This window comes from Pseudomonas sp. ANT_H12B (genome assembly GCF_008369325.1).
Taxonomy (GTDB): Bacteria; Pseudomonadota; Gammaproteobacteria; order Pseudomonadales; family Pseudomonadaceae; genus Aquipseudomonas.
Window position 1 is genome coordinate 57,672 of sequence record NZ_VOBI01000005.1, and the last position, 111,325, is coordinate 168,996.

General features: G+C 58.6%; 109 protein-coding genes, 1 tRNA gene and 9 pseudogenes (1 of these 119 running past the window's edge). 66 read left to right on the forward strand and 53 right to left on the reverse strand.

Annotated elements, in window-relative coordinates; all coding sequences use genetic code 11:
• Positions 1-829, forward strand: partial view of a Nudix family hydrolase gene (locus FQ185_RS09780; protein WP_149417262.1) — the 3' portion only. Its footprint begins 116 nt before the window's first position; 829 of the gene's 945 nt are visible here — the last part of the coding sequence; its start codon lies off the left edge, out of view; it ends in the stop codon at positions 827-829.
• Between the two features lie 114 nt (positions 830-943).
• Here the strand turns inward: FQ185_RS09780 and FQ185_RS09785 are convergent, their stop codons facing one another.
• From FQ185_RS09785 to FQ185_RS09795, 3 genes are read right to left on the reverse strand one after another with little or no spacing between them, the layout of a single operon-like run.
• Positions 944-1,525 carry a cob(I)yrinic acid a,c-diamide adenosyltransferase gene (locus FQ185_RS09785; RefSeq protein WP_149417263.1) on the reverse strand — a complete coding sequence of 194 codons (582 nt, stop codon included), beginning with the start codon at positions 1,523-1,525 and terminating at the stop codon, positions 944-946.
• A 2-nt stretch (positions 1,526-1,527) separates the two neighbouring features.
• Entirely contained in the window at positions 1,528-3,564 is a 2,037-nt protein-coding gene (locus FQ185_RS09790; protein ID WP_149417475.1) for a PAS domain-containing sensor histidine kinase, read from the reverse strand.
• 45 nt (positions 3,565-3,609) lie between these two features.
• Positions 3,610-4,527 carry a putative 2-dehydropantoate 2-reductase gene (locus FQ185_RS09795; protein ID WP_149417264.1) on the reverse strand — a complete coding sequence of 306 codons (918 nt, stop codon included), beginning with the start codon at positions 4,525-4,527 and terminating at the stop codon, positions 3,610-3,612.
• A 141-nt stretch (positions 4,528-4,668) separates the two neighbouring features.
• Between FQ185_RS09795 and FQ185_RS09800 the strand changes: the two genes are divergently transcribed.
• Together FQ185_RS09800 and FQ185_RS09805 are read left to right on the forward strand one after the other, a co-directional pair.
• Positions 4,669-5,154: a YajQ family cyclic di-GMP-binding protein gene (locus tag FQ185_RS09800; RefSeq protein WP_019823277.1), complete on the forward strand. Its 486-nt coding sequence runs from the start codon at positions 4,669-4,671 to the stop codon at positions 5,152-5,154.
• 142 nt (positions 5,155-5,296) lie between these two features.
• Positions 5,297-6,139: a mechanosensitive ion channel family protein gene (locus tag FQ185_RS09805; protein WP_149417265.1), complete on the forward strand. Its 843-nt coding sequence runs from the start codon at positions 5,297-5,299 to the stop codon at positions 6,137-6,139.
• 229 nt (positions 6,140-6,368) lie between these two features.
• On the opposite strand, the gene FQ185_RS09810 is transcribed toward FQ185_RS09805, so the two are convergent.
• Positions 6,369-7,697 (reverse strand): OprD family porin, encoded by a 1,329-nt coding sequence (locus FQ185_RS09810; RefSeq protein ID WP_149417266.1) that lies wholly within the window; start codon positions 7,695-7,697, stop codon positions 6,369-6,371.
• Between the two features lie 915 nt (positions 7,698-8,612).
• On the opposite strand from FQ185_RS09810, the gene FQ185_RS09815 reads away from it, so the two are divergent.
• Both FQ185_RS09815 and FQ185_RS09820 read left to right on the forward strand, forming a co-directional pair.
• Positions 8,613-9,038 (forward strand): HIT domain-containing protein, encoded by a 426-nt coding sequence (locus FQ185_RS09815; protein WP_149417267.1) that lies wholly within the window; start codon positions 8,613-8,615, stop codon positions 9,036-9,038.
• Positions 9,039-9,041: 3 nt separating this feature from the next.
• On the forward strand, positions 9,042-9,248 hold the full coding sequence (locus tag FQ185_RS09820; protein WP_056741397.1) for a SlyX family protein: 207 nt from the start codon (positions 9,042-9,044) through the stop codon (positions 9,246-9,248).
• Positions 9,249-9,308: 60 nt separating this feature from the next.
• Here the strand turns inward: FQ185_RS09820 and FQ185_RS30855 are convergent, their stop codons facing one another.
• Positions 9,309-9,911: a cold-shock protein gene (locus FQ185_RS30855; protein WP_149417268.1), complete on the reverse strand. Its 603-nt coding sequence runs from the start codon at positions 9,909-9,911 to the stop codon at positions 9,309-9,311.
• Positions 9,912-10,219: 308 nt separating this feature from the next.
• Here FQ185_RS30855 and FQ185_RS09830 point away from each other — a divergent pair, with 308 nt between their 5' ends.
• The 19 genes from FQ185_RS09830 to nadA all read left to right on the forward strand — a co-directional run bounded on the left by FQ185_RS09830 (position 10,220) and on the right by nadA (position 25,388).
• A complete protein-coding gene (locus FQ185_RS09830; RefSeq protein WP_123409287.1) occupies positions 10,220-10,690 on the forward strand; it encodes a Dps family protein in 471 nt (156 codons plus the stop codon).
• 270 nt (positions 10,691-10,960) lie between these two features.
• On the forward strand, positions 10,961-11,299 hold the full coding sequence (locus tag FQ185_RS09835; RefSeq protein ID WP_149417269.1) for a ribbon-helix-helix domain-containing protein: 339 nt from the start codon (positions 10,961-10,963) through the stop codon (positions 11,297-11,299).
• Between the two features lie 137 nt (positions 11,300-11,436).
• Complete coding sequence (locus tag FQ185_RS09840) at positions 11,437-11,658, forward strand: FmdB family zinc ribbon protein (RefSeq protein WP_010457489.1); 222 nt, start codon at positions 11,437-11,439, stop codon at positions 11,656-11,658.
• 122 nt (positions 11,659-11,780) lie between these two features.
• Positions 11,781-13,556 carry an aspartate--tRNA ligase gene (gene aspS, locus FQ185_RS09845; protein WP_149417270.1) on the forward strand — a complete coding sequence of 592 codons (1,776 nt, stop codon included), beginning with the start codon at positions 11,781-11,783 and terminating at the stop codon, positions 13,554-13,556.
• Positions 13,557-13,675: 119 nt separating this feature from the next.
• Positions 13,676-14,422 carry a YebC/PmpR family DNA-binding transcriptional regulator gene (locus FQ185_RS09850; protein WP_149417271.1) on the forward strand — a complete coding sequence of 249 codons (747 nt, stop codon included), beginning with the start codon at positions 13,676-13,678 and terminating at the stop codon, positions 14,420-14,422.
• Between the two features lie 151 nt (positions 14,423-14,573).
• Positions 14,574-15,098 (forward strand): crossover junction endodeoxyribonuclease RuvC, encoded by a 525-nt coding sequence (gene ruvC, locus FQ185_RS09855; protein ID WP_059406065.1) that lies wholly within the window; start codon positions 14,574-14,576, stop codon positions 15,096-15,098.
• Between the two features lie 115 nt (positions 15,099-15,213).
• Positions 15,214-15,831 (forward strand): Holliday junction branch migration protein RuvA, encoded by a 618-nt coding sequence (ruvA, locus tag FQ185_RS09860; protein WP_149417272.1) that lies wholly within the window; start codon positions 15,214-15,216, stop codon positions 15,829-15,831.
• The gene (gene ruvB, locus FQ185_RS09865; protein WP_008147374.1) at positions 15,832-16,893 is read left to right on the forward strand and encodes a Holliday junction branch migration DNA helicase RuvB; all 1,062 of its coding nucleotides are present in this window, start codon (positions 15,832-15,834) and stop codon (positions 16,891-16,893) included.
• A 127-nt stretch (positions 16,894-17,020) separates the two neighbouring features.
• Complete coding sequence (gene ybgC, locus FQ185_RS09870; protein ID WP_149417273.1) at positions 17,021-17,488, forward strand: tol-pal system-associated acyl-CoA thioesterase; 468 nt, start codon at positions 17,021-17,023, stop codon at positions 17,486-17,488.
• Positions 17,478-18,173 carry a protein TolQ gene (gene tolQ, locus FQ185_RS09875; RefSeq protein ID WP_046049659.1) on the forward strand — a complete coding sequence of 232 codons (696 nt, stop codon included), beginning with the start codon at positions 17,478-17,480 and terminating at the stop codon, positions 18,171-18,173. Before ybgC ends, tolQ begins: the two co-directional genes overlap by 11 nt.
• 23 nt (positions 18,174-18,196) lie before the next feature.
• Positions 18,197-18,649: a protein TolR gene (gene tolR / locus FQ185_RS09880; protein WP_162556275.1), complete on the forward strand. Its 453-nt coding sequence runs from the start codon at positions 18,197-18,199 to the stop codon at positions 18,647-18,649.
• Entirely contained in the window at positions 18,649-19,728 is a 1,080-nt protein-coding gene (gene tolA, locus FQ185_RS09885) for a cell envelope integrity protein TolA (RefSeq protein WP_149417274.1), read from the forward strand. The genes tolR and tolA overlap by 1 nt, the downstream gene beginning before the upstream one ends.
• Before the next feature lie 29 nt (positions 19,729-19,757).
• On the forward strand, positions 19,758-21,026 hold the full coding sequence (tolB, locus tag FQ185_RS09890) for a Tol-Pal system beta propeller repeat protein TolB (protein ID WP_218575889.1): 1,269 nt from the start codon (positions 19,758-19,760) through the stop codon (positions 21,024-21,026).
• Between the two features lie 52 nt (positions 21,027-21,078).
• Positions 21,079-21,576 carry a peptidoglycan-associated lipoprotein Pal gene (gene pal, locus FQ185_RS09895; protein WP_003178634.1) on the forward strand — a complete coding sequence of 166 codons (498 nt, stop codon included), beginning with the start codon at positions 21,079-21,081 and terminating at the stop codon, positions 21,574-21,576.
• A gap of 6 nt (positions 21,577-21,582) precedes the next feature.
• Positions 21,583-22,422, forward strand: coding sequence for a tol-pal system protein YbgF (gene ybgF / locus FQ185_RS09900; protein WP_149417276.1), 840 nt, complete (start codon positions 21,583-21,585; stop codon positions 22,420-22,422).
• 165 nt (positions 22,423-22,587) lie between these two features.
• Positions 22,588-23,235 carry a 7-carboxy-7-deazaguanine synthase QueE gene (gene queE / locus FQ185_RS09905; protein WP_008072914.1) on the forward strand — a complete coding sequence of 216 codons (648 nt, stop codon included), beginning with the start codon at positions 22,588-22,590 and terminating at the stop codon, positions 23,233-23,235.
• 1 nt (position 23,236) lies between these two features.
• Entirely contained in the window at positions 23,237-23,929 is a 693-nt protein-coding gene (gene queC, locus FQ185_RS09910; RefSeq protein ID WP_149417277.1) for a 7-cyano-7-deazaguanine synthase QueC, read from the forward strand.
• 63 nt (positions 23,930-23,992) lie between these two features.
• A tRNA-Lys gene (locus FQ185_RS09915) sits at positions 23,993-24,068 on the forward strand.
• 261 nt (positions 24,069-24,329) lie between these two features.
• Positions 24,330-25,388, forward strand: coding sequence for a quinolinate synthase NadA (gene nadA, locus FQ185_RS09920; protein ID WP_149417278.1), 1,059 nt, complete (start codon positions 24,330-24,332; stop codon positions 25,386-25,388).
• 62 nt (positions 25,389-25,450) lie between these two features.
• Here the strand turns inward: nadA and FQ185_RS09925 are convergent, their stop codons facing one another.
• The 12 genes from FQ185_RS09925 to arcD (FQ185_RS09985) all read right to left on the reverse strand — a co-directional run bounded on the left by FQ185_RS09925 (position 25,451) and on the right by arcD (FQ185_RS09985) (position 39,969).
• Positions 25,451-25,939, reverse strand: coding sequence for an RDD family protein (locus tag FQ185_RS09925; protein WP_149417279.1), 489 nt, complete (start codon positions 25,937-25,939; stop codon positions 25,451-25,453).
• A gap of 97 nt (positions 25,940-26,036) precedes the next feature.
• Positions 26,037-26,249: a cold-shock protein gene (locus FQ185_RS09930; protein ID WP_003175786.1), complete on the reverse strand. Its 213-nt coding sequence runs from the start codon at positions 26,247-26,249 to the stop codon at positions 26,037-26,039.
• 392 nt (positions 26,250-26,641) lie between these two features.
• The gene (gcvT, locus tag FQ185_RS09935) at positions 26,642-27,766 is read right to left on the reverse strand and encodes a glycine cleavage system aminomethyltransferase GcvT (protein WP_149417280.1); all 1,125 of its coding nucleotides are present in this window, start codon (positions 27,764-27,766) and stop codon (positions 26,642-26,644) included.
• Positions 27,767-27,804: 38 nt separating this feature from the next.
• Positions 27,805-29,181: an L-serine ammonia-lyase gene (locus tag FQ185_RS09940; protein ID WP_149417281.1), complete on the reverse strand. Its 1,377-nt coding sequence runs from the start codon at positions 29,179-29,181 to the stop codon at positions 27,805-27,807.
• Between the two features lie 117 nt (positions 29,182-29,298).
• Positions 29,299-32,151 (reverse strand): aminomethyl-transferring glycine dehydrogenase, encoded by a 2,853-nt coding sequence (gene gcvP / locus FQ185_RS09945; protein WP_149417282.1) that lies wholly within the window; start codon positions 32,149-32,151, stop codon positions 29,299-29,301.
• Between the two features lie 11 nt (positions 32,152-32,162).
• On the reverse strand, positions 32,163-32,546 hold the full coding sequence (gene gcvH / locus FQ185_RS09950; protein ID WP_149417283.1) for a glycine cleavage system protein GcvH: 384 nt from the start codon (positions 32,544-32,546) through the stop codon (positions 32,163-32,165).
• 351 nt (positions 32,547-32,897) lie between these two features.
• The gene (locus tag FQ185_RS09955; RefSeq protein WP_149417284.1) at positions 32,898-34,406 is read right to left on the reverse strand and encodes a sigma-54-dependent transcriptional regulator; all 1,509 of its coding nucleotides are present in this window, start codon (positions 34,404-34,406) and stop codon (positions 32,898-32,900) included.
• Between the two features lie 216 nt (positions 34,407-34,622).
• A complete protein-coding gene (locus tag FQ185_RS09960; RefSeq protein ID WP_149417285.1) occupies positions 34,623-34,982 on the reverse strand; it encodes a DUF5064 family protein in 360 nt (119 codons plus the stop codon).
• Between the two features lie 64 nt (positions 34,983-35,046).
• The gene (gene arcC / locus FQ185_RS09965) at positions 35,047-35,976 is read right to left on the reverse strand and encodes a carbamate kinase (protein WP_149417286.1); all 930 of its coding nucleotides are present in this window, start codon (positions 35,974-35,976) and stop codon (positions 35,047-35,049) included.
• 191 nt (positions 35,977-36,167) lie between these two features.
• Entirely contained in the window at positions 36,168-37,178 is a 1,011-nt protein-coding gene (locus tag FQ185_RS09975; protein ID WP_149417287.1) for an ornithine carbamoyltransferase, read from the reverse strand.
• 70 nt (positions 37,179-37,248) lie between these two features.
• Complete coding sequence (gene arcA, locus FQ185_RS09980) at positions 37,249-38,505, reverse strand: arginine deiminase (RefSeq protein WP_149417288.1); 1,257 nt, start codon at positions 38,503-38,505, stop codon at positions 37,249-37,251.
• Positions 38,506-38,541: 36 nt separating this feature from the next.
• Positions 38,542-39,969 carry an arginine-ornithine antiporter gene (gene arcD / locus FQ185_RS09985; protein WP_149417289.1) on the reverse strand — a complete coding sequence of 476 codons (1,428 nt, stop codon included), beginning with the start codon at positions 39,967-39,969 and terminating at the stop codon, positions 38,542-38,544.
• Positions 39,970-40,429: 460 nt separating this feature from the next.
• On the opposite strand from arcD (FQ185_RS09985), the gene arcD (FQ185_RS09990) reads away from it, so the two are divergent.
• Positions 40,430-41,857: an arginine-ornithine antiporter gene (gene arcD, locus FQ185_RS09990; protein WP_149417290.1), complete on the forward strand. Its 1,428-nt coding sequence runs from the start codon at positions 40,430-40,432 to the stop codon at positions 41,855-41,857.
• Positions 41,854-42,717: a DNA-3-methyladenine glycosylase gene (locus FQ185_RS09995; RefSeq protein WP_149417291.1), complete on the forward strand. Its 864-nt coding sequence runs from the start codon at positions 41,854-41,856 to the stop codon at positions 42,715-42,717. The genes arcD (FQ185_RS09990) and FQ185_RS09995 overlap by 4 nt, the downstream gene beginning before the upstream one ends.
• Before the next feature lie 108 nt (positions 42,718-42,825).
• Here the strand turns inward: FQ185_RS09995 and FQ185_RS10000 are convergent, their stop codons facing one another.
• The 5 genes and pseudogenes from FQ185_RS10000 to gap form a co-directional block, all read right to left on the reverse strand.
• A complete protein-coding gene (locus tag FQ185_RS10000; protein WP_149417292.1) occupies positions 42,826-44,154 on the reverse strand; it encodes a CoA transferase in 1,329 nt (442 codons plus the stop codon).
• Between the two features lie 171 nt (positions 44,155-44,325).
• Complete coding sequence (locus FQ185_RS31035; RefSeq protein ID WP_371926608.1) at positions 44,326-45,081, reverse strand: methyl-accepting chemotaxis protein; 756 nt, start codon at positions 45,079-45,081, stop codon at positions 44,326-44,328.
• A 150-nt stretch (positions 45,082-45,231) separates the two neighbouring features.
• Positions 45,232-46,464 (reverse strand): annotated as a pseudogene (locus tag FQ185_RS31040) (chemotaxis protein); the annotation flags it as partial.
• 328 nt (positions 46,465-46,792) lie between these two features.
• Positions 46,793-47,257: a methylglyoxal synthase gene (locus tag FQ185_RS10010; RefSeq protein ID WP_149417476.1), complete on the reverse strand. Its 465-nt coding sequence runs from the start codon at positions 47,255-47,257 to the stop codon at positions 46,793-46,795.
• An 18-nt stretch (positions 47,258-47,275) separates the two neighbouring features.
• Positions 47,276-48,277, reverse strand: a complete 1,002-nt coding sequence (gene gap / locus FQ185_RS10015) for a type I glyceraldehyde-3-phosphate dehydrogenase (protein ID WP_149417294.1) — start codon at positions 48,275-48,277, stop codon at positions 47,276-47,278.
• A gap of 220 nt (positions 48,278-48,497) precedes the next feature.
• On the opposite strand from gap, the gene edd reads away from it, so the two are divergent.
• The 11 genes from edd (at position 48,498) to FQ185_RS10075 (ending at position 62,095) form a co-directional block, all read left to right on the forward strand.
• A complete protein-coding gene (gene edd / locus FQ185_RS10020) occupies positions 48,498-50,324 on the forward strand; it encodes a phosphogluconate dehydratase (protein ID WP_149417295.1) in 1,827 nt (608 codons plus the stop codon).
• Positions 50,321-51,271 carry a glucokinase gene (locus tag FQ185_RS10025; protein WP_149417296.1) on the forward strand — a complete coding sequence of 317 codons (951 nt, stop codon included), beginning with the start codon at positions 50,321-50,323 and terminating at the stop codon, positions 51,269-51,271. The genes edd and FQ185_RS10025 overlap by 4 nt, the downstream gene beginning before the upstream one ends.
• Positions 51,272-51,448: 177 nt before the next feature.
• Positions 51,449-52,180 (forward strand): response regulator, encoded by a 732-nt coding sequence (locus FQ185_RS10030; protein WP_149417297.1) that lies wholly within the window; start codon positions 51,449-51,451, stop codon positions 52,178-52,180.
• Complete coding sequence (locus FQ185_RS10035; protein ID WP_149417298.1) at positions 52,170-53,639, forward strand: ATP-binding protein; 1,470 nt, start codon at positions 52,170-52,172, stop codon at positions 53,637-53,639. The genes FQ185_RS10030 and FQ185_RS10035 overlap by 11 nt, the downstream gene beginning before the upstream one ends.
• 216 nt (positions 53,640-53,855) lie before the next feature.
• Positions 53,856-55,115, forward strand: coding sequence for an AGE family epimerase/isomerase (locus FQ185_RS10040; protein WP_149417299.1), 1,260 nt, complete (start codon positions 53,856-53,858; stop codon positions 55,113-55,115).
• Positions 55,116-55,232: 117 nt separating this feature from the next.
• Positions 55,233-56,534: an ABC transporter substrate-binding protein gene (locus tag FQ185_RS10045; protein WP_149417300.1), complete on the forward strand. Its 1,302-nt coding sequence runs from the start codon at positions 55,233-55,235 to the stop codon at positions 56,532-56,534.
• 149 nt (positions 56,535-56,683) lie between these two features.
• Entirely contained in the window at positions 56,684-57,592 is a 909-nt protein-coding gene (locus FQ185_RS10055) for a carbohydrate ABC transporter permease (protein ID WP_092278877.1), read from the forward strand.
• Positions 57,585-58,430: a carbohydrate ABC transporter permease gene (locus tag FQ185_RS10060; RefSeq protein ID WP_149417301.1), complete on the forward strand. Its 846-nt coding sequence runs from the start codon at positions 57,585-57,587 to the stop codon at positions 58,428-58,430. The genes FQ185_RS10055 and FQ185_RS10060 overlap by 8 nt, the downstream gene beginning before the upstream one ends.
• Before the next feature lie 2 nt (positions 58,431-58,432).
• Positions 58,433-59,593: an ABC transporter ATP-binding protein gene (locus FQ185_RS10065; RefSeq protein ID WP_149417302.1), complete on the forward strand. Its 1,161-nt coding sequence runs from the start codon at positions 58,433-58,435 to the stop codon at positions 59,591-59,593.
• A gap of 195 nt (positions 59,594-59,788) precedes the next feature.
• Entirely contained in the window at positions 59,789-61,135 is a 1,347-nt protein-coding gene (locus FQ185_RS10070; RefSeq protein ID WP_149417303.1) for a carbohydrate porin, read from the forward strand.
• Positions 61,136-61,240: 105 nt separating this feature from the next.
• Positions 61,241-62,095 (forward strand): D-hexose-6-phosphate mutarotase, encoded by an 855-nt coding sequence (locus FQ185_RS10075; RefSeq protein ID WP_149417304.1) that lies wholly within the window; start codon positions 61,241-61,243, stop codon positions 62,093-62,095.
• A 125-nt stretch (positions 62,096-62,220) separates the two neighbouring features.
• Here FQ185_RS10075 and FQ185_RS10080 read toward each other — a convergent pair whose 3' ends face one another.
• Positions 62,221-63,081, reverse strand: coding sequence for a MurR/RpiR family transcriptional regulator (locus FQ185_RS10080; protein WP_177318169.1), 861 nt, complete (start codon positions 63,079-63,081; stop codon positions 62,221-62,223).
• A gap of 242 nt (positions 63,082-63,323) precedes the next feature.
• Here FQ185_RS10080 and zwf point away from each other — a divergent pair, with 242 nt between their 5' ends.
• The 4 genes from zwf (at position 63,324) to FQ185_RS10100 (ending at position 67,069) form a co-directional block, all read left to right on the forward strand.
• The gene (zwf, locus tag FQ185_RS10085) at positions 63,324-64,793 is read left to right on the forward strand and encodes a glucose-6-phosphate dehydrogenase (protein ID WP_149417305.1); all 1,470 of its coding nucleotides are present in this window, start codon (positions 63,324-63,326) and stop codon (positions 64,791-64,793) included.
• Positions 64,780-65,493: a 6-phosphogluconolactonase gene (pgl, locus tag FQ185_RS10090; RefSeq protein ID WP_149417306.1), complete on the forward strand. Its 714-nt coding sequence runs from the start codon at positions 64,780-64,782 to the stop codon at positions 65,491-65,493. Before zwf ends, pgl begins: the two co-directional genes overlap by 14 nt.
• Positions 65,494-65,510: 17 nt before the next feature.
• The gene (locus tag FQ185_RS10095) at positions 65,511-66,176 is read left to right on the forward strand and encodes a bifunctional 4-hydroxy-2-oxoglutarate aldolase/2-dehydro-3-deoxy-phosphogluconate aldolase (RefSeq protein WP_090187330.1); all 666 of its coding nucleotides are present in this window, start codon (positions 65,511-65,513) and stop codon (positions 66,174-66,176) included.
• Positions 66,177-66,343: 167 nt separating this feature from the next.
• On the forward strand, positions 66,344-67,069 hold the full coding sequence (locus FQ185_RS10100) for an intradiol ring-cleavage dioxygenase (protein ID WP_149417307.1): 726 nt from the start codon (positions 66,344-66,346) through the stop codon (positions 67,067-67,069).
• A gap of 2 nt (positions 67,070-67,071) precedes the next feature.
• Here FQ185_RS10100 and FQ185_RS10105 read toward each other — a convergent pair whose 3' ends face one another.
• Positions 67,072-68,253 carry an aminotransferase class V-fold PLP-dependent enzyme gene (locus tag FQ185_RS10105; protein WP_149417308.1) on the reverse strand — a complete coding sequence of 394 codons (1,182 nt, stop codon included), beginning with the start codon at positions 68,251-68,253 and terminating at the stop codon, positions 67,072-67,074.
• Positions 68,254-68,270: 17 nt separating this feature from the next.
• On the reverse strand, positions 68,271-68,507 hold the full coding sequence (locus FQ185_RS10110; RefSeq protein WP_092278897.1) for a DUF3820 family protein: 237 nt from the start codon (positions 68,505-68,507) through the stop codon (positions 68,271-68,273).
• 203 nt (positions 68,508-68,710) lie between these two features.
• Between FQ185_RS10110 and FQ185_RS10115 the strand changes: the two genes are divergently transcribed.
• The 4 genes from FQ185_RS10115 to FQ185_RS10130 all read left to right on the forward strand — a co-directional run bounded on the left by FQ185_RS10115 (position 68,711) and on the right by FQ185_RS10130 (position 72,391).
• Positions 68,711-69,178 carry a PA2169 family four-helix-bundle protein gene (locus tag FQ185_RS10115; RefSeq protein WP_149417309.1) on the forward strand — a complete coding sequence of 156 codons (468 nt, stop codon included), beginning with the start codon at positions 68,711-68,713 and terminating at the stop codon, positions 69,176-69,178.
• A gap of 157 nt (positions 69,179-69,335) precedes the next feature.
• Positions 69,336-71,324: an FUSC family protein gene (locus FQ185_RS10120; protein WP_149417310.1), complete on the forward strand. Its 1,989-nt coding sequence runs from the start codon at positions 69,336-69,338 to the stop codon at positions 71,322-71,324.
• Positions 71,311-71,517, forward strand: coding sequence for a DUF1656 domain-containing protein (locus FQ185_RS10125; RefSeq protein WP_149417311.1), 207 nt, complete (start codon positions 71,311-71,313; stop codon positions 71,515-71,517). The genes FQ185_RS10120 and FQ185_RS10125 overlap by 14 nt, the downstream gene beginning before the upstream one ends.
• Positions 71,518-71,527: 10 nt before the next feature.
• Positions 71,528-72,391 carry an HlyD family secretion protein gene (locus FQ185_RS10130; RefSeq protein WP_149417312.1) on the forward strand — a complete coding sequence of 288 codons (864 nt, stop codon included), beginning with the start codon at positions 71,528-71,530 and terminating at the stop codon, positions 72,389-72,391.
• 47 nt (positions 72,392-72,438) lie between these two features.
• On the opposite strand, the gene FQ185_RS10135 is transcribed toward FQ185_RS10130, so the two are convergent.
• Positions 72,439-72,909: a MaoC family dehydratase gene (locus tag FQ185_RS10135; RefSeq protein ID WP_008151121.1), complete on the reverse strand. Its 471-nt coding sequence runs from the start codon at positions 72,907-72,909 to the stop codon at positions 72,439-72,441.
• A 42-nt stretch (positions 72,910-72,951) separates the two neighbouring features.
• Positions 72,952-73,896 carry an alpha/beta hydrolase gene (locus FQ185_RS10140; protein ID WP_149417313.1) on the reverse strand — a complete coding sequence of 315 codons (945 nt, stop codon included), beginning with the start codon at positions 73,894-73,896 and terminating at the stop codon, positions 72,952-72,954.
• 214 nt (positions 73,897-74,110) lie between these two features.
• Between FQ185_RS10140 and fadD2 the strand changes: the two genes are divergently transcribed.
• Together fadD2 and fadD1 are read left to right on the forward strand one after the other, a co-directional pair.
• Entirely contained in the window at positions 74,111-75,799 is a 1,689-nt protein-coding gene (fadD2, locus tag FQ185_RS10145) for a long-chain-fatty-acid--CoA ligase FadD2 (RefSeq protein ID WP_149417314.1), read from the forward strand.
• Between the two features lie 383 nt (positions 75,800-76,182).
• Positions 76,183-77,883, forward strand: coding sequence for a long-chain-fatty-acid--CoA ligase FadD1 (gene fadD1 / locus FQ185_RS10150; protein WP_149417315.1), 1,701 nt, complete (start codon positions 76,183-76,185; stop codon positions 77,881-77,883).
• A 193-nt stretch (positions 77,884-78,076) separates the two neighbouring features.
• On the opposite strand, the gene FQ185_RS10155 is transcribed toward fadD1, so the two are convergent.
• Positions 78,077-78,454: a hypothetical protein gene (locus tag FQ185_RS10155; protein WP_033056806.1), complete on the reverse strand. Its 378-nt coding sequence runs from the start codon at positions 78,452-78,454 to the stop codon at positions 78,077-78,079.
• 200 nt (positions 78,455-78,654) lie between these two features.
• On the opposite strand from FQ185_RS10155, the gene FQ185_RS10160 reads away from it, so the two are divergent.
• From FQ185_RS10160 to def, 3 genes are all read left to right on the forward strand, one after another.
• Positions 78,655-78,846 (forward strand): CsbD family protein, encoded by a 192-nt coding sequence (locus FQ185_RS10160; protein WP_046816634.1) that lies wholly within the window; start codon positions 78,655-78,657, stop codon positions 78,844-78,846.
• A gap of 171 nt (positions 78,847-79,017) precedes the next feature.
• Positions 79,018-79,974 (forward strand): YihY/virulence factor BrkB family protein, encoded by a 957-nt coding sequence (locus tag FQ185_RS10165; protein WP_149417316.1) that lies wholly within the window; start codon positions 79,018-79,020, stop codon positions 79,972-79,974.
• The gene (gene def, locus FQ185_RS10170; RefSeq protein WP_149417317.1) at positions 79,971-80,510 is read left to right on the forward strand and encodes a peptide deformylase; all 540 of its coding nucleotides are present in this window, start codon (positions 79,971-79,973) and stop codon (positions 80,508-80,510) included. The genes FQ185_RS10165 and def overlap by 4 nt, the downstream gene beginning before the upstream one ends.
• 138 nt (positions 80,511-80,648) lie before the next feature.
• Here def and FQ185_RS10180 read toward each other — a convergent pair.
• Positions 80,649-81,070: pseudogene (locus tag FQ185_RS10180) on the reverse strand (class I SAM-dependent methyltransferase); the annotation flags it as partial.
• Positions 81,071-81,125: 55 nt separating this feature from the next.
• Positions 81,126-81,563, reverse strand: a complete 438-nt coding sequence (locus FQ185_RS10185) for a GNAT family N-acetyltransferase (protein ID WP_149417319.1) — start codon at positions 81,561-81,563, stop codon at positions 81,126-81,128.
• A gap of 923 nt (positions 81,564-82,486) precedes the next feature.
• Between FQ185_RS10185 and FQ185_RS31045 the strand changes: the two are divergent.
• Positions 82,487-83,158 (forward strand): annotated as a pseudogene (locus tag FQ185_RS31045) (PAS domain-containing protein); the annotation flags it as partial.
• A 111-nt stretch (positions 83,159-83,269) separates the two neighbouring features.
• Positions 83,270-83,701, forward strand: a pseudogene (locus FQ185_RS31050) (methyl-accepting chemotaxis protein); the annotation flags it as partial.
• Between the two features lie 83 nt (positions 83,702-83,784).
• Here the strand turns inward: FQ185_RS31050 and FQ185_RS10195 are convergent.
• The 3 genes and pseudogenes from FQ185_RS10195 to FQ185_RS10205 form a co-directional block, all read right to left on the reverse strand.
• A pseudogene (locus tag FQ185_RS10195) lies at positions 83,785-84,027 on the reverse strand (MFS transporter); the annotation flags it as partial.
• A 125-nt stretch (positions 84,028-84,152) separates the two neighbouring features.
• The gene (locus tag FQ185_RS10200) at positions 84,153-84,785 is read right to left on the reverse strand and encodes a glutathione S-transferase family protein (protein ID WP_149417321.1); all 633 of its coding nucleotides are present in this window, start codon (positions 84,783-84,785) and stop codon (positions 84,153-84,155) included.
• 56 nt (positions 84,786-84,841) lie between these two features.
• A pseudogene (locus tag FQ185_RS10205) lies at positions 84,842-85,050 on the reverse strand (PACE efflux transporter); the annotation flags it as partial.
• 10 nt (positions 85,051-85,060) lie between these two features.
• Here FQ185_RS10205 and FQ185_RS10210 point away from each other — a divergent pair.
• A pseudogene (locus FQ185_RS10210) lies at positions 85,061-85,345 on the forward strand (LysR family transcriptional regulator); the annotation flags it as partial.
• A 132-nt stretch (positions 85,346-85,477) separates the two neighbouring features.
• Here FQ185_RS10210 and FQ185_RS10215 read toward each other — a convergent pair.
• Complete coding sequence (locus FQ185_RS10215; protein ID WP_149417322.1) at positions 85,478-86,509, reverse strand: LacI family DNA-binding transcriptional regulator; 1,032 nt, start codon at positions 86,507-86,509, stop codon at positions 85,478-85,480.
• Between the two features lie 213 nt (positions 86,510-86,722).
• Between FQ185_RS10215 and FQ185_RS10220 the strand changes: the two genes are divergently transcribed.
• Together FQ185_RS10220 and FQ185_RS10225 are read left to right on the forward strand one after the other, a co-directional pair.
• Entirely contained in the window at positions 86,723-87,256 is a 534-nt protein-coding gene (locus FQ185_RS10220; RefSeq protein WP_149417323.1) for a gluconokinase, read from the forward strand.
• Between the two features lie 82 nt (positions 87,257-87,338).
• Positions 87,339-88,691: a GntP family permease gene (locus tag FQ185_RS10225; protein WP_149417324.1), complete on the forward strand. Its 1,353-nt coding sequence runs from the start codon at positions 87,339-87,341 to the stop codon at positions 88,689-88,691.
• A 93-nt stretch (positions 88,692-88,784) separates the two neighbouring features.
• On the opposite strand, the gene alaC is transcribed toward FQ185_RS10225, so the two are convergent.
• Positions 88,785-90,002, reverse strand: a complete 1,218-nt coding sequence (gene alaC, locus FQ185_RS10230) for an alanine transaminase (RefSeq protein ID WP_149417325.1) — start codon at positions 90,000-90,002, stop codon at positions 88,785-88,787.
• A 224-nt stretch (positions 90,003-90,226) separates the two neighbouring features.
• On the opposite strand from alaC, the gene FQ185_RS10235 reads away from it, so the two are divergent.
• On the forward strand, positions 90,227-90,715 hold the full coding sequence (locus tag FQ185_RS10235) for a GNAT family N-acetyltransferase (RefSeq protein ID WP_149417326.1): 489 nt from the start codon (positions 90,227-90,229) through the stop codon (positions 90,713-90,715).
• A 48-nt stretch (positions 90,716-90,763) separates the two neighbouring features.
• Here FQ185_RS10235 and FQ185_RS10240 read toward each other — a convergent pair whose 3' ends face one another.
• Both FQ185_RS10240 and FQ185_RS10245 read right to left on the reverse strand, forming a co-directional pair.
• Complete coding sequence (locus FQ185_RS10240) at positions 90,764-91,369, reverse strand: pyridoxamine 5'-phosphate oxidase family protein (RefSeq protein WP_149417327.1); 606 nt, start codon at positions 91,367-91,369, stop codon at positions 90,764-90,766.
• 7 nt (positions 91,370-91,376) lie between these two features.
• Complete coding sequence (locus tag FQ185_RS10245) at positions 91,377-91,862, reverse strand: N-acetyltransferase (RefSeq protein WP_149417328.1); 486 nt, start codon at positions 91,860-91,862, stop codon at positions 91,377-91,379.
• A 141-nt stretch (positions 91,863-92,003) separates the two neighbouring features.
• Here FQ185_RS10245 and FQ185_RS10250 point away from each other — a divergent pair, with 141 nt between their 5' ends.
• The 4 genes from FQ185_RS10250 to FQ185_RS10265 all read left to right on the forward strand — a co-directional run bounded on the left by FQ185_RS10250 (position 92,004) and on the right by FQ185_RS10265 (position 94,596).
• Positions 92,004-92,429: an SgcJ/EcaC family oxidoreductase gene (locus FQ185_RS10250; RefSeq protein ID WP_149417329.1), complete on the forward strand. Its 426-nt coding sequence runs from the start codon at positions 92,004-92,006 to the stop codon at positions 92,427-92,429.
• Between the two features lie 68 nt (positions 92,430-92,497).
• Positions 92,498-92,842, forward strand: a complete 345-nt coding sequence (locus tag FQ185_RS10255) for a YciI family protein (protein ID WP_149417330.1) — start codon at positions 92,498-92,500, stop codon at positions 92,840-92,842.
• 27 nt (positions 92,843-92,869) lie between these two features.
• Complete coding sequence (locus tag FQ185_RS10260) at positions 92,870-93,361, forward strand: SRPBCC family protein (RefSeq protein ID WP_149417331.1); 492 nt, start codon at positions 92,870-92,872, stop codon at positions 93,359-93,361.
• Positions 93,361-94,596, forward strand: a complete 1,236-nt coding sequence (locus tag FQ185_RS10265; RefSeq protein WP_149417332.1) for an RNA polymerase sigma factor — start codon at positions 93,361-93,363, stop codon at positions 94,594-94,596. Before FQ185_RS10260 ends, FQ185_RS10265 begins: the two co-directional genes overlap by 1 nt.
• Before the next feature lie 132 nt (positions 94,597-94,728).
• Here FQ185_RS10265 and FQ185_RS10270 read toward each other — a convergent pair whose 3' ends face one another.
• Entirely contained in the window at positions 94,729-95,583 is an 855-nt protein-coding gene (locus FQ185_RS10270) for a LysR family transcriptional regulator (RefSeq protein WP_149417333.1), read from the reverse strand.
• Positions 95,584-95,672: 89 nt separating this feature from the next.
• Between FQ185_RS10270 and FQ185_RS10275 the strand changes: the two genes are divergently transcribed.
• Positions 95,673-96,110 (forward strand): multidrug/biocide efflux PACE transporter, encoded by a 438-nt coding sequence (locus FQ185_RS10275; protein WP_149417334.1) that lies wholly within the window; start codon positions 95,673-95,675, stop codon positions 96,108-96,110.
• Positions 96,111-96,162: 52 nt separating this feature from the next.
• Here FQ185_RS10275 and FQ185_RS10280 read toward each other — a convergent pair.
• Positions 96,163-96,534 (reverse strand): annotated as a pseudogene (locus FQ185_RS10280) (SDR family oxidoreductase); the annotation flags it as partial.
• A 2-nt stretch (positions 96,535-96,536) separates the two neighbouring features.
• On the opposite strand from FQ185_RS10280, the pseudogene FQ185_RS31055 reads away from it, so the two are divergent.
• Positions 96,537-96,988 (forward strand): annotated as a pseudogene (locus tag FQ185_RS31055) (LysR substrate-binding domain-containing protein); the annotation flags it as partial.
• Between the two features lie 123 nt (positions 96,989-97,111).
• Here the strand turns inward: FQ185_RS31055 and FQ185_RS10290 are convergent.
• From FQ185_RS10290 to FQ185_RS10310, 6 genes are all read right to left on the reverse strand, one after another.
• Complete coding sequence (locus FQ185_RS10290; RefSeq protein ID WP_149417336.1) at positions 97,112-98,725, reverse strand: inorganic phosphate transporter; 1,614 nt, start codon at positions 98,723-98,725, stop codon at positions 97,112-97,114.
• A gap of 171 nt (positions 98,726-98,896) precedes the next feature.
• Positions 98,897-99,919 (reverse strand): transporter, encoded by a 1,023-nt coding sequence (locus tag FQ185_RS10295; protein ID WP_149417337.1) that lies wholly within the window; start codon positions 99,917-99,919, stop codon positions 98,897-98,899.
• Positions 99,920-99,975: 56 nt separating this feature from the next.
• Positions 99,976-100,137, reverse strand: a complete 162-nt coding sequence (locus FQ185_RS30170) for a hypothetical protein (RefSeq protein ID WP_178113518.1) — start codon at positions 100,135-100,137, stop codon at positions 99,976-99,978.
• Between the two features lie 108 nt (positions 100,138-100,245).
• On the reverse strand, positions 100,246-101,424 hold the full coding sequence (locus FQ185_RS10300; protein WP_149417338.1) for a GAF domain-containing sensor histidine kinase: 1,179 nt from the start codon (positions 101,422-101,424) through the stop codon (positions 100,246-100,248).
• 119 nt (positions 101,425-101,543) lie between these two features.
• Positions 101,544-101,849: a PepSY domain-containing protein gene (locus FQ185_RS10305; protein WP_149417339.1), complete on the reverse strand. Its 306-nt coding sequence runs from the start codon at positions 101,847-101,849 to the stop codon at positions 101,544-101,546.
• Positions 101,850-102,023: 174 nt separating this feature from the next.
• Complete coding sequence (locus FQ185_RS10310) at positions 102,024-103,151, reverse strand: glycerophosphodiester phosphodiesterase (RefSeq protein WP_149417340.1); 1,128 nt, start codon at positions 103,149-103,151, stop codon at positions 102,024-102,026.
• A gap of 234 nt (positions 103,152-103,385) precedes the next feature.
• On the opposite strand from FQ185_RS10310, the gene FQ185_RS10315 reads away from it, so the two are divergent.
• On the forward strand, positions 103,386-103,742 hold the full coding sequence (locus FQ185_RS10315) for a DUF2025 family protein (RefSeq protein WP_149417341.1): 357 nt from the start codon (positions 103,386-103,388) through the stop codon (positions 103,740-103,742).
• A gap of 65 nt (positions 103,743-103,807) precedes the next feature.
• Here FQ185_RS10315 and FQ185_RS10320 read toward each other — a convergent pair whose 3' ends face one another.
• On the reverse strand, positions 103,808-104,131 hold the full coding sequence (locus FQ185_RS10320) for an antibiotic biosynthesis monooxygenase (RefSeq protein WP_149417342.1): 324 nt from the start codon (positions 104,129-104,131) through the stop codon (positions 103,808-103,810).
• Complete coding sequence (locus FQ185_RS10325; protein ID WP_149417343.1) at positions 104,128-104,835, reverse strand: CTP synthase; 708 nt, start codon at positions 104,833-104,835, stop codon at positions 104,128-104,130. Before FQ185_RS10325 ends, FQ185_RS10320 begins: the two co-directional genes overlap by 4 nt.
• 189 nt (positions 104,836-105,024) lie before the next feature.
• Between FQ185_RS10325 and FQ185_RS10330 the strand changes: the two genes are divergently transcribed.
• The gene (locus FQ185_RS10330; protein WP_149417344.1) at positions 105,025-105,336 is read left to right on the forward strand and encodes a hypothetical protein; all 312 of its coding nucleotides are present in this window, start codon (positions 105,025-105,027) and stop codon (positions 105,334-105,336) included.
• Here the strand turns inward: FQ185_RS10330 and FQ185_RS10335 are convergent, their stop codons facing one another.
• Together FQ185_RS10335 and FQ185_RS10340 are read right to left on the reverse strand one after the other, a co-directional pair.
• Positions 105,337-105,876, reverse strand: a complete 540-nt coding sequence (locus FQ185_RS10335; RefSeq protein WP_149417345.1) for a DUF1003 domain-containing protein — start codon at positions 105,874-105,876, stop codon at positions 105,337-105,339. It lies immediately after the preceding gene.
• A 125-nt stretch (positions 105,877-106,001) separates the two neighbouring features.
• Positions 106,002-106,613, reverse strand: a complete 612-nt coding sequence (locus tag FQ185_RS10340) for a TetR/AcrR family transcriptional regulator (RefSeq protein ID WP_149417346.1) — start codon at positions 106,611-106,613, stop codon at positions 106,002-106,004.
• A 215-nt stretch (positions 106,614-106,828) separates the two neighbouring features.
• Here FQ185_RS10340 and FQ185_RS10345 point away from each other — a divergent pair, with 215 nt between their 5' ends.
• Positions 106,829-107,887 (forward strand): MBL fold metallo-hydrolase, encoded by a 1,059-nt coding sequence (locus tag FQ185_RS10345; protein WP_149417347.1) that lies wholly within the window; start codon positions 106,829-106,831, stop codon positions 107,885-107,887.
• Here FQ185_RS10345 and FQ185_RS10350 read toward each other — a convergent pair.
• From FQ185_RS10350 to FQ185_RS10360, 3 genes are all read right to left on the reverse strand, one after another.
• Complete coding sequence (locus FQ185_RS10350) at positions 107,875-108,144, reverse strand: XRE family transcriptional regulator (RefSeq protein WP_149417348.1); 270 nt, start codon at positions 108,142-108,144, stop codon at positions 107,875-107,877. The genes FQ185_RS10345 and FQ185_RS10350 overlap by 13 nt on opposite strands.
• Positions 108,145-108,155: 11 nt before the next feature.
• Positions 108,156-108,473 (reverse strand): XRE family transcriptional regulator, encoded by a 318-nt coding sequence (locus FQ185_RS10355; protein WP_149417349.1) that lies wholly within the window; start codon positions 108,471-108,473, stop codon positions 108,156-108,158.
• A gap of 93 nt (positions 108,474-108,566) precedes the next feature.
• Positions 108,567-109,334 carry a helix-turn-helix domain-containing protein gene (locus FQ185_RS10360; protein ID WP_149417350.1) on the reverse strand — a complete coding sequence of 256 codons (768 nt, stop codon included), beginning with the start codon at positions 109,332-109,334 and terminating at the stop codon, positions 108,567-108,569.
• 111 nt (positions 109,335-109,445) lie between these two features.
• On the opposite strand from FQ185_RS10360, the gene FQ185_RS10365 reads away from it, so the two are divergent.
• A complete protein-coding gene (locus FQ185_RS10365; protein ID WP_149417351.1) occupies positions 109,446-110,267 on the forward strand; it encodes a sulfite exporter TauE/SafE family protein in 822 nt (273 codons plus the stop codon).
• A 6-nt stretch (positions 110,268-110,273) separates the two neighbouring features.
• Here FQ185_RS10365 and FQ185_RS10370 read toward each other — a convergent pair whose 3' ends face one another.
• Positions 110,274-111,272: a hypothetical protein gene (locus tag FQ185_RS10370; RefSeq protein WP_149417352.1), complete on the reverse strand. Its 999-nt coding sequence runs from the start codon at positions 111,270-111,272 to the stop codon at positions 110,274-110,276.
• Positions 111,273-111,325: the final 53 nt, after the last annotated feature.

The following is a 111,325-nucleotide window of genomic DNA, read 5'->3' on the forward strand; positions in this document are numbered from 1 at the left end:
GGTCGAGGACAACGAGTCCGTCGAAACCGCCCTGGCTCGCGAGCTTCACGAAGAATTGGGCATAGTGGTCAACGCGGCGCGCCCGTTGATCAAGGTCCGCCATGATTACCCGGACAAACAGGTGTTACTGGATGTCTGGGAAGTCTCGGCGTTTACCGGTGAGCCTCACGGTGCGGAAGGCCAACCGTTGGAATGGGTGGCACCGCGTGATCTGCTGAACTACGAGTTCCCGGCAGCCAACCAGCCGATCGTCGCGGCGGCACGCTTGTCCGCGCAGTACCTGATTACCCCGGAAGATCTGGAAACCCCGGCCCTGCTGCGCGGTATTCAGAAAGCCATCGCTGGCGGTATCAAGCTGATCCAGCTGCGGGCGCCCAACGGTTACGACCCAAAATACCGCGATCTGGCGGTGGATGCGGCGGGGCTGTGTGCTGGCAAGGCGCAGTTGATGATCAAGGGGCCGTTCGAGTGGCTGGGTGATTTCCCGTCCGCCGGTTGGCACATCACCTCCGCGCAACTGCGCAAGTACGCGGCGGCTGGTCGCCCGCTGCCAGCGTCGCGCTGGTTGGCGGCGTCCTGTCATAACGCTGAAGAACTGGCGTTGGCCGAGCAGATGGGCGTGGATTTTGTGACCTTGTCGCCCGTGCAGCCAACCCTGACTCATCCGGGGGCTGAGCCGTTGGGTTGGGAGCAGGCGTCGGCGTTGATCGAAGGTTTCAGCAAGCCGGTATTCTTGCTCGGTGGCGTTGGCCCGGCGGATCTTCAGAAAGCCTGGGAAGCAGGTGCACAGGGTGTGGCGGGGATTCGGGCGTTTTGGCCTGAGGCGTAGCACCCGATCGTTCTCACGCTCTGCGTGGGAATACCTCAACGGACGCTCCGCGTTCGGCTCTCGATGGGACGCAGAGCGTCCCGGGTTGCATTACCACGTGGAGCGCGGGAACGATCAGTGAGAGGGTTTTGCTGCTGGCTGCCACAATATTTCGGCAACTCCTTGTCGCTTGGCAATCAACCTCGCCACCACAAACAACAAGTCCGACAACCGATTGATATACGCCAGGCCGACCCCGGCCAACGGTTCGATCGCATTCAACTGCTGACACCGCCGCTCGGCACTGCGCGCCAGGCTTCTGCATACGTGGGCCTGGGCAATCAGCGCCGAGCCACCCGGCAGAATGAAATTCTCCAGCGGCCCCAGCTCTTCATTCCACACATCGATGACCGCTTCCAGGCGTTCGATTTCTGCCGCATTCAGCGCCTGATATACCGGCATCGCCAACTCGCCGCCCAGATCAAACAATCGGTGCTGGCAGGGCGCCAATACCTCGATCACTTCGTTCAAGCCCGGATACGCAGCACTTTCCGCCGCCAGCCCGGCCAACAACACGCCCACCTGGCTGTTCAACGTATCGACCTCGCCGATTGCCTCGATCCGTGGATGGTCCTTGGGCACGCGGCGGCCGTCGCCCAACCCGGTTTCGCCTTTGTCGCCGGTGCGGGTGTAAATCTTCGACAAGCGAAAGCCCATGGTTACCTCGATAGCTGATTGAGTTCTTGAGAGACGAGCGGGGTGCTCGCCAAGGGCAGGCGCAAGGTGAAACACGTGCCTTGGCCCAGGGTCGATTGCACTTCCATCTGACCCTTGTGGTTGTTGGTGATGATGAAATACGAGACCGACAAGCCAAGGCCGGTGCCCTGACCGATTTCCTTGGTGGTGAAGAACGGCTCGAACGTGCGTTTTCGCACGTTCTCGCTCATGCCGATACCGTTGTCCTCGACCTGGATTTCCGCCCAGGGCGGATTCAGTTTGGTGCGCAGAATGATCCGCCCAGGCTCCCGGTCGTCCTCGCGCTGGTGAATCGCCTGAGCGGCGTTTTTCAACAAATTGAGTAGCACCTGTTCCAGTTCGTTGGCGGTGCCAGGCACGGGGCCGAGTGCCGGATCGAACTGGCGGATGATCGCCTGGCCCTTGAAGTCGAAGCCGATGGTCAGGTCGAAGTCGTTACCGGCGATTTCCACGGCTTGATCGATCAGTGCCGGTAGGTCGCACGGGGCCATTTGCCGGGTACTGCGGCGACTGAAGCTCAGCATATGGGTGACGATTTTCGCAGCCCGAGCGCCAGCCTGTTGAATGCCATCGAGCAACTGCGGCACTTCGCGCGCTTGCAAGTACTGGTTGACCGTCGAAAGCTCGATCCCGACGTGTTCAGCCTGTTCAAGGTTCTTTGGCAGCTCGGGGGACAGACGCCGTCGAATGTTCTGCACGTTGTGCAGGATGGCACCCAGCGGGTTGTTGATTTCGTGGGCCATGCCGGCGGCGAGGCCACCGACCGAGAGCATTTTTTCCGACTGCACCATCATCTCTTCCAGGGACAGTCGCTGGGTAATGTCATCGATCCGGATCACCACGCCACGCCCCGCGCCGCCCATCAAGGGATAGAAGGTCAGGGCGTAGTGCTTGGGTTCGTCGTCCTTGAGCCAGGTCACGCGCTCAATCTTGGCCACCGTGTGCTGCTCGACGGTTTGCTTGAGCTGCGGCAGAAACGGCTTGAGCGGTTCGAAGGCGAGGAAGATCGGTTGGTTCAGGGCTTCGTCCAGCCGCGTTCCGGACAGGGCGCTGGCCTCCTGATTCCACTGCGTCACGTAGAGTTGCTCGTCGAGGGCGATCAGCGCAGACGGCATGGAATCGATAATGCTGTTGAGGTAGTTCTGGAACCCGGTGAGTTTCTTCTCGATCTTGCTCCGCACCTGGACTTCGAGTTCCAGCTTGCGGTTGGTATGGCGGGTTTCTTCGGCCAAACCCTGGGCCTGGTCATAAGCTGCCTGGGAATCGTCACGGGCCCGTTTGAGTTGCTGCTCCCGGGCCTCGATGCGCGAGAGCATGGTGTTGAATGCTTCTGCCAGACTGCCGATTTCGTCGTGGTTGCCGCGTGAGGCACGCAAGGCGTAGTTCTCTTCCCGGGTCACTTGCCGGGACAACTCTTCCAGCTGATGGATCGGCCGCGTGATCAGCCGTTTGATCTGCCGGGCGATTACCAGCCACAACAGCACACTGAAGATCAGAATCCCGAGGCTGGCGGTCAGGGTCCCGGTGTAGAACGCCATCGGCAGTTCGCTGCTGGCCACCAGTAACAAGTGGCCAGGGTCGGTACCCGGACGTGGCAGGGTGATCACTTGATTGGTGCGAAACTCGGTGGCCTGCCAGGATTCGATGTGACGGAATCGCTCTGGCAGCTTGAGTTTGTCGCCATGCTGCAACTGCGCCAGACGCTCGCCCTTGCCGTCATACAGGGCTGCCGCACGCAGCGGTGAATAGCTGTTGAGCTCATTGAGCAGGCGTTCGGCGTTTTGTGGGGACTTCAGGGCGTCGGACACCAGGCTCGGGTTGGACACCAGGCGGCCAATGGTCTGCAAGGCCTGGGGTGCCATACTTTCCTGGGAAATGTAGTACGCGGCGCTGATAAAGGTCAGGTTGGCGACCAGCAGAACGGTGGTCAACAGCACCAGCAGGGCGGCCAGCAGTTTCTGGCCGACCGGAAGGTTTTCAAGGCGCTGGCGCAATGGCATCAGGTTCATCGCAGAAAAGGAACACGTGGCCAGCGTAGCCGCTGCTCAGTCGCTGGGCAATCCAAGGCTGTGCAGATGGGTGATCAACCTTTGCTCAAGTTGATTGAGGTGGGGTAGGTTCAACTGATGCCTCGCGGCGACTTTGCAGGCATGACCCAATAGATAGCTGATCTCGGTCCGGCGCTGGTTCGCGACGTCCTGGTACATCGAAGAGTAGTTGGCGGAGGTCGCGTGAATCACCCGTTCAACTTCCTGTTGAAGGTTCTCGGCAGCTGCTGGCTGACCGCAACGTTCAAGCAATTCGGACAGCTCGACGCAGAGGGTGGCGACTTCGCAATGATGCTCCTGTAAACCGCCGTTACGGCAATCGTGCAGCACCGTCAGCGGATTGATCGCACAGTTGAGCGCCAGTTTTCGCCACAACCTTGTCAGAATGTCGGTGCTCCACTCGTGGGGAATACCGGCGGCGCTCAAGTCCTCCAGCCAGATCGGCGCCACGGGATGCCCGGCATCCCCCAGCCAGGTGTAACCGTGGCCGGCGAACACTACACGCCAGTCACCTTCGCGAAACGCGCCTTCGGTGCTCGACGCGCTAATGCAGCGCGCTTGCGGAACCTGCGCCGCCACGCCGTCCTGACTGCCAAGACCGTTCTGCAGCAGGATCAACTCGGCGTTGGGGCCCAAGCGCGGCGCCAGTCGGGCCACGGCTTGCTCGGCATCGTAGGCTTTGCAGGCCACCAGCAGACGGTTGATCGGCTCGCTGCTATCGGCGGTCTCGCCGGGGATATCGTAGGTTTTTGCTTCGCCGTGCTCCACCAGCGTCAGGCCGCCCGCCGCCTGATAAGCCTGTAAGCGCGCAGCATCGCGCACGATCAACCGGACTGGCGAACCGGCCCGTGCCAGGCGAGTGGCCCATAAAGTGCCGAGACTGCCGGCGCCCAGAACATGCCAGGTAGTGGACATCAGCTTTTTGCTCTGTTTGACGCGCGCATGGGAGGCTCGCAGTGAATGATGGGAAAGACCCGTTATAATCAGCGCGGATTTTAACCGCAAGCCAGGCGTGCTCCATCGTGATAGAGCGCGCCCTTTTATTGGAGAGATTACATGCCGTCGTTCGACGTGGTATCCGAACTGGACAAACACGAAGTCACCAACGCGGTCGAGAACGCCGTCAAGGAACTCGATCGTCGTTATGACCTGAAAGGCAAGGGCACCTTCGAGTTCAAGGAAAAGGACCTGACCGTCAACCTGACTGCTGAAGCCGATTTCCAGCTCGAAGCGATGATTGAGATCCTCAAGCTGGCCCTGGTCAAGCGCAAAATCGACGTGCAGTGCCTTGAAGTCAAGGATGCCTATGCGTCGGGCAAGCTGATGAAACAGGAAGCGGTCCTCAAGGAAGGGATCGACAAAGAGCTGGCGAAGAAAATCGTCGCGCACGTCAAAGACGCCAAGCTCAAGGTCCAGGCTGCCATTCAGGGTGAGCAGGTGCGCATTACCGGCAAGAAGCGTGACGATTTGCAGGACGCCATTGCTGCCCTGCGCGCTAAAACCTTCGATATGCCATTGCAGTTCAATAACTTCCGCGACTGACCTGTCAGAAACGGGAACCTCTTGGCGTTTTCGGCGTCCGAGGCCCAAGCAACGGCAGAAACGATTGATTCCAGATAGGGTCGGTCTTTTCTGCCGCTTATATTTTTGCGTGCCGGGTAGCCGGAAATCAGGAGAAACGTAGATGGATTTGAATGCTGAAGTAGACAATCTGGTCAAGGCGTCTCAAGCCTGGATTCCGATGATCATGGAATATGGCAGCCGTGTATTGCTGGCAGTGATCACCCTGGGCATCGGCTGGTGGCTGATCAACAAAGTGACGCAAAAACTCGGCGGCCTGCTGGCGTTGCGTAACGCGGACATGGCGCTGCAGGGGTTTATCAGCAGCCTGGCGAACATCATTCTCAAGGTTCTGTTGATCGTCAGCGTGGCATCGATGATCGGTGTGGAGACCACTTCGTTCGTCGCCGCCATCGGTGCGGCCGGCCTGGCCATCGGTCTGGCGTTGCAGGGCAGCCTGGCGAACTTTGCCGGCGGCGTGCTGATTCTGTTGTTCCGCCCGTTCCGCATCGGTGACTGGATCGAAGCCCAAGGTGTTGCCGGTACTGTCGACAGCATCCAGATCTTCCACACGGTGCTGCGAACCGGTGACAACAAAACCATCATCGTCCCCAATGGCAACCTGTCAAACGGCATCATCACCAATACCAACCGTCAGCCGACCCGCAAAGTAGTGTTTGATGTAGGCGTGGATTACGAAGCGGACTTGCAGAAGGCTCGCGAAGTATTGCTGGAGCTGGCCAAGGATGAACGCATTTTGGCTGAGCCCGCCCCGCAAGCTGTCATTTCGACACTGGGCGACAGTTCGATTACTGTTTCCCTGCGTGTTTGGGTGAAGACTGCGGATTACTGGGATGTGATGTTCATGTTTAACGAACAATCCCGAGATCGTTTGAAAACGGCCGGTATCGATATTCCGTTTCCACAACGGGTTATTCGAGTGGTTCGGGAAGCGGTACCGCAGTAAGCGTACTTTCGTTAGTTATGGTCAGCTAACTGCATCTAGCCCAAGAGATTAATAGTCTCTTGGGTTTTTTGTGCCTGTTGCTCGGTTAATCGAAAAAATACTAATGTTATGAATCGAAGTTGTTTACTCGGGCGGGTATGCAGCAGGCATAAAAAAACCGCTCACCTGAACAGGTGAGCGGTTTTTGTTTAGAGCAAAGCTCTACAGTACTACCGGTCTTACATCCTGATTACAAGATGCTCAGCGGGTACTCAATGATCACACGGGTGTCGTAGTTGTCAGCCGAGTAGCCACTGTACGCGCCGTTCGAGCGGTAGTTGGCGAAACGCAGACGCATCGACAGGTCTTTGGCCGGACCTTCCTGGAATACGTACTTGGACTCGAAGTTCCACTCGTTTTCCTTGCCTTCGCCATCAGCACCGGCGACGGAGATGTTGTCACCCATCACGTAACGGGTCATGAAGCTCAGACCAGGCACGCCGTAGGTCGCCATGTTCAGGTCGTAGCGAGCTTGCCACGAACGCTCGTCCTTGCCCACGAAGTCGGAGATCTGGATGGAGTTGGAAACGAAGACAGTGCCGTTACCGTCAACGCCGTAGTAGTAAGCGTTGTCACCGCTGGAGCGCTGGTGAGCGACGGTGAACTTGTGAGCGCCGATGCTGTAAGCAGCTGCCAGGGACCACAGTTTGTTGTCTACGCCGGTGGTGCCGTCGCCGAGTGCGTCAACCAGGTCGCCGCGCTTCTCGCCTTCGGTTTTATAACCGTTGAAGTCGAAGTTCAGGGACTGATCTTCATTGATCGGCAGGGTGTAGTTCAGGTTGACGTACTGCTTCTTGAAGTAGTCATCAGCGTCGGACGCTGCTACTGCACCGGTGAAGTTATCGGTGAAGGCGTAGCTTGCACCGAAGATGTTGATGTTGGTCAGGCCTTTGGCGCCGAAACCGTTTTCGTCTGGCAGGCCGCCAATGCTGTCACGGCCCATGCCAGTTTGTTTGCTCAGGGAAGTGAAGCGACCAGCGCTCAGTTCCAGACCTTTGATTTCTTTGGAGGTAAGCAGAGTACCGGTAGCGACTTCTGGCAGCAGACGGCTGTCATCGGTAGCGAATACTGGGCTGGCAACGAATTGCTGACCGTATTTCAGAACGGTGTCGGAGAGGCGGAACTTAACTGCGCCGCCAACTTTACCCTGGCTTTTTTCCGGATTGCCGTCGCTATCGTTAGCGAACAGACCATTACCACGGTGGCCCGAACCGCCGTCGAGTTTGACCGCGCCCATAGCCATGGCGTCGAGACCGAAGCCGACAGTGCCTTGTGTGAAGCCCGACTCGTAAGTCAGCAGTTGGCTGATACCGGAGTCCTGACGATAGCCAGCAGTTCCGGAAGTCGAGTTACCCGCGCCGTTTTTGAAATCGCGGTTCATGTACTCAAAACGGGTTTTGAGTTTCAGGCTCTGGTCGCCGAAGAAACCCTTGGATTCGTCCTGGGAGGACGCAACTGCGAACTGCGAGGTGCCTGCTGCAACAGCCAGTGCGATCATGCTCCACTTCATCACGCGCATCGTGATTTGCTCCTTTGGTTTTTAGAAGAGTACTGCCGTCCCACCTGTTTTATTATCTGGGCGGCTCTTTCTTTTTGTGTCGGCGCAAACTTATATCACGCCGACCATGTTGGCGATACTTGCGCATCCAGCCTTTCAGCTTCTTTACGACCTTGTCGCAAATGGCTTGGTAGATGTCGCAAATTTACAGCCCCGATGCAATAGGACTGACAACTTTAGCGCTGTTTTCCAGGGCTTGAGCACCGGTAAAAAAGAGTCCCTGGCGAAACGTTTGAATCTCCATCGGGCTACCCTGCCACTGTTTTTATTAGCCTTGAGGCTTCCACTTCCAGCGGAGGCTTCATAGACGATGTGGGTGTGAATGCAACAAGCGTGCACAAATCAGAATTCCGTTGCTGTTTTTTTCTGAAGGCCTGCCAGTCGCTGTAAAAACCTCATAAACCCGGGGGTTCAAGCATCTTTTGTTAGGGCTTGACGCGGTGGTTTGCATCGTGTTGCACCATCCTGGCCGACTGCGCGACAACCAAAAACGTTACCGGTTCACCCCGCCAGTGAGTAAATGGCGGATGCCCGACCGAGTCAGCGTAGACGCACTGAGCAGTTTTGGTGCAAAAAATTTTATCACTGTGCTGAATTCATACAGCGCAGCCTTTTGGCAAATTCGAACACGTCATTGTTTATCAGTCATTTCAGTGGTTTCTGTGCGTTCGCTGGTTCTGTAATGGTGCGCTCTGGCGAAAAATGACTCATGTCGGGGCGCCAGTCCGGTCGTTCGTAGGTCCTTGAGCGGCTTCGGCGGTGGTTCGTCGTGAAGCGGGCGGCGTTCGCAGGTATGCTGCCGTCCTGTCGCTTGGTGCGCTGTCTCTCGGGAGGAGCGCTAAGCTGAAAAATGATGAATAGGCGGGAGTGCGCGCAGTGTTCGCTTTAGATCCACGACTTCAACAAGACTCGTTACCGATCGGGGATTTCCCTCTCTGCCGGTTGCTGTTGTCCAACGATTCGAACTACCCCTGGTTCATCCTGGTGCCACGCCGCGAGGATATCAGTGAGATATTTCAGTTGGATGTCGCAGATCAACAGCTGCTGTGGCAGGAAACGACCGCACTGACGGAAATGCTCAAGGACTCGTTCGATGCGGACAAGTTGAATGTCGCGGCCTTGGGTAACGTCGTCAGTCAGTTGCACATGCATGTGATTGTGCGCAAGCGTGAGGACGCCGCCTGGCCAGCTCCAGTCTGGGGTAAACACCCGGCCAAGCCTTATAGCCCAGAGCAGATCGCGACGATTCGCGAGCGGCTGCGCCTGGTATTGACCGATGATTTTACGTTTCTGGAGGGTTGAATCATGAGCCTGGAAGATCGCGTTACCGATCTGGAAAGCCAATTGGCGTTTCAGGATGACACCATCCAGGCATTGAGTGATGTGCTGGCGACCCAGCAGCGTGCAGTTGAGCGCCTGCAATTGCAAATGGCGGCATTGCTCAAGCGGCAAGAAGAAATGGCCGGCCAGTTCGAGACGTTTGAAGAAGAAGCGCCACCGCCGCACTACTAAATAGCAGGCAATAAAAAACCGCGAACAGCCAGGCTGTTCGCGGTTTTTTTTAGCCTTGAATCAGCGACGCGGCAGTGCGGCGATCACATCTTCGGCTTGCAGGCCTTTGTCACGATTCATGACGGAGAACTCCACGCGCTGGCCTTCAACCAGGACACGGTGACCTTCGCCACGAATGGCCCGGAAATGCACGAAAATATCATCGCCGGAATCACGAGAGATAAAACCGAAGCCTTTGGATGTGTTGAACCACTTGACGGTGCCGGTATCGCGATTGCTCATGTCATAGCTTGGCGAAGCGGCGGCCGGTGAAGATTTGTAGAAGCTGATGGCCAGGTGCAGAAGAACGGCAATCAGGGCAGCGGCCAGGCTGAACAGAACGGCAGGTTGGCCGGCGATGACAGGCATCGGCGCGATCAGCGTCAGGGTTTGCAGGACGACGGTCAGAATCAGCAGGGCGCTGACCAGGTTTTGCAGTTGATGGCGCGGGCCTTTGTTCCAGTAAGGGATAACAGGAGCGAGGGTGAGGTTAAGCAGGCCGAAAAAGGCCAGGTACAACGCATCGGGTTGTTGCAGGTAAGGAACAGCTTCGGATCGCAGGCTAGGGATGAAGGACAGCAGCAAGGCTGCTGCGCCCATTAGCAGGTGGACGATTTTCAACATTTTGATTAACTCACGTTAAGACGGATCACAAGGAAGAGCTGATGGGGCACGGTTCGCTTCAGAACAATAAGAGGCGTTGGGCACGCACCGGGTATCAGCCTATGCGCAGTGCCCGGAAAAATAGGCACTAGCGACACACTGCCTATTTAACAGCAAAGCCTGCGGCTACTCAAATCAGGCAGTCCAGCGGTGCGTCGGGGACGATTTGTCACAGGTCGGCGAGGCATCCGGGGCTGCGGTGGGGCGACAGGCTTGCTAGAGTGGTCCTGCACCTGTCGGATGAATTTCATCACCTTTAGGGGAAACACATGGCAATCGATATCGGTATCAGTGAAGAGGATCGCAAGTCCATCGTCGACGGACTTTCGCGCTTGCTGTCGGACACTTATGTACTTTATTTGAAAACCCATAACTTCCATTGGAATGTCACCGGTCCCATGTTTCGGACCCTGCACCTGATGTTCGAGGAGCAATATAACGAGTTGGCCCTGGCCGTCGATTCGATTGCCGAGCGAATTCGCGCACTCGGATTTCCTGCCCCCGGTGCCTACTCGGTTTATGCGCGCCTTTCTTCCATCAAGGAAGAGGAAGGTGTGCCCAGTGCCGAAGACATGATCAAGCAACTTGTCGAAGGCCAGGAAGCGGTCACGCGCACTGCGCGCGGTATTTTCCCGCTGCTCGACAAAGTCAGCGACGAGCCAACGGCTGACCTGCTGACCCAGCGCATGCAAGTCCACGAGAAAACCGCGTGGATGCTGCGTTCCCTGCTGGATCAATAAGGGCGCCAGCGCGCGGATGACGCCTGTCAGCGTTATTCGCGCCAAGTATTTATCTGCCTCTGAAATACACTTTTGGTAGAAAGATAATTCACCCGGATGTGTAGGAAATTATCCGGAGTAGGACGCTCTCCATGATCGCCCATCAGTTGTTGGCTTATCCTACGACGATGGTCATAAAGTCATCTGGATATAACTTTGCGCCTGCGCTTTTATAAGGAAACAGCATGCTGCTCTTATAAAAATCAAGGATGGCAAAGGAGTGTCAACGGTATGGTTAATGAAGGTAGACGAAGCGAGGGCAGGGTCGGTCCACTTAAGGATATAAAGATTGATCCGTTTGTCAGCGAGTTCGATATGGGGCTGGCCCAACCTTTGTCTCGATCAGTGCGTTTGAATGGCTTTGCCACCTGTTTGCGACTTGAACAGGTGTATTGGGATATTTTGGGTGAAATGGCCAAGATCAATTGCTGCTCGGTCAGCACACTGCTATCCCACGTAGACCGCGAGGTGCATTTGCGCCACGGCGGAGTGAAAAATTTCAGTGGGCTGGTGCGGGTTGTCTGCGTAGTGCACAGCCTCAAGGAAGGGAGTTGCGTCGTCATGGCGTAGCCGATGGCGCAGGAAAGGGCAGAGTGTCGGTCTGTGCAGTCTTACGGCTGCACAGGCTGCATTTAATGGATATAATCCCGCTCTTTGCCGCAAAACCCAGCGTGTGCGGTAGCAATCTGATCGCCGAGACAACCCCCATGCCGATGTACGACTATCAATGTGCTTCCTGTGGTCATCAGTTGGAAGCCATTCAAAAGATCAGCGCAGCACCGCTGGTCGACTGCCCTGCCTGCCAGGCGCCAGAGCTTAAAAAGATGCTGTCCATGCCGGGCTTCCGCCTCAGCGGCACCGGCTGGTACGAAACCGATTTCAAGACCGGTTCCAAGAAGAATCTGGCCGGCGGCGACAAAGCTGACTAGATTCCAGGACCTGAGTTGAACGACACGTGCGAGCTCTTGCATCATCTGGTGCCTTTAATAAGGGCGGGGCTGTTGCAGGACCTCCAACCGAATTTCGAATTACGAGAAGTGAAACCACTACCATGATGCGCAGCCATTATTGCGGCCAACTGAACGAAAGCCTGGAAGGCCAGGAAATTACCCTTTGCGGATGGGTTCACCGTCGCCGTGACCACGGTGGGGTGATTTTCCTCGATATCCGTGATCGTGACGGTCTGGCCCAGGTGGTGTTCGACCCGGACCGCGCTGAAACCTTCGCCGCTGCCGATCGCGTGCGCAGCGAGTACGTGGTCAAGGTCACCGGCAAGGTTCGCCTGCGTCCGGCCGGTGCCGGCAACGTCAACATGGCGTCGGGCATGATCGAAGTGCTGGGCTACGAGCTGGAAGTACTGAACGAAGCGGAAACCCCGCCGTTCCCGCTCAACGAGTTCTCCGACGTCGGCGAAGAAACCCGCCTGCGTTATCGCTTCATCGACCTGCGCCGCCCGGAAATGCTCGAGAAGCTGCGTCTGCGCTCGCGCATGACCACCAGCATCCGTCGCTACCTGGACGAAAACGGCTTCCTCGACGTCGAGACGCCGATCCTGACTCGCGCTACGCCGGAAGGTGCTCGCGATTACCTGGTGCCGAGCCGTACTCACGCCGGTTCGTTCTTCGCCTTGCCGCAATCGCCGCAGCTGTTCAAGCAACTGCTGATGGTGGCCGGCTTCGATCGCTACTACCAGATTGCCAAATGCTTCCGCGACGAAGACCTGCGTGCCGACCGTCAGCCTGAGTTCACTCAGATCGACATCGAAACCAGCTTCCTCGATGAAAAAGACATCATTGGCATCACCGAAGGCATGATCCGCAACCTGTTCAAGGAAGTGCTGGATGTGGAATTCGGCGAATTCCCGCACATGACCTGGGACGAGGCCATGCGCCGTTACGGTTCCGACAAGCCGGACCTGCGTAACCCGCTGGAACTGGTTGACGTTGCCGATCAGCTGAAAGAAGTCGACTTCAAAGTCTTCAGCGGTCCTGCCAACGACCCGAAATGCCGCGTTGCCGCCTTGCGCGTTCCTGGCGCAGCGAGCATGCCGCGCAAGCAGATCGACGACTACACCAAGTTCGTCGGCATCTACGGTGCCAAGGGCCTGGCGTACATCAAGGTCAACGAGCGCGCCAAAGGCGTCGAAGGCCTGCAATCGCCGATCGTCAAGAACATCCCTGAAGCCAACCTCAATGTGATCCTTGATCGCGTTGGCGCGGTTGACGGCGACATCGTGTTCTTCGGCGCCGACAAAGCCAAGATCGTCAGCGAAGCCCTGGGCGCGCTGCGGATCAAGGTCGGTAACGATCTGAACCTGCTGACTTGTCAGTGGGCGCCGATGTGGGTGGTCGACTTCCCGATGTTCGAAGAGAACGAAGACGGCAGCTTCGCGGCCTTGCATCACCCGTTCACCGCGCCGAAGTGCACCCCGGAAGAACTGGAAGCCAACCCGGCGACCGCTCTGTCCCGTGCCTACGACATGGTACTGAACGGCACCGAGTTGGGTGGCGGCTCGATCCGTATCCACCGCAAGGAAATGCAACAGTCGGTATTCCGTCTGCTGGGTATCAGTGAAGCGGAACAGGAAGAAAAATTCGGCTTCCTGCTCGACGCCCTGAAATACGGCGCGCCGCCGCACGGTGGTTTGGCCTTCGGTCTGGACCGTCTGGTGATGCTGATGACCGGCGCCCAGTCGATCCGTGAAGTGATCGCCTTCCCGAAAACCCAGAGCGCGGCTTGCGTCATGACTCAGGCACCGGGTGTGGTAGATGCCAAGGCACTGCGCGAATTGCACATTCGTTTGCGCGAAACGCCAAAGGCTGAGTAAGGCTGACCATAAAGGCGCATCCTTTGGGATGCGCCTTTTCTTTAGGTCGAGATTTTTTGTTGCTGGCCGGCGTGAAGAAGCGCAGCGGGCAATGTTTCAAAGAGAATTCGGAGCGAGATATGGCGGGTCATTCCAAGTGGGCGAACATCAAGCACCGCAAAGAACGTCAGGATGCCAAGAAGGGCAAGATTTTCACCAAGTGGATTCGTGAGCTGACGGTTGCGGCCCGTCAGGGCGGCGCTGATCCGGGTTCAAACCCGCGTCTGCGTCTGGCGCTGGACAAGGCCCTTGGTGCGAACATGAGCCGCGACATCATCGATCGCGCGGTTGCCCGCGGTGCCGGTGCGGCCGACACCGACGACATGGTCGAACTGAGCTACGAAGGTTATGGCCCGGGCGGCGTGGCGGTAATGGTCGAGTGCATGACCGATAACCGCAATCGCACTGCAGCGGCTGTTCGCCATGCGTTCAGCAAGTGCGGCGGCAACCTCGGTACCGACGGTTCGGTGGCTTATCTGTTTGAGCGCAAGGGGCAGATCTCTTTCGCGCCGGGCGTTGATGAAGACGCGCTGATGGAAGCGGCCATGGAAGCCGACGCTGATGATGTGGTGACCCACGAAGACGGTTCCATCGACGTGTTTACCTCGTTCGCCAGCTTCTATTCGGTGCGTAACACGCTGGAAGCGGCTGGTTTCAAAGGTGACGACGCGGAAATCGTCATGCTGCCGACCACCAGTGCCGAACTGGACCTGGAAGGCGCCGAGAAGGTGCTCAAGCTGATCGACATGCTCGAAGACCTGGATGACGTGCAGAACGTCTACTCCAACGCGGACATTCCGGAATCGGTAGCGGCACAGCTGGGTTAAGGGCGACTAAGATCTATGTGGGAGCTGGCTTGCCTGCGATGGCATCACCTCGGTTTATCAGACAGACCGAGTGATGCCATCGCAGGCAAGCCAGCTCCCACAGTTATTTCGCTGTATTGAATATCGTGCTTTTACTGAACCCGCAGGCGTTATGACTTTAATTCTTGGTATCGACCCCGGTTCGCGCATCACCGGTTATGGCGTGGTACGCGATACCGGGCGTGGCTGCGTGTATGTGGCGTCGGGCTGCATTCGCACCGGCTCCGGCGAGCTGCACGAACGCCTGCAAATCGTCTATCGCGGCGTGCGCGAAGTCATCCAGACCTACGGCCCGGTGACCATGGGTATCGAAAAGGTCTTCATGGCGCGCAATGCCGACTCTGCCCTGAAGCTCGGTCAGGCTCGCGGCGCGGCCATCGTCGCCGGCGCGGAAGAAGCCCTGGAGATCGCCGAGTACACCGCGACCCAGGTCAAGCAGGCAGTCACCGGCACCGGCGCGGCGAATAAAGAGCAGGTGCAAATGATGGTCATGCACATGCTGAAACTGACCAGCAAGCCGCAAATCGATGCTTCGGATGCCCTGGCCATTGCCATTTGCCATGCTCACACCCGTTCCAGCCTGTTGCCTCATGGCCTGGGCACGGCACGCAGTCGTGGCGGGCGCCTGCGTCTCTGATAGCATCAGCAATCATTTTTTATGGAATGAGGGTTTTGCGCCTGTGTCGTCGGCGCAAAACCCTTGTTCTGTCAGTCGCCAGCACTGATCTGGCCAACGCTCAAGGATCTGAAACGTGATTGGACGCTTGCGCGGCACACTGGCTGAGAAACAGCCGCCGCACCTGATTCTGGATGTAAACGGTCTGGGGTATGAGCTGGAAGTGCCCATGACCACGCTGTATCGCTTGCCGTCGGTCGGTGAACCGCTGACCTTGCACACCCATTTGGTCGTACGCGAAGACGCGCAGTTACTCTATGGCTTCTTCGGCAAGCGTGAGCGAGACTTTTTTCGCGAGTTGATCCGTCTTAATGGTGTGGGACCGAAATTGGCCCTGGCCTTGATGTCGAGCCTGGAAGTCGACGAACTGGTCCGCTGCGTACAGTCCCAGGACACCTCGGCGCTCACCAAGGTGCCGGGCGTGGGCAAGAAGACTGCCGAACGTTTGCTGGTGGAACTCAAGGATCGCTTCAAGGCCTGGGAAACTGTGCCGGCGATGTTCGCCCTGGTGCCAAACCAGCCGGGTGGCCCGGATGCCCTGGCCCCGGTGGCCACCGCCGAAAATGACGCGGTCAGCGCGCTGATCTCTCTGGGCTACAAGCCTCAGGAAGCCAGCAAGGCGATTTCCGCGATCAAGGAGAAAGGTTTGAGCAGTGAAGACATGATTCGTCGTGCGCTGAAGGGAATGATCTAAGTGATTGAAGCTGATCGTCTGATTGCCGCCACGCCCGGCCCTCGCGACCGCGAGGAAGTCCAGGACCGGGCGATTCGCCCTGTCAGCCTGGCCGAATACATTGGCCAGCCGACCGTTCGCGAGCAAATGGAGCTGTTCATCCAGGCTGCCCGCGGGCGCAATGAATCCCTGGACCACACGCTGATTTTCGGCCCGCCAGGTCTGGGTAAAACCACCCTGGCCAACATCATCGCCCAGGAAATGGGGGTCTCGATCAAGAGCACCTCGGGCCCCGTGCTTGAACGTCCGGGCGACCTGGCGGCGCTGTTGACCAACCTTGAGCCTCACGACGTGCTGTTCATCGACGAAATCCATCGGCTGTCGCCAATCGTCGAAGAAGTGTTGTACCCGGCCATGGAAGATTTCCAGCTCGACATCATGATTGGTGAGGGGCCGGCTGCGCGTTCGATCAAGCTTGATCTGCCACCGTTCACGCTAGTGGGTGCGACGACGCGGGCCGGGATGCTGACCAATCCATTGCGCGACCGTTTCGGGATCGTCCAGCGCCTGGAGTTCTACAACACAGCTGACCTTGCAACCATTGTCAGCCGTTCGGCGAATATCCTCGGCTTGCCGCTGGACCCGGAAGGCGCTTTCGAAATCGCCCGCCGTGCCCGTGGGACCCCGCGAATTGCCAACCGCTTGCTGCGCCGGGTGCGCGATTTCGCCGAAGTTCGCGCCAAGGGGCACATCACTAAACCGATCGCTGACCTGGCGCTGAACCTGCTGGATGTCGATGAACGTGGTTTTGATCACCAGGACAGACGTCTGTTGTTGACCATGATCGAGAAGTTCGACGGTGGCCCGGTCGGTGTCGATAGCCTTGCTGCGGCCATCAGTGAAGAGCGCCACACCATTGAAGACGTGCTGGAGCCATACCTGATCCAGCAGGGCTACATCATGCGCACACCCCGGGGCCGGGTGGTGACGCGGCATGCGTACCTGCACTTCGGTTTAAACATTCCGTCACGATTGGGCGAGATGCCCGTGGTAGACGAGTTCCTCGATGCCGTGGACGATTAATTAACCTTTGCGTGCTGAATTTTCGGGCATTGTGCTGTCCTAGGACCGTACTTTTGCGAGAAAGCCGCAGAACAATGAAAAACAGTTGCCTGGCCGGATTGGCAACCTGAGGAGTAAGCACTAGAGTATGCGCGCGCAAAACGGGCTTGAGCCTTTCGCACATCGTTGTCGCGTTTATTACGAGGACACCGATGCGGGCGGTATCGTGTATTACGTTAATTACCTCAAGTTTATGGAACGGGCTCGAACCGAGCGGCTCCGGGAGCTGGGCTTTGCCCAATCCCAGCTGGCAGGGGAGGACCTGTTGTTCGTCGTGCATTCCAGCGAAGCGCGTTACCACGCGCCGGCGCGACTGGATGACGAGCTGCTGGTAAGCGCTGAAGTAATCGAATTGAACCGTGCCAGCCTGCGCTTCAAACAGCAGGTCAGGCGGGCTACGGATAATGCGCTGCTCTGTGAAGGGCAGTTTTTGGTGGCCTGTGTGCGCACTGACAGTCTAAAACCCCGGGCCATTCCCGAAGCTCTACGTGCGGCCTTTGCCGACGTGAGCGGCGCGGGTACACACTCAAAGCAGGAGATAAAGCGTGGAAGCTAACGTCGTCGACCATTCCTCCATGTGGAGCCTGGTCAGCAATGCCAGTATCGTGGTGCAACTGGTAATGCTGATCCTGGTAGCCGCATCCGTGACCTCATGGATCATGATCTTTCAGCGCAGCAATCTGCTGCGCGCCGGTCGACGTGCCCTGGAGAGCTTCGAGGAGCGCTTCTGGTCGGGTATCGACCTGTCCAAGCTCTACCGTCAGGCCGGCAGTAACCCTGATCCGGATTCGGGCGTCGAGCAGATCTTCCGTGCCGGCTTCAAGGAATTTTCCCGTCTGCGTCAGCAGCCAGGCGTTGACCCGGAAGCGGTCATGGAAGGCGTGGCCCGTGCCATGCGCGTTGCGATCTCCCGCGAAGAAGAAAAGCTCGAGCAGAGCCTGCCGTTCCTCGCGACCGTCGGTTCTGTCAGCCCGTACATCGGTCTGTTCGGTACGGTCTGGGGCATCATGAACTCCTTCCGTGGTCTGGCCACTGCCCAGCAAGCGACCCTCGCCACCGTGGCCCCGGGTATCGCCGAAGCACTGATCGCGACCGCGATCGGTCTGTTTGCTGCCATCCCGGCCGTTATCGCTTACAACCGTTTTGCTGCCCGCAGCGAAACCCTGCTGAGCCGTTACTACACCTTCGCCGATGAATTCCAGGCGATCCTGCACCGCAAAGTGCACACCAGCGAAGAATAAGCAGGTAATTTCCAATGGCTTTAATCGCTCGAGCTCGCAAAAAGCGCAAGCCGGTCGCCGAGATGAACGTAGTGCCTTACATCGACGTGATGCTGGTACTGCTGGTCATCTTCATGGTGACCGCGCCGATGCTCAATCAGGGCGTGAAAGTTGATCTGCCCAAGGTTTCCAGCGAAGCCTTGCCGCAGGACAACAACACCCAGGTCCTGACCATTTCGATCAAGTCTGACAAGACCTACTACTGGAACCTTGGCAGCGAAGTCGACACCGAAAAGCAGCAGGACAAGGCCATGACCTTGCCGCAGATGACCGACGCCGTGACCAAGATCATTCGCGCCGGTACTGAAGGCGGCAAGCGCACCCAGGTGTTCATCCGCGGCGACAAGACCGTCGATTACGGTTCCGTCATGGGCGCCATGGGCGGACTGCAGAAAGCCGGGGTCGGTAATGTTGGCTTGATTACCGAGGCACCCTGATGCAGCAAATGCGAGAGCCGTCCGCCTCGGAAAGCTACTTCTGGCCTAGTGTCTGGGCGCTTGTCTTGCACGTGCTGGTTTTCGGCATGCTGTTCGTCAGTTTCGCCTTCACACCGGAGCTGCCGCCTGCCAAGCCAATTGTCCAGGCAACCCTGTACCAGCTGAAATCGAAAAGTCAGGCGACCACCCAGACCAATCAGAAGATTGCGGGTGAGGCGAAGAAGTCTGCTGCGCGCCAGACTGAAGTCGAACAGATGGAACAGAAAAAGATCGAACAGGAAGCGATCAAAGCCGCGGAACAAAAGAAGGAAGATGCGGCTCAAAAAGCCGAAGAATCCAAGAAGGCTGACGAGACGAAGAAAGCGGATGAGGCAAAAAAGGCTGATGAAGCCAAGAAAGCCGATGAAGCGAAGAAAACTGCCGAAGCCAAAAAGGTCGAAGAGAAACAATTGGCTGATATAGCCAAGAAGAAATCGGAAGAAGAAGCCAAGAAAGCCGCTGAAGAAGAGGCCAAGAAAGCGGCCGCTGAAGAAGCCAAGAAGAAGATTGTCGAAGACGCGAAGAAGAAAGCCGCGGAAGACGCCAAGAAGAAATCTGAAGCTGAAGAGGCGAAGAAGAAAGTCGCCGAAGATGCGAAGAAGAAAGCGGCTGCCGATGCCGCGAAGAAAAAATCGCAGGAAGCGGCACGTAAATCGGTCGAAGATAAAAAGGCTCAGGCCCTGGCAGACTTGCTTTCCGATACGCCGCAGCGTCAGCAGGCCCTGGCGGATGAGCAAGGTGATGAGGTCGCGGGTAACTTCGACGATCTGATTCGCTCGCGCGCTTCTGAAGGTTGGGCGCAGCCACCGTCGGCCCGCAAGGGCATGAAAGTGATCCTGCAGATCAGCATGCTGCCTGACGGAACGATCTCCGGCGTATCGGTTGCCCGTTCCAGTGGTGATGTGCCGTTCGACAGTTCAGCGGTAGCGGCAGTAAAAAATATTGGTCGTTTGACCGAAATGCAGGGTCTGAAGCCAGCTGATTTCGCACCCTATCGTTCATTCAAGATGACATTCACACCTGAGGATCTAGCCTTGTGAGAAACCTTCTTCGAGGACTGTTTGTAGTCATGCTCTGCTTTGCAGGACTGGCCATGGCAGAAGAAAAAAATATCCTGGTCAGCAGTGGTAGCTCCCAGGCAACTCCGATTGCTGTCGTACCGTTCGGCTTCCAGGGTGGCACCGTGCTGCCGGACGACATGTCCGAAATCATCGGCAATGACCTGCGCAACTCGGGTTACTACGCGCCGATTCCAAAGCAGAACATGATCAGCCAGCCGAGCCAGGCCAGCGAAATCATTTTCCGTGACTGGAAGGCGGTAGGCGCCCAGTACATTATGGTTGGCAGTATCGTTCCAGCGGGCGGTCGCCTGCAGGTTCAATACGCTCTGTTCAACGTCGCCACCGAGCAGCAAGTGCTGACCGGCAGCGTGTCGGGCAGCATCGATCAACTGCGCGACATGTCGCACTACATCGCCGACCAGTCGTTCGAAAAACTCACCGGTATCAAAGGTGCGTTCTCGACTCGCCTGCTATACGTGACGGCCGAGCGTTTTTCCGAGAAGAACACTCGCTACACGCTGCAACGTTCGGACTATGACGGTGCCCGCGCCGTGACACTGCTGCAATCGCGCGAGCCAATTCTGTCACCGCGTTTCGCACCGGATGGCAAGCGCATCGCTTATGTGTCGTTTGAGCAGAAGCGTCCGCGCATCTTCATGCAGAACATCGACACCGGTCGCCGTGAACAGATCACTAACTTCGAAGGCCTGAACGGTGCGCCAGCATGGTCGCCGGATGGTCAGCGACTGGCATTCGTACTGTCGAAAGACGGTAACCCGGACATCTATGTGATGAACCTGGGTTCGCGTCAGATCACTCGTGTTACCAAAGGTCCCGGCATCAACACCGAGCCGTTCTGGGGTAAAGATGGTTCGACCATCTACTTCACTTCCGACCGTGGCGGCAAGCCACAGATCTATAAAACCAGCGTCGGTGGTGGCGGTGCGGAGCGAGTGACCTTCATCGGTAACTACAACGCCAACCCTAAGCTTTCGGCTGACGAAAAGACCCTGGTGATGATTCACCGCCAGGAGGGCTTCACCAATTTCAAGGTGGCAGCCCAGGATTTGCAGCGAGGTAGTGTAAAGATCCTCACTGATAGCACTCTGGACGAGTCGCCTACTGTTGCGCCCAACGGCACCATGGTAATCTACGCCACCCGCCAGCAGGGCCGGGGAGTCTTGATGCTCGTGTCCATTAATGGACGCGTAAGGCTCCCGCTTCCTACCGCACAAGGCGAAGTCAGAGAACCTTCCTGGTCCCCTTACCTGAACTGACGCGGCGCTATACGTTTTACTTAACACACTGGGGTTCATTAGGAGTTTTACGATGGAAATGCTGAAGTTTGGTAAATTTGCTGCGCTGGCTCTGGCCATGGCTGTAGCTGTAGGTTGCTCGTCCAAAGGCGGCGACAACGCCGGTGAAGGCGCTGTTGATCCAAACGCTGGTTACGGCGCAAACACTGGTGCCGTTGACGGTTCCCTGAGCGAAGAAGCTGCTCTGCGCGCAATCACCACCTTCTACTTCGAATACGACAGCTCGGACCTGAAGCCAGAAGCCATGCGCGCTCTGGACGTTCACGCCAAAGACCTGAAAGCAAACGGCGCTCGCGTTGTTCTGGAAGGCAACACCGACGAACGTGGTACTCGTGAGTACAACATGGCACTGGGCGAGCGTCGTGCGAAAGCCGTTCAGCGCTACCTGGTACTGCAAGGTGTTTCCCCAGCTCAGCTGGAATTGGTTTCCTACGGCGAAGAGCGTCCAGTTGCTACCGGCAACGACGAGCAGTCCTGGGCTCAAAACCGTCGCGTCGAACTGCGTAAGTAATTCGTCATGCGAACGTGCCGTCGTGCTGTAACTGTTCTGGCTCTCAGCCTCGCACCGCTTGCGGTGTGGGCTGCGGTTCCTGTGGTCGATAACGACTCCGGCTATAACAATAGCGGGAGCAATAATCCGCCTGCAGGTTACGGTACGAACGGCGCCTATGCCGGGGGAGGGGTTTCGGCCCCTGTCTCGGCACAGGGCGAGCTGTTCAACCAGCTCCAATCAATGCAGGATCAGCTCTCACGCCAACAAGGTGTGATCGAAGTTCTGCAAAATGATGTAGCGCGCATGAAGCAAGAAAACCTGGAGCGATATCAGGATCTTGATCGGCGCATAGGAACCGGCGTTGCACCAGCCGCGACTCCTGATAATTCTTCCACCGGCGGCAGTTTGAACGCCCCCGGTGCTGCAGCGGGCGCAGGTGCAGGAGCGGCAGCCGCTCAAGCACCCGCCGCGGGTAGCGAACCGGCTGACCCGGCGAAAGAAAAACTGTACTACGATGCAGCCTTCGATCTGATCAATGCCAAGGATTTCGACAAGGCCAGTCAGGCTTTTGCCGCATTCCTGCGCAAATACCCGAACAGCCAATACGCGGGCAACGCCCAGTACTGGTTGGGCGAAGTGAACCTGGCCAAAGGCGATCTGCAAGGTGCAGGTCAGGCATTTGCCAAGGTTTCGCAGCTGTACCCTAAGCACCCTAAAGTGCCTGATTCGCTGTACAAGCTCGCTGATGTGGAGCGCCGCCTGGGACATCCCGACAAGGTCAAAGGCATTCTGCAACAGGTCGTGTCCCAATATCCGGGCACTTCCGCCGCTCAGCTGGCCCAGCGTGATCTGCAGAAAATGTAAGGCAGTTTGACCCGTTTCGAAGAAACCCGCGCTTGTCGCGGGTTTTTTCGTTAGAATTCACCCCCTTTTTTGAAACACGCTTTTTGGGATCTGCGCATTGGCGGGGTTCCTCAAAGTGCCTGACGGAGGCGGACAGCCTGTTTAGCTGTTACGCCCGTGGCGACTATGCAAGACACATTGAGAATTACCGAAGTTTTCTACTCGTTGCAGGGTGAAACGCGGACTGCCGGGCTGCCCACTGTTTTTGTGCGCCTGACCGGTTGCCCATTGCGTTGCCAGTACTGCGACAGCGCCTACGCGTTCACTGGCGGCACCATTCGTACCCTCGACGACATCCTTGAGCAAGTAGCCGGTTTTCGTCCGCGTTACGTCTGCGTCACGGGCGGTGAGCCCCTGGCGCAACCCAACGCCATCCCATTGCTCAAGCAACTGTGCGACGCCGGATACGAAGTGTCGCTGGAAACCAGCGGCGCTCTGGACATCTCTGCGGTCGATCCACGGGTCAGTCGCGTTGTCGATCTGAAAACCCCGGGTTCGAAAGAAGCCCACCGCAACCGCTACGAGAACATCGAACTGCTCACGCCCAACGATCAGGTGAAGTTTGTCATCTGCTCGCGGGAAGACTATGACTGGGCCGTGTCCAAGCTGATTCAGTACGGTCTGGATCAGCGTGCCGGCGAAGTCCTGTTCTCACCAAGTCACCATGACCTGAACGCTCGGGACCTGGCGGACTGGGTGGTGGCGGACAACCTGCCAGTGCGTCTGCAATTGCAGTTGCATAAATATCTTTGGAATGACGAGCCGGGGCGCTGAAATGACTGAACAACTGAACACTGCTGAAAAACGTGCGGTCATCCTGCTGTCCGGTGGACTGGACTCCGCCACCGTCGTGGCCATGGCCCGAGCCGAAGGCTATCGCTGCTACACCATGAGCTTCGATTACGGTCAGCGCTCACAGGCTGAACTGCACGCCGCTGAGCGTGTTGCCCGGGATCTGGGTGTGGTCGAACACAAGGTGATCGGTCTGAACTTGAATGGCATCGGCGGCTCGGCGTTGACCGACAGCAGCATCGACGTGCCGCAAGAGGCAGGAGAAGGCATTCCGGTGACTTACGTGCCGGCGCGCAACACGGTGTTTCTGTCACTCGCGCTGGGTTGGGCCGAAGTGCTGGGCGCGCGTGACATCTTTATCGGTGTGAACGCCGTGGATTACTCCGGTTACCCGGACTGCCGTCCAGAGTTCATCGAGTCCTTCGAGCGCATGGCCAATCTGGCGACCAAGGCCGGTGTTGAAGGGAATGGCTTCCGTATCCAGGCGCCCCTGCAGAACCTGAGCAAGGCGCAAATCGTCCAGGCCGGGGTGAAGCTTGGCGTGGATTACGGGCTGACCGTTTCCTGCTATCAGGCTGACGATAACGGCCGTGCGTGCGGCAAATGCGACAGCTGCCGACTGCGCGCGGAAGGCTTTGCGGCAGCCGGAATCAGCGATCCAACCCCTTATTTTTGATTTATTACAAATTAGGTGTTGAATAGTCCTTAAAAATCAGTATTATACGCGCCACCACACAGCGGGTCGTTAGCTCAGTTGGTAGAGCAGTTGGCTTTTAACCAATTGGTCGTAGGTTCGAATCCCACACGACCCACCATTTTAAAAAATCTGGAAGGCCCACGTAAGTGAGGATTTCCGGGTTTTTTTTTGCCCGCGATTTGAGGTCATCTCAGTCCGGGGCTGCATCGCGTGACGCAGGTCAGAATCATCTTTTGCATCCACGGGATATTCTGTAGCCTTGCGCAGCTTCAACGCTGTCCGTGCCTGATGATACTCACTCTCCCGGCGGTACCCTGAAGGGTCCGGAGCCGGGTGTATACTCGACTTTCGCGCGAAAGCGCCTGCAGGTCTTGCGAATATGACGCAGATTTCTGAACGCCTTCTGGTTCAAGCCCACCTCGACGCCAAGCAGCCCAAGCCGCTGACAGCCGACGAGGAGGCTTATTACCGTGCCGCCATCGCTGCCGAGCTCAAAGCTCAGGACGCGGTGCTGGTTGCTCACTTCTATTGCGATCCGGTCATTCAGGCCCTGGCCGAAGAAACCGGTGGCTGTGTCTCCGACTCGCTGGAGATGGCCCGCTTCGGTAACGCCCACCCGGCCAAGACCGTGGTGGTCGCCGGCGTGAAGTTCATGGGCGAAACCGCCAAAATCCTCAATCCCGAAAAACGCGTGCTGATGCCGACCCTGGAAGCAACCTGCTCGCTGGATCTGGGTTGCTCTGTCGATGAATTCTCGGCGTTCTGTGATCAGCACCCGGAACGTACGGTGGTGGTGTATGCCAACACCTCGGCGGCGGTCAAGGCGCGGGCGGATTGGGTGGTGACTTCAAGCTGCGCGCTGGAAATCGTCGAAAGCCTAATGGATAACGGCGAAACCATTATCTGGGCCCCCGACAAGCACCTGGGCACTTATATCCAGCGCAAGACCGGTGCCGACATGCTGCTATGGGACGGTGCCTGCATCGTTCACGAAGAGTTCAAGTCCAAACAGCTCGAAGACATGAAGGCGCTGTACCCGGACGCAGCGATTCTGGTGCACCCGGAGTCGCCGACGTCGGTGATCGAGTTGGCGGATGCCGTCGGCTCCACCAGTCAGTTGATTGCGGCAGCGCAGAGCCTGCCAAACAAGACCTTTATCGTCGCCACTGATCGCGGCATTTTCTACAAGATGCAGCAGCTGTGCCCGGACAAGGTCTTCATCGAAGCGCCAACGGCCGGTAACGGCGCAGCATGCCGCAGTTGCGCACATTGCCCGTGGATGGCGATGAATACCCTTGAGCGCACGCTGAAGAGCTTGAAGGAGGGGACTAACGAGATCTTTGTTGATCCTGCGCTGATTCCACAAGCGATTCGGCCGCTCAAGCGCATGCTCGACTTCACCCAGGCAGCGCGGATGAAACTGGCCGGCAACGCCTGATTCGCCGACGGTGAGCCAAAAAAACGCCCCGATTTTGTCGGGGCGTTTTTGCATCTGCTGGATTACTTGGTTTTCTTTGGAATCCGCACGAGCTGGGTATTGGAATACATGTCATGCCAGCTGCGCTTCTGTTGGTCGAACAGTGACCAGATGAATCCCAGGCCGACGCACAGTAGCGAAGCGATCGATACCACAAAACGCAGCAGTGCCTGCCACAGGCTAATGGAAGAGCCGTCGGCGTTCTGCACGCGGATGCACCACACCTGCATCCCCAGAGTCTGGCCGGACCAAGTCCAGAACTTGGCAAAGAAGCCGAACAACACGAACAGCAGCACCGTCGACAGCAACGGATCACCGTCCAGTGCGCCGGCCTCGGTCAGGGTGCGCATTTTGTCTTCGCCGATGATCGCCATCTGGATCACCTTGTAAATGCCGCTGGTGACGATCAGCAGGGCGGTACACAACAAGAAGTCATAGAACATCGCTGCCAGACGACGACCCAGGCCAGCGGCAGGAAATTCGCCCTGGGGATTCAGCAGGTGTTTCGACATGGCAGGACTCTCGGCGGAAAAAGAAGCCATTTTACGGGTTTACGCGCACAAAAAAGCCCCTGATGTCAGCATCAGGGGCTTTTTCGTTACAGAAGATTTAGGCTTCTGCTTGTACTTCGTCAGCCTGCATGCCTTTCTGGCCTTGCACAGCAACGAAAGTCACTTTCTGGCCTTCTTTCAGGCTTTTGAAGCCGTTGCCCTGAATAGCGCGGAAATGCACGAACAGATCCGGACCGCTTTCTGGAGTGATAAAACCAAAACCTTTCTCGTCGTTAAACCACTTGACGGTACCGCTCTGACGTTGGGACATTTCTTATTTCCTTTGACGCTAAAAATTAATGACAGCCTCCTTCTCATGAAAGAGTACTGGGGCTGGTTGCAGGAGAGTAAGAAGACGTCGAACGGGATGTAGCTAACTTGTAGGCTACTGCCCAGGTCACGATTCCAAGCGACCCATGCAAACACAGTGAACAAACTCTACGCCAACTACGGGAGAAAAAACAAGCCCTGTAAAAGGCCCGGATTTGCTCAGGTTGGTGGCGTTTTGGCGCCAACTAGTACTGGCTTATGCGATAGAGGTGTTCAATTGTTTTCGATCGTTATAAGCCAAGTTCGTAATCGAAGGTATGCACTGTTTTATGGCGGTTGCGTTACACATTAGTGCACTGTTAACGCAACCGCGTTACTTATAGAAACAGTCAATCAGCCACGATAGTAGCGTTGTGGAACAAATGGCATTTTGCTTACGAGCAAAGGCACCTTTTTTCCACGAACAATCGCCCACACCGGCGTATCCATTGCGATGTAAGCGCTGTCGACGTAACCCATGGCCAGCGGACCACCCAGGGTCGGGCCGAAACCGCCGCTGCAGACGCTACCGATGATGTCGCCTGCTTCATTGACGATCTCTGCACCTTCGCGCACCGGTGTGCGTTCCTGAGGCAACAGACCAACGCGTTTACGGCTGACACCGGCTTGTTGTTGCCCGAACACGGTTTCAGCGCCAGGGAAGCCGCCGGCACGTGCGCCATCGGCACGGCGCGGCTTGGAGATGGCCCACAGCAGGCTTGCTTCAATGGGGGTGGTCTCGGTGTTCATGTCATGGCCGTAGAGGCACAAGCCGGCTTCCAGGCGCAGCGAGTCGCGAGCGCCAAGGCCGATGGCCGCCACTTCAGGTTCGGCCAGCAGTGCGCGAGCCAGGGCTTCGGCGCTGGCGGCCGGCACCGAGATTTCGAAACCGTCTTCACCGGTGTAACCGGAACGGCTGACAAAGCAGTCCACACCCAGCAGCTTCACGCGAGCGAACTGCATGAAAGTCATCTTCGCAACTTCAGGCGCAAGACGCACGAGCACGGTAACGGCTGCCGGTCCTTGCAATGCCAGCAACGCGCGCTCTTCGAACAGCGGCTCGATGGTGCACTGGTCGCCAATCTGCTTGCGCAGATGCGCCAGGTCCTGATCCTTGCAAGCGGCGTTGACCACCAGAAACAATTCGTCGTTACCGAGGTTGGCGACCATCAGGTCGTCGAGGATGCCACCGGTCTCGTTGGTGAACATCGCATAGCGCTGCATGCCCACCGGCAGATCGATGATGTCTACTGGCACCAGGGTTTCCAGGGCCTTGGCGGCGTTGGCGCCGGTCAAGCGGATCTGGCCCATGTGCGAGACATCGAACAGCCCGGCCTGATCACGGGTGTGCTGGTGTTCCTTCATCACGCCCAACGGGTATTGCACCGGCATGTCGTAGCCGGCGAACGGCACCATGCGGGCGCCGAGTTCGATGTGCAGTGCGTGCAGCGGGGTTTTCAGCAATTGTTCGGTGGACATGTTCAGCTCCTGAAAAAGTGTGCAGATGCGCGTGAGCATCAGCACTCGATAATGTTGACCGCCAAACCGCCACGGGCGGTTTCCTTGTATTTGCTTTTCATATCGGCGCCGGTCTGGCGCATGGTGCGGATGACCTTGTCGAGGGAGACGAAGTGCTGACCGTCGCCGCGCAGGGCCATGCGCACCGCGTTGATCGCCTTGACCGAACCCATCGCGTTGCGCTCGATGCAAGGCACTTGCACCAGCCCGCCAATCGGGTCGCAGGTCAGGCCGAGGTTATGTTCCATGCCAATTTCCGCGGCGTTTTCCACTTGCTGCACGGTGCCTCCAAGGACCTCGCACAAGGCGCCGGCGGCCATGGAACACGCCACGCCGACTTCACCCTGACAGCCAACTTCGGCGCCGGAGATCGAGGCGTTTTCCTTATAGAGAATGCCGATCGCGGCCGCGGTCAGCAGAAAACGCACGACGCCATCTTCATTGGCGCCAGGGATGAAGCGCATGTAGTAATGCAACACAGCGGGGACGATGCCTGCCGCGCCGTTAGTAGGCGCAGTCACCACGCGCCCGCCGTTGGCGTTTTCTTCGTTGACTGCCAACGCGTAGAGGTTGACCCAGTCCAGCACAGACAGCGGGTCGCGCAGTGACGATTCCGGGTTCTTGCACAGTTGCCGATGCAGCGCCGCTGCACGACGTTTAACCTTCAAACCACCCGGCAGGATGCCTTCGTTGCGGCAACCGGCGTCGACGCAATCCTGCATGACTTGCCAGATTTTCAGCAGACCGGCGCGGGTTTCCGCTTCCGGGCGCCAGGCACTTTCGTTGGTCAGCATCACCTGGCTGATCGACAGACCATAGGTGGCGCAGTGACCGAGCAAGTCCTTGGCACTTTTGAACGGGAAGGTCAGCGGTGTGGCGTCTTCGACGATGCGGTCGGCGCCGGCGGCGTCTTCATCGACCACAAAACCGCCGCCGACCGAATAGTACTCGCGGCTGCGGATTTGCAAACCCGCTGCGTCGAACGCGCGAAAAATCATGCCGTTGGGGTGATAGGCCAAGGGTTTGCGGATCATCGCCAAATGTTCTTTCTCGTTGAACGCAATACTGTGTTCGCCGAGCAGGTTCAAGCGACCATTGCCGCGAATCTCTTGCAGACGGGCGGCGACGGTTTCGGTGTTCACGGTGTCCGGGTGTTCGCCTTCCAGACCCAGCAATACAGCCTTGTCGCTGCCGTGGCCTTTGCCGGTGGCACCGAGTGATCCGTAGAGCTCGACTTTGACGCAGGTGGTTACAGCCAGTAGCCCTTCACGGCGCAAGCCTTCGGCGAAACGGGCAGCAGCACGCATCGGACCGACGGTATGGGAGCTGGAGGGGCCGATGCCAATCTTGAACAGGTCGAACACGCTTAACGACATGGTTGTTCTCCGGTTTCTTGTTATAGGAATTGGCGGAAATCTTTTGACTAAATACGATCCCACAGGGTTTTGTGGTGTTCTTGAAAGTGGGGCGAGTAAACCCGCCCCCTTATTCTTTTAAGCGTAGCTTTCGATCGACGGGCAAGCGCAAACCAGGTTGCGATCGCCAAACACGTTGTCGACCCGACCGACCGGCGGCCAGTACTTGCCTTCGATCAGCGACGCGACCGGGTACACCGCTTGCTCACGGCTGTACGGATGCGTCCACTCACCGACCAATTCCGCCGCCGTGTGCGGGGCGTTTTTCAGCGGGTTGTCGTCCTTGTCCAACGTGCCGTTTTCCACCGCGCGGATTTCTTCGCGGATGCGGATCATGGCGTCGCAGAAGCGGTCCAGTTCTTCCTTGGATTCGCTTTCGGTCGGCTCGATCATCAGCGTGCCGGCGACCGGGAACGACATGGTCGGGGCGTGGAAACCGAAGTCGATCAGGCGCTTGGCGACGTCATCGACGCTGATGCCGCTGCTGTCTTTCAACGGACGCAGGTCGAGGATGCATTCGTGCGCGACCAGGCCATTGCTGCCGGTGTACAGCACCGGGTAGTGCTCTTCGAGGCGACGGGAAATGTAGTTGGCATTGAGGATCGCCAGTTGCGAAGCGCGTTTCAGACCCGCGCCACCCATCATCCGAATGTACATCCAGGTGATCGGCAAAATGCTCGCGCTGCCGAACGGTGCTGCGCAGACCGCGCCTTCTTTACGCTCCATGGTGCCGTGACCCGGCAGGAACGGCGTCAGGTGCGACTTCACACCAATCGGGCCGACGCCTGGGCCGCCACCACCGTGCGGGATGCAGAAGGTTTTGTGCAGGTTCAGGTGCGATACGTCGCCGCCGAACTTGCCCGGTGCGCAGAGGCCGACCATCGCGTTCATGTTGGCGCCGTCGATGTACACCTGGCCGCCGTTGTCATGAATGATGCCGCAGATTTCGCGGATGCCTTCTTCGAACACGCCATGGGTCGATGGGTAGGTGATCATCAGCGCGGCGAGGTGTTCGCGGTGCTCGATGGCCTTGGCGCGCAGGTCTTCGATGTCGACGTTGCCGCGGGCGTCGCACGCGGTCACAACGACGCGCATGCCGGCCATGTTGGCGGTGGCCGGGTTGGTGCCGTGGGCGGACGAGGGGATCAGGCAGATGTCGCGACGGTCCTCGCCACGGCTCTGGTGGTAGGCGCGAATCGCCAGCAGGCCGGCGTATTCACCTTGTGAACCGGCATTCGGTTGCAGAGAGATCGCGTCGTAACCGGTGGCGGCGCAGAGCATCGCTTCCAGTTCGTCGGTCAGCTGCTGGTAACCGGCGCTTTGCTCGGCCGGGGCGAACGGGTGCAGGGCGCCGAACTCGGCCCAGGTCACCGGGATCATTTCGCTGGCGGCGTTGAGTTTCATGGTGCACGAGCCCAGCGGGATCATGGTGCGATCCAGCGCCAGATCCTTGTCGGCGAGCTTGCGCAGGTAGCGCATCAGCTCGGTTTCCGAGTGGTAGCGATTGAATACCGGATGGCTGAGGATCGGTGACTGGCGCAGCAACGCAGCCGGGATGGCGCTGACCACGGAGGCGGCGAGGGCGGCGAAGTCCGGCAGAGTTTTGCCATCGGCCAGCAAGACCCACAGGGTTTCCACGTCAGCTTGCGAAGTGGTTTCGTCGAGGGACAGCCCCAGGCGTTCGCCATCGACCACGCGCAGGTTGATCTGCTGGGCACGGGCCTTTTCGTGCAGCTTGGCAGTGTTAGCACCGGTGTTCAGCGTCAGGGTGTCGAAGAAGCTTTCTTGCTCGACATTCAGGCCCAGTGCGCTCAGGCCTTTGGCCAGAATCGCGGTCAGGTGATGAATGCGGTTGGCGATCTGCGTCAGGCCTTTCGGACCGTGATAGACGGCGTACATGCTGGCGATGTTGGCCAGCAGCACTTGGGCGGTGCAGATGTTGCTGGTGGCCTTTTCGCGGCGGATATGTTGCTCGCGGGTCTGCATCGCCAGGCGCAGGGCCGGCTTGCCGAAACGGTCCACGGAGACACCGACCAGACGGCCCGGCATGTCGCGCTTGAACGCATCTTTAGTCGAGAAATACGCTGCGTGCGGGCCACCAAAGCCCAGCGGCACGCCGAAGCGCTGCGCACTGCCGATGGCCACGTCGGCACCGAATTCACCCGGCGGGGTCAGCACGGTCAGGGCCAGCAGGTCGGCGGCGACCGCCACCAATGCATTGGCGCCGTGGAAGCGTTCGGTCAGCTCGCGGTAATCAAAGACATCACCGTTGCTCGCCGGGTATTGCAGCAGGGCGCCGAAGAATGGCGTCACGTCGCTCAGTTCCCGCTCGTCGCCAACGACCACGTCGATGCCCAACGGCTCGGCACGGGTGCGCAGCACGTCGAGGGTTTGCGGGTGGCAATGCACGGAAGCGAAGAAGGCGTGGCTGCCCTTGTTCTTGCTCAGGCGTTTGCAGAAGGTCATCGCTTCGGCGGCGGCGGTGGCTTCATCGAGCAGCGAGGCGTTGGCGATCGGCAGGCCGGTGAGGTCGCTGATCAGGGTCTGGAAGTTCAGCAGCGCTTCGAGACGGCCCTGGGAAATTTCCGGCTGGTACGGGGTGTACGCGGTGTACCAGGCCGGGTTTTCCAGCAGGTTGCGCAGGATTGGCGACGGCGTGTGGGTGCCGTAGTAACCCTGGCCGATGTAGGTCTTGAACAGCTGGTTTTTGCTGGCGATGGATTTGATCAACGCCAAGGCATCGGCTTCGCTCAGGCCATCTTCGAGGCCAAGGACGCTGGTGCCTTTGATGCTGTCCGGGATGACACTGGCGCTCAGGGCTTCCAGGGAGTCGAAGCCGAGGCTGTTGAGCATGGCTTGCTCGTCGCCGACGCGTGGGCCGATATGGCGTGCGATGAATTCGTTGGCAGTGCTCAGATTTACTTGGGTCATTTCAGCGCTCCTCAGGCTTCGGCGTTGGCTTTGATCAGACGGTCGTAAGCGTCCTGATCCAACAGCATGGCGACAGCCGATGCATCGGTTGGCTGGAAGCGGAAGAACCAGCCTTCGCCCAGCGGATCTTCGTTGACCAGCTCGGGGCTGCTGTCGAGAGCCGGGTTCACTTCCAGCACTTCACCGTCCAATGGCATGTAGACGCCGCTGGCGGCTTTTACCGATTCCACGGTGGCGGCTTCAGCGCCTTTGTCGTAGGACTGCAGCTCAGGCAGTTGTACGAAAACCACGTCGCCCAGGGCGTTCTGTGCGAAAGCGGTGATGCCGACTGTGACGGTGCCGTCAGCTTCGGTACGCAGCCATTCGTGATCTTCAGTAAAACGCAACTCGCTCATGGAAACTCCTAAGGGGGCCAGACTCGTCTGGTGGACGCGATTGAATGCTCGGCAATGCCGTACTTTATGGATGGTTACTAAGCAAAAACGCGGCCAAGGTTTTTTATTGTTTATAAATCAATAGGTTATCTGTTTTATCGACACGTAAAAATGTATGCGCTGTAGCGAAATCGCTACAGCGTAGGGCGAAGAAAAAAGCCTAGGAGGATCAAAGCCTTGCACAGCGGTGATCAGGAGAGGGTGTAGCGATATCGTTCCGCTGTAGCGCTTTCAGTACAGAGGGAGGTCGCTTTTGAGTCGAGTAAATGATCGTTCCCACGCGGAGCGTGGGAACGATCAACCGAGTAGAACCTATGGCTTGTTGGGAATGCCGTACTTGCGCAACCGATGGGCGATCGCGGTGTGGGACGTTTGCAGGCGGCTGGCCAGTTGGCGGGTCGAGGGGTAGCTGACGTAGAGTTTTTCCAGCAGGGTTTTCTCGAACTCTTCCATCGCTTGTTCCAGGCTGTCGACGTCGCTGTCACTCTGGCGCGCCACGGAGGTGCCAGCGATGTCGAGGTCGCCGATGTCCACCAGGCTGCTTTCGCAAATCGCCGCGGCGCGGAAAATCACGTTTTGCAATTGCCGCACATTGCCCGGCCAGCGATTGCCCAGCAGCGCCGGATAAGTGCCCGGTGCCAGGCGACAGACCGGACGCTGGATCTGCGCGCAAGCCTGCTGCATGAAGTAGCGGGCCAGCAGCAGGATGTCCTGACCGCGTTCGCGCAAGGGCGGAACTTCGACGTTCAGGACGTTGAGGCGATAGAAGAGGTCTTCGCGGAACGAACCTTCGCTGACCATTTTTTCCAGATCGCGGTGCGTAGCGCTGAGGATTCGCACGTTGACCTTCACCTCACGATCGCCGCCCACCCGCCGGAAGCTGCCATCGTTCAAGAAGCGCAGCAACTTCGCCTGCAAGTACGGCGACATCTCGCCAATCTCGTCGAGAAACACCGTGCCCTGGTTCGCCAGTTCCATCAGCCCCGGTTTACCGCCGCGTTGCGCGCCGGTGAACGCGCCAGGGGCGTAGCCGAACAGTTCGCTTTCGGCGAGGTTCTCCGGCAATGCCGCGCAGTTCAACGCCAGGAACGGCGAACTGTGGCGAGCACTGATGGCATGGCAGGCGCGAGCCACCAGTTCTTTGCCGGTGCCGGTTTCGCCCTGGATCAACAACGGCGCATCAAGGGCCGCGACGCGCTGGGCACGAGCCTTGAGGGTACGAATAGCCGGGGACTCGCCGAGCAGCGCATCGAAACCTTCGGCATGGTCGTGGTGCAGCGCCGAGAGGCGTTCACCGATGCGGTTCGGTTGATACAGCGTCAGCAGGGCGCCGGCGTCGGTGATCGGCGTGGCGTCCAGCAGCAGGGTCTGGCCATTGACGGTGACTTCCCGCAGCGGCAGGCGAAAACCGTTTTCCAGCAGCGCTTCGAGCAGCGCCTGATCGGCGAACAGGTCGGCGATGCTTTCGCCGTCAGGCTCGCGACCGTACAAGGCGATCAGTGCCGGGTTGGCCAGCAGCACCTTGCCGGCACTGTCCAGCGCCAGGACCGGGTCGGTCATGGCCGCGAGCAGCGCATCGAGCTGCAAGTGCCGGCGCTGGCCGGGCAGGATGTCGACCACCGTCACCGCTTGCACGCCGTGCACGCTGAACAACGCGTCGCGCAGCTCTTCGAGCACTTGCGGGCTTAGAGTCGGGGCATCGATGTAGACGTTGGGCGGAATCATTTCCACCGCATCCAGATTGAGATTGCGCCCACCGAGCAAGGCCAGGACTTCTTGGGTGATGCCGACGCGGTCGATGAAACTGACGTGGATACGCATGGGGCGGTTTTTGGTTCTGGAATGCGGAGGGAGGCAAGTATGCCTTGGGGCGGGCCAATGGTGAAATCCTGCGCAGGACTTCGGGGCCACACCGAACCAATGTGGGAGCGGGCTTGCTCGCGAAGGCGGGCTGACAGCCGACATTGATAGTGACTGACACTCCGCTTTCGCGAGCAAGCCCGCTCCCACAGGTTCAGCTTTTACTGAAGAATTGGGTTATTCCAGATGTTCAGGTTTGACCGGATCGCCGGATTTGACGTCGAGTTGCGCCCGCACGTCTTCGAACATCTCATCGTAGTACTTGTGCATCGAGCCGATGCTGGCCGTCTTAGGCAGGCCGTACTTTTGCGCGATGCGCGTGGCGTGACGGGCGAAGTCGAAGGCCTGGTCCTTGGGCAGATAAAACTCTTCATTCAGGTCCTTGCCCTCGACCGAGCCATGCAGCTTGAAGAGCATGCCTTGGCCTTCCTTGGGATCCTGGGCGATTTCGTATTCGATGTGCAGGTTGTAGCTGAAGTCGTCCTTGTTCAGCGCATGGCGCTCCATGTGCAGATGACCGGGCTCAAACGTTGCCATTGGCGTCTCTCCTGCAAAAGGCATTGAATCAGGGCAGACCTCACGCCTGCCCCCGGAGTTTCGTTTATTGATAGCTAATACCAGGCGTCGCCGTACTGATGCGCGTGCCGGCCTTGCCCTGGACGATCGCTTCGATGTCCGAGAGTGAACCGATCACCGCGGTTTTTCCAGTCTGGCGGGCGAACTCGCAGGCCGCCTGAACCTTCGGCCCCATGGATCCCGCGGCGAAGCCGAGTTTTTCCATTTCGTCGGGGTGCGCTTCAGCGATGGCTTTTTGCGTCGGTTTGCCGAAGTCGATGAACGCCGCGTTGACGTCGGTGGCAATCACCAACAGATCGCTTTCCAGCTGTTCGGCCAGCAGCGCCGAGCACAAGTCTTTGTCGATGACCGCTTCCACGCCTTGCAGTTTGCCGTGGGCGCCGTACAGGGTCGGGATGCCGCCACCGCCGGCACAGATCACGATGCTGCCTTTTTCCAGCAGCCACTTGATCGGGCGGATTTCGAAGATGCGTTTCGGTCTCGGGCTGGCCACCACGCGGCGGAATTTGTCGCCGTCCGGGGCAATCGCCCAGCCTTTCTCGGCGGCGAGCTTTTCCGCTTCAACCTTGGTGTAGACCGGGCCGATGGGTTTGGTGGGGTTTTGAAATGCCGGGTCGTTGGCGTCGACTTCGACCTGGGTCAGGAGGGTGGCGAAGGGCACTTCGAAGTCCAGCAGGTTGCCCAGTTCCTGTTCGATGATGTAGCCGATCATGCCTTCGGTTTCGGCACCGAGCACGTCGAGCGGGTACGGCGAAACTGAGGTGTAGGCCGCCGCTTGCAGCGACAGCAGGCCGACCTGTGGACCATTGCCGTGGGCGATGACCAGTTCATTGCCAGCGTAAATCTTGGCGATCTGTTCGGTGGCGATCCGGATGTTGGCGCGTTGATTGTCCGCGGTCATGGGTTCACCACGGCGGAGCAGGGCGTTACCGCCCAGAGCAACGACGATACGCATAATGCAGTCCTTCTAAAGCAGAGAGGTTGCGAGCGACTCGGTCTCCCTGCTGGAACCCGATCAGTGTGGGAGTGAGCCTGCTCGCGATGAGCATTTCACACTCAACAGAGCTGTTGACTGTTACTCCGCTATCGCGAGCAGGCTCGCTCCCACAGGGGCTTGGTGCCAGCCGGGAGAGCCAGGTGAGCCTGTTAGATATCCGCCAACGCCGACACCAGGATCGCCTTGATGGTGTGCATGCGGTTTTCCGCTTGCTCGAAGGCGATGTTGGCCGGAGATTCGAAGACTTCTTCAGTCACCTCAACACCATTGGCCAAGTGCGGATACCGCGCGGCGATGTCTTTGCCGACCTTGGTTTCGCTGTTGTGGAACGCCGGCAAACAGTGCATGAATTTCACGCGCGGGTTGCCGGCGGCTTTCATCATGTCGGCGTTGACCTGGTACGGCAGCAGTTGCTCGATGCGCTCGTCCCACGCTTCCACCGGCTCACCCATCGACACCCAAATATCGGTGTGGATGAAATCCACGCCCTTGACCGCTTCCTTCGGGTCTTCGGTGATGGTGATGCGTGCGCCGCTGTCTTCGGCGAAGGCTTTGCACTGAGCAATGAAATCAGCGTGCGGCCACAAGGCTTTCGGCGCGGCGATGCGCACGTCCATGCCCAGTTTTGCGCCGATCATCAGCAGCGAATTACCCATGTTGTAGCGCGCATCGCCGAGGTAGGCGTAGCTGATGTCGTGCAGCGGCTTGTCGCTGTGTTCGCGCATGGTCAGGGTGTCGGCGATCATTTGCGTCGGGTGGAATTCAGCGGTCAGACCGTTGAACACCGGCACGCCGGCGAACTTGGCCAGCTCCTCGACGATTTCCTGTTCGAAGCCACGGTACTCGATGGCGTCGAACATCCGCCCCAGCACGCGGGCGGTGTCTTTCATGCTTTCCTTGTGGCCGATCTGCGACGACACCGGGTCGATGTAGGTGACGTGGGCGCCCTGGTCGTGGGCCGCGACTTCGAAGGCGCAACGGGTGCGAGTCGAGGTTTTTTCGAAGATCAGCGCGATGTTTTTGCCTTTCAGATGCGGACGCTCGGTGCCGGTGTACTTGGCGCGTTTGAGGTCACGGGACAGGTCCAGCAGATAATGCAGCTCGCGAGTCGTATGGTGCATCAGCGAGAGCAGGCTGCGGTTGCGCATATTGAAAGCCATGATTGGATCTCCTTGGGTTTCGGTTATCCGCCGGCTTCGCGCTTTATAAGCACGAAGCAGGGCACAGGAATTAATAGTCGATAGGGTCGCGGATGATCGGGCAGGTCATGCAGTGGCCGCCCCCACGCCCACGGCCGAGTTCGCCGGCACTGATGGTGATGACTTCCACACCGGCCTTGCGCAGCAGGGTGTTGGTGTAGGTGTTGCGGTCGTAGCCGATCACCACGCCTGGCTCCACGGCCACCACGTTGTTGCCATCGTCCCACTGCTCGCGTTCGGCGGCGAAGCTGTTGCCGCCGGTTTCCACCACGCGCAATGCTTTCAGGTTGAGGGCCTTGGCGACGGTGTCGAGGAAGTTGGTTTCTTCGCGGCGGATGTCGATGCCACCCGGTTTGCTTTCGTCAGGGCGCAGGGTGAAGGCAACGATCTGGTTCACCACTTCCGGGAAGATTGTCACGAGGTCGCGGTCGCAGAAGCTGAACACGGTGTCCAGGTGCATCGCCGCGCGAGACTTCGGCAGCCCCGCGACGATCACGCGTTCTACCGCTTTATTTTTGAACAGGCTCACCGCCAGTTGGCCGATAGCCTGACGGGACGAACGCTCGCCCATGCCGATCAACACCACACCGTTGCCGATCGGCATCACGTCGCCGCCTTCAAGGGTGGAACTGCCGTGTTCCTGGTCCGGATCCCCGTACCAGATCTGGAAGTCGGCGTTGGTGAACTGCGGGTGGAATTTGTAGATGGCCGTGGCCAATAACGTTTCCTGACGGCGCGCCGGCCAGTACATCGGGTTGAGCGTCACGCCACCGTAGATCCAGCAAGTGGTGTCGCGGGTGAACTGGGTATTGGGCAGCGGCGGCAGAATGAAGCTGGAGTGACCGAGAAATTCGCGGAACATCTGAATGGTCTTGCCGCCGAAGCTGTCCGGCAGGTCATCGGCGGAGACGCCGCCAATCAGGAATTCAGCGATCTTGCGCGGCTCCAGGCTGCGCAGCCACGAACTGGTTTCGTTGACCAGGCCGAGGCCGACCGAGTTGGCGCTGATTTTGCGCTCGAGAATCCAGTCCAGTGCTTCAGGAATGGCGACGATGTCGGTCAGCAGGTTGTGCATTTCCAGCACATCGATGTTGCGTTCGCGCATTTTGTTGACGAAATCGAAATGGTCACGCTTGGCTTGGGCGACCCACAGCACGTCATCGAAAAGCAGCTCGTCACAGTTGTTCGGGGTCAGCCGCTGATGGGCCAGGCCTGGGGAGCAAACCATGACTTTGCGCAGTTTGCCGGCTTCGGAATGTACGCCGTACTTAACTTTTTCCGTGGTCATTACAGTGATCCTCCAGATGACAAAACAAGTCAGGTGTTACAGGGTCAGGAAGCCGTCATACAGCCCGTAAGCTGCCGCCAGGGCGCCCACGACTACTGCTGCAAAAATCAGCTTCTCGACGTTGGTGAAAACCGGTTTGTTGACTTCAAGCTTGGCCTTGGCGAACAGAATCGCGCCGGGCGCATACAGCAGGGCGGAGAGCAGCAGGTATTTGACGCCGCCGGCATACAGCAGCCAGAGCGCGTAAATCACCGCGACGGCGCCGATGAACAGGTCTTTCTTGCGCTCGGCCAAGGCGTTTTCATAACTCTCGCCCCGCACCGCCAGCAGCAGTGCGTAAGCCGCCGACCACAGGTAAGGCACCAGAATCATTGAGGTGGCGAGGTAGATCAGCGACAGGTAAGTGCTGGCCGAAAACAGCGTGATAATCAGAAACAGCTGGACCATGGCGTTGGTCAGCCACAAGGCGTTGACCGGCACCTGGTTGGCGTTTTCCTTGCGCAAAAACGCCGGCATGGTGTGGTCCTTGGCGGCGGCGAACATGATCTCCGCGCACAGCAGCACCCAGGACAGCAACGCACCCAGCAAGGAAATAATCAGCCCGACACTGATCAGCGCCGCGCCCCATGGGCCGACCACGTGTTCCAGCACGGCGGCCATCGACGGGTTCTGCAGTTTGGCCAGTTCGGGTTGGGTCATGATTCCCAGAGACAGCACGTTCACCAGCACCAGGAACAGCAGCACAGTGATAAAGCCGATCACAGTGGCTTTACCGACGTCGCTGCGTTTTTCCGCCCGGGCCGAAAAGATGCTCGCGCCTTCGATGCCGATGAACACCCAGACGGTGACCAGCATCATGTTGCGCACCTGGTTCATCACGCTGCCCAGGTCCGGATTTTTCACGCCCCAGATGTCGGCGGTGAAGATCTCCAGTTTGAACGCGAAAATAGCAATCAGGACGAACAGCAACAACGGCACAACCTTGGCGACGGTGGTGACCAGGTTGATGAATGCCGCTTCCTTGATCCCCCGCAGTACCAGGAAATGCACGGCCCAGAGCAATACCGATGCGCCGATCACCGCGGCAACAGTGTTGCCTTCACCGAAGATCGGAAAGAAGTAACCGAGGGTGCTGAACAGCAGGACGAAGTAGCCGACGTTACCCAGCCATGCACTGATCCAGTAACCCCAGGCGGACGAGAAACCCATGTAGTCGCCGAATCCGGCCTTGGCATAGGCGTAGACACCGCCGTCCAGATCAGGCTTGCGGTTCGCGAGGGTTTGAAAGACGAAGGCCAGGGTCAGCATGCCCACGGCGGTGATGGCCCAACCGATCAGAACGGCACCCACGTCGGCACTGGCAGCCATGTTTTGCGGCAAGGAAAATATCCCGCCACCAATCATTGAACCGACCACCAACGCAACCAGCGCGCCCAGTTTTAGTTTTCCGGGGGATTCAGACATTGCATGACTCCAATGCAGGAGAAGAGAGACAACAGATTAATTCTGTTAGCTATTCAGTCAGCTGACTTAGATCAGTGCATGGGCACATTCCATTGTTAATGAAAGACTTATGAATATTCACCGGTCATAAAGGTATTGCCGGAAAAGCCCTTTCCAAAGGCCTCGGCCAGGTCGATCAGGAATAACGGGTATCGCTTGGAGTTTTGAAGTTAGTTCGTTTCGGTGGTTTCGCAAATTTTTCAGGTCTGTTTCCAGTGCAGAATCGACTTATTAGGATTTACTTACCTGAATATTTTTTTCCCTGTCACTCATAGCGTGAATAGTTATAAATAAGCGACGTGACTTGGCGTTATCTAATAAGCGTTATTACGCTGTATCTATTTAGTTAAAACCATTCAGATGACGGTTTCACGGCCGTGGTCGTCCCGGCCGCAACGGGGAAAAACTGGAGACACAGGAAATGTCGCAACCGACGCAAAAACTTCGCCTCAGCGCGCTGATCGCCCTGGTGGTGGGCTCGATGATTGGCGGTGGGATCTTTTCCTTGCCGCAGAACATGGCCGCCCGGGCAGATGCCGGTGCAATCCTGATCGGTTGGGCGATCACTGCCGTGGGCATGCTGACCTTGGCGTTTGTGTTCCAGACCCTGGCCAATCGCAAGCCTGAACTGGACTCAGGGGTGTATGCCTACGCCAAGGCCGGTTTCGGCGATTACATGGGGTTCTCGTCCGCCTGGGGTTACTGGATCAGTGCCTGGCTGGGTAACGTCGGTTATTTCGTGCTGCTGTTCAGTACTCTTGGGTATTTCTTTCCGGTGTTTGGCCAGGGCAACACACCGATAGCCATTGCCTGCGCGTCGGTGCTGTTGTGGGCGGTGCATTTTTTAGTGATGCGCGGGATCAAGGAGGCGGCGTTCATCAATCAGCTGACCACCGTGGCCAAGATCGTGCCGCTGATCATGTTCATCGTGATTGCCGCCGTGGCCTTCAAGGCAGACATCTTTACGCGGGATATCTGGGGCCGCAGCAACCCGAATTTCGGCGGGGTGATGGATCAGGTGCGCAACATGATGTTGGTCACCGTGTTCGTCTTCATCGGCATCGAAGGCGCCAGTGTGTATTCGGCCCGGGCGCAAAAACGTTCGGACGTGGGCCGGGCGACGGTCATCGGTTTTATCGGGGTGTTGGCATTACTGGTGCTGGTGAACGTGCTGTCTCTCGGGATCATGAGCCAGCCCGAATTGGCCAGCCTGCAGAACCCGTCGCTGGCCGCCGTGCTGGAACATATCGTCGGCCCTTGGGGCGCGCTGTTGATCAGTATCGGCCTGGCGATTTCGCTGCTCGGCGCGTTGTTGTCGTGGGCGCTGCTCTGCGCTGAAATCCTCTTTGCCACGGCCAAGGACAAGACCATGCCGGCCTTCCTGACCAAGGAAAACGCCAACCATGTGCCGGTCAATGCGCTGTGGCTGACCAACGTGATGATTCAGATTTTCCTGTTGATTACGTTGTTTTCTGCGGGCACTTACACCAGCCTGATCTACCTCGCTTCTTCGATGATTCTGGTGCCGTACCTGTGGTCGGCGGCGTATGCGGTGCTGTTGAGCGGGCGTGGCGAAACCTATGAGCACGCGTCAGCCGAGCGGACCAAGGACCTGATGATCGGCGGCATCGCCCTGTGTTATGCGGTGTGGTTGCTGTATGCCGGCGGGATCAAATATTTGCTGCTGTCGGCATTGCTGTATGCGCCGGGGGTGATTCTGTTTGCCAAGGCTAAACGTGAGCAGGGCGAGCCGTTGTTCACTCATGTCGAGAAGGGGATTTTTACCTGTGTCATCACTGGGGCGGGGCTGGCGGCGTATGGGTTGTACAGCGGGTTGCTGTCGTTATGAAAGTGCTGCTGGAGTATCCGCCACCCTATGACTGGTCTGCGACGCTGGGGTTTTTGTCGGCGCGGGCGGTGACCGGGATGGAGGTGGTGGTCGACGGCACTTACTCGCGCAGCATCGGCTTGAACGGTGTCTACGGTACGTTTTCGATCAAGCCTGCGACGGTGGATGCGCTTGAAGTGATGCTGGATTTTCCTGATGCGACGGCCGTGCCCGAGATCGTCGCGCGGCTGCGGCGGATGTTTGATCTGGAGGCGAATTTGCCGACGATTCATCGGCAACTGGCGGTTGACCCATTGATGGGGCGTTTGATTGCCGAGCGTCCCGGCTTGCGGGTGCCAGGGGCTTGGGATGGGCTGGAGCTGGCGATTCGTGCAGTGTTGGGCCAGCAGATTAGCGTGGGCGCGGCGATTAAATTGGCGGGGAAACTGGTGGCGCAGTATGGCCAGCCGTTGCGTTCGTCGGTGCCTGGTTTGACGCATGTGTTTCCTGAGGCCGCTGTTTTGGCAGCTGCGGATCTGGCGACGCTGGGGATGCCGAAAAGCCGTGGTCGAACGTTGTCCGGGGTTGCTCAGGCGTTGCTGGATGATCCTTTGTTATTTGAGCCGGGGCGGGAGGGCGGTGTGGCGCGGCTGCTGGCGTTGCATGGGATTGGTGACTGGACGGCGCAGTACATTGCCTTGCGGCAATTGCGGGAGATGGATGCGTTTCCGAACGGGGATGTGGGGTTGATCAATGCGCTGGCGGCGCTTGAAGGTGGGCCGGTGACGGCGCGGGAGTTGTTGCAACGAGCTGAAGCCTGGAGACCTTATCGAGGCTATGCGGCGCAGGTGCTTTGGACATCACTCTCCCGGCCTGACTGATCATTCCCACGCTCCGCGTGGGAATGCCGCCATGGACGCAGAGCTTCCACTGTGACGCAGAGCGTCACGGGATGCATTACCACGCAGAGCGTGGGAACGAGCGGTGGGCTACCACTGCGCGCGATGGGAACCCAATTCAGAAGCTGGAAGTATCCACTGCAACGGTGTCCCTGTGATCTTCAACGGCACATGCAACCGATGCGCCGGTCCCCAAGGCGTTTGCTCAACCAGCATCCCTTGATCGTTGTCATCCTCAGCCCGCAACGGTTCATCCGTCCCGGCACCCTTTTCAATCAACAACTTCGCCGTGCGCGCCAACGACAACCGCGCCGACCCACCACGTCCCAGCAATCTGATCGCGCTGGCCGCCATCAAATACCCGGTGGCGTGATCGAGGGCTTGTAATGGCAGTGGCGTCGGCTTGTCCGTGTGCTTGCGCTGCATGCCGGCTTCAGCAATCCCGCTGCTCATTTGCACCAGGCTGTCAAAGCCACGACGGTTCTGCCAAGGACCGCTCCAGCCATAGGCATTGAGGCAGACATCGACCAGGCGGGGCGCCAGTTTCTGGCGTTCGGCGACACCGTAACCCAGGCGCTCCAATGCATTGGCGCGATAGCCGTGGAGCAAAATGTCGACGTTTTTGAGCAAGCTTTCGAACACGATGCGGTCGGCTTTATCGTGTAGATCCAGGCGCGCGCAGCGCTTGCCCAAAGTGACTTCCGGCACCACGCCTGGTTCGTTCCAGGTCGGCGGGTCGATGCGCAAAACATCGGCACCGAGGCCTGCGAGAAATCGGCTGGCGACCGGGCCGGCGAGCACCCGGGTCAAATCCAGCACCTTGATCCCGGCCAGCGGTTGCGCCACCGAACCTTGCCAGGGTTTCTCGTTCTGGCTGCGGTTAACCGTCATGCGAATCAGCGGTTCGGCGTTCACGGCCTGACCTTGGGGATGCGCCTGCCATTGCGCCCAGCTGCGCATTTCGGCGGCGCAACCACCGGCCTCCACCACGGCTTGTTCCAGATCGCTTTTGGCCCATTGCGCCACCTTGCTCGCCATCGCCGCGCGGTCGGCACAGGTGCCGAGAACGCTTTCGGCCGCAGCGCGATGATGGGGCGCGTTGGTATGCAGACGGATCCAGCCATCCTTGGTTGCGTAGTCACCCGCGACCGGGTCCCACAGCGGTGGAACGCTCCAGCCGACCGGGCGGATCGAAGTCGCAAACCAGAAGGACGCGAGGCGGCGATCAACTTCAAGGCTGGGCAAGCGGCCGGTATGTTGCTGCAGCAATTCGCTGACAGCCTGGCCGGCAACGGCAATGCTGGCGCACGCCAGATCGGTGACGGCAAACGCCGAGGGCAGGGCGCCGCTCGACGTAAAAGGAATCGGCGTGTGAGGCAAGCCGAGTGCGGCTTGAATGGACGTGAGTAAATCAGTCATCGAAGGCCCTCCGGAAGAGAGCCCGATCATAGATCAGAATAGATGACAGGCCGGATGAAACCTGTGGGAGCGAGCCTGCTCGCGAAAGCGGTGTGTCAGGCAACATCTCTGTTGAATGTGACATTGCCTTCGCGAGCAGGCTCGCTCCCACCTGGGATGTGTGGTGCGACTTTAAACGCGGAACTGATCCATCAGTTTCATCTGCTGGGTGGTCAAGGCGTTGAGCTGGCTGCTGATCTGCGCCGATTCGGTGGCCTGTCCGGTCAAGGTTTCGGTGACGGTACGGATCGCCGAGACGTTGCGGTTGACCTCTTCGGCCACGGCGCTTTGCTGTTCGGCGGCGCTGGCGATTTGCAGGTTCATGTCGCTGATCACGGTCACCGCGTCGCTGATTTTGCTCAAGGCCTGGACCGCTTGCTGGATCTGCCCGGCGTTGCTGTGGGCCTGGGTCTGGCTCGAATGCATGGTGGCGACCACGCCGCGAGTGCCGGTCTGGATGCGCTCGATCACGATGCGGATTTCTTCCACCGAATCCTGCGTGCGTTTGGCCAGGTTGCGTACTTCGTCGGCGACCACCGCAAACCCGCGACCACTCTCGCCGGCGCGGGCTGCTTCGATGGCGGCGTTGAGTGCCAGCAGGTTGGTTTGTTCGGCGATGCTGCGGATCACTTCCAGCACTGAACCGATCTGTTCGCTGTTGACCGCCAACGCTTCGACTTCGGTCACTGCTTTGCTGACTTCGTCGGCCAGTTGATTGATGTCGCGGGTGCTGCGCTCGATGATCGACATGCCGTCGCGGGCCGACTGATCGGCACCCTTGGCGGCATTCGCCGCGTTCGAGGCGCTGTTGGCGACGTCGTGGGCGGTGGCGCTCATTTCGTTGGACGCGGTGGCGACCTGGTCGATTTCGCGGAACTGCACCTGCATGCCTTCGCTGGTCTGGCGGGCGATTTCCGAAGACTGGTCGGCCGTGCCACGCGCGTCGGTGATGCTTTGTTTGATCTGCGCGATGGTCGGTTGCAGCTTGTCGAGGAAGCGGTTGAACCAGATGACCAGTTCGCCCAGTTCGTCTTTCTTGCTGTAGTGCAAACGTTGGGTCAGGTCGCCGTCGCCGCTGGCAATCGCCTTGAGCATCTCGGCGACGCTGTTGATCGGCCGGGTTACGCCGGAGGCGGTGAGCCAGATCAGCAGCAAACCGACCAGGCCGGCTGCGATTGCCACCAGCAATGCCTTGAGGGTTCCGCTTTGTTGCGCGTCATCGACCACCGCTTGCAGCTTCACCGAGTCGGCCAGCAGTACGTGTTTTGGCAGGTCGATCACCACGCCCCAGGCTTTGGATTCGGCAATCGGACTGACGGGATAAACGGCACGGATCAACTCGCCTTGTTCGAGAATTTTCGGCGCGCCACTGCTGAGCAATTGCAAAACGTCCTTGCCGTCTGCGCCCAGGGTGTCGCCGATGCTTTTGCCGACCTTGCTCGCATCGACGCTGTAACCGGCGAGTACGCCGCTGCCGGAGACGATCAGCATGTGCCCGGCGCTGTTGAACAGATCGCGTTGGGAGTCGACAGCCGCCGCTTGCAGCGCGTCGAGGGCAATGTCCACACCGACCACGCCGATGGACTTGCCATCCACCACCAGCGGTACGGAAATGGTCGTCATTAGCATTTCCTTGCCGGCGACAGTGTCGGCATACGGGTCGAGCAGGCAGGTGCGCTTGCTGTCGCGAGGGCAGGTGTACCAACTGTTATAGGGCGTGCCGCTGAGGCTCAGGGTGGTTTTGGTCATGTCGTCTTCGACCATGATCGTGTTGATCCCGGCACCGCCGGCACGGCTCCAGTAGCTGGCGAAACGACCGGCTTCGTTGGACTGGCGAGCCGTGTCATTGGCGAACTCGCTGTCCTTGCCATCCAGGCCATTGGGCTCGAACGCTAGCCAGATCCCCAGCACTTTACTGTTGCGCTCAAAGGCGGTTTTCAGGCTCTGGTTCAACTCTTCACGCAGGGCGCCGGCCTCAAGCGAACGCTTGGCGGCCATGTTGCGCATGTCCTTGATCTGATCGGCCAGGGCGGTGACCACCAGCAGGCTTTCACCGAAGGTCTTCTGCACCCGTACCGCTTGTTCGGCAGCCTTGGCCTGAAGCAGGTTTTGCACGCTGGCAGTGAGCATCTTGCTGCTGGATGCGCTGACCAGTTCATCGTTCTGATCGGTCTGGTAGATGTTCATGCCGACGATCAAGGCGGCCACACCGAGCAGGCAAAGACCGGACAGCAAGACGATTTTCAGGCGGATGGAGAGAGCATCGAACATAGGGCGAACTCGCGAATGAATGAGGTGTTGGCTGTGAGTCGGGATCGCCCCGATTTGCCAAGTCCATTCAGCGCCGTTTAATGGTCATCGGCGGGGGTGGAGGTTGCATGAACGCAATGCCGACGAATGGTAACAGGTGAGCGTTTGCGCAGGAAAATGCCCTGAAAAGAACAGAAATTCAGGAGATTGTCGGCAACGATTTTGGCCGCGAGGCAGGGAGGTCAGATCGGCAAGTGCTACTGCAGGAGCAAGCGCCCCGGAAGGGCGCATTTAGCCAGGCCAGTTCTGGGTTGCTGGCGTAAGCCTGTTCCAGCAACACGGTGAAGCTTTAGGCGCGACCCAGCAGATAGGTCGCGTAATCGGGGATCCGATGTTCGTGCGCCTGCTCCATCATTGGGCTGCTGAGCAGGTAGTCGGCGCTGCATTCATTGCACGCCACCGGAATGTTCCACACCGCAGCGACTCGCAATAACGCCTTGATGTCCGGGTCGTGCGGCTGCGGTTCGAACGGGTCCCAGAAGAACACCAGCATGTCGATCCGCTGCTCGGCGATTCGCGCGCCGAGTTGCTGGTCGCCGCCCAAAGGGCCGCTGATCATGCTTTCCACCGGCAGGTCGAGGCGGTGTTGCAACAACAAACCGGTGGTGCCGGTGGCGACCAGTTCATGTTGCGCGAGCTTGTCTTTCTGCCGCTCGGCCCAGTCCAGCAAAAACACCTTGCAGTGGTCATGGGCGACCAGGGCGATACGCTTGCGCGCCGCCATGGTCTTTTGCGTAAAGCTGATACCGATCATCGGTTGCTGCTCCACGGTTTACTCGGCGTTACACAGCGCCAGGCAGTTATCGAGCATGCGGTTGGAGAAGCCCCATTCGTTGTCGTACCAGGCCAGGACCTTGAGCAGCTTGCCGCTGGACTTGGTGTGGTTGGCGTCGAAGATCGACGACAGCGGGTTGTGATTGAAGTCGCTGGAAACCAGCGGCAGGGTGTTGTAGCCGAGAATCTTCGAGTGCTGGCTGGCTTCTTTGAGCAGCGCATTCACTTCATCGGCCGAGGCTTCGCGTTTGAGTTGCACGGTCAGGTCCACCAGCGACACGTTGATCACGGGAACACGCACCGACATGCCGGTCAGTTTGCCCGCCAGTTCCGGCAGCACCAGACCCACCGCTTCAGCCGCGCCGGTTTTGCTCGGGATCATGTTCTGGGTGGCCGAACGCGCACGATACGGGTCGACATGATAGACGTCGGTCAGGTGCTGGTCGTTGGTGTAGGCATGAATGGTGGTCATCAAACCGCTTTCGATGCCCAACTCGCGGTGCAGCACCTGGGCCACCGGGGCCAGGCAGTTGGTGGTGCACGATGCATTGGAAATGATCTGGTGCGATTGGCGCAGGATGTCGTGGTTAACCCCATAAACCACCGTGGCATCAGCGCCTTTGGCCGGGGCCGAGATGATCACTTTGCGTGCGCCGGCCGTAATATGCGCGGCGGCCTTGGCCCGGTCGGTGAACAGACCGGTGCATTCGAACACGACGTCAATCTTTTCCGCGGCCCAAGGCAACTCGGCCGGATTGCGAATGGCGCTGACCGAAATACGGTCGCCGTTGACGGTCAGGCTTTCGTTATCGTGCTGGACATCGGCGTCGAACGTGCCATGAACAGTGTCGTACTTGAGCAGATGAGCGTTCATCGCGCTGTCGCCCAAGTCGTTGATGGCGACGATCTGCAGATCCTGACGATAGCCCTGGGTATACAGTGCCCGCAGGACATTACGGCCAATTCGGCCAAAACCATTGATTGCGATTCGAAGAGTCATTTAACAGGGCCGCCGTCGATTTGTTGTTGGAATTACAAGATTATTCGCATAAAAATAGAAAACAAGCCTTTTTAATGGCAATATTTTGTTCAATCTACAACGAGTGACCTGAATCAACTGGTCCGACCGATCAAGAAAACCGTCTGTCATCCCATCAACAACGGCTCTTGCTCAGCATAGACAATCAGGTCGCCACATCCGTTAGCCTGGAGTTCTAAACATGCATCCCCGCGTCCTTGAGGTCACCGAACGGCTTATCGCCCGTAGCCGCGCCACGCGTGAGGCTTACCTTGCACTGATTCGTGGTGCTGCCAGCGACGGTCCCATGCGCGGCAAGCTGCAATGCGCCAACTTCGCCCATGGCGTGGCCGGTTGCGGCACCGACGACAAGAACAGTCTGCGGATGATGAACTCCGCGAACATTGCGATTGTTTCGTCTTATAACGACATGCTCTCGGCGCACCAGCCGTACGAAGTCTTTCCTGAACAGATCAAAAAAGCCCTGCGTGAGATTGGCTCTGTCGGCCAGTTCGCCGGTGGCACCCCGGCCATGTGCGATGGCGTAACCCAAGGCGAGCCGGGCATGGAGCTGAGCCTGCCCAGCCGCGAAGTGATAGCGCTGTCTACCGCCGTGGCGTTGTCCCATAACATGTTTGATGGTGCGCTGATGCTCGGCATCTGCGACAAGATCGTCCCGGGCTTGATGATGGGCGCACTGCGTTTCGGTCACTTGCCGACGATCTTCGTGCCGGGCGGGCCGATGGTCTCGGGCATTTCCAACAAGCAGAAAGCCGACGTCCGCCAGCGCTACGCAGAAGGCAAGGCCAGCCGCGAAGAGCTGCTGGAATCGGAAATGAAGTCCTACCACAGCCCGGGCACCTGCACCTTTTACGGCACCGCCAACACCAACCAGTTGCTGATGGAAGTCATGGGCCTGCACTTGCCGGGCGCCTCTTTCGTCAACCCGAACACCCCGTTGCGTGATGCCCTGACCCGCGAAGCGGCGCATCAGGTCACCCGCTTGACCAAGCAGAACGGCGACTTCATGCCGATTGGCGAAATCGTCGACGAACGTTCGCTGGTCAACTCCATCGTCGCCTTGCACGCCACCGGCGGCTCGACCAACCACACGCTGCACATGCCGGCGATCGCCATGGCGGCGGGCATTCAATTGACCTGGCAGGACATGGCCGACCTCTCCGAGGTAGTGCCGACCCTGAGCCACGTCTACCCGAACGGCAAAGCCGACATCAACCACTTCCAGGCCGCGGGCGGCATGTCGTTCCTGATCCGCGAATTGCTGGAAGCCGGGCTGCTCCACGAGAACGTCAACACGGTGCTGGGTCATGGCCTGAGCCGTTACACCGTGGAGCCGTTCCTCGATAACGGTGAACTGGTTTGGCGCGAAGGCCCGATCGAAAGCCTCGACGAAACCATCCTGCGTCCGGTCGCTCGCGCCTTTTCGCCAGAGGGCGGCTTGCGGGTGATGGAAGGTAACCTCGGTCGCGGGGTGATGAAAGTTTCCGCCGTCGCTTTGGAAAACCAGATCGTCGAAGCACCGGCCATGGTGTTCCAGGATCAGCAGGACCTGGCCGATGCGTTCAAGGCCGGTTTGCTGGAGAAGGATTTCGTCGCCGTGATGCGCTTCCAGGGCCCGCGCTCCAACGGCATGCCGGAACTGCACAAGATGACGCCGTTCCTCGGCGTGCTGCAGGATCGCGGTTTCAAAGTGGCACTGGTGACGGACGGGCGCATGTCCGGCGCATCGGGGAAAATCCCGGCGGCCATTCACGTCAGCCCCGAAGCGTATGTGGGCGGCGCTTTGGCGCGGGTACAAGAGGGCGATATCATCCGCGTCGATGGCGCCAAAGGCACTTTGCAGCTTAAGGTGGACGCCGAAGAATTCGCAGCGCGCGAACCTGCCAAGGGCCTGTTGGGCAATAACATCGGCAGCGGTCGCGAACTGTTTGGTTTCATGCGCATGGCCTTCAGCTCCGCAGAGCAGGGCGCCAGCGCCTTTACTTCTGCCCTGGAGACGCTTAATTGAAACTGGCTTTGGTCGGTGACATCGGTGGGACCAACGCACGTTTCGCGTTGTGGAAAAACCAGCAGCTGGAATCGATCCAGGTGCTGGCGACGGCGGATCACTCAAGTCCCGAAGAGGCCATTGGCGTCTACCTGAGCAGCTTGGGGCTCGAGCCGGGCTCGATCGGTTCGGTGTGCCTGTCGGTCGCCGGCCCGGTGAGCGGCGACGAATTCAAGTTCACCAACAATCACTGGCGACTCAGCCGCAAGGGGTTCTGCCAGGCCTTGCAGGTGGATCAACTGCTGCTGGTCAATGACTTCTCGGCCATGGCGCTGGGCATGACCCGTTTGCAGCCGGACGAGTTTCGGGTGGTCTGCGAAGGCACACCGGAACCGTTGCGGCCGGCCGTGGTGATCGGCCCGGGCACGGGTTTGGGCGTTGGCACGTTGCTCGACCTGGGTGAAGGCCGTTTTGCGGCATTGCCGGGGGAGGGCGGTCACGTCGATCTGCCCCTGAGCAGTCTGCGGGAAACTCAACTGTGGCAGCACATCTTCAACGAGATCGGCCATGTCAGCGCTGAAACGGCATTGAGTGGCAGCGGTTTGCCGCGGGTCTATCGGGCGATCTGCGCGGTGGACGGTCACGAGCCTGTTCTCGAAACGCCGGAAGCGATTACCGCTGCCGGTCTGGCGGGTGATCCGATTGCCCTGGAAGTGCTTGAGCAGTTCTGCTGCTGGCTCGGTCGCGTGGCCGGCAATAACGTGCTGACCACTGGCGGGCGCGGTGGCGTGTACATCGTCGGCGGGGTGATTCCGCGGTTTGCCGATTTCTTTATCGAAAGCGGTTTTGCACGGTGCTTTGCTGACAAGGGTTGCATGAGCGATTACTTCAAGGGGATTCCGGTGTGGCTGGTGACGGCGCCGTATTCCGGATTGATGGGTGCAGGGGTAGCGCTCGATCAGGCCTGAAATGCAATCAACCTGTAGGAGTGAGCCTGCTCGCGATAGCGGTGTATCAGTCAACCAATGCGTTGAATGTAAAACCGCAATCGCGAGCAGGCTCACTCCTACAGTAGTTTTGTGGTGTTTGTGAAATCGGTGCTTAAGGCATAATCCGCCCAATTCAAATAACAAGGACGCCTTCCTGTGAGCTCAGTCAACAAGTCGATTTTGTTGGTCGATGACGATCAAGAGATACGCGAGTTGCTGGACACCTACCTGACCCGCGCCGGTTTCCAGGTTCGCACCACGCCCGACGGTGCAGGCTTTCGTCAGGCGATGAACGAGGCGCCGAGCGATCTGGTGATCCTCGATGTGATGCTGCCGGACGAGGACGGTTTCAGTCTGTGCCGCTGGATTCGCCAGCACCCGCGTCAGGCGCAGGTGCCGATCATCATGCTCACCGCCAGTTCTGACGAGGCCGACCGGGTCATCGGTCTGGAACTGGGTGCCGACGACTACCTCGGCAAACCTTTCAGCCCTCGTGAATTGCAGGCGCGCATCAAAGCCTTGTTGCGCCGCGCACAGTTCGGTCAGGAGCGTTCCGGCAGTGAAGTGCTGGCCTTCGATGAGTGGCGTCTGGACATGGTCAGCCATCGGTTGTTTCACGTCGACGGTGAAGAAGTGATTCTCTCCGGTGCCGATTTCGCGCTGCTGAAATTGTTCCTCGATCACCCCCAGGAAATTCTCGACCGCGACACCATCGGCAACGCTACCCGTGGTCGTGATTTGATGCCGCTGGATCGCATCGTCGACATGGCCGTCAGCCGTTTGCGCCAGCGCCTGCGCGACACCGAAAAACCGCCGCGGCTGATCCGTACCGTGCGCGGCAGCGGCTACCAACTGGCCGCCAATGTGGTTGCCAGCAATGGCCACTGAGTTTTTCCGCAAGCTCGCTGCAAGGATTCCCATGCCGCGTTCGCTGCTCGGGCGGATGCTGCTGCTGACGTTGTTGGCGGTGCTGTTCGCCCAGACACTGTCGAGCGTGATCTGGGTCTCACAACTGCGCGCCACCCAACTTGAAGGCCTGGTCACCAGCGCCCGTAGCCTCGCTCATTCGATGACCGCCAGTGTCAGTTACTTCCGCTCTCTGCCGGTGGCGTTTCGGCCATTGGTACTTGACCAGTTGCGCAGCATGGGCGGCACCCGTTTTGTGGTGACGCTCAACGACAAACCCTTAGGCATGGAAGTGTTGCCGATCACCCCGCGCAAGGAAGCGGTGCTCAAAGCGGTGGACGAAGTACTGCGTCAGTCACTGGGCCACGACACGGATATCTCGGTGACCTTCGTCAGCCCCGAAGACCTGCGGATCTTCAACAGCGGGCTGAAACTCGATGAATTGCCACGTTCCTGGGCGCACTATGCGTTGACCCTGGAACCGGTGAACCCGCCCGTATTGGTCACGCAAATCCAGATGGCACCGGGCGAGTGGCTGTACATCGCCTCGCTGCTGCCCGAGCCCTACACCAGTCTTGAAGAGCAAGGCCTGCCGGCACAGCAAGTCTGGTTCATCGTCCTCACCAGCGGTTTCTTGCTGTTGTTCATCGGTCTGCTGGTGCACTGGCAGAGTCGGCCGCTCAAGCGTTTGGCACGCGCCGCACGGGACATGTCGCTCGGTGCGGAAGTCGAGCCGGTCGCCGAAGGCGGCGGCAGCGAAGTGGTCGAAGTGGGCCGTGCTTTCAATGCGATGCGCGAGCGCATCAGCCGTTACCTGACCGAGCGCAGCCAGTTGTTCAGCGCCATTTCCCATGACTTGCGCACGCCGATTACCCGTTTGCGGTTGCGGGTGGAATTGCTTGAAGACGAAAAACTGCAGGCCAAGTTCGGCCGTGATCTGGATGAGTTGGAGCTGCTGGTCAAAGGCGCACTGCAGTGCGTGAAAGACACCGACATCCACGAAAACATCGAACCGGTGGACCTCAACCATGTGCTCGATTGTCTGGTGGAACCGTATCTGGCGCCCAACGGCAATGGCCGCGTGACCCAGCAGGGGCGGGCGCTGGCGGCGTATCCGGGCAAACCCTTGGCGCTCAAGCGTTGTATCGGCAACCTGATCGACAATGCCTTGAAATATGGACAGAAGGCGCACCTGCATATCGATGACGATGAGCGTGCATTCATCTTGCATGTCGATGACGAAGGGCCGGGTGTTCCGGAGCAGCGGCTGGAACAGGTTTTCGAACCGCACTTCCGTTTGGCCGGGCAGCAACAGGGTTATGGGTTGGGATTGGGGATTGCGCGCAACATTGCGCATAGTCATGGGGGGGAGGTCAGCCTGCAAAACCTGCGTGAGGGCGGGTTAAGGGTGACATTGCAGTTGCCTCGCAGTATTGATTAGTGAGCGCGAGTCGCCTTCATCGCGGGCAAGCCACGCTCCCACAGCAATTGCGCCTTACCTGTGGGGGCGGGCTTGCCCGCGATGGCGTCAGACCATTACACGAACATCTCAAGCCAAATGTCACAAGTCAGTGACATAACTCGTCCCCTTCGTTACAAGCCCGCCACCGCCCGTTGTTTAGACTGCCCCCAGTCATAACAACAAAAAAGGCACCCCATGGACACCTTCCGCCCGGCCTTCAGCAGTTGGCTGAACGCACCCGCTCACCAGCAATGGCTCGCCGCCGAAGGTCTGCGCCTGCTGGCGTTTGCCAAGGCTTCAAAGCTCCCCGAGGGCTTCGGCAATCTTGACGATCAGGGTCGCCTCCCGGCGAACGCCCAAGCCGAAACCATGAACACTGCGCGCATGACCCACAGCTTCGCCATGGCCCACATTCAAGGCTTGGCGGGGTTTGCCGAATTGGTGGATCACGGCGTCAAAGCCCTTAGCGGACCGCTGCGCGATGACGATCACGGGGGCTGGTTCGCCGCTCCCGAACATCGCGACGGCAACACCGACAAGGCAGCCTACCTGCACGCCTTCGTCGCGTTGGCCGCGAGTTCTGCGGTGGCCGCGCAACGTCCCGGCGCGCAGGCTTTGCTCGATGACGCGATCAACATCATCGACACGCATTTCTGGAGCGAGGAGGAGGGCGCAATGCGCGAATCCTTCAACCGCGACTGGAGCGTCGAAGAAGCCTATCGCGGTGCCAACAGCAACATGCACGCTACCGAAGCCTTTCTCGCACTGGCGGATGTCACCGACGACAACCGTTGGCTGATCCGCGCGCAGCGTATCGTCGAGCGAGTCATCCACGTTCATGCCGCCGCCAACGATTATCTGGTGGTCGAGCACTTCGATCAGAACTGGCAGCCGCTGCGCGACTACAACCACGACAACCCGGCCGATGGTTTTCGCCCTTACGGCACCACGCCGGGCCACGGTTTCGAATGGGCGCGGCTGTTGCTGCACCTCGAAGCGGCGCGGGTGCAGGCCGGGATGCTCACGCCGGGCTGGCTGGCGACTGACGCGCAAAAACTCTTCGATCACAATTGCCGTCATGGCTGGAACGTCGACGGGCTACCTGGGATTGTCTACACCCTCGACTGGGACAATCGCGCCGTGGTTCGCCATCGCTTGCACTGGACTCATTGCGAAGCCAGCGCTGCGGCCAGCGCCTTGCTCAAGCGTACTGGCGACGAGCAGTACGAAGCCTGGTATCGGTTGTTCTGGGAATTTTGTGACAGTCATTTCATCGATCGATGCGATGGCAGTTGGCACCATGAACTCGATCCGCAAAACCGCCCGAGCGCCGATATCTGGGCCGGCAAACCCGATCTGTATCACGCCTGGCAAGCCGTGCTGATCCCGCGCCTGCCGTTGGCGCCGAGCATGGCCACTGCCGTGGGGCAGTTGTCCCGGAGCGCTCCTGTGTAACCATGTCGTGACATTCAAGCGTCCCTTCGTTACCTGCGAAGGGACAACCCCTGTTTAAAATCCTATGCAGCGCAAGCACCAGACTTGCATGCATAACAACAAGAAAGGTAATTCTAGATGAATGCGATTTCTCGCCTCGCTACTGTCATTTCTCTTGCCTCATTGCTTCCTGTCTCTGCATTCCCTGTCAGTGCACTTGCCGCCGATTCCAAAGGTTCGGTAGAAGTCGTTCACTGGTGGACGTCCGGTGGCGAAAAAGCTGCTGTCGATGTTCTCAAGGCCCAAGTTGAAAAAGACGGCTTCACCTGGAAGGACGGCGCCGTCGCCGGTGGTGGCGGCGCTACCGCCATGACCGTACTGAAAAGTCGCGCCGTGGCCGGCAACCCGCCGGGTGTCGCGCAGATCAAAGGTCCGGACATCCAGGAATGGGCCAGCACCGGTTTGCTCGACACCGACGCGTTGAAAGACGTCGCCAAAGCCGAGAAGTGGGACAGCCTGCTCGACAAGAAAGTCTCCGATACCGTGAAGTTCGAAGGTAATTACGTGGCCGTGCCGGTGAACATTCACCGCGTCAACTGGCTGTGGATCAATCCGGAAGTCTTCAAGAAAGCCGGTATCGAAAAAGCTCCGACCACGCTTCAGGAGTTCTACGCAGCCGGCGATAAGCTCAAGGCTGCGGGCTTCATTGCGCTTGCCCACGGCGGCCAACCTTGGCAGGACAGCACCGTGTTCGAAGCGGTGGTGCTTTCGGTGATGGGCGTCGACGGCTACAAGAAAGCCCTGGTCGACCTGGACAATGCCGCCCTGACCGGTCCTGAAATGGTCAAGTCGCTGACCGAGCTGAAGAAAGTCGCGACCTACATGGACGTCGACGGCAAAGGCCAGGACTGGAACCTGGAAGCGGCCAAGGTCATCAACGGCAAGGCCGGCATGCAGATCATGGGTGACTGGGCCAAGAGCGAGTGGACAGCGGCCAAGAAAGTCGCCGGCAAGGACTACGAGTGCGTAGCGTTCCCGGGCACCGACAAGGCCTTCACCTACAACATCGACTCCCTGGCCGTGTTCAAGCAGAAAGACAAGGGCACTGCTGCTGCTCAGCAGGACATTGCCAAGGTCGTGCTGGGTGAGAACTTCCAGAAAGTCTTCAGCATCAACAAGGGTTCGATTCCGGTTCGAATCGACATGCTGAGCGACATGGACAAGTACGGTTTCGACTCCTGCGCCCAGACCGCTGCCAAGGACTTCCTGGCGGACGCCAAGTCTGGTGGCCTGCAGCCGAGCATGGCGCACAACATGGCGACCACGCTGGCGGTACAAGGCGCGTTCTTTGATGTCGTGACCAACTACATCAACGATCCGAAAGCCGATCCTGCTACTGCCGCCAAGCAACTGGGCACAGCGGTCAAGTCCGCCAAGTAATGCTTGGCCCCTGTAGGAGCGAGCCTGCTCGCGATGGCGGTGTATCAGTTGATGCATCCAGTGTCTGACACTCAGCTATCGCGAGCAGGCTCACTCCTACAAGGGGAAGCATTTCCAACGTAAATTTTCTCTTCGTACTGGATCTTCCCATGAGTTCTGTTGCTGTGTTCAGCAAGGCCTCGCCGTTCGATGCATTGCAGCGCTGGCTCCCTAAACTGGTGCTGGCGCCGAGCATGTTCATCGTCCTGGTGGGCTTCTATGGCTATATCCTCTGGACGTTTGTCCTGTCGTTCACCAGTTCGACCTTTCTGCCGACTTACAAGTGGGCAGGCCTGGCGCAATACCAGCGGCTGTTCGAAAACGACCGTTGGTGGGTAGCGAGCAAGAACCTGGCGGTTTTCGGCGGCATGTTTATCGGCATTACCTTGGTGATCGGTGTGCTGCTGGCGGTGTTTCTTGATCAGCGCATTCGTCGCGAAGGTTTCATCCGCACCATCTACCTGTACCCGATGGCGCTCTCGATGATCGTCACCGGTACTGCCTGGAAGTGGCTGCTCAACCCGGGCATGGGCCTGGACAAATTGTTGCGTGACTGGGGCTGGGAAGGCTTTCGCCTGGACTGGCTGATCGACCCGGATCGCGTGGTGTATTGCCTGGTGATCGCGGCGGTATGGCAAGCCTCGGGTTTTATCATGGCGATGTTCCTCGCCGGTCTGCGTGGCGTTGATCAATCGATCATCCGCGCCGCCCAGATCGATGGTGCGAGCATGCCGCGGATCTACCTGAAAGTGGTGTTGCCGAGCCTGCGCCCGGTGTTCTTCAGCGCCGTGATGATCCTGGCCCACATCGCGATCAAGAGTTTCGACCTGGTGGCGGCAATGACCGCCGGTGGCCCGGGTTACTCCTCCGACCTGCCTGCGATGTTCATGTATTCCTTCACCTTCAGCCGCGGCCAGATGGGCATGGGTTCGGCCAGTGCGATTCTGATGCTCGGTGCGATTCTCGCAATCATCGTGCCTTACCTGTACTCCGAGCTGAGGACCAAGCGTCATGACTAGTTTCGCTGCCAAACCTTCCATCAGCCTGAGTCGCATCGCGATCTACGGCGTGCTGATCCTGGCCGTATTGCTTTACCTGATACCGCTGGTGGTCATGCTGTTGACCAGTTTCAAGACGCCGGAAGACATCAACACCGGCAACCTGCTGAGCTGGCCGACCGTGGTCAGCGGCATTGGCTGGGTCAAGGCCTGGGCCACGGTCGACGGGTATTTCTGGAACTCGATCAAGATCACCGTCCCGGCGGTGCTGATCTCCACCGCCATCGGTGCGCTGAACGGCTATGTGCTGTCGATGTGGCGCTTTCGTGGCTCGCAACTGTTTTTCGGCCTGCTGCTGTTCGGTTGCTTCCTGCCGTTCCAGACCGTCCTGCTGCCGGCCTCGTTCACCCTCGGCAAAATGGGCCTGGCCAGCACCACCACGGGCCTGGTGTTCGTGCATGTGGTCTACGGTCTGGCGTTCACCACGCTGTTTTTCCGTAACTACTACGTCAGCGTTCCCGATGCGCTGGTGAAGGCGGCGCGGCTCGATGGCGCAGGGTTCTTCACCATCTTCCGCTTGATCATCCTGCCGATGTCCACTCCGATCATCATGGTCTGCCTGATCTGGCAGTTCACCCAGATCTGGAACGACTTCCTGTTCGGCGTGGTGTTCTCCAGCGGAGATTCGCAACCCATCACGGTGGCGTTGAACAACTTGGTCAACACCAGTACCGGGGCCAAGGAATACAACGTTGATATGGCGGCGGCGATGATCGCCGGGCTGCCGACCCTGCTGGTCTATGTGGTCGCAGGCAAGTATTTCGTGCGCGGGCTGACGGCCGGCGCAGTCAAGGGGTAATCATGGCAACGCTCGAACTTCGCAATGTAAACAAGACCTATGGCCCCGGCCTGCCGGACACCCTCAAGGACATCGATCTGTCGATCAAGGACGGTGAGTTCCTGATTCTTGTCGGACCTTCGGGTTGCGGAAAATCGACCCTGATGAATTGCATCGCCGGCCTTGAGACCATCACCGGCGGCGCGATCATGATCGATGACCAGGACGTCAGCGGCATGAGCCCGAAAGACCGCGACATCGCCATGGTGTTCCAGTCTTACGCGCTGTACCCGACCATGAGCGTGCGCGAGAACATCGCCTTTGGCTTGAAGATCCGCAAAATGCCCGCCGCCGACATCGAGACGGAAGTGGCGCGGGTGTCCAAGCTGCTGCAGATCGAACACTTGCTCAACCGCAAACCCGGCCAGCTCTCCGGTGGTCAGCAACAGCGTGTGGCGATGGGCCGTGCGTTGGCACGTCGGCCAAAGATTTACCTGTTCGACGAACCGCTGTCCAACCTCGACGCCAAGCTGCGCGTTGAGATGCGCACTGAAATGAAACTGATGCACCAACGCCTGAAAACCACCACGGTTTACGTGACTCACGACCAGATCGAAGCGATGACCCTGGGCGACAAAGTGGCGGTGATGAAGGACGGGATCATTCAGCAATTCGGCACGCCAAAAGACATCTACAACAACCCGGCCAACCTGTTCGTGGCGAGCTTCATCGGCTCGCCGCCGATGAACTTCATCCCCCTGCGTTTGCAGCGCAAGGACGGTCGTCTGCTGGCGTTGCTCGACAGCGGCCAGGCCCGTTGCGAATTGCCAATGGGCATGCAGGACGCAGGGCTCGAAGATCGCGAAGTGATCCTGGGCCTGCGCCCGGAACAGATCATGTTGACCAACGGTGAGCCGAACGGTTTGCCGACCATTCGTGCCGAAGTCCAGGTCACCGAACCGACCGGTCCCGACACCCTGGTGTTCGTCAATCTCAACGAAACCAAAGTCTGCTGCCGCCTGGCACCGGACGTTGCACCGGCCGTGGGCGAGACCCTGACCCTGCAATTCGATCCATCGAAAGTGTTGTTGTTCGACGCCAAGACCGGTGAACGCCTGGGGGTGGCCGGCCTGCCAAAAACCGAAGCTCACAGCGCCAACGTAGCCCAGTTCAAAGGCAGATAAAAATCAAAAAATGTGGGAGCGAGCCTGCTCGCGATGACGGACTGACATCCAGCATCGATGTCGGCTGATACACCGCAATCGCGAGCAGGCTCGCTCCCACAGGGGGATCCGTGGCGCCCGGACTGTCGTGCGTCGCAATCGATGTAAACCGCGTTAAATAAAAACAGTTAATAACAATAAAACGAGGATGTAGGGATGAAGAAGAACAACAACGCTCAGCTTATCTGCCAGTTGTCGGCGATTGCGGCAATGATGCTGGCCGGTAGCGTGCACGCGGCTGACGCGTTCAGCGCCGACTCCGAATGGATGACCGGTGATTGGGGTGGCGAGCGGACCAAGCTGATCGAGCAAGGTATCGACATCAAGATGGACTACGTCGGTGAAGTGGGCGGCAATCTTCACGGCGGCTACAACAACGACAAGACTGCACGTTACTCTGACCAGTTTGGTTTGGGCGTGGCGCTGGACCTGCAAAAATTGTGGGGCTGGGATAACACCCAGGCCAAGATCCAGTTCACCAACCGTAACGGTGAAAACATCTCCAATGACCGTGTCGGCGACCCGCGTGCCGGCACCTTGAGTTCCTCCCAGGAAGTCTACGGTCGTGGCCATATGGTCCGTCTGACCCAACTGTGGATCAAGCACCAGTTCCTCGACGGTAAACTGGACGTCAAGGCCGGTTACTTCGGTGAAGGCGAAGACTTCAACACCTTCCCGTGCGAGTTCCAGAACCTGGCATTTTGCGGTTCCCAGGTGGGTAACTGGGCGACCAACATCTGGTACAACTGGCCGGTCAGCCAGGCCGCGATCCGTGTGAAATACAACATCTCGCCTGAGTTCTATGCGCAGATCGGCGCGTACAACCAGAACCCATCGCAACTGGAGCACGGTAACGGCTTCAAGCTCAGCGGCAGTGGTACCAAAGGCACCGTGTTGCCGGTCGAACTGGTTTGGCTGCCTAACCCAGGCAATCTGCCGGGCGAATACCGTGTCGGTTACTACAAAAGCACGGCCAAGGCTGATGACGTTCGTGAAGACGACAACGGCAATGATGCGGCAACCAGTGGCAACGCCTATCGCAGCCACAGCAGCAAGTCCGGCTACTGGTTCGTGGCGCAGCAACAACTCACCAGCCACAACGGTGACAAGAGCCGTGGTCTGAACATCGCCGCCAACGCCACTTTCCACGACAAGGACACCAACATCGTCGACAACTACCAGTCGCTGATGCTTGTGTACAAAGGGCCGTTCGATGCACGTCCGAAGGATGACTTCGGTATTGGTGCCGCCCGTATCCATGTCAACGATGACGTGAAGAAAAACGCCGAGCTGGTCAACGCCTCCAACAATGTCACTGACTATCAGAACCCACTGTTCGCGCCGTTGCGTAGCACCGAGTACAACTACGAGATCAACTACGGCTTCCACGTTACCAACTGGCTGACCGTGCGTCCTAACCTGCAATACATCACTCACCCGGGCGGGGTTGATGAAGTCGACAACGCGCTGGTGGCCGGCCTGAAAATTCAGTCGGTGTTCTAACGTTGTTGCGATAAGCTCCTCTCTATGTGCGCATTTTTGCGGACAGCCTTGGCTGTCCGCTTTTTTTGGGGGGCGCACCCCGGGTGATTTTCAGGACCGTGGCACATGCATGAGCATCCGCTACAACGCTTCTTCAAATCCTTGCGCGAACGGCCGGTGTTTGCGTGGGAGCGCTATCAGAAGCGCGACGTGCTGGTGATCGACCATCTGCTGTGTCAGGCGGTGTTCAGTCGGCAGGGTGCGCAGTTGCTGCACTTTCAGCCAACGGGCCAGAAACCCTGGCTCTGGTGCGCGGCGAAGTGGCCGCAGGTCGGTGCGATTCGTGGCGGCGTGCCGGTGTGCTGGCCGTGGTATGGCCGTCATCCGAGCGAAAACGCATGGCCATCCCACGGCTGGGCGCGGTTGATCGACTGGAAGCTGCTGGATAGCAGCCATGATGACGATGGCGTGCATCTGCACTGGCAACTCCAGCTATGCGACTGGCAAGTGGACCTGCATGCGCACTTGGGCGAGCGTATGGATTTGCGCCTGAGCACCGAGCACCAAGACAGCCTGCCGTGCCAATTGAGTCAGGCGTTGCATGCCTATTGGCGTATTGGCGACGTCGGTGAGGTAGCGCTGTCTGGGCTCGACGGAGCGCAAGGTTACGACCAGTTGAACCGCCAGGTTTGCCAGCAGGAAGGTGAGTTGCGAGTTGATGGTGGCTGTCAGCGCGTGTTCCAGCATGACGGCGAATTGCAACTCAAGGACCACGCCTGGCAGCGCGAGTTGTGCATCGATACCGGTGACCATGCAGACACAGTCGTCTGGCATCCGGGCACGCGGCCGTTGCTGGGAGTGAGCTGGAATGAGATTTCGGAGTTTGTGTGTGTTGAAGCCGCGAGTGGCGGGACCGATAGCCTGAGCCTGGCGCCGGGGGAGAGGGCGCATTTGAGTTTGCAGGCGCGTGTTGGGGCTTAGTCCAAGACTTGCGTTGTAGCGGCTGACGCCATCGCGAGCAGGCTCGCTCCCACATTTGGAATGCATTCCCCTGTGGGAGCGAGCCTGCTCGCGATGAGGTCAGTTCTGACGATGGAGATGTCGGCCTAGTTAAATTCATCCCCAATCGGATACCGACTGGCATTCAAACTCTCTTTGATCTTGCGCAAATGCGGTTGGAAATCCACACCGCGGCGCAAAGTCATGCCTGTCGCCAGCACATCCAGCACCGTCAACTGAATGATCCGCGACGTCATCGGCATATAGATGTCGGTGTCTTCCGGCAGCGGAATGTTCAGGCTCAACGTACTGGCCTTGGCCAATGGTGAACCTTCTGCCGTCAGTCCCAGCACCGAAGCGCCGTTCTCCCGGGCGATGCGCGCCACTTCCACCAGTTCGCGGGTGCGCCCGGTGTAGGAGATGATCACGAACAACTCACCGGTGTGGGCCACCGACGCAATCATGCGTTGCATCAGTACGTCCGCATGGGCGGTGACGGCCAGGTTGAAGCGGAAGAATTTGTGCTGCGCATCCAGCGCCACCGGGGCCGAGGCGCCGAGGCCAAAGAAGTGGATCTGCCGGGCCTGGATCAACAGATCGACAGCGCGGCTGATCAGGTTCGGGTCCAGCGCCTGCAAGGCACTGTCCAACGAGGCGATGGCGCTGCCGAAAATCTTCTTGGTATACGCCTCAGGGTTATCATCGGCCTCGACCGCACGGCTGACATACGCCGCGCCACTGGCCAGGCTTTGCGCCAGCTGAAGCTTGAGTTCCGGATACCCGCTGACGCCGAACGAACGGCAGAAACGGTTGACCGTCGGCTCGCTGACCTTTGAAGCCTGGGCGAGGGCGGCGATGCTGAACCGGGTGGCCTGCTGTGGGTTGAGCAGGATCACTTCGGCGACTTTGCGTTCTGCCTTGTTCAGGTCTTCAAGGCGATTCTGGATCTGTTCCAGTAAATTTCGCACGCGGTCCATATGGTTTCCTTGGTTCGCCTACAAGAGTGCTCTGCGATGCAAGCAAGCGTGTTGCTATGCAAATTGGGCCTTTGATGCAGCCCCAAACGGTGGCCTATCCTACTGATGGCTCCGACCGACCACCACTCGGAATCTGTATTTTGCGAAAATGTTGTGGTTATTACTACATTTTCCCTTGAGTGATGCCTTGAAAAAAGGTATTTGTAGCTTAACTTGATAAAAGAACCAACATCATGCCCTCGATTACGGTTGAACCGTGCACCTTTGCCTTGTTCGGCGCCCTCGGCGATCTGGCCCTGCGCAAGCTGTTTCCTGCCCTTTATCAACTCGATGGCGCAGGTCTCTTGCACGAGGACACGCGAATTATCGCGCTGGCCCGTGAGCCTGGCAGTGAGCAGCAGCATTTGGCATTCATCGCCGCCGAGCTGCGCCGATACGTCAGTGATAAAGAGCTGGACGAAGCCGTGGTCGAACGTTTCCTCGCTCGCCTGAGTTACCTGCACGTCGACTTCCTCAAGGCTGACGACTACGTCGCCCTGGCCGAAATGGCTGGCAGCGCCCAACGAGTGATTGCCTACTTCGCCACTCCGGCGGCCGTTTACGGCGCAATCTGCGAGAACTTGTCGAAGGTCGGCCTGACCGAAAACACCCGTGTGGTACTGGAAAAACCCATCGGTTCGGACCTGGAGTCCTCGCGCAAGGTCAACGACGCCGTGGCGCAGTTCTTCCCGGAGAACCGCACCTATCGCATCGACCACTACCTGGGAAAAGAGACGGTGCAAAACCTGATCGCCCTGCGTTTTGCCAACAGCCTGTTCGAAACCCAGTGGAACCAGAATTATATCTCCCACGTGGAAATCACCGTGGCCGAGAAGGTCGGGATCGAAGGCCGCTGGGGTTACTTTGACAAGGCCGGTCAGCTGCGGGACATGATTCAGAATCACCTGCTGCAACTGCTTTGCCTGATCGCCATGGACCCACCGGCCGACCTGTCCGCCGACAGCATCCGTGACGAGAAAGTCAAAGTGCTCAAGGCACTGGCGCCGATCAGCCCCGAAGGCCTGACCACTCAGGTGGTGCGCGGCCAGTACATCGCTGGTTACAGCGAAGGCAAATCGGTTCCCGGTTACCTGGAAGAACCTAACTCCAATACCCAGAGCGACACTGAAACCTTCGTCGCCCTGCGTGCCGATATCCGCAACTGGCGTTGGGCCGGCGTGCCGTTTTACCTGCGTACCGGCAAGCGCATGCCGCAGAAGCTGTCGCAGATCGTCATCCATTTCAAGGAACCCTCGCACTACATCTTCGCTCCCGAGCAGCGCCTGCAAATCAGCAACAAGCTGATTATCCGCCTGCAACCGGACGAAGGTATTTCCTTGCGCGTGATGACCAAAGAACAAGGCCTGGACAAGGGCATGCAGCTGCGCAGCGGTCCGTTGCAGCTGAATTTTTCCGACACCTATCGCAGCGCACGGATTCCCGATGCCTACGAACGGTTGTTGCTGGAAGTGATGCGCGGCAATCAGAACCTGTTTGTCCGTAAAGATGAAATCGAAGCCGCGTGGAAGTGGTGTGACCAGTTGATCGCCGGGTGGAAAAAATCCGGTGATGCGCCCAAGCCGTACGCGGCCGGGTCCTGGGGACCAATGAGTTCCATTGCACTGATTACGCGGGATGGGAGGTCGTGGTATGGCGATATCTGAATTGAAACTGCCTCAGGGCGTCAGCGCTCATGAGTTCAAGAGCCCGGTGCTGCTGGCCGATGGTTTGGCGCTGAATGTGGCCAAGCAACTGAGCGACGCAATCGACGCTCGTGGCACCGCGACGCTGGTGGTGTCAGGTGGACGCAGCCCGGTGGCGTTTTTCCAGAACCTGGCCAAGCAGAAACTGGACTGGTCCAAGGTTGTCGTCACGCTGGCCGACGAGCGCTGGGTGCCGGTGGAACACGCCGACAGCAATGCCGGTCTGCTCAAGCGTTACCTGTTGCAAGGGCCGGCGGCCAAGGCGCAGTTCCTGAGCTTGTACAGCGCCAGCGCCAACCTTGAACTGGCTGCCGATCAGGCTGATCGCTTGCTCGGTGAATTGCCGCCGATCGACGTGCTGATACTGGGCATGGGCGACGACGGTCATACGGCCTCGTTGTTCCCGAATAGCCCGAACTTGGCCGACGCCTTGAAAGTCGACGGCACGCGCCGTTGCTATCCGATGCTGGCGCCGACCGTGCCGCATCAGCGCCTGACCATGAGTCGTGCGTTGTTGGCCTCGGCCAAGACCACCGTTCTATCGATTTCCGGTCAGTCCAAGCTGACCACCCTGAGTGCCGCATTGGCCGGTGACGATGTCGCCGCAATGCCGATTCGCGCGTTTCTGCAACCTACGTTAGAGATTTACTGGTGCCCATGAACCAAGGATCAGCCGCTATGAAAAACACATCCCCGACCGTTTCCATGGCGGATAAAGTTGCCCTGATCGACAGCCTCTGCGCCAAGGCGCGGATTCTGCCGGTGATCACCATTGCCCGCGAGCAGGACGTTCTGCCGCTGGCCGACGCCCTTGCCGCCGGTGGCCTGACAGCCCTCGAAGTGACCCTGCGCTCGCAGTTCGGTCTCAAGGCTATCCAGATTCTGCGCGAGCAGCGTCCGGAGCTGGTGACCGGTGCCGGCACGGTGCTGGATCGCACCATGCTCGCCGCTGCCGAAGCGGCCGGCTCGCAGTTCATCGTCACACCGGGTATCACCCGTGACCTGCTGGAAGCGAGTGTCGACAGCCCGATTCCGCTGTTGCCAGGTATCAGCAATGCTTCGGGCATCATGGAAGGCTACGGTCTGGGTTATCGCCGCTTCAAGTTGTTCCCGGCGGAAGTCAGCGGCGGCGTCGCGGCGATCAAAGCCCTCGGCGGCCCGTTCGGTGAAGTGAAATTCTGCCCGACTGGCGGCGTCAGCCCGGCCAACATCAAGAGCTACATGGCGTTGAAAAACGTCATGTGCGTGGGCGGTAGCTGGATGCTTGACCCTGAGTGGATCAAGAACGGCGACTGGGCCCGCATTCAAGAATGCACCGCTGAGGCATTGGCGCTGCTGGACTGATTCTTTACCAAACACTTCGTTGTGTGTTCTACGGCTTTACGGTGCGCTTGGTCGGTGCACCGTTTTTTTTGCCAAAAAAAAGACATGAAACCAAGCGATACATAGTTAACGCATACCGACTTTCGGCCAGTGCTAGCCTGCGTTCATCTTATGGAAGAGAGAACGTCATGGACGACAACACCTCGATTGCACCCACACCACTGGTTTACCAGCTTTCCCCGGAACAGATCGCCGGCCCGTATTTCCGAAACCCGAAATTGATCAGACGAAACATCAGCGAAGGCGCCGAAGGTATTCCCTTGGTCCTACGGCTGGCGATTGTCGATGCCATGACCGGTCTGCCGGTCACCGACGCGCTAGTGGATATCTGGCACTGCAACGCGCGCGGGGCGTATTCGGGCTGGAGTAAGGTCAATCCGGATCAGGAAGTCGACGCCGATGCCATCGGTTCGATCCCGCGCACCGACGACGACACCTATCTGCGGGGCGGGCAATTCACCGATAAAAAAGGCATGGTGCGGTTTACCACGATTTATCCGGGGTTCTATGCCGGCCGTACGCTGCACATTCACGTCGCCGTGCGCATTACCGCGGGCAACAACTACCTGCAAGAGCGACACGTCGCCTGGGTCGGTCAGCTTTACTTTCCCGAAGTGGTCTCGCGCTCGGTACTCAACGCTAACGAGTACCGGGGTCGAACGGTTTCGCCGCTGAGCAACGATCAAGACTTCTTCTACGAAAACATGGGCGGCGAAGCCTCGACCTTGAAGGTTCACACCCTTGGTCGAGACTCGAATGAAGACGGATTTTTCGGCTACACGACCATCGGTATCGACACGTTTGCGGTGTCGACGCAGATCAAGCCTGAGGACTTCGACAAATACACCGTGTGATATCAGCGCAGTTCGTTCAGCGCCCTGATGAGTAACCTCATGTCCGCTGCAGTCGTAGTGAACCCCGGGGTGATGCGGATGCACGGACCACACGCCGCACCGCTGCGCATCACGGTAAACAGGTTGTAGTCGCTGAGCAGCCTCTCCACCATCGCCTGTTGATCGGCATGTCGGGTAAAGCGCAACGAAGTGATGCCGCAATACAGTCGCGGGTCATCGGGGGTCAGGACTTCGATTCCCGGCAGCTCGCGCACCGCGCCGACCCACAGGTTACGCAGGTAATTGAGCCGTGCGCCCTTGGCGGCGGCACCACCCATCGCATGATGCTCTTCGAACACCAGCGGCAGGGTCAGCAGTGCCGGAATGTTCGGCGTGCTGTAGGTCGTTCGAGCGCGGATGTCGGTGAGCGGAAAATGCATCTCGCCCATGTCCGGATCGATGTCGGCCAATCGCTCAGGGGCTATGTAGATGAAACCCAGGGTCAGTGGCGCGCCGATCCATTTGTGCAGGTTGTAGCCGGCGAAGGCGATGCCCAAGTCATCGAGATTGAACTCGATCTGCCCGAGCGCATGAGCGCCGTCGAGGATCACGTCGACGCCATGTTCTCTGGCGGCCGAAGCAATTGCCTGCACCGGCATCACCAGTCCGGTGCGATGGGTGACGTGGGTCAGGACCATCAGTTTTAGTCGCGGATAACGTACGAAGGCTTCGCGGTAAGTGGTGAGCAAACTGTCGAAACTGGCGGGATGCGCGTGCTCGATCTCGATCACCTCGGCGCCGCGATTGCGCGCCAGCCAGCGCATTGCGCCTTTGACCGTGTCGTATTCCAGATCACAAATCAGCACCTGATCGCCCGGCGTCAGGCGGTTGTAGTTGCGGATCAGCGATTGCAGACCGTCGGACGCATTGCGGGTGAGGGCGACGGTTTCGGCGGATACGCCTACCAGTTCAGCGAGCTGTGCACGGATCTCCTGGCTTTCGCCGTGTTCGAAGCGCTGGCGCACGTGCACCGAGTTGCCACGGTTGATGAGTTCGATGTTGCGCTGATACTCCTCGACCACCGTTCGGGACATGCGCCCGAAGTAACCGTTTTCCAGATTGACCGGGCCGGGTTCGACCGCATAACGGTCGGCAAAGGTTAGCCAGAACGCTTCATCACGGGCACGACGGGTGTTATCGGGCATTGGCTACTCGGTCAGGATCAATGGCGGGGGGCAGGTTTGCCATGTTTGGCGCGTAGGGGGTCGAGCAGTTCCGACAAACCGTTGTGATCGATTTCCTGCATCAGGGCCAGCAAGCCACCGAGTTCACCATGGGGGAAACCTTCCCGGGCAAACCAGTTCAGGTACTGGCCGGGCAGGTCGGCAATGATTCGGCCCTTGTACTTGCCGAAGGGCATTTCACGGGTAATCAGCAGTTCGAGCTTTTCAGGATTCATCTATCAGTCGTCTTGTTTCAATCAGTCTGGAAAATACAGGCATTCTGCATGCAGGCCAAATGACAGTTCATGCAAAAAAAGCGGATACAGATTTCGTTGTTATATCTAAGCGCTTGAAATATAAGAATTAATTTATCAGTTCAAAGCTGGCATGCAGGGTGCAATATCTAATGCATCTTTCATCAACCGCAAGGAATTGAAAAATGACTGACATGAATAAAGAAGCGATCTCTGTACTCAACGACCTGATCGAAACCAGCAAAGACGGTCAGGAAGGGTTCAAGACTTGCGCTGAAGACATCAAACACCCTGAACTCAAAAGCCTGTTCATGCAACGTTCGGCGGACTGCGCGACGGCTGCTTCTGAATTGCAGGCCGCTGTACGATCCATGGGCGGTGATCCGGAAACGTCCACCAGTGTCAGCGGTGATCTGCACCGCCGCTGGGTCGACGTGAAAGCGATGTTCACCGGCCAGGATGAAGAAGCCGTGCTGAACGAAGCCGAACGCGGTGAAGACCATGCGCTGAAGGCTTACAAAGAGGCCATCGAAAAAATCAACAAACACAACCTGGTGGGCATTCGTGACCTGGTTGAACGTCAGTACCACGGCGTGCAACGCAATCACGATCAGGTAAAAGCCCTGCGTAACCAGGCTCGCGCACGCTCGTAAGCGCTCGTGGCCTGTCAAAAACGCCAGCCAGTCTGGCGTTTTTTTGTGCCTGGGAATTAGCGCTGGACGGCTGTTAGTTAGCTAGCTAATAATTTGTTTTTCAAGTGACTGAACCGAACCCGACTATCGTTAAATCGTCTTTTCAAGAGAGCTTTACGTGCCTATCACTTTGCAGGCTTTGTTTGCGCCTGACCGTCGCGCCTTGCAGTTCGCGATCAAAACCTTGATCGGCGGCGGCCTGGCGCTGTGGCTGGCATTGCGCTGGGGCCTGGAGCAACCGGCCTGGGCCTTGATGACGGCGTTTATCGTCGCCCAGCCCTTGTCCGGAATGGTGGTGCAAAAGGGCCTGGCACGACTGCTGGGCACGCTGATCGGGACGATCATGTCGGTGGTGTTCATGGGATTGTTCGCCCAGACGCCGTGGTTGTTTTTGCTGGCATTGGCGTTGTGGCTGGGGCTGTGTACGGCGAGTTCGACCTTGCTGCGCAGCGCCTGGTCCTATTCGTTTGTGCTGGCCGGTTACACAGTGGCGATCATAGCGTTGCCGGCCATTACCCATCCGTTGACGGTTTTCGATCAAGCCGTGGCGCGCTGCACGGAAATCTGCCTGGGTATTCTTTGCGCCACCGCCGCCAGCGCGTTGCTGTGGCCGATGCGGGTCGAGCGACAACTGGCGGATCAGGCGCGAGCGGCCTGGCAGAGCGGGATGAATGCGGCGCGCGCGACGCTGGCCGGTGATGGTCAGGCACGTAAAGGTCTGTTGGAAATCCTCGGCAGAATCGTCGCGGTGGATGCCCAGCGAGAGCATGCCTGGTTTGAAGGTGGTCTTGGTCGGCAACGAGCGCGGGCCATCAGCGGATTGAGCCAGAAGCTGTTGATGCTGCTGCGTATCGCCCGTTCCGTGGGGCGCCAGTGGCAGCAGTTGGAACCCCAGGAGTCCGAGCAACTTCGACCGTGGATGAACGAGGTGCAGGAAGCGCTATCCAGTGCCGATACCGCGACTCTGCAAGCGTTACGGCCGAGGTTGCTCGACGCCTCCCACGACATGCACATCAGCTCCGCACAGAGTTACTGCCTGGCTCGTTTTTCCTTGTTGCTCGATACCGCCATGGCGGCGACTGCTGCATTGAAAGCGGTGGAGGAGGGTAAGGAAACGATCGATCCACCGCGAACCCTGACACCGCACCGCGACCTGTCATTGGCGCTGATGTTCGGTGCCCGAAGTGCGTTGGCGTTTCTGGTGGTCTCGTGCTTCTGGTTGGCGACCGCGTGGCCCGCCGCCTCCGGCGCACTGCTGTTGACGTGCGTGGTGTGTAGTCTGTTTGCCAGCCGCGAGAATGGCGCTCAGATCGGCATGAGTTTTATGCGGGGGATTTTCTTGGCAATTCCGGTCGCGTTTATCGTCGGGCAGATTCTGTTGCCGCAATGGAGTGGTTTTGCCTTGCTGTGCATGGGCATGGGCGTGCCATTGTTTCTCGGTGCGCTGGGCATGGCCAAACCGCAGATCGGTGCGACGGCTACCTCATTTTGTCTGCACTTCATCGTGCTGGTCTCCCCGCTCAACGTGATGAAATTCGATGTTGCGACGTTCTTCAACAGCGCTCAATCCATCGTGGTCGGTGTTGGCGCCGCCGTACTGGCGTTTCATTTGCTGATCCTGCGCAACCCGACGTGGCATGGCCGACGTTTGCTGGCGGCGACCCTCGGCGATTTGGTGCGCCTGACACGGCGCAACCTGCGAGGTGCCGAAAGCTGGTTCGGCGGGCGCATGGCCGACCGCCTGCTGCAACTGGCGCGGCATTATCCGGAGTTGCCGGAACCGGCGCGCAGTCGCTGGGACGACGGCTTGCTCGGCCTGGATATCGGCGACGAATTGCTGCATCTACGCTTGAGCCTGGCAGTAGCGCAAGCGCCGGTCAGTGCGCAGCAACGACGGTATCTGGAACAACTGGAAAACATCCTGGAGCAAGGCCCTGCGGGCAGTCGCGCCGAAGCGTTGGCAGATCCCAGCGAAGAATTCTTGAAGACCTTGTATGCCTTGCCTCCCAGTGATGCCGTGAAGCTGGCCCAGGGCGCAGTGCTGCAATTGCAGAACAGCTGGCGTGCCTGGTGTCGTCAGCAGGAGGAGAGTCATGGGGTTGCGTGAATGGTCGGTGGGCGGAGTGCTGCTCAGTCCGTTCCTGATTTATGTGCTGCTGGCGCTGCTCGTCACCGGGGCCTTGCGCATGCTCTTGCGCCTGACCCCGGCCGGTCGCTGGATCTGGCACGAAGCATTGTTTGATTGCGCCTTGTACGTCTGTGTATTGACCCTGATCACCGTCGTCCTCGGACCTTTATAAGGAGTGGAATATGCGTACACCCGTACGTGTCGCCGTAACCTTGTGCCTGGTGGCGGTGGCAATTTTTGCCGGCGTTCATTTGTGGCAGTACTACATGTTGACGCCCTGGACCCGCGACGCACGGATTCGCGCCGACGTGGTGGTGATCGCCCCGGACGTGTCGGGTTGGGTGCGTGAACTCAAGGCCTTCGATAACCAGCAGGTCAAGGCCGGGGATCTGTTGCTGAGCATCGACCGCGATCGTTTCGAAGCCGCCCTGGAAAAGGCTCAGGCCGTGGTCCAGACCCGGCAGCAGCAACTTAATTTGCGTGAACGCGAAGCCAGTCGCCGGGCCAGTCTGGGGCCACAGGCGATCAGTGCCGAGCTGCGCGAGAACGCGCAGATCAACGCCGGCATCGCCCGAGGCGAACTGCGTGAAGCCCAGGCCGAAGCCAAGGTCGCGGAACTCAACCTCGCCCGCAGCCAGGTCCACGCGCCCCGCAGCGGGCACATCACCAACCTGCGTCTGGCCCAAGGCAATTACGTGAATGCCGGGCAACCGGTGATGGCGTTGATCGACGATTCGACCTTCTATGTGCAGGCGTATTTCGAAGAAACCAAACTGCCACGGATTCGTGTCGGCGATTCGGTGAAGGTCTGGTTGATGAGCGCGGGGGAAGCGCTGCAAGGGCATGTCGAAAGCATCAGCCGCGGGATTACCGATCGCAACACCACACCCGATGGGCAATTGCTGGCGGAGGTGGAACCGACGTTTAACTGGGTGAGGTTGGCGCAGCGGATTCCGGTACGGATCAAGATTGATAAGTTACCGGAAGGGATGAATTTGAGTTCGGGGATGACGGCGAGTGTGCAGGTGCAGGAAGGAGAGCGATGATCGTTAAATGATCGTTCCCACGCAGAGCGTGGGAACGATCAGTAGGTTCAGCCGATGCTGATCGCCGGCAATGTCGGCAACGTCACAGTCTGTTGCTTACGCGGCGCCAGAATCTCCGCCTCGCCATCCACTACCAATTCATCGCGCTGGTTGAATACACGAGTGGCAATCCGCACGCGAAACTTCGGCAGTTTCTCGAGAATCTCCAGGCGCACGGTCAGGGTGTCGCCAATCTTCACCGGCTTCTGAAAGCTCATCTGCTGGCCAATATAAATAGTCCCCGGCCCAGGCAGTTCGCAGGCAACGGCAGCACTGATCAGCGCACCGCTGAACATGCCGTGAGCGATGCGCTCCTTGAACATGGTCCCGGCGGCGAATTCAGCGTCCAGGTGCACCGGGTTGTGATCGCCGGACATCGCGGCGAACAACTGAATGTCGCGCTCTTCGACCGTCTTGCTGTAGCTGGCGGTCTGGCCGACTTCAAGGGCTTCGTAAGGGGTGTTGGTAACCTGGGTCATCTGTTTCAATTCCTGTGACGAATAAAAAAATCCACAAAAAAACTATTCCGATCTGGGTGGCCGGCGATGGCTCAGCGCCTGGGCGATCCAGTTCAACACGTCATTGATCACTTCATCGCGGTTGCTCTCGTTGAACAGTTCGTGCCGTGCCTGTGGGTAAATAGTCAGTTGCAGGCTCTGGCTGCCGGCCGCGCGTAACGCATGGGCCAGATCTGTCAGACGTTTGCCTTCACTCACCGGATCACATTCACCGCCTATCACCAGCAGCGGCAGGCCCGGATCGATCTGAGCGAGATTGGACGCTTTGCTGATTTGCTGCAAGCCGCCGAGCAAATCGATCCAGAGCTGATTGGTGCAGCGAAAGCCGCAGAGCGGGTCGTTGACGTACAGGTCGACCTCCGTCGGATCGCGGCTGAGCCAGTCAAACGTTGTGCGCACCGGTTTGAATTTTTTGTTGAACGAGCCGAACGACAACCATTCGATCAGCGCGCTACGCCCCTTGGCGCCCTGACGCAGCTTTTCGAGACGGGCGATTTGCCGCGCCGCGCGATAGAGCGCCACGGGCTGGAAGTTGGAACCACTGAGCACCGCGCCATGCAGGCTGGCGCTGTGATGCAGCAGATAAGCCTGGGCGATGTAACTGCCCATGCTGTGGCCGAGCAACACGATTGGCACGCCGGGATGCTGTTGGCCGATGTGCTGATTGAGGCTGGCCAGGTCGCCGACTACCTTGCACCAACCATCATCGTCGGCGAAATGGCCGAGTGTCCCGTTTTCGGCAGTTTTGCCATGTCCGCGCAGATCCGGTGCGTACACGCCATATCCTTGCTCGCAGAACTTTTCCGCCAGACGGGCGTAGCGATCACTGTGTTCCGCCATGCCATGGGCCAGCAGGATCACGGCTTTTAAAGGCGCGGCGGGCAGCCACTGGTTGACGAAGAGGCGGCTGCGGTCACTCGCGGTCAGCCAGAAAGTGTCGTGGATCATGGCGATTCCTTTGCGCTTGGTCGTTGCATTGTATAGCGCATCCATCGCCAGCCGTCTGATCAGGCCACGCCACGCTAGGAAGATTCACACGATCAATGACGGTGTTGGCCGTATTTGCCTGATTCGCCATAGCTGCTAGTGTCCGTGAAGCTCCGCTATTCAAAAGTGACAGAAAAGCGGCCCCGGATAGGTTCAGGTAAAGAGGACAAGAACAATGCAACCTGATTTCTGGAATGACAAACGCCCGGCCGGCGTGCCCCTGGATATCGACCTTGGGGCTTATAAGTCGGTGATCGAGGTGTTCGAGCGTTCCTGCAAGAAATTCGCAGACCGCCCGGCATTCAGCAACATGGGCGTAACCCTGACCTACGCCGAACTGGAGCGCTACAGCGCAGCCTTCGCCGGTTACCTGCAAGCCCACACCGACCTGGTGCCGGGGGATCGCATCGCGGTACAGATGCCCAACGTCCTGCATTACCCGATTGCCGTGTTCGGTGCCTTGCGCGCCGGGCTGATCGTGGTCAACACCAACCCGCTGTACACCGCGCGGGAGATGCGTCATCAGTTCAAGGACTCCGGTGCCCGAGCGCTGGTGTACCTGAACATGTTCGGGCAGAAAGTCCAGGAAGTGCTGCCGGACACCGACATCCAGTACCTGATCGAAGCGAAGATGGGCGACCTGATGCCCGGCGCCAAGGGTTGGCTGGTCAATACCGTGGTGAGCAAGGTCAAGAAAATGGTCCCGGCCTATTCCTTGCCCCAAGCCACTTCCTTCAAGAGCGCGCTGCGCCTGGGCCGGGGCCTGGGCATCAAGCCGCTGAAGGTCGGCCTCGACGACATCGCCGTGTTGCAATACACCGGCGGCACCACCGGGTTGGCCAAGGGCGCGATGCTGACTCACGGCAACCTGGTGGCCAATATGCAGCAGGTGCGGGCGTGCCTGGAGCAGTTGGGCAGTGACGGCCAGCCGCTGTTGCGCGAAGGGCAGGAGGTGATGGTCGCGCCGTTGCCGCTGTACCACATCTATGCGTTCACCGCGAATTGCATGTGCATGATGGTTTCGGGCAACCACAACGTGCTGATCACCAATCCGCGAGACATTGGCGGCTTCATCAAGGAACTGAAGAACTGGCGGTTCTCGGCATTGTTGGGGCTCAACACGCTGTTTGTCGCGCTGATGGACCATCCGGACTTCAAGACCCTGGATTTCTCCAGCCTCAAACTCACCAACTCCGGCGGCACCGCACTGGTCAAGGCCACCGCCGAGCGCTGGGAGCAGCTCACCGGTTGCCGCATCACCGAAGGTTACGGCCTGACCGAAACCTCGCCGGTGGCCTGCACCAACCCGTACGGCGACAAGTCGCGCCTCGGCACGGTCGGCTTGCCGGTGCCGGGCACCACGCTGAAAGTCATCAACGATGAAGGCGTCGAACAGCCCTTGGGCGAGCGCGGCGAACTGTGCATCAAGGGCCCGCAGATCATGAAGGGCTACTGGCAGAAACCCGAAGCCACCGCCGAAGTGCTGGATGCCGAAGGCTGGTTCAAGTCGGGCGACATCGCGGTGATCGACCTGGACGGCTTTGTGCGTATCGTCGATCGCAAGAAAGACATGATCATCGTCTCGGGTTTCAACGTGTACCCGAACGAGATCGAAGATGTGGTGATGGCTCACCCGAAAGTCGCCAACTGCGCGGTCATAGGCGTGCCGGACGAGCGTTCGGGGGAGGCGGTGAAGCTGTTTGTGGTAGCCCGTGAGTCGGGTGTCAGCCTTGAAGAGCTGAAGGCCTACTGCAAGGAAAACTTCACGGCGTACAAGATCCCCAAGCACATCGTCTTGCGTGAGTCGTTGCCGATGACGCCGGTGGGCAAGATCTTGCGGCGGGAGTTGCGCGATATCGCCTGATCGTTGAATGGCCGCGCTTTGCGCGGATCGCGGGCAAGCCACGCTCCCACAGATTTCGCGTCGTTCACCCTTTTGTGAACAACATCGAACCTGTGGAAGCGGGCTTGCCCGCGAAGCTTTTAAGGGGCCTAAAGCCAAGATTTCAGAGGCTTTCAAGGCGCTATAGAATCTTTGCTCTAAAAATGACTATTTGATTATCATGAGTCAAAAACGTGACTGTAGAGGCGGCTTTTGGCTCTAGTCGGCCCTCGGCAAAGCTGCTACTCTCGGCGCGCTTTGTGACTTCTCGGCCTATATAAGAGCCAGACTCACCAACAAACACACACCAATAATAATCGCATCAAATGCGGTGATGAATTCGCGTTGCTGAGGAGTGGGCTTCCATGATCGAAGACTTTTGGAAGGATAAGTACCCTGCCGGGATTGCTGCCGACATCAATCCAGACGAGTATCCGAATATTCAGGCGGTGTTGAAGCAGTCCTGCCAACGCTTCGCCGACAAACCGGCATTCAGTAACCTGGGCAAGACAATCACCTACGGTGAGCTGTACGAATTGTCCGGTGCCTTTGCCGCTTACCTGCAACAGCATACCGACTTGCAGCCGGGCGATCGAATCGCCGTGCAGCTGCCCAACGTGTTGCAGTACCCGGTCGCCGTCTTCGGTGCCATCCGCGCCGGGCTGATCGTGGTCAACACCAATCCGCTGTACACCGCGCGGGAAATGGAACACCAATTCAACGATTCCGGTGCCAAAGCCCTGGTCTGCCTGGCCAACATGGCGCATCTGGCCCAGACCGTCGTGCCGAAAACCGGCGTCAAGCACGTGATCGTCACCGAAGTGGCCGACCTGCTGCCGCCGCTCAAGCGCCTGCTGGTCAACAGCGTCATCAAGTACGTGAAGAAGATGGTCCCGGCGTATCACTTGCCCAAGGCCATCAAGTTCAACGACGTGCTGAGCAAGGGCCATGGCCAGCCAGTGACTGAAGTCAACCCGGCCAGCAGTGATGTTGCCGTGCTGCAATACACCGGCGGCACCACCGGCGTGGCCAAAGGCGCAATGCTGACCCACCGCAACCTGGTGGCGAACATGCTGCAGTGCAAGGCGCTGATGGGTTCGAACCTCAATGAAGGTTGCGAAATCCTGATCACGCCGCTGCCGCTGTACCACATCTATGCCTTCACCTTTCATTGCATGGCGATGATGCTGATCGGCAACCACAACATCCTGATCAGCAACCCGCGCGACTTGACGGCGATGGTCAAGGAACTGTCGAAGTGGAAGTTCAGCGGCTTCGTCGGTCTGAACACGTTGTTTGTGGCGCTGTGCAACAACGAAGGCTTCCGCAAGCTGGATTTCTCCGCGTTGAAGGTCACCTTGTCGGGCGGTATGGCGCTGCAACTGGCAGCGGCTGAACGCTGGAAGGCGGTCACCGGTTGTGCAATCTGTGAAGGTTACGGCATGACCGAAACCAGCCCGGTGGCCACCGTCAATCCGATCCAGAAGATCCAGATCGGCACCATCGGTATTCCGGTGCCGTCGACGCTGTGCAAAATCATCGACGATGCCGGCGTTGAACAGCCGTTGGGCGAGATCGGCGAGTTGTGTGTGAAAGGTCCGCAGGTGATGAAGGGCTACTGGCAGCGCCAGGACGCCACCGATGAAATCCTCGACAGCGAAGGCTGGTTGAAGACCGGTGACATTGCGGTGATCCAGCCTGACGGTTACATGCGCATTGTCGATCGCAAGAAAGACATGATCCTGGTCTCCGGCTTCAACGTTTACCCCAACGAACTGGAAGACGTGCTGGCGACCTTGCCGGGTGTGCTGCAATGCGCGGCCATCGGCGTGCCGGACGAGAAGTCGGGTGAGGCGATCAAGATCTTCATCGTCGCCAAACCGGGCGTGACGTTGACCAAGGAACAGGTGATGGAGCACATGCGCGCCAACGTCACCGGCTACAAGGTTCCGCGTTCCGTGGAGTTTCGCGATGCGCTGCCGACCACCAACGTCGGCAAGATTTTGCGCCGCGAGCTGCGTGATGAAGAGTTGAAGAAACTGAACGCGAAGAAAGTAGGCGCCTAGCGACCACAAAGCCCCGCAGATGCGGGGCTTTTTTGATCTTGCTGCTCGTTCCCACGCTCTGCGTGGTAACGCATCCCGGGACGCTCTGCGTCCAGTATCGGACGCGGAGCGTCCGTGGCGGCATTCCCACGCAGAGCGTGGGAACGATCATGCGATCAAATGTGAGCGAGCCTGCTCGCGAAGCTTTTGCTTTTTACAGGCGGAACTGCGCGAAATTGACGTTGGTGCCCGCCGGGCGCATGTCCTGCAAGTACGAATCTTTATCCGCGCTCAATTCCAGGCTCAAGGCAGCCTTGCGCTTGCCTTCGTTGCGCACCACCAGGCCTTCAAGCTTCTCGCGCAGGAACACCGTCGGTACTTTCAGGTGCAGCAGTTCGTCGGTATCCGGCGTGTGCATCAGCAGGTGAACCCATTCGTACTGACCAATGGCCAGGCGCGCGACCGGGATATCGAACCACCAGATGTTGCGGTTACGGTTCAATTCGGTGAAATGGCAGTTGTTGACGCCAAGCACAGCACCGCCGAGTTCCTGGTTTCTGCGGGCAATGGCCTGCTTTTTATCGAGTTTCATAACATTCCTACGGGATTGGATCTTCAGCGCCATGGCCTGAATACGTTGCGCATTCTCGGGGGTTGGTCGGCAAACATAAAGCCCAACCTGCACTGAACGATGAAATGTCGTGGTGAAAATAAATGAAACTCCGTGCAAACGTCCCCGGTCAATCTTTGTGTAACCACTTTCCTCGTTGAATTGTTTACAGGACAACCATCATGGGTAGCACTGGCGATAAAGTTAAAGGCATGGCCAACGAAGCCGCCGGCAACGTCAAACAAGGCGTTGGCAAGGCAACCGGTAACGATAAAATGCGCGCCGAAGGCGTGGTGCAGGAAAAGAAAGGCGAAGCTCAGCAAGCAGTGGGCAAAGCCAAGGATGCCGTCAAGAAAGGCGTCGACAAGGCTTGATTCGGCCTTGGATAAGTAAAAGAAACGGCCATCCGCGGATGGCCGTTTTTGTGTCAGCCTGAACTTGCGGACGGAAATTGTTTCAAAGTCGCCAAGTAAGCTACTTTGATGTAGAAAACGGTCCCTGAGTCGCCACGACTTCGACCAAATTTGCGGCGAAAGGAGACGCTAATGTTTTTTCCACACATGAAAGGTTTGCGCCTGCACCGTGTCATGGTGCGCACGATCACCGAGTTCGTCGACGACGAGATGTCGACCTATGCCTCGGCGCTGGCCTATCAAATGCTGTTTTCGCTGTTCCCCTTCATTCTGTTCCTGATTGCCCTGATCGGTTTCCTGCACCTGCCGGACTTCTTCTCCTGGTTGCGCCTGCAATCGGAACTGGTGCTGCCGCCCCAGGCGCTGGAACAGGTGAACCCGGTGATCGATCAGCTCCAGCAATCCAAGGGTGGCTTGCTGTCGATTGGTATCGTGATTGCCTTGTGGACCGCGTCCGCCGGTGTGCGGCTTATGATGAGTGCGATGAACGCAGCCTACGACGTAGTCGAAGGCCGCCCGGTGTGGAAGCGTTTCCCGCTGTCGATTTTCTACACCATTGGTATCGCAGGCATGCTGCTGATCGCCGCTGCGCTGATGGTGCTCGGGCCGCAGGTGATGGGCTGGATCGCTGCGCAAGTGGGCCTCGAAGATTTTATCGTGACCGTCTGGACCATCGTTCGCTGGCCGGTGGTGGTGATTTTATTGATGATGGCGGTGGCGCTGATTTACTACGTCATGCCCGACGTCAAACAGGAGTTTCGCTTTATCACCCCCGGTTCGGTGCTGGCCGTGGTGGTGTGGATCCTTGCTTCGGTGGGCTTCGGTCTGTACGTCAAAACATTCGCTGACTACAACGCCATGTATGGCAGTATCGGCGCGATCATCGTGCTGTTGCTGTACTTCTATATTTCCGCAGCAGTGCTGTTGCTCGGCGCGGAGATGAATGCGGTGATCGAGCACATGTCGACCGAAGGCAAAAATGATGGCGAAAAAGTCCCCGGCGAGCTCGATCACGAACCCAAACATCATGTTTCGGGACTGGGTCGGGATCACTCGATCAAGCCGACCACTGACGAAGTCATAAAATGATCCGTGAAATTCTGAAAATGGGTGACGAGCGCCTGCTGCGCATTGCCCCGCCGGTTCCGGCCGAAATGTTCGACAGCCCTGAGCTGTGGCAACTGATCGACGACATGTTCCAGACCATGGAAAGCGTTGGCGGCGTCGGCCTGGCCGCGCCACAAATCGGCGTCGATCTGCAATTAGTGATCTTCGGTTTCGAGCACAGCGAGCGCTATCCGGATGCCGAAGCGGTGCCGCAAACCATTCTGATCAATCCGCTGATCACGCCGTTGAGCCCGACGCTCGAAGAGGGTTTCGAAGGCTGCCTGTCGGTGCCCGGCCTGCGTGGCGCGGTAGATCGTTATCAGCAGATTCGCTACGAAGGTGTTGATCCCAAGGGCAATCCTATCGTGCGCATCGCCGAGGGGTTCCATGCGCGGGTGGTGCAGCATGAATGCGATCACCTGATCGGCCGGTTATACCCGTCGCGGATCAGTGACTTCAGCAAGTTCGGGTTTACTGAAGTGATGTTCCCGGATCTGGACCCCAACGCGGACGACTGATTCAGATACATCTCAAACCAATGTGGGAGCGAGCCTGCTCGCGAAGAGGCCATGTCAGCCGATATTGATATTGACTGACACGCCGCCTTCGCGAGCAGGCTCGCTCCCACAGGGTGATCTCCATTAGGTTTCAGCTCATCACTTCGCGGGTTTAACAAACCGCAACGTCATCCGGTCCGACTCACCGATCGCCACGTACTTCGCCCGATCCTTCTCCCCCAACGTCAACGCCGGCGGCAGCGTCCAGACGCCTTCAGGATAATTCTTGGTGTCCTTCGGATTGGCATTGATCTCGCTCTGCGCCTCAAGCTTGAAGCCCGCATCGGTGGCCAGTTTCACCACGTAATCGGTGGTCAGGTAACCGCTGTGCTTGATGTCTGCGAGCGACGCCCCGTCCTTGGCCCGGTGATCCACCACACCGAGCACGCCACCCGGTTTCAACACCTTGAAGAACGCAGCGGCGCCAGCAATTCGCTGTACCAACCGTTGCCGGGCGTGATTTCGATGACCGTCTGGTTCGGTCCCAAACCAAAGAACTGCAGGCTCTGCTGCGGATGACGGTCCCTGAGAAGTTGAAGTCGAACCCGTGGCTAGCACGCAGCGATCACCGCTCGATCACACTTTATCGATGGGTGAGCTCATCAACGGTTCTAAGCCCATGGCGATCATCGGTTTGCTGCGTGCATAACGGCTCAAGCGTTCAGCCATCGAGTAGGGCAGGGACGGGTCGAAAGTAAAACCGCGACGTTCATAAAAACCGCGCAAGTCCGGATGACAAAACAGCCAGACCGGGCCTTCAATGTTCTTGACGGCCTGGGCGATCAACGACGCGGCGATGCCCTGTTCACGGCAGGCCGGATCGACAAACAGACCCGTCAGCCAATGCCCGTCGGCCACCGGCCGCAAACTCAGTGCGCCAATGATTTCATCGCGCCTGGCCACCCAGAGTTGAGCGTCGCGGACGGCTTTCATCGGCGATTGATGAGCGCGGTAAAACTTGTTCATCAAGGGCCACAAAGGCTCGGCGAGCAAGGTGTATTGGGTGTTGGGCATGGTCTTGGACTGTCGGTGTGCGAAGCGGGCGATTATAAAAGAACGCGGGCGCGGGGATAGGTGTATACCTGATCTCACATCCCGTATGAGTGGAGTACGTATCATGGCCAAAGGCATGGATTCAAAAAAAGCGGCAAAGAAGAAACCGGCGAAAACCGCCGATGAAAAACGCGCGGACAAGAAGGCCAAGAAGGTGGATGTGTTCGGTCATTGATCCCCCGCTGATTAATCGTTCCCGCGCTCCCGCGTGGGAATGCCTCCTGACGCGAAGCGTCACGGCTATTCCCTCGCAGAGCGTGGGAATGATCGTTAAAAAATCTGCAAAAAATCCCTGCTCCATTGCACAGGTCCCCGATCTGAGCAACGCCATGCCTCATTATTTCGATACCGCCCACCGTCGCTTGGCCACTGAACAACCCTCTTGAAACTCCGCTGAATCGATTTTGTCCTCGATAGTGGCCGACTAGTGGCCGACTAGTGGCCTTGCGTCTGCATCAGTGCTGGCTATGCTGAGGCGTAACTAGCTATGTCGGTCGCAATATGAAGACCGTGATACACGCCTCAAGAGTGCGCAACCCAAGGCACCGGCACTGAGCAATACGTCAAAACGTTAGGGCTGGCCCGACCCGGGCTATCAAGAGAAGGATGTCTTGATAAGAGCGTTGCTGTATGGACCCTCCGATTGAACATCATTTATCACCTGACATGTCCTTCCTGTGAGGGATGCGTGTGCCTGTTCCATGGAACGTAGTGGTGGACCGTTGAAAGACCGAAGAACTTTCATCTATCAAAAAAGACGCGCTTAAGGTGATACGACCATGTTTAACCTGCATCACAAGGCTGACCTGCTGGAAATTGAACGATTGCGCAACGCGGTGACCGACGCCAATGCCAAGCTGGCCGCTGTCAGCCGTTCAATGGCGATGATTGAATTCTCCCCCGAGGGCATCGTGCTCGATGCCAACGATAATTTTTGCAGTGCCATGGGCTACGGCGCCGAAGAAGTGCGCGGCAAGCACCACCGGATATTTTGCGAAGAAACGTTCTGCCGCAGCGAGGCCTACGCCAAATTGTGGCGTGACCTGGCCCGCGGCGAACCGGTCAGCGGGACCTTTTTACGCTTGAACAAACATGGCAAAGAGGTTTGGCTCGAAGCCAGTTACATGCCGGTGTTCGGCCCTGATCGGCAGGTCCGGAGTGTGATCAAAGTTGCCAGTGACATCTCCGCCAGGGTCGACAAGGAGCACGAAAACGAGAGCATGCTCGCAGCGATCGGTCGTTCCATGGCCGTGATCGAATTCACCCCCGAAGGCAAGGTGATCACTGCCAATGAAAACTTCCTGAAAACCATGCATTACTCGCTAGCCGAAGTGGCGGGTCAGCACCACAGTCTGTTTTGCCACCGCGTCGAAGCCGACTCACAGACTTACAAAGCGTTCTGGGCTTCACTCAATCGCGGCGAATATCACTCGCACCGTTTCGAGCGCAAAGACAAGCAGGGTCATACGGTTTTCCTGGAAGCTTCCTACAACCCGTTGTTCGACGCGAAGGGCCGGCTGTACAAAGTGGTCAAGTTCGCCACTGACATCACAAATCAAGTGACCACTCTGCAAACTGCAGCGGAATCGGCCCACAGCACCTCGGTACAGAACGACGCCTGTGCGCAGAAAGGTTCTCAGGTAGTGCAGCAAACCGTGCAGATCATCCAGGACATTTCCAAAGACTTGAACGAAGCGGCGCTGAGCATCGACGCCGTCAGTAAACAGTCCGACATCATTGGCACCATCGTCCAGACCATTCGCGGCATTGCCGATCAGACCAACTTGCTGGCGCTCAATGCCGCGATTGAAGCAGCCCGGGCCGGCGAACACGGGCGCGGTTTTGCGGTGGTCGCCGATGAGGTCCGCAGCCTTGCCGCGCGAACCAGCCAGGCGACACTGGAGATCGTCGAGGTGGTGCGCAAGAACCACGATTTGTCGTTGAGTGCGGTATCGAGCATGCAGTCAAGTTTGAGTCGAACCGGCCTCGGGGTAGAACTGGCGAACGAGGCGGGGGAGGTGATCCTGGAAATTCAGCAGGGCTCGCGGTATGTGGTGGATGCGATCAGTCAGTTCAATTCGACCTTGCAGATAAGTTAATCCACAACACACTCTGTAACAGCTGGCGAACGCAGGCTTCGCCAGTTGTTACAAAAGAGTGGTGCCGCTGAACTCTGTCAGAGCGAAGCGAGGAACTCACCCAGGAACAATCCCAGAAACGTCGCCGAGGCAAAGGCTGCCTGATCGGAGAAACCGAACACGCCTTGGCTGCCGGTGGCGAAGATACCGTCGCGAATCAGGCCGGGGCTGATGTAGGCGGTCTGGAACAGGTCATAGAGCTCAAAAAAACCACCGATGGATAGCAGCGCCACCAGCCGCCAGAGGGTCGAGACGGCGGGGGAGTGAGCAGTCATGGGCCGATCCATTTCTTATTGATGGAAAAGCTTAGGCTGCTATCGGAAATGAATGATTGTGAATCTCGGAGACTGTGCCCCGAGATTCGCCAATTTATTGCAATAAATGCTTTTGACTGATTGTAGCGCCCGAGCCCTCAAGGCAGGCCGTTGCAGCCATGTTTGAGGAATCCCGGGCGTTGTGCCAACCGCTGGAAGTACTCGTCGATGGCCGGGTAGTCGGGGCGCTCCATCGGTGTCATCAACCAGCGATTGACGGCCAACCCGATGACGATGTCGGCCAGGGTGAACCGTGGCCCGGCGACAAAAGCTTTGGTGATTGCGAGCTGATGTTCGAGGATGCCCATCTTCTGGTTCCAGCCGTGTACACCGGCGGCAATATGATGCGGGTCCTGGAACTCCGGATCTTTGCGTACCAACGCCGTGAACGCATAGCTCCAGGAGGCATTCAGTTCGGTGGCTTGCCAATCCATCCACTGCTCCACGCGCGCGCGCGCCGCCGGTTCGTGGGGTAGCAGATCAGTGTTGTGGTGTTTGCCGGCCAGATAGCGGCAGATGGTGTTGGACTCCCACAGCACGCCGGCCTCATCAATGATCACGGGCACCAGGGCGTTGGGATTGAGCCTGAGAAACTCCGGTGTGTGAGTCGACGCATAACCGCCGCCCCAGTCCTCACGTTCGTAGGCAACACCCAGTTCCTCACAAGTCCACAGGACTTTTCTGACGTTGATTGACGAGGCTTTACCCAGAATCTTCAGTGCGTGTTCCATTGAGCTACTCCATTAGCGATTCGACGCTTCAGGAATCTAACAGGTATTCAGTGTTTTCAAACCGGATCCGGCAGCGCCGAGGCCGGCAAACCGAACGTACGGTCCAACAGCCAGTTGAACGCGAAGGTATAGCACGGGATGAAAATGATCAGCGCTAGGTCCAGCACAAAGGCTTGCACCAGCTGATGTTCATCCACCAGGCGATCAACGGGATGAGGAACACTATCAAGGTTAGTTGAAAACCCACGGCATGGGCGATGCGACGTTTGACGGTGCCGACGGCGATGGCCAGCGCTTTGGTGCCGCATGCGCGGCTGATCACCGAACTGCTCAAGCAATTGCAGGTGCATGCGATCGAGTTGTCGCTGGGATTGGAAAGCAAGTTGTCGATTGGCGTGGTGGCAGACATCGACAAGAGGCGTTTGATGGCCACGATCAAGGTCATTGCCGAGCGTCATCCGCTATTGGAAGTCGAAGTGCTCAGTGCGCCGCAGGATGATGTGCTGGCGATGCTCCACCTGAGCATGAACGTGATGGAGCGGTTCCAGTTCGTCGGCACCGGGGGCGCTGAGCGGTAAGCCGATCGTTCCCACGCTCTGCGTGGGAATGCAGCCCGGGACGCTCCGCGTCCCAAGCGAACGCAGAGCGTCCATTGAGGCATTCCCACACGGAGCGTGGGAATGATCAAAGCGTCAGGTGCTTTCGCGCACCTTCAACTCAAACCCCATGTCCTGCACCGGTCTAGCCACCAAATTCCCCGCGAGCAAGGTCAGCATCAATTCCGCCGAACGACGGCCAATGGCCTCGCGCGGGGTGCTGATGCTGCTCAGTCGCGGCACCATATGTTCTGACGCCGGCAGATCGTTAAACCCGAGGATCGCCACCCGTTCGGGGATTTTGATCCCGCACCGCATGGCTTCGAGCAACGCACCCTGGGCCAGGTCGTCGTTACCAAAGAAGATCGCATCGACATCCGGATGACTGGCCATCAGCTGCAGAAACAACTCGCCACCCAGCCCGACGGACGAAGCACGCGGGGTCAGTACTTCCAGATCAGGGTCATACAAACCGGCTTTTTGCACGGCTTTGCGAAAACCTTCGCCACGCAGCAGGGTGCGTTGGTCGAGTTGTGCGCCGATATAAGCCAGGCGCTTGCGACCGCGTGACAGCAAATGCTGCGCGGCGGTTTCTCCGGCAGCGAGTTGCGAAAAACCCACGCAATTGAGCCCGGCCGCGCTGTCCAGTTCCATCATGTACACGCAGGGAATGTTGCTCGCTTCGATCATCCGGCGCGAACTTTCGGTGCGGTCGAAACCGGTCAGCAGCAAACCGCGAGGCTGATAGGCCATGTAATTGCGCAGCAGGTTTTCTTCTTCATCGCGGGAGTAGTGGAAGTTGCCGATCAGCACTTCGAAACCCTTGGGGCGTAAAACCTGATGAATGGCTTCCAGGGTGTCGATGAACAATAAGTTGGACAGCGACGGCACCAAAACCACCACCGAATGGCTCTGGGCCGAGGCTAACGCGCGGGCGGCAGGGTTGACCACGTAGTTGAGCTCAAGCGCTGCTTTCTGCACCTTTTCCACCAGTTCGGTGGCCACTGTGCTGACCCCGCGCAGGACTCGAGAGGCGGTTATCGGGCTGACACCGGCCAGGCGTGCAACTTCGTTCAGGGTAGGGCGGCCAGTGGTGCGCGTATTTTTATCGTTTTTAGGGGAGATCATCGGACGGCTTGCCAAACAAAATTCGAGGCACTAAGGTAGCGCTGTCTCGACGCAGCTGCAATGCGTGAGCGGGGTTTGTCTGATCCCGTTTTTTGGCGTTGGGAACGAACATGCTGCAACCCACAAAAATGACAAGAAGGCGTTGGCAACTTCTGCTTTTGCTCTAGTGTCATAACCAGCAAAGGTAGCGCTGTCTGCGCGCTGAGGTGTTACATGACTCATCCCATCACCGCCCTGGTCATCATGGGCGTTGCCGGTTGCGGCAAGACTTGCGTCAGCGAGGTCTTGTGCCAACTCAGCGGCGCGACCGCCATTGAAGGCGACACTTTCCACCCTGCTGCCAATATCGAAAAGATGAGCGCGGGGATCCCCCTGAACGACGAAGACCGTGCCGGCTGGCTCGACAGCCTGTGCGATGAACTGCGCCGCGTCGACGCCAAGGGCCAACGCCCGGTGCTGACCTGCTCGGCCCTCAAACACATTTACCGCGAACGTCTGCGCAGCGCCTTGCCGGGCCTGGGCTTCGTGTTCCTTGAACTGACCCCGGAAGTCGCTGCCGATCGTGTGTCTCATCGGCCGGGCCACTTCATGCCCTCGACGTTGATCGAAAGCCAGTTCGCTACCCTTGAATCTCCCGTGGGCGAGCCCCTGACCCTGGCTCTGGACGCTTCGAACCACAGCGTCGACCAATTGGCGAAGCAAGCTCATGTCTGGTGGCAGGCTCATGGCCTGAAACACGCCGTATGAGTTTTGCCCGAAGAGGTAGCGCTGTCCTGATGGCCACTGAATTCCCCGCTTTAATAACAACAACAACCAGGAGACACCCCTAATGTTTGGCATGTCCCACGAGACGTTCCTGCTGCTCGATGCAGTGGTCACGGTGATCGGGCTTATTGTCCTGATCACCAAGTTCAAGTTTCACCCCTTCATTGCCCTGATCATTGCCGCAGCCTTTCTCGGGCTGACCTCCGGCATGCCGATCGGCACCATCATCAAGGCGTTCCAGGACGGCTTCGGTGGGGTGCTCGGTTTCGTCGGGATCATCCTCGCGCTGGGCACCATGCTCGGCAAAATGATGGCCGAGTCGGGCGGGGCGGATCAGATTGCCCAGACGCTGATTCGCGCGTTCGGCAAGGACAAAGTGCAGTGGGCCATGATGTTCGCGGCGTTCCTGGTCGGCATTCCGCTGTTCTTCGAAATCGGTTTCGTGCTGCTGATCCCGCTGGTGTTCATCGTTGCCCGGCGTACCGGCGTGTCGATCATCAAAATCGGTATCCCGTTGCTGGCCGGTCTGTCCGCCGTGCACGGTCTGGTTCCGCCGCACCCGGGCCCGCTGCTGGCCATTGGCGTGTTCGGTGCCGACATCGGTAAAACCATTCTGTACGGCCTGATCGTTGCGCTGCCGACGGCCATTATCGCCGGCCCGATCTACGGCACCTTCATTGCCAAATACATCCCCGGCCATCCTAACCAGGAACTGGTGGATCAACTGGCTCGCGAGCCAGAGTCGGCTGATCTGCCGAGCTTCAGCATCACCCTGATCACCGTGCTGCTGCCGGTGTTCCTGATGTTGCTCAAGACCTTTGCCGACGTGGTCCTGCCGGAAGGCAATTTCGCGCGTTCTTTCATGGACCTGGTCGGTCACCCGATCTCGGCGCTGCTGCTGGCGTTGCTGCTGTCGCTGTACACCTTCGGGCACCGTCAGGGCATGGGTTCCAACAAGATTCTGAAGTTGCTCGACGCCAGCCTTGCGCCGACCGCCGCGATCATCCTGATCATCGGTGCCGGTGGTGGCTTCAAGCAGATGCTGGTGACCAGCGGCGTGGGTGACGTGATCGGCCACATGGCGGTGAACGCACAGATTTCGCCGATCCTGCTGGCCTGGCTGGTGGCGGCGGTGATTCGTATCGCGACCGGTTCGGCAACCGTGGCAACCATTACCGGCGCGGGCATTGTGGTGCCGGTGGTGGGGATGATTCCGGGTGTGAACCGTGAGCTGCTGGTACTGGCTACCGGTGCTGGCTCGTTGATCCTGTCTCACGTCAACGACGCGGGTTTCTGGCTGGTGAAGCAGTACTTCAACATGACCGTGGCGGAAACCTTCAAGACCTGGACCGCGATGGAAACCATCCTGTCCATCGTTGCGCTGGGCTTTATCCTGCTGTTGTCGATGTTCGTCTAAACACACTGCACTGATCGTTCCCACGCAGAGCGTGGGAACGATCAAGCACAAAAAAACCGCATCGCTGCGGTTTTTTTGTGTCTGCTTGATAAATCAGGCGTTGGCTTTCTGAATCAACCCATCCGCCCGGAACATCCCGCGAATCCCGCGAACAGCCTGACGAATCCGGTCCTGGTTTTCGATCAGCGCAAAGCGCACATGATCATCGCCATACTCACCAAACCCCACACCCGGCGAGACGCAGACCTTGGCCTCGGCCAGCATTTTCTTGGCGAATTCCAGCGAGCCCAGGTGCGCATACGCCTCGGGAATCTTGGCCCAGACGTACATCGCCGCTTTCGGGTTCTCGACCATCCAGCCCAGTTCATGCAGACCTTTGACCAGCACGTTGCGACGCTGACGATACTGTTCGGCGATGTCTTTGACGCACTGCTGATCGCCTTCCAGCGCCGCAATGGCCGCGACTTGCAGCGGGGTGAACGTGCCGTAGTCGTGGTAACTCTTGATCCGCGCCAGGGCGTTGACCAGTTCGGCGTTGCCGACCATGAAACCGATACGCCAGCCCGCCATGTTGTAGCTCTTGGACAGGGTGAAAAACTCCACCGCAATGTCCTTGGCTCCCGGCACTTGCATGATCGAAGGCGCTTTCCAGCCGTCGTAGACGATGTCGGCGTAGGCCAGGTCGTGCACCACCAAAACGTCGTACTGCTTGGCGAGGGCGATCACCCGCTCGAAGAAATCCAGCTCAACGCATTGAGCCGTGGGATTCGACGGGAAGCCGAGGATCATCATTTTCGGCTTCGGGATCGAGCCACGAATGGCGCTTTCCAGTTCGGCGAAGAAATCCACGCCCGGAATCAACGGCACTGAACGCACCTGGGCGCCGGCAATCACCGCACCGTAGATGTGAATCGGGTAGCTCGGGTTCGGCACCAGCACGGTGTCGCCCTGGTCGAGGGTGGCCAGCATCAAATGCGCCAGGCCTTCCTTGGAACCGATGGTGACAATGGCTTCGCTTTCCGGGTCGATGTCGACCTCGTAACGATCCTTGTACCAATTGGAAATTGCCCGGCGCAGGCGCGGAATGCCCTTGGACGTCGAGTAGCCGTGGGTGTCTTCGCGCTGGGCGACGGTGACCAGTTTTTCGACGATGTGCGGCGGGGTCGGGCCATCGGGGTTGCCCATGCTGAAGTCGATGATGTCTTCGCCACGACGACGCGCGGCCATCTTCAGCTCGGCAGTGATGTTGAATACGTAAGGGGGGAGTCGATCTATGCGCGCAAAGCGGCGCGGCGAACCTGGGTTAGCCATTGTTGCCTCGGATAACGTGAGCGCCCGGAACCGTCCGAGCGACGCTGGTCACTGCGGTGACCTGTGGCGGAATGTAAGGGCTGATGGGGCAAACTGTCCAGCGACTATGTAAACAAATTTGTCCGAAGGAAATCGGTTGATGGAATATCAGTGATTCGCCTCTCGATGTCGCGCTGAAGCTCATTTATGATCGGCGACCTTCTCAACGCTGATCCCGAGTCGCCATGAACACCGTCATCCGCCACGTCACGCCTGCCGATCTGGACCGCTGCTACGCCATCGAAACCGTTGCCTATGAAGGCGATGAAGCTGCAACCCGTGAGAAAATCGCTACCCGTATTGCCACGTGGCCCGAGGGTTTCATCGTCGCCGAAGTGAACGGCGTTGTCGCCGGTTTCATCAATTCCGGTGCGGCATTTCAGGTGGAAATGTCGGACGAGGCGTTCAAGGAACTGATCGGCCACGACCCGGCCGGCCCGCACGTGGTGATCATGTCGGTGGTGGTCCATCCGGACTATCAGGGGCAGGGCTTGGCGAAACGCTTGATGGGCGAGTTCATCGAGCGGATGCGGGCGCTGGGCAAGACCAGCATCCATTTGATGTGCAAGGAGCGGCATATTCCCTTGTACAGCGGGTTTGGGTTTGCCTACATCAAGCCTTCCGCCTCGGACCATGGCGGCATGGCGTGGCATGAGATGGTGCTGGAGTTGTAACGAATCTCTATCAAACAGTGGAGATCAAATGTCGTGAAGTCAGCCCTATCAGTAGAGGCTATCGCGCACCCGAGTCGGCGCTTCCCGGTCATACGCCTCGGCATCGAACTGCCCATCATTCAGACGCTTGTGAAACGCACCCGCTGTCGGCAGCGCCGAGCGTTCCAGATGCTTCTCAGGGTTCCACAAATCCGAACGAACGATGGCCTTGGAGCAATGGAAATACGCCGCGTCCACTGTCACCAGCATCACCGTGCGCGCCGGTTTGCCATTGACCGCAAAGCTCTCCAGTAACGCCGGCTCGGCGCTGATCTGCGCCATGCCGTTGACCCGCAACGTCTCGCCAATCCCTGGAATGATGAACAGCAGCGACACCCGCGAATCGAGCACCACATTGCGCAACGTGTCGATGCGGTTGTTGCCTGGCCGATCCGGGATCGCCAGGGTCTGGTCATCGATGATCCGCACGAAACCCGGCGTGTCACCTCGTGGCGAGCCGTCGATGCCGTCGGGGCCGACCGAGCTTACGATCACCAGCGGCGAAGCGCGGACCATCGCTTGATAGTCCTCGTTCAAAAAGGTGATTTGCTTGCGCACGGCGCGGTCGTGGGGACGTCCGTAGATTGCTTCCAGTTCTTCAATGCTGTTGAGCATAACCACCTCAGAAAATCAGACCCATGCGCCGTTCGTAACCGATCCGGCCCTTGTAGGCTTCGCCGCTGTCGACCCAGCCGAATTTTGCGTAGAGCGCGATGGCCGATGCGTTGTCGGCATCCACCGACAATTCCAGCCCCCTGATTTCCGGCCAGGCCTGACGCGCAACCTCGGGCAGCGCTTGCAGGCAGGCCTTGCCATACCCTTTGCCCTGCGCCCGGTGATCGACTTGCAGCGCATGCAAGGTGGCGCTGTGCTCATCGGCCCAGGCGGGCAGCACCGGCGGGCGTTTGAGCAGCAGGAAGGCGACGGGAATATCCTCGGCCAGCAGGGCAAATCCTTTGACGCCGGGGCCGGGTCTGGACAGCAGGGTGTGCAACGCACCGTGGATGTCGCCGGAGAACTTGATCTGTTCTTTGTGAACTTCGATGGCCTCGACCTGCTGGCGCTGGCGCGCGTTCAGGCTTTCGTAAGGCACGAGTCGGGTTGTCACTGGAGTGTCCTTTTTCCAACCTAAATGTGTTTCGGATTCTAGCGAGTTTGCGTCCGTGGATTATTTTTATTTGGGTTGTCGATTTGGCTTTTCGCCAGACGACTAGAGGTGTCTTCACAACAAAAACCGCGGAGAACCACGATGAACGCTACCAACGAAATCCAGACCCTGATCGACACCTATCGCCAGGCAGTCATCGCCAAGGATGTCGAGAAACTCATGACCTTGTATGCCGACGACATCGTCTCCTACGACGCGGTCAAGGCCCTGCAATTTCGGGGCAAAGCGGCCTACCGCGCGCATTGGCTGGAGTGCATGGAAATATGCCAGGGCGCGCACAAGTTTGACTTCGATCATATGAACATCGTGGCGGACGAACACATCGCCTTTGCCCATTGGCTGGCCCATTGCGGCGGCACCAACGAGAAAGGCGAAACCCAGGCCTGCTGGATGCGCGTGACTGCCTGCTATCGGCGCGACGATGGGCAATGGCGCATCGTTCACGAACACTGGTCAGCCCCATTCGACATGACGAGCGGCGCGGCGCTGTTCAATCTGGAACCCTGATCGTCGGTTTTATTCACAGAAGCGCCAATCTGCAGCCATAGTTGATCAGCTCGATCAGGGAGTGCCACATGAAATATCTATGCCTTGTCTACAGCAGCGAGCACGAGTTGCACTCGCTGCCCGAAAGCCCCAATGACGCCGAGTGCATGGCCTATGCCGAGGCAATCGAGGGCAGTGGCCGGATGATTTCGGCCGAGGCTCTGGAGTCGGTCCAGACTGCGACCACTGTACGCATGCGTAACGGGAAAATGTCGATCACCGACGGCCCGTTCGCCGAAACCAAGGAGCAGTTGGCCGGCTTCTACCTGATCGATGCCAAGGACCTCAACGACGCACTCCAGGTCGCCGGTAACATTCCGGCGGCCCGGGTCGGCTGTGTCGAGGTGCGTCCCGTTCGCCAGTTGAATCCCTGAATAAAAATCAAAAAACAGGAGATCCCCATGAGTCCGCAACCCGTTTACAGAAAGCCCGCCGCGTTCGAGTTGTCCATCAGTCGTCTGATTGATGCGCCGCGCCGCAAAATCTTCCGCGCCTGGACCGAGCCGGCCTTGCTCGTCCAGTGGTGGGGACCTCACGGCATGACCACCCCCGAGTGCGAAATGGACCTGTGGGTGGGCGGCCAGTTTCGCACCCTGATGCGTGCGCCGGACGGCACCGAGTACCCGACCATGGGGGTCTTCCTGGAGATCGTCGCCCCTGAGCGGCTGGTCTTCACTGACGCGTTCGTTCCCGGCTGGATCCCTTCGGGCAAACCCTTCATGTCAGCTGAAGTGACGCTTGAAGACCGGGACGGCAAGACGCTTTACACCGCTCGCGCCATGCACTGGTCCGAAGAAGATCGCCAGGCCCATGAGGCCATGGGGTTTCACGATGGCTGGGGGCAAAGCCTGGATCGACTGGTGACGCTGGTGACCGAAGGCATGCCGGACTGATGCCAGATGCGTCGGTTACGGCTCGGGTCGAGCAGGTTTACCGCGAAGATTCGCGGCGGATTCTGGCGACCCTGATCCGCTTGCTCGGCGATTTCGACCTCGCCGAAGAGGCCTTGCACGAGGCATTTTTCGTCGCTGTCGAACGCTGGCAACGTGACGGCGTGCCGGACAATCCGCGCACCTGGCTGGTCTCCACCGGGCGCTTCAAGGCCATCGATGTGTTGCGTCGGCGCGCACGCTTCAATGCGTCCCGGCCGATGTTGATCGCTCAACTGGAGACGCTGGAGCAGGCCGACTGGAGTGACGAAGACGTGGAAGACGATCGCTTGCGCCTGATTTTCACCTGTTGTCACCCGGCACTGGCGGCGGACGCCCAGGTGCCGTTGACGCTGCGCGAAGTGTGCGACCTGACCACAGAGGAAATCGCCCGGGCCTTTCTGTCTGCACCGGCCACCATTGCCCAGCGCATCGTGCGTGCCAAAGCCAAAATCCGTGACGCAAAAATTCCCTATCAAGTGCCTTCCCTGGCCGAGTTGCCTGAGCGTCTCGACAGCGTGCTGCGGGTGATTTACCTGGTGTTCAACGAAGGCTATTCCGCGTCCGTTGGTGCGGAACTGACCCGTGAGGAATTGACCCGCGAGGCGATTCGGCTCGCGCGTTTGTTGATGGAACTGCTGCCCGAACCCGAGGTGATGGGGCTGCTGGCACTGATGCTGCTGCATGAATCCCGACGCCCGGCCCGGACTTCAGCGAGCGGGGAGTTAATCGTGCTGGATGAACAGGATCGTTCGTTGTGGGACGCCCAGATGATTGCTGAAGGTGGCGCGTTGGTCGAGCGGGCGCTGACGACTCGGCAATTCGGACCTTATTGCCTGCAAGCTGCGATAGCGGCGGTACATGCCGAAGGGCCCACGGCGGCGGAAACGGATTGGCTGGAAATTGTGGGTTTGTATGACGTGCTGTTGGCGTTGGTGCCCTCGCCGGTGATCGAATTGAACCGTGCGGCGGCGATCTCCAAACGGGATGGGCCGTTGGCGGGGCTGGTGTTGGTTGAAGCCATTCTGGATCGCGGAGAACTGTTGGATTACCACTTGGCGCACTCGGCGCGGGCGGAGTTTTGTCGGCAGTTGGGGCGGGTTGAAGAGGCGAGGGCGGCGTATGAGCGCGCGCTGGAGCTGACGCAACAGGTGCCGGAGCGGCGGTTTCTTGAAGCGCGGCTAAAGACGTTGGGTTGATCCAAAGTGTGCGGTGGGTATGCGGGCCTCTTCGCGGGCAAGCCTGCTCCCACAGTGGATCGCGTCGGCCACAAAATTTGTGTACGCCATCAATTCCTGTGGGAGCGGGCTTGCCCGCGAAGAGCAGCGCCGCTATTCCAACATTTTGCTTAATAACCAACTCCCCGCCGGCCCCGGTGGATGCAGTCGCGACCACAGTGCATCGACGAAAACCAGTTTCGGATAGCCGCGCACGTCCAGCTCCACCAGTGTTCCCGCCCCAAACCGCCCCACCAGCCAACGCGGCAACGGCGCCCAGCCGAATCCACCCTGGGCCATTTCCAGCAGCATCAAGTAACTCGGCGCCGACCAGACGCGCCCCTTCGCCCGGCTTTCATACGGATTCACGATAGTCGCCAGCCGCAGTTCCCGATGCTGTTGCAGCACCTGCTGATCGACATTTTTCAGCCTCGCCAACGGATGTTCATGGGACACGAACAGCGCAATTTCGGTGCGTTCATCGACCGTTGAACTGACCAGGTCCGGCGGGTAAATGTCTTGCATCTCGGCGAACGCGACATGCGCTCGACCGCTTTGCACCAGCGCTATCAGGTCATCGCATTCGGCAATCAGGCATTCGAGTTCCAGCTCCGGATAACGCTGCTCGAACGCACTCAGTGCTGCTTCGAATCGGTCGGACTGGTAAGTGTCGGAAATCGCCACCGTCAGTTTCGCCTCGACGCCCTGGGACAGTTGGCTGGCGGTCATTTCCAGACGGCTGGTGGCGGCCAGAATCTCCTCGGCCCGTTGCAGCATGACGTGCCCGGCCGGCGTCAGGCCGGGCTTGCGGGTGGTGCGGTCGAACAGGGTCAGGTTCAGATCGATTTCCAGGCTGGCCACCGCCGCACTGATGGTCGATTGACTGCGGCCAAGCTTGCGTGCCGCAGCAGAAAACGAGCCTTGAGTCGCCGCCTGAACGAAGGCCTGCAACACTTCGTGAGATGCCATGAACTATCGCCTTGGTCGATGGTTATTGGCTGTGAAGTATCGGTGTGATGACAGATCATGGCAACCACAGTCACTCAGAGGAGTCGGTCATGAGCGCCAACAAATCCATCACTGAACGTATTTTCCAGGCCGTCGGTTTCGAACTGTTGGCCATCCTGATCTGTACCCCGTTGCTGGCCTGGATCATGGATAAACCGATGCTCGACATGGGCCTCGTGACCATGGCCATCGCGGCCCTTGCCCTGGCTTGGAACGTGGTCTTCAACGGCCTGTTCGACCGCTTGCTCGATCGCTTGCAGATCGTGCGTAACGCCTGGGTACGTGTGGTCCATGCGCTATTGTTCGAAGGCGGTCTGGTCGCGGTCGGTGTGCCGCTGATTGCCTGGTGGCTGAACATCAGCCTGTGGCAGGCGTTCCTGCTGGATATTGGTGTGTTGCTGTTTTTCCTGCCGTACACCTACGTTTACCACTGGGCGTATGACGTGGTGCGCGAGCGTTTGGTGATGCGCCAGGCTTTCGAGGGATAAAAAAAAGATCGTCCGGGCTACGCTCGGACGATCTTTTGATTCTGCCGGTTTATTACAAAAACACTCCGCCCGACGCCTCGACGCGCTGCCCGTTGATCCACTGGCTGCCCGGCGCCAGGGTGTTCACGGAAATACCGCGGGCACCGAGCTCCTTGGCCTGATAACGCGTCAGCACTTCCATCGCTCCCTCCATTGCTGCGTAAGCGTCGTAACCCGGCAGGCTGAAGCGGGTCAGACCGCTGGACACATTGCGGATTCGCCCACCGTCCGCGATCAGCGGCAGCAGGTTTTGTGTCAGAAAAAACGGCCCCTTCAAATGGATATTCATCCGCAAATCGAACTGAGCGACGGTGGTGTCAACGAAGCTCGCATTCAGGTCGATGCCAGCGTTGTTGATCAAAAAATCGAAGTGCTGGCGATCAAAAGCTCAGTGAAGGGTTTGATTGCGTGGTTCGAGTCGGCGCGCAGCCGGATCAATCAGTGGTCGCTCGCCGCTTGTGCGACTTTGTCATGGTCAACTGCGCCAGCCCCGCCTATCTGGAGCGCTATGGCGTGCCTGAACGGCTCGAAGACCTGGCGCAGCATCGGCTGATCCATTACGTCGGCGTACTGGGCGCGCGCTCGGAAGGTTTTGTGTACGAAGAAGAGGGCAAGCTGCATCGAGTGCCGATGGCGGGCAGCGTCACGGTGAACAGCACCGACTGTTATGAGTCGGCATGCAAAAACACCTGCGCAGCGGTGAACTGGTGGCGGTGTTGGCGCAGCTCAGCGCGCCGTCCATGGAGGTCTCGCTGCTGTATGCCCGGCAACGGCATTTGCCGTTGCGGGTCAGAGCGTTCATGGACTGGTTGGGGCAAGTGATCCAATCCACTACCTGAAGCACAACACAGTCAAATGTGGGAGCGAGCCTGCTCGCGATGGCGTCAGCACATTCGACATTGATGTCGACGGGTGCACCGCTATCGCGAGCAGGCTCACTCCCACATGGGAACTGCGGTTAATCAGAAGAGTTGGGTGAACAGCCAATACAAACTGCCGGACAACAGAATCGCCGCCGGCAAGGTCAACACCCAGGCCATCAGCAGATTGCGGATGGTCTTCATCTGCAGCCCGCCACCGTTGGCGACCATGGTCCCGGCCACCCCCGACGACAACACATGAGTGGTCGACACCGGCAGACCGAACATGTCGGCAGCACCGATGGTCAGCATGGCCACGGTTTCCGCCGAAGCACCCTGCGCGTAAGTCAGGTGGGTCTTGCCGATTTTCTCGCCGACCGTCACCACAATGCGCTTCCAGCCGACCATGGTGCCGAGTCCCAGCGCGATGGCCACGGCGATCTTCACCCACAACGGAATGAACCGCGTGGCGTTGTCGATCTGTTGCTTGAACAATTGCAGCTTGCCGGTGGTGTCGGCGTCGAAATTGCCGACCTTGTTTTTGTCCATCAGGCGAATGGTTTCGCTGGTCAGGTACATGTCGTTACGCACGTTGCCCATGGCCTCGGCCGGGACTTTCGACAGCGAACCGTAACCCTTCACTTCGTTACCGATGTTGCCGGCCAGTGCGGCGAGGGCGGGGATCAGTTGCGGCGTGACTTCTTTGCTGCGCACGTAATCGGACAACACTGGGCGCGGGTCGGCCGGCGCCGGTAGCGGGGCACTTTTGACCAGCGCTTGCTGGGTGACTTCGGCCACGGCGGCGAACTGCAGCGCCTGGTCCGCCGGCATCGTGCGGTTCAGCGCATACGCCATCGGCAGGGTGCCCACCAGAATCAGCATGATCAGCCCCATGCCTTTCTGGCCGTCGTTGGAGCCGTGGGCGAACGACACGCCAGTGCAGGTGACGATCAACATGCCGCGAATCCACCACGGTGGCGGCGTGTTGCCTTTGGGTGCCTTGTACAACGCGCGATTTTTGACGAAAGCACGCAGGGCCAGCAGCAACAGCGCGGCAAAACCAAAGCCGATCAGCGGTGACAACAGCAGGGCGTAACCGATTTTGGTCGCCTGTGCCCAGTCCACGCCGCTGGTGCCATCGCGCCCGTGCATCAGGGCATTGGCGACGCCGACGCCAATGATCGAACCGATCAGGGTGTGCGACGAAGACGCCGGCAAGCCCAGCCACCAGGTGCCGAGGTTCCACAGGATCGCGGCGATCAACAGGGCGAAGATCATGGCGAAACCGGCGGAGGAACCGACTTGCAGAATCAGCTCCACCGGCAGCAGGGCGATGATGCCGAACGCCACCGCGCCGCTGGACAGCAGCACCCCGAGGAAGTTGAAGAACCCGGACCAGGCCACCGCGAAGTTCGGCGGCAAGGAGTTGGTGTAAATCACTGTGGCCACGGCGTTGGCGGTGTCGTGGAAACCGTTGACGAACTCAAAGCCGAGGGCAATCAACAGCGCCACGCCCAGCAGCAGAAATGGCGTCCAGGTGGTGACCACGGTGCCGAGTTCGTTCATGTCGTGCATCAGGCTGTAGGCCGTGAACAACAGCCCGCAGCCCAGTACTGCAAAAAACACCACGATGGTCAGCAGACCGGGTTTTTTATCGAGTTGTGGTTTGGCGCTACTGGCGGGCGCCTGGGCGGCGGTGAAGGAAGGAGTAGCCATGACGGACAATCCTGAGGAGGGAGGGAGTGTTCGTCATGATCGTTGCGAAATGTTACAGAGAGGCTGCGCTGAGTCAGTGTTTGGGTTTTTTGCTAATGCCGTCCGTCCACTACGGATCGTTCCCACGCGGAGCGTGGGGCGATCGACACGTGTGGGAATGAGCGGGCAGAATCAGTAATCCTGGCGCTTACGAAATGCCCAACGCCCGGCAATCACGGTAAACGTCGCGACCAGCGCCACCAGTATCCAGAACCCTTCGGGGTCACCGGAAAGTGGTACCCCGCCGACGTTCATGCCAAAGAAACCGGCGATGATGTTGATCGGCAGCGCCAGCACCGTCACCACGGTCAGGGTGAACAGCGTGCGGTTGCTCTGCTCATTGAGGTTGGCGGCGATTTCTTCCTGCAACAACTTGATGCGCTCACCCAGCGCCGTGAGGTCGTTGATGATCAGCGCAAACTCCTCGGTCGATTTGCGCAGCTCCTTGACGTCTTCCTTCTGCAACCACTGGGGCGGGCGATTGAGCAGGCGCAGCAACGACCCCGGCTCCAGCGCCAGCAGCCGTTGCAAACGCACCAGCACCCGGCGATTGGCGCCCAGCTCCGCGCGGTTGGTCGACAGCCGCGAAGACAGCAACTCATCTTCGATCTGGTCAACACTCAGGCTGGTCTTGCGCACGATCTGCGTCAGCACTTCGCCCTGATCGCGCAACAGATGCACCAGCAATTCGAGCGGTGAGCGAAAGCACTCACCGGCCTTCACCGAAGAGCGCAACTTGTCCACCGAATGCAGCGGTTGCAGCCGCGCGCTGATGATCAGACGACTGCGGGCGCAAACCCACAACGTCGAAACATCCGAAGACACCATGCTGCTGAGGTTGAACACCACGTCGTTGACCACTGCCAGCAACGCCGAATCGACATGCTCGATACGCGTCGAACGCGAGCCTTCGTGCAGCGCCTCGAAAAACTCGTCGGGCAATTCCAGATGACTTTTCATCCAGCGCTCGCAGGCCGCATGAGCGAGGTTCAGGTGCAGCCAGAGAAACTCTTCGCTGTCGTCCGGCTGTTGCAGGCATTGCAAAGCCTTGGCCGAATCGATCTCGCGGCCACGTTCGCCAGGGCGAAAACTGAAACCGTAAAGCAGACCGAACAGGTCCGGGTCGCGATGGCTTTGGTCGATGCTGTGGTTCATGAGGGCTCGCAAGAGGAGGCGCCTGTCGCGGGTTTCACAGGTTCACTTGAGCCGCATCATCGCAAGGCTGTTTGACGTTTTTGTGACGGTTCGGCGATGAGCGAATCGCCTTGTATCGCGCTCAGACCGAGCAACTGCACATGGCCCAGATCAATCAAAAAAGCGCCGATGCAAAAGCTGCGGATGTCGCGACGGAGGCGGTGTTGCTGACGTTGCAAAATTGCGGTCCCAGTCCGGCGCGTTGGTCAGTACGTCTGTCGGTCGAGGTATTCAACAGTAAATCGTCTGCGAGTCACGCTAACGAGATCAAGGTGTGGAGGCTGTTATCACCGCGTCAACGCCAGCGTGAAGATGAACTCCGTCCCATGGGATGGAGTTGATTTCACATCAAGCTGTCCACCATGAGACTGCGCAATCTGACTGGCAATGTACAACCCCAACCCGAGGCCGGCTTGCGGTGTGTCGCTGGCCGGTCGCGAGTAGGGCCGGAACAGGTGCGGTAGCGCCTCCTCGGCAATCACTCCCTGATTTTTCACGCTCAGCACGAACTGCCCTTCGTTGATCTGAGCGCTGATATCGACCGAGCCGTCGGGATCTCCGTGGGCAACCGCGTTCGCCACCAGATTGGACAGCAATTGCGCGACCCGCTCGCGATCGCAATGAATGCCGTGCAGATCGCCGATGGACGACTGAATGGTGCGCTGCGGGTGCACGTTCTGAACTTCGGAAATCACGTGCCGCAATGAATCTTCCAGATCCGGGCAGGGCTCGATGTTCACCGGGATGCCGTGGCCCAGAGAGCCGCGAGCGAAATCCAGTACGTCGTCGACGAGTCTGGTCGCTCGTCGGGCACTGGTGAGAATGTGTTGGGCTCGTTGCTGATTCGCCGGATCGGGGAGTTTGCGCAGCAGCATTTCGGCGCCTGCGCTGATGGCGAACAGTGGGTTGCGCAGATCATGGCCGAGCACGGCGATGAACTGTTCGCGCAGTTCGGCGGTTTGCCGTTCCTGCTGCAACGCCACTTCGGTCTGTTGCTGATTTTCTTCGGCCTCGATCTGCAGCGCCAGCATTCGGGCGAACGATTCCATGGTGCTCTGGATCGCGCTGGACTTGAGGGGGGCAGGATTGGGGTCGAGGGCACAGATGGTGCCGAAAAAGCGTCCATCAGTGCGGAAGATCGGAACGGCAATATAGCTTTCGAATTTATACAGGCGAGGGGTGTGGTGGTCGCGGTACAGCGGGTCTTCATTGACCTTGTCGATCACCACCGAGACACGCGCGGCGCGAATTTCATGGCACAGGGTCGTGACCACATCCAGCTCGCCGCCGACCTTGAGGCCGAAACCCAGCTGATCGAGCACGGCGCAGGCGGTCCACGAATCCTCAGTGACGCGGGCGACCGCGGCAAAACGCAGGCCGGTCATTTCGCGGATCACTTGAAGCATCGCCGGCACGGCGCTGATTCGACCGATTGTGGCAATGTCTGCTGCCGCTGTTTGCCCCATATCAATCGTCTCTGCGTGAACACCGTGTCGGGATTCTAACGGGCTGAGGTGTTCATCGGAATCCGACACGCAAAAAAGCCGCACGATCCGATAATCGTGCGGCTTTTTGTGTGGGTGTATCAGGTGTCTTGTTTGTCGCTCAGTACTTTGCCAGTGGTGGCATCGAAGTCCACGTCAAATTCTTTGCCGTCAGCGCTTTTCAGTTCCACTTCGTACTCATAGTTATTGAAGTGGTTGTCCAGGTCCGTGTCGGTGATGGTCGCACCCGGGTGCAACTTCAGAGCGGCCTGGTTCATTTCTTCCAATGGCTTGATCTTGCCGCTTTTAACCAGCTCAGGGATCTGGTCGACGCGAACATCAGCCTGGGCCAAACCAGCGGTGAGGGTCAGGGCAGCAGCAGTGAACAGGGCAGTCAGGGTTTTCATGAGGTTCTTTCCTTAGGTGAGCTGTTTAAGTGGGATCAGATTAGCTGGCGCAACTTAATCCATCCTTAATTCTCCGAACGCGACTTGATACTGATCGTTCCCACGCAGAGCGTGGGAACGATCGGCGACCAGGATCACATGTGTCAGTCGCCTCGGTGTGGTCTCAGGCGCCAATCAGTAGCCGTTGTTCTGCAGCAATTGCGCAACACTGGCCGCGGCCGGGCGTTTGTAGAACTTGAGCAGTTCGCTGGCGCGGTTGGTGAAGATGCCGTCGACACCGGTGGCCATGACCTTCTGGTAATCCACGGCATCGTCGATGGTGTAGACGTGCACCAACAGACCCTGGTCATGGGTGTACTGGTTCATCCACGGTTGCACCAGGTCTGAATAGCTCTGATCGCCACCCTTGGTCAGCGCGGCAGAAGGCCCGGTGCCGATCGCGCCCTGGGCCTTGGCGTACTCGACCCATTGCTGGAATTCGGCTTTGTTCTTCGGTTGCTGTTTGGCGTAGTACGTCGCTTTGTCCTTGTCGCCGGACTCTGCGAACGTCACCTTGGATTTAGGCTCGATGCTGCCTTCGCCGACCCACAGCAGCAGGATCTTCGGCACTTGCGGCATTTCCTTTTCCAACAGTTCGAGGCTGTTCTTCTCGAACGTTTGCAGTACGACTTTGCCTTTGCCCTGGCCGACAGCCAGTTCGCTTTTCGCCAGTTTCGAACCTGTCGGGCTCAGCCAGCCGCGATCCTGAAGTTTCTCCTTGAGATCGCGTTCGAGACCGGGAAACTGGTTTGGCTCTTTGGTTTCGATGTACAGGCCGGGCTTGTGCAGCGGGTTGCCTTGGGCGATATCGATGATTTCGTCGAGGGTGAGAATTTTCAGACCGGCGTAGGACGGCCGAGCACGATCCGGGTAAGCCGTGTTGAACCAGCTGCCGGCATCGAGGGTTTTCAGTTCGGCGAGGGTGAATTCGTTGGCCGGGCTGTCTTTGCGTTCAGGGAATTTGGTGGCGACATCGGTGGTGCGTTGCAGGTTGTTGTCGTGCAGGGCGAACAGCACGCCATCCTTGCTGCGTTGCAGGTCCATTTCCAGGTAATCGGCGCCCAGGTCACGGGCCAGTTTGTAGGCCGCGGCGGTGGACTCCGGTGCATCAAAGGACGCGCCACGGTGGGCGATCACCGCCGGATGCGGAATGCCCAAGCGGGTCGCCAGTGCGGTGGGGCTTGGCTCGCTGGCGGCCTGTGCCTGACCGAGTCCGAGCAGCATACTCAGCAGCAAGGCGCTTTTAGGGAAGGTGGCAGGCATGGTCGAGATCCTTTCGCAGAGATTTTCAAAGATGTCTCTTTTAACAACTGAGCGCCGCCAGCGCTATCGCCAGACCGACATAAACGTGTTTAAAGCAGAATTTTTAAGCGCTTTTGTGCGGTTCTTTGCAGTACTCTTGGCCCCGGAAGTTTCCCCAGCAGAGGGAAACCCATTCGCTTGCCCTGCGTGTAAACCATCGATCACCGGTCCTTTACGACCTTTTGTGAGGTTTATATGCGCATCACTTCCGAGCTCATCTGCCAGGCCGCCGACCAACTCAAAGGCTTCGTCGGCCTCAACCGCAAAACCGGTCAGTACATTGTTCGTTTCAGCGAAGATTCCTTCGGCATGGACGTGGCGGATGACGGCATTATTCCGACGAGTGAATTTGTCTGGGCCTCGGGTCCGGATCAGACCAAGACGCTTGACCGCGAGTTGATTCAGTTGTTGCTGGATCAGAACATCGACGACCGGATCAACATTACCGAGCCGTTGCGGGTGTACATGAATCGGCGGGACGTGCCGGCGATTTCGGCGGTTCGCAATCTGGTGAAGACCTGTTGCGGTGGCTGTGGTGGCTCTGCAACCTAGAATCTTCTAGAGCTAATGTGGGAGCGAGCCTGCTCGCGAAGGCGGCTTGAAGAGCGCCGCACCATTCACAGGGTAAACTCATACGCCCGCTCAACCTTGCACACCCGCGTATGACACGCCGAATACCAGGTCGAGCGCCCACGCTCACGAATCTCGCTGTGCTCGGGATGGTGTTTCCACGCCAGAATCGCCGCTTCGCTGGCCCAATAGGAAACCGTAATCCCGAGCCCATCCTCTCCGCGAGCCGATTCAACACCCAGGAAACCGGGCTGCTCGCGGGCCAGCTCGACCATGCGCTCGGCAGCCTGGGCGTAACCCTGGTCACCTTCGGTGCGCAACGAAGTAAAGATCACGGCGTAGTGGGGGGCTTGCGGCGTTTTGGCCATCATGATGTTTGCCTCGCACAAGCTTCGATCAACGCGCGGACCAGCGGCGGCAAGGTGCCCTTGAGTGCTGCACGTTCCGGTTGGAACAAGGTGGCGATGAAAAACGGATGATCGTTGAGTTCCACCGCCCGTAAGTCCCCCGTCGAATCCTGCCCAACGGCATTCAGCTGTTGCTTCAACAACGCCCGTTCAAATTCCGGATTGACCCCGTAGCGGCAGCGATACCCCTCACGAATCTCAGTGCTTTCGTACGCCTTGGCGATCAACGAGCCTTCAACCAAATGGATGTTGTCCACAGCCTCCACCAGCGCACAGGTCAGCGGCGTGAGCAATGCCCGCGCGGCATCGGGCGACGTCTCACCGTGCTCGGCATCTTCCCAACCCAGAACGTTGCGGGCGTATTCCAGTACGGCGTGTTGAAAACCGCCACACGTACCGAGGAAAGGTCGCTGGCGTTCGCGGGCAAACCGAATCGCTCGCAGTGCACCGTTCATATCGCGGTAAGGACTGGCGGGCACGCACCAGAACCCATCGAAGTCTTCCAACGGTGTATCGGCGTTAATGCCGTCGGTGGCCAGCCACTGAAACTGCACGTCACGGCCGGTGTGGTCAGCGGCCATGGCGAGGGCCACGGGGATGGCTTGATGGGCAGTGACTTGCGGGTCGTAATCGCCGATCAGGGCAATGCGGATTGCGTTGGTTTCCATGAGTGATCTCGCCGCTTGTTGATTCCTGGAGCCCACTATAGAGAGGCATCTTCCTCAGAAAAAGCCTTCAACGTTGAACGCTTTTAACCTAGGGCAAGTGTCGACTTTTCTGATTGTGAATACCGCCGTCGGCCTCTAGTTTGACCTCAGTCATTCGACAGAACCTTTAAGCGATGGAGAGGGATAACCATGAAGAAAACAACAGGAAGGCTATTGGTGTTGTGTTTGTGCGCAGGGACGTGGCCGGTCATGGCGCAGTCTTTCACCTGTGGCGGAAAATTTATCGGCAGCGACACGCAAGCGGAGCTGGCGCAGGCCATCATCGAGGACGGTGGTCGGGCGGTCGGCGTTCAGCGGGTGTTCACGATTTGCCAAAAGGGCGTCATCCAGATCGTGCTGGACGGCAATAACGAGACGTCGACACCCAGCTACAAAAAACGCTGGCAGCAGCGTGCAGTCGCACTGCTTCAAGTACCCGCCGAAAAAGTAATGGTTCGTTGATCAATGGTTCGGCGTGTCTTTGCGCACCAAGTGCTGATGCATTTCCGACGTCAGGTTTTCGATGCGCTCGGTGAGGGTCTTGGTCATTTCGGTGAGCCGGGTATTTTGCTCGAGCAATTCAAGCAATTGCGCGGTGTTCTGCGCCGCTTGTGCCTGGCGTTCAGTGTTGGCCACAGCCAGCGCTTCGCGGTGCTGTGCATCGGCTTCGGACTGAGCTTTGTCCCGCGCCGCCTGACGGGTCTGGGCCAACAGAATCAGTGGCGCGGCATAAGCCGATTGCAGACTGAACGCCAGGTTCAGCAGGATGAACGGATAGAGGTCGAAGTGGGCCACGCCGAACAGATTGAGGCAAACCCATAACACTACGATCAGCGTTTGCGCACCGAGAAAGGTTGGCGTGCCGAAGAACCGCGCGAAGGCCTCGGCGCGCAGGGCAAATTTGTCGCTGCCAAAGGTTGGGGCCAGGTGTGCGTGGGGGCGGTGAAAGCGCAGGTGATCGACGGGAACGGTTGTTTCGGTTTCGGCGGTCGTGGGGGTCATGGTGCTCTCTGCATGGCGCTGGGACTGAGGCTCACTATAGCCCCAGCGCCAGTTTCATTCTGAAACACATTGCGATGTTTAATTCAGAGCTACCGAGCGTTCGACAACGCGCCAGACATTGTCATTTATTGCAGCTGATAGCAGGCCAAAAACATATCCAGTGCAGACTCCACTACGGTGTTCTGCCTCTCGGGGGACAGGCCAGGCAGCCCCATGGAAATCTGCGGCCAGAACGCGAAGGATTTGAGCATCCCGTGAATCTGTTGTGCGGCAAATTCGGGGTCGACCGGTTTCAATCGACCATCGGCCTGAGCGGCGCGGATCCACACGGTCAGGCCTTCTTCGCGCTGACCCATTCGGGCGACCATGTTCTGTGCGCGCTCAGGGGAATGGATGGTGGCAGCAATGGCGACTCGCGCCAGGTCGAGAAAGTTGTCATCGCTCATCATCTGCAACTTCGCCATCAGCATCAGGCTCATCTGGTCACGCAACGGCAGGTCGGGGCGGTAGGGCGTGTCCTGTCCCGCCGTTACCCGCGCCCATAACTGATTGAGGATTTCAGCGAACAACTCTTCCTTGCTGGGAAAGTGGTTGTACACCGTGCGCTTCGACACGCCGGCAGTGGCGGCGATTTTGTCCATGCTGGTGATGTCGAAACCGTTAGCACGGAATTCGGCAATCGCCGCTTGGATAATGGCTTCGCGTTTTCGGTCGGTGAGGCGCTGTGGAGCTGTCATAAGTACGCTTCGGCAGAAAGAAGTGGAGAATTACACTGAGCAGTTTACTTGCGATCGGCTTTGATGCAACCTAGAAACTACACTGTGCAGTGTAATGATTTGTTAATCCTGCACAGGGAAAAATAGATCTCCGGCTGATGCGTGCATGCTTTGGCCAATTATCGTCCCACCGTGAAAAACCGGAATCTTTGCGGTTTTTCTGGAGTTACTCAGTCATGGCCAATTCAGCTTCCCCCGCGGACAACGCCTCCACCCCTGAAGCGTCCCTTCAGGTAGAAGGGCTTTTCCGAAACCATGCGCCCGTGAAGCGCGAAGGCTTTCGCAAGACCCTGCGCATCATGTGGAACGTGATCTTCCATAAACCGCGTAACACGCGTCCGACCGCCGCCATCCCGGTGCAGACCCTGACGCAAGCAGCGTTGATTGCCGCGCCCAATCACAGCGTGTATCGCCTCGGCCATTCCACTGTACTGCTGAAATTGCGGGACAAATTCTGGATCACCGACCCCGTCTTCGCCGAGCGCGCTTCACCCGTGCAATGGGCTGGTCCCAAGCGTTTCCACCAGCCGCCGATCAGCCTGGAAGACTTACCGCCGATTGAAGCGGTGATCCTCTCCCACGATCACTACGACCACCTCGACTATCAGGCTGTCCTTAAACTGGCGGACAAGACCAAGTACTTCCTCACGCCGCTGGGCGTCGGCGACACCCTGATCAAGTGGGGCGTCGACGCCAGCAAGGTCCGCCAACTGGATTGGTGGCAGGGTACTGAAGTCGACGGCATCCAATTCATCGCCACACCGTCACAACATTTTTCCGGCCGTGGTCTGTTCGATGGCAACAGCACCCTGTGGGCCTCATGGGTGATGATCGACAGCGACACGCGAATCTTCTTCAGCGGTGACAGCGGCTACTTCGACGGCTTCAAACGCATCGGCGAACAGTACGGCCCGTTCGACCTGACACTCATGGAAACCGGTGCCTATAACGTCGAGTGGCCTCACGTTCACATGCAACCCGAACAAACCCTGCAAGCGCACATTGACCTGAAAGGCCGTTGGTTACTGCCGATTCACAACGGCACTTTCGATTTGTCGATGCACGCCTGGTACGAGCCGTTCGACCGCATCCTGGCGCTGGCCTGGGAGCGGAATGTATCGATCACCACTCCGCAAATGGGCGAAGCGTTTAACGTCATGTATCCGCAACGGGGCAGCGCCTGGTGGTCAGGCTTGGAAAACGAGGGCGACCAGTTGGCAGCTCAGAACGCTTGATCCTCTGCTGGCGGGCCGCTCGCCCTGGAGCGGACCGCGATCTTCGCCACGGTCAAGTCGTGAAACTGTCCGCCGAGTATTTCGTCCAGTTCCGCCGAAGACAGCCCAAGCTTTTGCGCCGCTTCAGCCTTACCCAACTGACCGGTATCGAGGAGCATGCCTATCTTCATGAGGTATTCGGCCTTGGCCCTCATTGCACCCGCATCGGCACAACCCGATAACTGATCACGCCTGTCGCTTTCATCGATTTCACTCATTCGCTGACACCTCACTCGACCATCGCATAATCCGCCCGCCACACCGGATTCGGTGTAGACCCTTTCACATTCATCCCTCGACCCGGTGCAAACCCCGGGAAAAACACCAACCCCTCCGATTCAAACCGATACGCCAATGCCAGCCGGGTAACGTCCAGCACGTCACGCTCCGCTTCGAAACGCTCAATGGCATCAACGCTAACCGCGGATTCCCGAGACAGCTCTTCCACGCTCCAGCCCAGCATTGCTCGGGCCTGGGCGCAGTGGGCCGGGGTGAATTGGAAAAGGGTGATACGTTCCAGGGTGATTTTCATCGCAAGAGAGGCCATGGTGTTCTCCGGGCTCGAGAGTGCTGATTCAAAATATACTGTGTTTTTGTACAGTTGTTTTGCGCCCGGATCAAACTCATTTTTTGATTTGTTCTATTTCGCCCCCTCCAGCCAGACGGACGGTGCCTGCCCCAATATGCGACGGAACATCGTCGAGAACGCAGCCGGGCTGTCATAACCGAAGTCCAGGGCAATCCGCGTCACCGGTTCACCCACCGCCAACCGCGCCAGCGCCAGCACCACGCAGGCCCGCTGCCGCCATTGGCTGAAACTGAGATCGGTTTGTTGGCGAAAAAGGCGATTGAAGGTGCGCAGACTGATGTGCAACTGATCGGCCCATTGTTGCGGCGATTGATGCGCATCGGGCCGCTGCACAAAGCCCTGGCATAACACGAGCAGCCGAGCATCGGCCGGCAGCGGAATGTGCAGTGGCAGGTGAGCACTGCGCGCCAGTTCGTGCAGCAGCAAGTCGATCAGCGCTGCATCACGCCCGGTCTCGTCGTACACCAGCGGGATCTCCACCGCCTCCATCAGCAAATGCCGCATCAACGGCGAAACGCTGATCACCTGGCAATGACTTCCCAGATCCACCGCCCCCGGCTCGATATACACACTGCGAGTGCTCACTCCCAGCATCAACACCTCATGGGCCACCCCCGCCGGAATCCACACCGCCCGCTGCGGCGGCACCACCCAGTTGCCGTCGTGCGTGCTCACCTGCATCACCCCCGTGGCGCCGTACAACAATTGCGCCCGACGGTGTGTATGACGGGGCAACAATTGGCCGTGGGAATAATCCGTACCGATGGCCACCACCGGCCGTGGCGTGTCATCCAGCAAATCAATCGAAACATTGCGCATCACGGTTTTCCAGCAGTTGGCGTAAACGCAAACATTATTGGCTGACTTGCTGAAGCAGGCCAAGTCGCATCGCACTATCGTCGACCGCTCTCAACCAACGGACGATGCGCGATGTTCTATCTCTTGCTGACACTCTTCGGCTGCATGACCGGCGTCACCGCCGTACTGTTCGGCTTCGGCTTCGGCGGCGGCTTCGTCGTCGTGCCCTTGCTGTACCGCATGCTCACGGCCAGCCACGGCGTCGACGACCCCATCAGCCAATCGGCGATGCACATTGCTGTGGCAACCTCGACCTGCGAGATGATCATCAATGCGCTGATCGCCACCGGAAAACATCACCGCGCCGGTAATCTCATCCGCCATTATGTGTGGCCGTTAGGCGGGTTCATCGGCTTGGGCTCGGTGGTCGGCGCAATAGCGGCGATGTGGGCAAGTGGTGAGCTGATTCGATATGCCTTCATCGCCTACCTGGGCGTGACCATCGTGGATTGCCTCTTCCGACGCGGTTTTCTTACACCGTCCGACACCGCAATCCCACGGCGATTGGGGAGGGCAGAAGTGTCTGGCGGCGGCGTAGGAATCGGCGCCGTCGCCACGTTTCTGGGGGTGGGCGGCAGTGTCATGACCGTGCCGTTGTTGCGGCGGTGCGGGTTGAGCATGTCCCAGGCGACGTCCATGGCTAACCCACTCAGTTTGCCGGTGGCGCTGGCCGGGACGGTGACTTATATGGCGATGGCGGGGTTCACCGAATTTGATCTCGGGCCGTGGTTTGTCGGTTATGTGGATGTGTTGGCTTTTGCGGTTTTGACGTTGGGGGCGCTGGTGGGCATTCGGTTGGCTACGCCGTGGATTGGGCGGATTCCGGACCGAGTACATGCACGCGTGTACATCGGTTTGCTGATTTTAGTGATGACCAGCATGTGCATGAGCTGAGCGCAATTACTTCACCTCCAACCCCGGCGCCTCACGAATAATGAAGTGATCCAGGTTCTCGATGTTGGCGCTGAACACCTCGAACGTCTGTTCGGGGTTTTTCTTGCTCGGCACCTGCTTCAACTCCGGCGTCACCCCATAAAAGAAGCAATACAACTCGGCGTCACTGTCGATGGCGTGCTTGATCTCTTCCAGAAACGCTTTGCGCTTGCGGTAGTTGTCGATCAGCTTTTTGCTCAGGTAAACGTTGACTGAATAAGGCTTCTTCTTCGCCTCGTCCGCTTGCTTGAACCAGACCTTCTGTTCGAAATCGATACGAAAACTCTGCGTGTAATCCTTGATCTCCTTGATCTTGCCCCAGTAAATCAGCCCCTTGTTGTCGGTCAGGTATTCGATCTTCTTGAAGAACGACCCGTAAGGCGCCGTGTGCTCGCCAATCTTCAGCGGCATTCGCTTGAGTAGATCTTTGTCCTCGAAGTTCGACACGAAGCACTCCACCGGGTGGGCGAAGATGCTGGTCTTGTCCGGCGCTGATTCACGGCTCGGGTGCTCGGTATCGCTGGGCTTTGTAAGAGGTTTCGGATCGTCCCTCAGAACATCCGCCGCCCCCGCCGCCCCCGCCGGGCTCGACGGCTTACGCACATACTGACGCCGCGTCAGCAACAACTCCGACGGGAAATGCTCCTCGCGACTGTCATCCGTTTCCGCACCGTCCGCGTCCACACCTGACGCCGACGCCTTGAGACTGACATAAGGACAATCCGCCACATGCCGGGTGCTGGGCGTGTTCTTGAAGTGCGGGGTGCGCACGTAATTCACGTTCTTGGCGTTGAACGTCGTCAACACATTTGCCGCATCGAAGGCCAAGCGGCAGGCATCGTTGGGGCATTGGAAGTGTTCTTTGGCGGAGTCGAAATCCATGGTCTCGTCGAAATTCAAATCGCGCACGTCATAGATCGACAGCTTGTCGTCGAGGCTGAGGCAGTAGGCGAGGTCGAATTTCATGGTGGGCTCGGGTCCTTGAGGGGGGAAGGATATTAATAGCGGGAGGCGGGGCG

Excerpts from the sequence above, each read along its gene's own strand:
- FQ185_RS09785 (WP_149417263.1), bottom strand. The coding sequence starts at position 1,525 with ATGGGCTTTCGCTTGTCGAAGATTTACACCCGCACCGGCGACAAAGGC.
- FQ185_RS09790 (WP_149417475.1), bottom strand. The coding sequence starts at position 3,564 with ATGCCATTGCGCCAGCGCCTTGAAAACCTTCCGGTCGGCCAGAAACTG.
- FQ185_RS09795 (WP_149417264.1), bottom strand. The coding sequence starts at position 4,527 with ATGTCCACTACCTGGCATGTTCTGGGCGCCGGCAGTCTCGGCACTTTA.
- FQ185_RS09800 (WP_019823277.1), top strand. The coding sequence starts at position 4,669 with ATGCCGTCGTTCGACGTGGTATCCGAACTGGACAAACACGAAGTCACC.
- FQ185_RS09805 (WP_149417265.1), top strand. The coding sequence starts at position 5,297 with ATGGATTTGAATGCTGAAGTAGACAATCTGGTCAAGGCGTCTCAAGCC.
- FQ185_RS09810 (WP_149417266.1), bottom strand. The coding sequence starts at position 7,697 with ATGCGCGTGATGAAGTGGAGCATGATCGCACTGGCTGTTGCAGCAGGC.
- FQ185_RS09820 (WP_056741397.1), top strand. The coding sequence starts at position 9,042 with ATGAGCCTGGAAGATCGCGTTACCGATCTGGAAAGCCAATTGGCGTTT.
- FQ185_RS30855 (WP_149417268.1), bottom strand. The coding sequence starts at position 9,911 with ATGTTGAAAATCGTCCACCTGCTAATGGGCGCAGCAGCCTTGCTGCTG.
- FQ185_RS09830 (WP_123409287.1), top strand. The coding sequence starts at position 10,220 with ATGGCAATCGATATCGGTATCAGTGAAGAGGATCGCAAGTCCATCGTC.
- FQ185_RS09835 (WP_149417269.1), top strand. The coding sequence starts at position 10,961 with ATGGTTAATGAAGGTAGACGAAGCGAGGGCAGGGTCGGTCCACTTAAG.
- FQ185_RS09840 (WP_010457489.1), top strand. The coding sequence starts at position 11,437 with ATGCCGATGTACGACTATCAATGTGCTTCCTGTGGTCATCAGTTGGAA.
- aspS (WP_149417270.1), top strand. The coding sequence starts at position 11,781 with ATGATGCGCAGCCATTATTGCGGCCAACTGAACGAAAGCCTGGAAGGC.
- FQ185_RS09850 (WP_149417271.1), top strand. The coding sequence starts at position 13,676 with ATGGCGGGTCATTCCAAGTGGGCGAACATCAAGCACCGCAAAGAACGT.
- ruvC (WP_059406065.1), top strand. The coding sequence starts at position 14,574 with ATGACTTTAATTCTTGGTATCGACCCCGGTTCGCGCATCACCGGTTAT.
- ybgC (WP_149417273.1), top strand. The coding sequence starts at position 17,021 with ATGCGCGCGCAAAACGGGCTTGAGCCTTTCGCACATCGTTGTCGCGTT.
- tolA (WP_149417274.1), top strand. The coding sequence starts at position 18,649 with ATGCAGCAAATGCGAGAGCCGTCCGCCTCGGAAAGCTACTTCTGGCCT.
- tolB (WP_218575889.1), top strand. The coding sequence starts at position 19,758 with ATGCTCTGCTTTGCAGGACTGGCCATGGCAGAAGAAAAAAATATCCTG.
- pal (WP_003178634.1), top strand. The coding sequence starts at position 21,079 with ATGGAAATGCTGAAGTTTGGTAAATTTGCTGCGCTGGCTCTGGCCATG.
- ybgF (WP_149417276.1), top strand. The coding sequence starts at position 21,583 with ATGCGAACGTGCCGTCGTGCTGTAACTGTTCTGGCTCTCAGCCTCGCA.
- queE (WP_008072914.1), top strand. The coding sequence starts at position 22,588 with ATGCAAGACACATTGAGAATTACCGAAGTTTTCTACTCGTTGCAGGGT.
- queC (WP_149417277.1), top strand. The coding sequence starts at position 23,237 with ATGACTGAACAACTGAACACTGCTGAAAAACGTGCGGTCATCCTGCTG.
- nadA (WP_149417278.1), top strand. The coding sequence starts at position 24,330 with ATGACGCAGATTTCTGAACGCCTTCTGGTTCAAGCCCACCTCGACGCC.
- FQ185_RS09925 (WP_149417279.1), bottom strand. The coding sequence starts at position 25,939 with ATGTCGAAACACCTGCTGAATCCCCAGGGCGAATTTCCTGCCGCTGGC.
- FQ185_RS09930 (WP_003175786.1), bottom strand. The coding sequence starts at position 26,249 with ATGTCCCAACGTCAGAGCGGTACCGTCAAGTGGTTTAACGACGAGAAA.
- gcvT (WP_149417280.1), bottom strand. The coding sequence starts at position 27,766 with ATGTCCACCGAACAATTGCTGAAAACCCCGCTGCACGCACTGCACATC.
- FQ185_RS09940 (WP_149417281.1), bottom strand. The coding sequence starts at position 29,181 with ATGTCGTTAAGCGTGTTCGACCTGTTCAAGATTGGCATCGGCCCCTCC.
- gcvP (WP_149417282.1), bottom strand. The coding sequence starts at position 32,151 with ATGACCCAAGTAAATCTGAGCACTGCCAACGAATTCATCGCACGCCAT.
- gcvH (WP_149417283.1), bottom strand. The coding sequence starts at position 32,546 with ATGAGCGAGTTGCGTTTTACTGAAGATCACGAATGGCTGCGTACCGAA.
- FQ185_RS09955 (WP_149417284.1), bottom strand. The coding sequence starts at position 34,406 with ATGCGTATCCACGTCAGTTTCATCGACCGCGTCGGCATCACCCAAGAA.
- FQ185_RS09960 (WP_149417285.1), bottom strand. The coding sequence starts at position 34,982 with ATGGCAACGTTTGAGCCCGGTCATCTGCACATGGAGCGCCATGCGCTG.
- arcC (WP_149417286.1), bottom strand. The coding sequence starts at position 35,976 with ATGCGTATCGTCGTTGCTCTGGGCGGTAACGCCCTGCTCCGCCGTGGT.
- FQ185_RS09975 (WP_149417287.1), bottom strand. The coding sequence starts at position 37,178 with ATGGCTTTCAATATGCGCAACCGCAGCCTGCTCTCGCTGATGCACCAT.
- arcA (WP_149417288.1), bottom strand. The coding sequence starts at position 38,505 with ATGACCACGGAAAAAGTTAAGTACGGCGTACATTCCGAAGCCGGCAAA.
- arcD (WP_149417289.1), bottom strand. The coding sequence starts at position 39,969 with ATGTCTGAATCCCCCGGAAAACTAAAACTGGGCGCGCTGGTTGCGTTG.
- arcD (WP_149417290.1), top strand. The coding sequence starts at position 40,430 with ATGTCGCAACCGACGCAAAAACTTCGCCTCAGCGCGCTGATCGCCCTG.
- FQ185_RS09995 (WP_149417291.1), top strand. The coding sequence starts at position 41,854 with ATGAAAGTGCTGCTGGAGTATCCGCCACCCTATGACTGGTCTGCGACG.
- FQ185_RS10000 (WP_149417292.1), bottom strand. The coding sequence starts at position 44,154 with ATGACTGATTTACTCACGTCCATTCAAGCCGCACTCGGCTTGCCTCAC.
- FQ185_RS31035 (WP_371926608.1), bottom strand. The coding sequence starts at position 45,081 with ATGCAGGTGCAGTTCCGCGAAATCGACCAGGTCGCCACCGCGTCCAAC.
- FQ185_RS10010 (WP_149417476.1), bottom strand. The coding sequence starts at position 47,257 with ATGATCGGTATCAGCTTTACGCAAAAGACCATGGCGGCGCGCAAGCGT.
- gap (WP_149417294.1), bottom strand. The coding sequence starts at position 48,277 with ATGACTCTTCGAATCGCAATCAATGGTTTTGGCCGAATTGGCCGTAAT.
- edd (WP_149417295.1), top strand. The coding sequence starts at position 48,498 with ATGCATCCCCGCGTCCTTGAGGTCACCGAACGGCTTATCGCCCGTAGC.
- FQ185_RS10035 (WP_149417298.1), top strand. The coding sequence starts at position 52,170 with ATGGCCACTGAGTTTTTCCGCAAGCTCGCTGCAAGGATTCCCATGCCG.
- FQ185_RS10040 (WP_149417299.1), top strand. The coding sequence starts at position 53,856 with ATGGACACCTTCCGCCCGGCCTTCAGCAGTTGGCTGAACGCACCCGCT.
- FQ185_RS10045 (WP_149417300.1), top strand. The coding sequence starts at position 55,233 with ATGAATGCGATTTCTCGCCTCGCTACTGTCATTTCTCTTGCCTCATTG.
- FQ185_RS10055 (WP_092278877.1), top strand. The coding sequence starts at position 56,684 with ATGAGTTCTGTTGCTGTGTTCAGCAAGGCCTCGCCGTTCGATGCATTG.
- FQ185_RS10060 (WP_149417301.1), top strand. The coding sequence starts at position 57,585 with ATGACTAGTTTCGCTGCCAAACCTTCCATCAGCCTGAGTCGCATCGCG.
- FQ185_RS10065 (WP_149417302.1), top strand. The coding sequence starts at position 58,433 with ATGGCAACGCTCGAACTTCGCAATGTAAACAAGACCTATGGCCCCGGC.
- FQ185_RS10070 (WP_149417303.1), top strand. The coding sequence starts at position 59,789 with ATGAAGAAGAACAACAACGCTCAGCTTATCTGCCAGTTGTCGGCGATT.
- FQ185_RS10075 (WP_149417304.1), top strand. The coding sequence starts at position 61,241 with ATGCATGAGCATCCGCTACAACGCTTCTTCAAATCCTTGCGCGAACGG.
- zwf (WP_149417305.1), top strand. The coding sequence starts at position 63,324 with ATGCCCTCGATTACGGTTGAACCGTGCACCTTTGCCTTGTTCGGCGCC.
- pgl (WP_149417306.1), top strand. The coding sequence starts at position 64,780 with ATGGCGATATCTGAATTGAAACTGCCTCAGGGCGTCAGCGCTCATGAG.
- FQ185_RS10095 (WP_090187330.1), top strand. The coding sequence starts at position 65,511 with ATGAAAAACACATCCCCGACCGTTTCCATGGCGGATAAAGTTGCCCTG.
- FQ185_RS10100 (WP_149417307.1), top strand. The coding sequence starts at position 66,344 with ATGGACGACAACACCTCGATTGCACCCACACCACTGGTTTACCAGCTT.
- FQ185_RS10105 (WP_149417308.1), bottom strand. The coding sequence starts at position 68,253 with ATGCCCGATAACACCCGTCGTGCCCGTGATGAAGCGTTCTGGCTAACC.
- FQ185_RS10110 (WP_092278897.1), bottom strand. The coding sequence starts at position 68,507 with ATGAATCCTGAAAAGCTCGAACTGCTGATTACCCGTGAAATGCCCTTC.
- FQ185_RS10115 (WP_149417309.1), top strand. The coding sequence starts at position 68,711 with ATGACTGACATGAATAAAGAAGCGATCTCTGTACTCAACGACCTGATC.
- FQ185_RS10125 (WP_149417311.1), top strand. The coding sequence starts at position 71,311 with ATGGGGTTGCGTGAATGGTCGGTGGGCGGAGTGCTGCTCAGTCCGTTC.
- FQ185_RS10130 (WP_149417312.1), top strand. The coding sequence starts at position 71,528 with ATGCGTACACCCGTACGTGTCGCCGTAACCTTGTGCCTGGTGGCGGTG.
- FQ185_RS10135 (WP_008151121.1), bottom strand. The coding sequence starts at position 72,909 with ATGACCCAGGTTACCAACACCCCTTACGAAGCCCTTGAAGTCGGCCAG.
- FQ185_RS10140 (WP_149417313.1), bottom strand. The coding sequence starts at position 73,896 with ATGATCCACGACACTTTCTGGCTGACCGCGAGTGACCGCAGCCGCCTC.
- fadD2 (WP_149417314.1), top strand. The coding sequence starts at position 74,111 with ATGCAACCTGATTTCTGGAATGACAAACGCCCGGCCGGCGTGCCCCTG.
- fadD1 (WP_149417315.1), top strand. The coding sequence starts at position 76,183 with ATGATCGAAGACTTTTGGAAGGATAAGTACCCTGCCGGGATTGCTGCC.
- FQ185_RS10155 (WP_033056806.1), bottom strand. The coding sequence starts at position 78,454 with ATGAAACTCGATAAAAAGCAGGCCATTGCCCGCAGAAACCAGGAACTC.
- FQ185_RS10160 (WP_046816634.1), top strand. The coding sequence starts at position 78,655 with ATGGGTAGCACTGGCGATAAAGTTAAAGGCATGGCCAACGAAGCCGCC.
- FQ185_RS10165 (WP_149417316.1), top strand. The coding sequence starts at position 79,018 with ATGTTTTTTCCACACATGAAAGGTTTGCGCCTGCACCGTGTCATGGTG.
- def (WP_149417317.1), top strand. The coding sequence starts at position 79,971 with ATGATCCGTGAAATTCTGAAAATGGGTGACGAGCGCCTGCTGCGCATT.
- FQ185_RS10185 (WP_149417319.1), bottom strand. The coding sequence starts at position 81,563 with ATGCCCAACACCCAATACACCTTGCTCGCCGAGCCTTTGTGGCCCTTG.
- FQ185_RS10200 (WP_149417321.1), bottom strand. The coding sequence starts at position 84,785 with ATGGAACACGCACTGAAGATTCTGGGTAAAGCCTCGTCAATCAACGTC.
- FQ185_RS10215 (WP_149417322.1), bottom strand. The coding sequence starts at position 86,509 with ATGATCTCCCCTAAAAACGATAAAAATACGCGCACCACTGGCCGCCCT.
- FQ185_RS10220 (WP_149417323.1), top strand. The coding sequence starts at position 86,723 with ATGACTCATCCCATCACCGCCCTGGTCATCATGGGCGTTGCCGGTTGC.
- FQ185_RS10225 (WP_149417324.1), top strand. The coding sequence starts at position 87,339 with ATGTTTGGCATGTCCCACGAGACGTTCCTGCTGCTCGATGCAGTGGTC.
- alaC (WP_149417325.1), bottom strand. The coding sequence starts at position 90,002 with ATGGCTAACCCAGGTTCGCCGCGCCGCTTTGCGCGCATAGATCGACTC.
- FQ185_RS10235 (WP_149417326.1), top strand. The coding sequence starts at position 90,227 with ATGAACACCGTCATCCGCCACGTCACGCCTGCCGATCTGGACCGCTGC.
- FQ185_RS10240 (WP_149417327.1), bottom strand. The coding sequence starts at position 91,369 with ATGCTCAACAGCATTGAAGAACTGGAAGCAATCTACGGACGTCCCCAC.
- FQ185_RS10250 (WP_149417329.1), top strand. The coding sequence starts at position 92,004 with ATGAACGCTACCAACGAAATCCAGACCCTGATCGACACCTATCGCCAG.
- FQ185_RS10255 (WP_149417330.1), top strand. The coding sequence starts at position 92,498 with ATGAAATATCTATGCCTTGTCTACAGCAGCGAGCACGAGTTGCACTCG.
- FQ185_RS10260 (WP_149417331.1), top strand. The coding sequence starts at position 92,870 with ATGAGTCCGCAACCCGTTTACAGAAAGCCCGCCGCGTTCGAGTTGTCC.
- FQ185_RS10265 (WP_149417332.1), top strand. The coding sequence starts at position 93,361 with ATGCCAGATGCGTCGGTTACGGCTCGGGTCGAGCAGGTTTACCGCGAA.
- FQ185_RS10270 (WP_149417333.1), bottom strand. The coding sequence starts at position 95,583 with ATGGCATCTCACGAAGTGTTGCAGGCCTTCGTTCAGGCGGCGACTCAA.
- FQ185_RS10275 (WP_149417334.1), top strand. The coding sequence starts at position 95,673 with ATGAGCGCCAACAAATCCATCACTGAACGTATTTTCCAGGCCGTCGGT.
- FQ185_RS10290 (WP_149417336.1), bottom strand. The coding sequence starts at position 98,725 with ATGGCTACTCCTTCCTTCACCGCCGCCCAGGCGCCCGCCAGTAGCGCC.
- FQ185_RS10295 (WP_149417337.1), bottom strand. The coding sequence starts at position 99,919 with ATGAACCACAGCATCGACCAAAGCCATCGCGACCCGGACCTGTTCGGT.
- FQ185_RS10300 (WP_149417338.1), bottom strand. The coding sequence starts at position 101,424 with ATGGGGCAAACAGCGGCAGCAGACATTGCCACAATCGGTCGAATCAGC.
- FQ185_RS10305 (WP_149417339.1), bottom strand. The coding sequence starts at position 101,849 with ATGAAAACCCTGACTGCCCTGTTCACTGCTGCTGCCCTGACCCTCACC.
- FQ185_RS10310 (WP_149417340.1), bottom strand. The coding sequence starts at position 103,151 with ATGCCTGCCACCTTCCCTAAAAGCGCCTTGCTGCTGAGTATGCTGCTC.
- FQ185_RS10315 (WP_149417341.1), top strand. The coding sequence starts at position 103,386 with ATGCGCATCACTTCCGAGCTCATCTGCCAGGCCGCCGACCAACTCAAA.
- FQ185_RS10320 (WP_149417342.1), bottom strand. The coding sequence starts at position 104,131 with ATGATGGCCAAAACGCCGCAAGCCCCCCACTACGCCGTGATCTTTACT.
- FQ185_RS10325 (WP_149417343.1), bottom strand. The coding sequence starts at position 104,835 with ATGGAAACCAACGCAATCCGCATTGCCCTGATCGGCGATTACGACCCG.
- FQ185_RS10330 (WP_149417344.1), top strand. The coding sequence starts at position 105,025 with ATGAAGAAAACAACAGGAAGGCTATTGGTGTTGTGTTTGTGCGCAGGG.
- FQ185_RS10335 (WP_149417345.1), bottom strand. The coding sequence starts at position 105,876 with ATGACCCCCACGACCGCCGAAACCGAAACAACCGTTCCCGTCGATCAC.
- FQ185_RS10340 (WP_149417346.1), bottom strand. The coding sequence starts at position 106,613 with ATGACAGCTCCACAGCGCCTCACCGACCGAAAACGCGAAGCCATTATC.
- FQ185_RS10345 (WP_149417347.1), top strand. The coding sequence starts at position 106,829 with ATGGCCAATTCAGCTTCCCCCGCGGACAACGCCTCCACCCCTGAAGCG.
- FQ185_RS10350 (WP_149417348.1), bottom strand. The coding sequence starts at position 108,144 with ATGAGTGAAATCGATGAAAGCGACAGGCGTGATCAGTTATCGGGTTGT.
- FQ185_RS10355 (WP_149417349.1), bottom strand. The coding sequence starts at position 108,473 with ATGGCCTCTCTTGCGATGAAAATCACCCTGGAACGTATCACCCTTTTC.
- FQ185_RS10360 (WP_149417350.1), bottom strand. The coding sequence starts at position 109,334 with ATGCGCAATGTTTCGATTGATTTGCTGGATGACACGCCACGGCCGGTG.
- FQ185_RS10365 (WP_149417351.1), top strand. The coding sequence starts at position 109,446 with ATGTTCTATCTCTTGCTGACACTCTTCGGCTGCATGACCGGCGTCACC.
- FQ185_RS10370 (WP_149417352.1), bottom strand. The coding sequence starts at position 111,272 with ATGAAATTCGACCTCGCCTACTGCCTCAGCCTCGACGACAAGCTGTCG.